This is a genomic window from Mycolicibacterium arcueilense, from assembly GCF_058536225.1.
The window spans coordinates 1749887-1865229 of record NZ_JBZTYL010000007.1 but is presented as its reverse complement, the minus strand read 5'-3'; the positions used below and the strand labels follow the sequence as shown (position 1 = coordinate 1865229).

General features: G+C 66.7%; 103 protein-coding genes and 1 pseudogene (2 of these 104 running past the window's edge). 34 read left to right on the top strand and 70 right to left on the bottom strand.

Annotated features, from left to right (window positions below):
* From ripB to AC4LGL_RS13325, 3 genes are all read right to left on the bottom strand, one after another.
* Positions 1 to 616 carry the 5' portion of an NlpC/P60 family peptidoglycan endopeptidase RipB gene (gene ripB, locus AC4LGL_RS13335; RefSeq protein WP_491839097.1) on the bottom strand. 80 nt of this gene lie to the left of the window's left edge, so only the first 616 of its 696 coding nucleotides appear in the window; it begins with the start codon at positions 614 to 616; the stop codon falls past the left edge of the window.
* Between the two features lie 10 nt (positions 617 to 626).
* Entirely contained in the window at positions 627 to 2048 is a 1422-nt protein-coding gene (ripA, locus tag AC4LGL_RS13330) for an NlpC/P60 family peptidoglycan endopeptidase RipA (RefSeq protein ID WP_491839096.1), read from the bottom strand.
* Positions 2049 to 2289: 241 nt separating this feature from the next.
* Entirely contained in the window at positions 2290 to 2868 is a 579-nt protein-coding gene (locus AC4LGL_RS13325) for an Rv1476 family membrane protein (RefSeq protein ID WP_491839095.1), read from the bottom strand.
* Positions 2869 to 3097: 229 nt separating this feature from the next.
* On the opposite strand from AC4LGL_RS13325, the gene AC4LGL_RS13320 reads away from it, so the two are divergent.
* Entirely contained in the window at positions 3098 to 5926 is a 2829-nt protein-coding gene (locus AC4LGL_RS13320) for an aconitate hydratase (protein ID WP_491839094.1), read from the top strand.
* Between the two features lie 67 nt (positions 5927 to 5993).
* Entirely contained in the window at positions 5994 to 6572 is a 579-nt protein-coding gene (locus tag AC4LGL_RS13315) for a TetR/AcrR family transcriptional regulator (protein WP_061263961.1), read from the top strand.
* A 30-nt stretch (positions 6573 to 6602) separates the two neighbouring features.
* On the opposite strand, the gene AC4LGL_RS13310 is transcribed toward AC4LGL_RS13315, so the two are convergent.
* The 5 genes from AC4LGL_RS13310 to AC4LGL_RS13290 form a co-directional block, all read right to left on the bottom strand.
* The gene (locus AC4LGL_RS13310; RefSeq protein WP_491839359.1) at positions 6603 to 6797 is read right to left on the bottom strand and encodes a helix-turn-helix domain-containing protein; all 195 of its coding nucleotides are present in this window, start codon (positions 6795 to 6797) and stop codon (positions 6603 to 6605) included.
* 130 nt (positions 6798 to 6927) lie between these two features.
* Positions 6928 to 8556, bottom strand: coding sequence for an ABC-F family ATP-binding cassette domain-containing protein (locus tag AC4LGL_RS13305; protein ID WP_491839093.1), 1629 nt, complete (start codon positions 8554 to 8556; stop codon positions 6928 to 6930).
* Between the two features lie 25 nt (positions 8557 to 8581).
* Entirely contained in the window at positions 8582 to 9412 is an 831-nt protein-coding gene (locus AC4LGL_RS13300; RefSeq protein ID WP_491839092.1) for an enoyl-CoA hydratase, read from the bottom strand.
* 18 nt (positions 9413 to 9430) lie between these two features.
* On the bottom strand, positions 9431 to 9805 hold the full coding sequence (gene trxA, locus AC4LGL_RS13295; protein WP_491839091.1) for a thioredoxin: 375 nt from the start codon (positions 9803 to 9805) through the stop codon (positions 9431 to 9433).
* 44 nt (positions 9806 to 9849) lie between these two features.
* Positions 9850 to 10947 carry an oxidoreductase gene (locus tag AC4LGL_RS13290; protein ID WP_491839090.1) on the bottom strand — a complete coding sequence of 366 codons (1098 nt, stop codon included), beginning with the start codon at positions 10945 to 10947 and terminating at the stop codon, positions 9850 to 9852.
* 154 nt (positions 10948 to 11101) lie between these two features.
* Between AC4LGL_RS13290 and AC4LGL_RS13285 the strand changes: the two genes are divergently transcribed.
* Positions 11102 to 12649 carry an HNH endonuclease signature motif containing protein gene (locus AC4LGL_RS13285; protein WP_491839089.1) on the top strand — a complete coding sequence of 516 codons (1548 nt, stop codon included), beginning with the start codon at positions 11102 to 11104 and terminating at the stop codon, positions 12647 to 12649.
* Positions 12650 to 12712: 63 nt separating this feature from the next.
* Here the strand turns inward: AC4LGL_RS13285 and AC4LGL_RS13280 are convergent, their stop codons facing one another.
* The 10 genes from AC4LGL_RS13280 to AC4LGL_RS13235 form a co-directional block, all read right to left on the bottom strand.
* Positions 12713 to 13405: a DUF8548 family protein gene (locus AC4LGL_RS13280; protein WP_491839088.1), complete on the bottom strand. Its 693-nt coding sequence runs from the start codon at positions 13403 to 13405 to the stop codon at positions 12713 to 12715.
* A gap of 104 nt (positions 13406 to 13509) precedes the next feature.
* Positions 13510 to 14037 (bottom strand): hypothetical protein, encoded by a 528-nt coding sequence (locus tag AC4LGL_RS13275; protein ID WP_491839087.1) that lies wholly within the window; start codon positions 14035 to 14037, stop codon positions 13510 to 13512.
* 6 nt (positions 14038 to 14043) lie between these two features.
* Positions 14044 to 15024: a hypothetical protein gene (locus tag AC4LGL_RS13270; protein WP_491839086.1), complete on the bottom strand. Its 981-nt coding sequence runs from the start codon at positions 15022 to 15024 to the stop codon at positions 14044 to 14046.
* A gap of 70 nt (positions 15025 to 15094) precedes the next feature.
* Positions 15095 to 15436 (bottom strand): metal-sulfur cluster assembly factor, encoded by a 342-nt coding sequence (locus tag AC4LGL_RS13265; RefSeq protein ID WP_491839085.1) that lies wholly within the window; start codon positions 15434 to 15436, stop codon positions 15095 to 15097.
* On the bottom strand, positions 15433 to 15921 hold the full coding sequence (gene sufU, locus AC4LGL_RS13260) for a Fe-S cluster assembly sulfur transfer protein SufU (protein ID WP_491839084.1): 489 nt from the start codon (positions 15919 to 15921) through the stop codon (positions 15433 to 15435). Before sufU ends, AC4LGL_RS13265 begins: the two co-directional genes overlap by 4 nt.
* On the bottom strand, positions 15918 to 17171 hold the full coding sequence (locus AC4LGL_RS13255) for a cysteine desulfurase (protein ID WP_491839083.1): 1254 nt from the start codon (positions 17169 to 17171) through the stop codon (positions 15918 to 15920). Before AC4LGL_RS13255 ends, sufU begins: the two co-directional genes overlap by 4 nt.
* Position 17172: 1 nt before the next feature.
* Entirely contained in the window at positions 17173 to 17946 is a 774-nt protein-coding gene (gene sufC / locus AC4LGL_RS13250; protein ID WP_055113727.1) for a Fe-S cluster assembly ATPase SufC, read from the bottom strand.
* Positions 17947 to 17948: 2 nt separating this feature from the next.
* Positions 17949 to 19127: a Fe-S cluster assembly protein SufD gene (gene sufD, locus AC4LGL_RS13245; RefSeq protein WP_491839082.1), complete on the bottom strand. Its 1179-nt coding sequence runs from the start codon at positions 19125 to 19127 to the stop codon at positions 17949 to 17951.
* Positions 19128 to 20558, bottom strand: coding sequence for a Fe-S cluster assembly protein SufB (gene sufB, locus AC4LGL_RS13240; protein ID WP_491839081.1), 1431 nt, complete (start codon positions 20556 to 20558; stop codon positions 19128 to 19130). It abuts the gene before it with no gap.
* A complete protein-coding gene (locus AC4LGL_RS13235) occupies positions 20555 to 21322 on the bottom strand; it encodes a helix-turn-helix transcriptional regulator (RefSeq protein WP_491839080.1) in 768 nt (255 codons plus the stop codon). Before AC4LGL_RS13235 ends, sufB begins: the two co-directional genes overlap by 4 nt.
* Positions 21323 to 21438: 116 nt before the next feature.
* On the opposite strand from AC4LGL_RS13235, the gene mptB reads away from it, so the two are divergent.
* From mptB to AC4LGL_RS13215, 4 genes are read left to right on the top strand one after another with little or no spacing between them, the layout of a single operon-like run.
* The gene (gene mptB / locus AC4LGL_RS13230) at positions 21439 to 23115 is read left to right on the top strand and encodes a polyprenol phosphomannose-dependent alpha 1,6 mannosyltransferase MptB (RefSeq protein ID WP_491839079.1); all 1677 of its coding nucleotides are present in this window, start codon (positions 21439 to 21441) and stop codon (positions 23113 to 23115) included.
* A complete protein-coding gene (locus tag AC4LGL_RS13225; RefSeq protein ID WP_491839078.1) occupies positions 23112 to 24044 on the top strand; it encodes an ABC transporter ATP-binding protein in 933 nt (310 codons plus the stop codon). Before mptB ends, AC4LGL_RS13225 begins: the two co-directional genes overlap by 4 nt.
* On the top strand, positions 24041 to 24823 hold the full coding sequence (locus AC4LGL_RS13220; RefSeq protein WP_055113716.1) for an ABC transporter permease: 783 nt from the start codon (positions 24041 to 24043) through the stop codon (positions 24821 to 24823). Before AC4LGL_RS13225 ends, AC4LGL_RS13220 begins: the two co-directional genes overlap by 4 nt.
* 52 nt (positions 24824 to 24875) lie before the next feature.
* Complete coding sequence (locus AC4LGL_RS13215) at positions 24876 to 25823, top strand: COX15/CtaA family protein (RefSeq protein ID WP_491839077.1); 948 nt, start codon at positions 24876 to 24878, stop codon at positions 25821 to 25823.
* A gap of 16 nt (positions 25824 to 25839) precedes the next feature.
* On the opposite strand, the gene AC4LGL_RS13210 is transcribed toward AC4LGL_RS13215, so the two are convergent.
* Both AC4LGL_RS13210 and AC4LGL_RS13205 read right to left on the bottom strand, forming a co-directional pair.
* Entirely contained in the window at positions 25840 to 26643 is an 804-nt protein-coding gene (locus AC4LGL_RS13210) for an SDR family NAD(P)-dependent oxidoreductase (RefSeq protein ID WP_491839076.1), read from the bottom strand.
* 35 nt (positions 26644 to 26678) lie between these two features.
* Positions 26679 to 27617, bottom strand: coding sequence for an ATP-grasp domain-containing protein (locus tag AC4LGL_RS13205; RefSeq protein WP_491839075.1), 939 nt, complete (start codon positions 27615 to 27617; stop codon positions 26679 to 26681).
* A gap of 32 nt (positions 27618 to 27649) precedes the next feature.
* Here AC4LGL_RS13205 and AC4LGL_RS13200 point away from each other — a divergent pair, with 32 nt between their 5' ends.
* On the top strand, positions 27650 to 28624 hold the full coding sequence (locus tag AC4LGL_RS13200) for a quinone oxidoreductase family protein (protein WP_491839358.1): 975 nt from the start codon (positions 27650 to 27652) through the stop codon (positions 28622 to 28624).
* Here the strand turns inward: AC4LGL_RS13200 and AC4LGL_RS13195 are convergent.
* From AC4LGL_RS13195 to AC4LGL_RS13185, 3 genes are all read right to left on the bottom strand, one after another.
* A complete protein-coding gene (locus AC4LGL_RS13195) occupies positions 28621 to 29592 on the bottom strand; it encodes an IS481 family transposase (protein ID WP_491839074.1) in 972 nt (323 codons plus the stop codon). The two genes, AC4LGL_RS13200 and AC4LGL_RS13195, sit on opposite strands and share 4 nt — an antisense overlap.
* A 105-nt stretch (positions 29593 to 29697) precedes the next feature.
* Positions 29698 to 30642 carry a DUF1214 domain-containing protein gene (locus tag AC4LGL_RS13190; RefSeq protein WP_491839357.1) on the bottom strand — a complete coding sequence of 315 codons (945 nt, stop codon included), beginning with the start codon at positions 30640 to 30642 and terminating at the stop codon, positions 29698 to 29700.
* Between the two features lie 60 nt (positions 30643 to 30702).
* Positions 30703 to 31635, bottom strand: coding sequence for a heme o synthase (locus AC4LGL_RS13185; protein ID WP_491839073.1), 933 nt, complete (start codon positions 31633 to 31635; stop codon positions 30703 to 30705).
* Positions 31636 to 31867: 232 nt separating this feature from the next.
* Between AC4LGL_RS13185 and tkt the strand changes: the two genes are divergently transcribed.
* The 9 genes from tkt to AC4LGL_RS13140 all read left to right on the top strand — a co-directional run bounded on the left by tkt (position 31868) and on the right by AC4LGL_RS13140 (position 42791).
* Positions 31868 to 33958 carry a transketolase gene (gene tkt, locus AC4LGL_RS13180; protein ID WP_491839356.1) on the top strand — a complete coding sequence of 697 codons (2091 nt, stop codon included), beginning with the start codon at positions 31868 to 31870 and terminating at the stop codon, positions 33956 to 33958.
* Between the two features lie 26 nt (positions 33959 to 33984).
* A complete protein-coding gene (gene tal, locus AC4LGL_RS13175) occupies positions 33985 to 35100 on the top strand; it encodes a transaldolase (RefSeq protein WP_491839072.1) in 1116 nt (371 codons plus the stop codon).
* A complete protein-coding gene (gene zwf, locus AC4LGL_RS13170) occupies positions 35097 to 36647 on the top strand; it encodes a glucose-6-phosphate dehydrogenase (protein WP_491839071.1) in 1551 nt (516 codons plus the stop codon). The genes tal and zwf overlap by 4 nt, the downstream gene beginning before the upstream one ends.
* Positions 36644 to 37555, top strand: a complete 912-nt coding sequence (gene opcA, locus AC4LGL_RS13165) for a glucose-6-phosphate dehydrogenase assembly protein OpcA (RefSeq protein WP_491839070.1) — start codon at positions 36644 to 36646, stop codon at positions 37553 to 37555. Before zwf ends, opcA begins: the two co-directional genes overlap by 4 nt.
* A complete protein-coding gene (gene pgl / locus AC4LGL_RS13160) occupies positions 37552 to 38283 on the top strand; it encodes a 6-phosphogluconolactonase (protein ID WP_491839069.1) in 732 nt (243 codons plus the stop codon). Before opcA ends, pgl begins: the two co-directional genes overlap by 4 nt.
* A gap of 215 nt (positions 38284 to 38498) precedes the next feature.
* Positions 38499 to 38876: an ATPase gene (locus AC4LGL_RS13155; RefSeq protein WP_491839068.1), complete on the top strand. Its 378-nt coding sequence runs from the start codon at positions 38499 to 38501 to the stop codon at positions 38874 to 38876.
* Between the two features lie 206 nt (positions 38877 to 39082).
* The gene (locus AC4LGL_RS13150) at positions 39083 to 40375 is read left to right on the top strand and encodes an MFS transporter (protein ID WP_491839067.1); all 1293 of its coding nucleotides are present in this window, start codon (positions 39083 to 39085) and stop codon (positions 40373 to 40375) included.
* On the top strand, positions 40375 to 41649 hold the full coding sequence (locus AC4LGL_RS13145) for an ABC transporter substrate-binding protein (RefSeq protein WP_491839066.1): 1275 nt from the start codon (positions 40375 to 40377) through the stop codon (positions 41647 to 41649). Before AC4LGL_RS13150 ends, AC4LGL_RS13145 begins: the two co-directional genes overlap by 1 nt.
* A 17-nt stretch (positions 41650 to 41666) precedes the next feature.
* Positions 41667 to 42791, top strand: coding sequence for an FAD-dependent oxidoreductase (locus tag AC4LGL_RS13140; protein WP_491839065.1), 1125 nt, complete (start codon positions 41667 to 41669; stop codon positions 42789 to 42791).
* Between the two features lie 10 nt (positions 42792 to 42801).
* Here AC4LGL_RS13140 and ppc read toward each other — a convergent pair whose 3' ends face one another.
* The gene (gene ppc / locus AC4LGL_RS13135) at positions 42802 to 45606 is read right to left on the bottom strand and encodes a phosphoenolpyruvate carboxylase (RefSeq protein ID WP_491839064.1); all 2805 of its coding nucleotides are present in this window, start codon (positions 45604 to 45606) and stop codon (positions 42802 to 42804) included.
* Positions 45607 to 45849: 243 nt separating this feature from the next.
* Here ppc and deoC point away from each other — a divergent pair, with 243 nt between their 5' ends.
* Positions 45850 to 46548 carry a deoxyribose-phosphate aldolase gene (gene deoC, locus AC4LGL_RS13130; RefSeq protein ID WP_491839063.1) on the top strand — a complete coding sequence of 233 codons (699 nt, stop codon included), beginning with the start codon at positions 45850 to 45852 and terminating at the stop codon, positions 46546 to 46548.
* Positions 46549 to 46611: 63 nt separating this feature from the next.
* On the opposite strand, the gene secG is transcribed toward deoC, so the two are convergent.
* From secG to AC4LGL_RS13090, 8 genes are all read right to left on the bottom strand, one after another.
* On the bottom strand, positions 46612 to 46845 hold the full coding sequence (secG, locus tag AC4LGL_RS13125) for a preprotein translocase subunit SecG (protein WP_003880837.1): 234 nt from the start codon (positions 46843 to 46845) through the stop codon (positions 46612 to 46614).
* Between the two features lie 45 nt (positions 46846 to 46890).
* Positions 46891 to 47685 (bottom strand): triose-phosphate isomerase, encoded by a 795-nt coding sequence (gene tpiA, locus AC4LGL_RS13120; RefSeq protein WP_491839062.1) that lies wholly within the window; start codon positions 47683 to 47685, stop codon positions 46891 to 46893.
* 5 nt (positions 47686 to 47690) lie between these two features.
* A complete protein-coding gene (locus AC4LGL_RS13115; RefSeq protein WP_491839061.1) occupies positions 47691 to 48929 on the bottom strand; it encodes a phosphoglycerate kinase in 1239 nt (412 codons plus the stop codon).
* Between the two features lie 5 nt (positions 48930 to 48934).
* Positions 48935 to 49957, bottom strand: coding sequence for a type I glyceraldehyde-3-phosphate dehydrogenase (gene gap, locus AC4LGL_RS13110; RefSeq protein WP_055113682.1), 1023 nt, complete (start codon positions 49955 to 49957; stop codon positions 48935 to 48937).
* A gap of 87 nt (positions 49958 to 50044) precedes the next feature.
* The gene (locus tag AC4LGL_RS13105; RefSeq protein WP_491839060.1) at positions 50045 to 51037 is read right to left on the bottom strand and encodes a phospholipase D-like domain-containing protein; all 993 of its coding nucleotides are present in this window, start codon (positions 51035 to 51037) and stop codon (positions 50045 to 50047) included.
* The gene (locus tag AC4LGL_RS13100; RefSeq protein ID WP_491839059.1) at positions 51034 to 52809 is read right to left on the bottom strand and encodes an ABC transporter ATP-binding protein; all 1776 of its coding nucleotides are present in this window, start codon (positions 52807 to 52809) and stop codon (positions 51034 to 51036) included. Before AC4LGL_RS13100 ends, AC4LGL_RS13105 begins: the two co-directional genes overlap by 4 nt.
* 130 nt (positions 52810 to 52939) lie before the next feature.
* Positions 52940 to 53848 (bottom strand): sterol desaturase family protein, encoded by a 909-nt coding sequence (locus AC4LGL_RS13095; protein WP_491839058.1) that lies wholly within the window; start codon positions 53846 to 53848, stop codon positions 52940 to 52942.
* Between the two features lie 5 nt (positions 53849 to 53853).
* Entirely contained in the window at positions 53854 to 54495 is a 642-nt protein-coding gene (locus AC4LGL_RS13090; RefSeq protein ID WP_491839057.1) for a TetR/AcrR family transcriptional regulator, read from the bottom strand.
* A gap of 95 nt (positions 54496 to 54590) precedes the next feature.
* Here AC4LGL_RS13090 and AC4LGL_RS13085 point away from each other — a divergent pair, with 95 nt between their 5' ends.
* Positions 54591 to 55118 (top strand): hypothetical protein, encoded by a 528-nt coding sequence (locus tag AC4LGL_RS13085; RefSeq protein WP_491839056.1) that lies wholly within the window; start codon positions 54591 to 54593, stop codon positions 55116 to 55118.
* A gap of 82 nt (positions 55119 to 55200) precedes the next feature.
* Here the strand turns inward: AC4LGL_RS13085 and whiA are convergent, their stop codons facing one another.
* From whiA to uvrC, 4 genes are read right to left on the bottom strand one after another with little or no spacing between them, the layout of a single operon-like run.
* A complete protein-coding gene (whiA, locus tag AC4LGL_RS13080; protein WP_055113667.1) occupies positions 55201 to 56178 on the bottom strand; it encodes a DNA-binding protein WhiA in 978 nt (325 codons plus the stop codon).
* Complete coding sequence (gene yvcK, locus AC4LGL_RS13075) at positions 56175 to 57236, bottom strand: uridine diphosphate-N-acetylglucosamine-binding protein YvcK (RefSeq protein ID WP_064877987.1); 1062 nt, start codon at positions 57234 to 57236, stop codon at positions 56175 to 56177. The genes whiA and yvcK overlap by 4 nt, the downstream gene beginning before the upstream one ends.
* Positions 57233 to 58147: an RNase adapter RapZ gene (rapZ, locus tag AC4LGL_RS13070; protein ID WP_491839055.1), complete on the bottom strand. Its 915-nt coding sequence runs from the start codon at positions 58145 to 58147 to the stop codon at positions 57233 to 57235. The genes yvcK and rapZ overlap by 4 nt, the downstream gene beginning before the upstream one ends.
* A gap of 37 nt (positions 58148 to 58184) precedes the next feature.
* Positions 58185 to 60248, bottom strand: a complete 2064-nt coding sequence (uvrC, locus tag AC4LGL_RS13065) for an excinuclease ABC subunit UvrC (RefSeq protein ID WP_491839054.1) — start codon at positions 60246 to 60248, stop codon at positions 58185 to 58187.
* 50 nt (positions 60249 to 60298) lie between these two features.
* On the opposite strand from uvrC, the gene AC4LGL_RS13060 reads away from it, so the two are divergent.
* Positions 60299 to 62263 (top strand): gamma-glutamyltransferase family protein, encoded by a 1965-nt coding sequence (locus AC4LGL_RS13060; protein WP_491839053.1) that lies wholly within the window; start codon positions 60299 to 60301, stop codon positions 62261 to 62263.
* A 10-nt stretch (positions 62264 to 62273) separates the two neighbouring features.
* Here AC4LGL_RS13060 and AC4LGL_RS13055 read toward each other — a convergent pair whose 3' ends face one another.
* The 4 genes from AC4LGL_RS13055 to AC4LGL_RS13040 all read right to left on the bottom strand — a co-directional run bounded on the left by AC4LGL_RS13055 (position 62274) and on the right by AC4LGL_RS13040 (position 65260).
* Positions 62274 to 62750 carry a PH domain-containing protein gene (locus AC4LGL_RS13055; RefSeq protein WP_491839052.1) on the bottom strand — a complete coding sequence of 159 codons (477 nt, stop codon included), beginning with the start codon at positions 62748 to 62750 and terminating at the stop codon, positions 62274 to 62276.
* Between the two features lie 8 nt (positions 62751 to 62758).
* On the bottom strand, positions 62759 to 63238 hold the full coding sequence (ribH, locus tag AC4LGL_RS13050; RefSeq protein ID WP_055113660.1) for a 6,7-dimethyl-8-ribityllumazine synthase: 480 nt from the start codon (positions 63236 to 63238) through the stop codon (positions 62759 to 62761).
* The gene (locus tag AC4LGL_RS13045; RefSeq protein WP_003880816.1) at positions 63235 to 64563 is read right to left on the bottom strand and encodes a bifunctional 3,4-dihydroxy-2-butanone-4-phosphate synthase/GTP cyclohydrolase II; all 1329 of its coding nucleotides are present in this window, start codon (positions 64561 to 64563) and stop codon (positions 63235 to 63237) included. The genes ribH and AC4LGL_RS13045 overlap by 4 nt, the downstream gene beginning before the upstream one ends.
* A gap of 97 nt (positions 64564 to 64660) precedes the next feature.
* Complete coding sequence (locus AC4LGL_RS13040; RefSeq protein WP_055113658.1) at positions 64661 to 65260, bottom strand: riboflavin synthase; 600 nt, start codon at positions 65258 to 65260, stop codon at positions 64661 to 64663.
* Between the two features lie 73 nt (positions 65261 to 65333).
* On the opposite strand from AC4LGL_RS13040, the gene AC4LGL_RS13035 reads away from it, so the two are divergent.
* On the top strand, positions 65334 to 66050 hold the full coding sequence (locus tag AC4LGL_RS13035) for an LppX_LprAFG lipoprotein (protein ID WP_491839051.1): 717 nt from the start codon (positions 65334 to 65336) through the stop codon (positions 66048 to 66050).
* Entirely contained in the window at positions 66050 to 67732 is a 1683-nt protein-coding gene (locus AC4LGL_RS13030; protein ID WP_491839050.1) for an MFS transporter, read from the top strand. The genes AC4LGL_RS13035 and AC4LGL_RS13030 overlap by 1 nt, the downstream gene beginning before the upstream one ends.
* Before the next feature lie 314 nt (positions 67733 to 68046).
* On the opposite strand, the gene ribD is transcribed toward AC4LGL_RS13030, so the two are convergent.
* From ribD to AC4LGL_RS12990, 8 genes are read right to left on the bottom strand one after another with little or no spacing between them, the layout of a single operon-like run.
* Positions 68047 to 69048, bottom strand: a complete 1002-nt coding sequence (ribD, locus tag AC4LGL_RS13025) for a bifunctional diaminohydroxyphosphoribosylaminopyrimidine deaminase/5-amino-6-(5-phosphoribosylamino)uracil reductase RibD (RefSeq protein ID WP_491839049.1) — start codon at positions 69046 to 69048, stop codon at positions 68047 to 68049.
* A complete protein-coding gene (gene rpe, locus AC4LGL_RS13020) occupies positions 69045 to 69722 on the bottom strand; it encodes a ribulose-phosphate 3-epimerase (protein WP_491839048.1) in 678 nt (225 codons plus the stop codon). Before rpe ends, ribD begins: the two co-directional genes overlap by 4 nt.
* Before the next feature lie 5 nt (positions 69723 to 69727).
* Positions 69728 to 71128, bottom strand: a complete 1401-nt coding sequence (locus AC4LGL_RS13015; RefSeq protein ID WP_491839047.1) for an RsmB/NOP family class I SAM-dependent RNA methyltransferase — start codon at positions 71126 to 71128, stop codon at positions 69728 to 69730.
* Positions 71125 to 72054, bottom strand: coding sequence for a methionyl-tRNA formyltransferase (gene fmt / locus AC4LGL_RS13010; RefSeq protein ID WP_491839046.1), 930 nt, complete (start codon positions 72052 to 72054; stop codon positions 71125 to 71127). Before fmt ends, AC4LGL_RS13015 begins: the two co-directional genes overlap by 4 nt.
* Before the next feature lie 33 nt (positions 72055 to 72087).
* Positions 72088 to 72624, bottom strand: coding sequence for a LemA family protein (locus tag AC4LGL_RS13005; RefSeq protein ID WP_491839045.1), 537 nt, complete (start codon positions 72622 to 72624; stop codon positions 72088 to 72090).
* The gene (locus AC4LGL_RS13000; protein WP_491839044.1) at positions 72618 to 74438 is read right to left on the bottom strand and encodes a DUF2207 domain-containing protein; all 1821 of its coding nucleotides are present in this window, start codon (positions 74436 to 74438) and stop codon (positions 72618 to 72620) included. The genes AC4LGL_RS13005 and AC4LGL_RS13000 overlap by 7 nt, the downstream gene beginning before the upstream one ends.
* Before the next feature lie 48 nt (positions 74439 to 74486).
* Positions 74487 to 76487: a primosomal protein N' gene (locus tag AC4LGL_RS12995; protein WP_491839043.1), complete on the bottom strand. Its 2001-nt coding sequence runs from the start codon at positions 76485 to 76487 to the stop codon at positions 74487 to 74489.
* Positions 76484 to 77242: a lysoplasmalogenase gene (locus AC4LGL_RS12990; protein WP_491839042.1), complete on the bottom strand. Its 759-nt coding sequence runs from the start codon at positions 77240 to 77242 to the stop codon at positions 76484 to 76486. The genes AC4LGL_RS12995 and AC4LGL_RS12990 overlap by 4 nt, the downstream gene beginning before the upstream one ends.
* Here AC4LGL_RS12990 and AC4LGL_RS12985 point away from each other — a divergent pair.
* Positions 77205 to 78152, top strand: a complete 948-nt coding sequence (locus AC4LGL_RS12985; protein WP_491839041.1) for an alpha/beta hydrolase — start codon at positions 77205 to 77207, stop codon at positions 78150 to 78152. The genes AC4LGL_RS12990 and AC4LGL_RS12985 overlap by 38 nt on opposite strands.
* Positions 78153 to 78166: 14 nt before the next feature.
* Here AC4LGL_RS12985 and AC4LGL_RS12980 read toward each other — a convergent pair.
* Positions 78167 to 78331: pseudogene (locus tag AC4LGL_RS12980) on the bottom strand (cytochrome b); the annotation flags it as partial.
* A 449-nt stretch (positions 78332 to 78780) separates the two neighbouring features.
* On the opposite strand from AC4LGL_RS12980, the gene AC4LGL_RS12975 reads away from it, so the two are divergent.
* Both AC4LGL_RS12975 and AC4LGL_RS12970 read left to right on the top strand, forming a co-directional pair.
* Entirely contained in the window at positions 78781 to 79788 is a 1008-nt protein-coding gene (locus tag AC4LGL_RS12975; RefSeq protein ID WP_491839040.1) for a suppressor of fused domain protein, read from the top strand.
* Between the two features lie 139 nt (positions 79789 to 79927).
* Entirely contained in the window at positions 79928 to 80683 is a 756-nt protein-coding gene (locus AC4LGL_RS12970; RefSeq protein ID WP_491839039.1) for a hypothetical protein, read from the top strand.
* Between the two features lie 97 nt (positions 80684 to 80780).
* On the opposite strand, the gene AC4LGL_RS12965 is transcribed toward AC4LGL_RS12970, so the two are convergent.
* Positions 80781 to 81839, bottom strand: coding sequence for an AraC family transcriptional regulator (locus tag AC4LGL_RS12965; RefSeq protein ID WP_491839038.1), 1059 nt, complete (start codon positions 81837 to 81839; stop codon positions 80781 to 80783).
* Positions 81840 to 81925: 86 nt separating this feature from the next.
* Here AC4LGL_RS12965 and AC4LGL_RS12960 point away from each other — a divergent pair, with 86 nt between their 5' ends.
* Complete coding sequence (locus AC4LGL_RS12960) at positions 81926 to 83305, top strand: cytochrome P450 (protein WP_491839037.1); 1380 nt, start codon at positions 81926 to 81928, stop codon at positions 83303 to 83305.
* On the top strand, positions 83305 to 84777 hold the full coding sequence (locus tag AC4LGL_RS12955) for a flavin-containing monooxygenase (protein ID WP_491839036.1): 1473 nt from the start codon (positions 83305 to 83307) through the stop codon (positions 84775 to 84777). The genes AC4LGL_RS12960 and AC4LGL_RS12955 overlap by 1 nt, the downstream gene beginning before the upstream one ends.
* Here the strand turns inward: AC4LGL_RS12955 and AC4LGL_RS12950 are convergent.
* Positions 84767 to 85255, bottom strand: a complete 489-nt coding sequence (locus AC4LGL_RS12950) for an SRPBCC family protein (RefSeq protein WP_491839035.1) — start codon at positions 85253 to 85255, stop codon at positions 84767 to 84769. The genes AC4LGL_RS12955 and AC4LGL_RS12950 overlap by 11 nt on opposite strands.
* Before the next feature lie 99 nt (positions 85256 to 85354).
* On the opposite strand from AC4LGL_RS12950, the gene AC4LGL_RS12945 reads away from it, so the two are divergent.
* The gene (locus AC4LGL_RS12945) at positions 85355 to 85954 is read left to right on the top strand and encodes a TetR/AcrR family transcriptional regulator (protein WP_491839034.1); all 600 of its coding nucleotides are present in this window, start codon (positions 85355 to 85357) and stop codon (positions 85952 to 85954) included.
* A 75-nt stretch (positions 85955 to 86029) separates the two neighbouring features.
* On the opposite strand, the gene metK is transcribed toward AC4LGL_RS12945, so the two are convergent.
* The 5 genes from metK to mihF form a co-directional block, all read right to left on the bottom strand.
* Positions 86030 to 87229 carry a methionine adenosyltransferase gene (metK, locus tag AC4LGL_RS12940; protein WP_491839033.1) on the bottom strand — a complete coding sequence of 400 codons (1200 nt, stop codon included), beginning with the start codon at positions 87227 to 87229 and terminating at the stop codon, positions 86030 to 86032.
* Between the two features lie 143 nt (positions 87230 to 87372).
* Complete coding sequence (coaBC, locus tag AC4LGL_RS12935; protein WP_064960482.1) at positions 87373 to 88620, bottom strand: bifunctional phosphopantothenoylcysteine decarboxylase/phosphopantothenate--cysteine ligase CoaBC; 1248 nt, start codon at positions 88618 to 88620, stop codon at positions 87373 to 87375.
* 19 nt (positions 88621 to 88639) lie between these two features.
* Positions 88640 to 88960, bottom strand: a complete 321-nt coding sequence (rpoZ, locus tag AC4LGL_RS12930) for a DNA-directed RNA polymerase subunit omega (RefSeq protein WP_044518192.1) — start codon at positions 88958 to 88960, stop codon at positions 88640 to 88642.
* A 91-nt stretch (positions 88961 to 89051) separates the two neighbouring features.
* The gene (gmk, locus tag AC4LGL_RS12925; protein ID WP_491839032.1) at positions 89052 to 89645 is read right to left on the bottom strand and encodes a guanylate kinase; all 594 of its coding nucleotides are present in this window, start codon (positions 89643 to 89645) and stop codon (positions 89052 to 89054) included.
* Positions 89646 to 89656: 11 nt separating this feature from the next.
* A complete protein-coding gene (gene mihF, locus AC4LGL_RS12920) occupies positions 89657 to 89971 on the bottom strand; it encodes an integration host factor, actinobacterial type (protein WP_003880790.1) in 315 nt (104 codons plus the stop codon).
* Positions 89972 to 90471: 500 nt separating this feature from the next.
* On the opposite strand from mihF, the gene AC4LGL_RS12915 reads away from it, so the two are divergent.
* Positions 90472 to 90933, top strand: a complete 462-nt coding sequence (locus AC4LGL_RS12915; RefSeq protein WP_491839031.1) for a hypothetical protein — start codon at positions 90472 to 90474, stop codon at positions 90931 to 90933.
* 179 nt (positions 90934 to 91112) lie between these two features.
* Complete coding sequence (locus tag AC4LGL_RS12910) at positions 91113 to 92174, top strand: DUF2330 domain-containing protein (protein ID WP_491839030.1); 1062 nt, start codon at positions 91113 to 91115, stop codon at positions 92172 to 92174.
* On the opposite strand, the gene pyrF is transcribed toward AC4LGL_RS12910, so the two are convergent.
* The 12 genes from pyrF to AC4LGL_RS12850 form a co-directional block, all read right to left on the bottom strand.
* Complete coding sequence (gene pyrF, locus AC4LGL_RS12905; protein ID WP_491839029.1) at positions 92162 to 92974, bottom strand: orotidine-5'-phosphate decarboxylase; 813 nt, start codon at positions 92972 to 92974, stop codon at positions 92162 to 92164. The two genes, AC4LGL_RS12910 and pyrF, sit on opposite strands and share 13 nt — an antisense overlap.
* A gap of 2 nt (positions 92975 to 92976) precedes the next feature.
* Positions 92977 to 96330, bottom strand: a complete 3354-nt coding sequence (gene carB / locus AC4LGL_RS12900; protein WP_491839028.1) for a carbamoyl-phosphate synthase large subunit — start codon at positions 96328 to 96330, stop codon at positions 92977 to 92979.
* A complete protein-coding gene (carA, locus tag AC4LGL_RS12895; RefSeq protein ID WP_448446616.1) occupies positions 96331 to 97488 on the bottom strand; it encodes a glutamine-hydrolyzing carbamoyl-phosphate synthase small subunit in 1158 nt (385 codons plus the stop codon).
* Positions 97485 to 97985 carry a PH-like domain-containing protein gene (locus AC4LGL_RS12890; protein ID WP_448446613.1) on the bottom strand — a complete coding sequence of 167 codons (501 nt, stop codon included), beginning with the start codon at positions 97983 to 97985 and terminating at the stop codon, positions 97485 to 97487. Before AC4LGL_RS12890 ends, carA begins: the two co-directional genes overlap by 4 nt.
* Positions 97982 to 99280 carry a dihydroorotase gene (locus tag AC4LGL_RS12885; RefSeq protein WP_491839027.1) on the bottom strand — a complete coding sequence of 433 codons (1299 nt, stop codon included), beginning with the start codon at positions 99278 to 99280 and terminating at the stop codon, positions 97982 to 97984. The genes AC4LGL_RS12890 and AC4LGL_RS12885 overlap by 4 nt, the downstream gene beginning before the upstream one ends.
* On the bottom strand, positions 99277 to 100230 hold the full coding sequence (locus tag AC4LGL_RS12880; RefSeq protein ID WP_491839026.1) for an aspartate carbamoyltransferase catalytic subunit: 954 nt from the start codon (positions 100228 to 100230) through the stop codon (positions 99277 to 99279). The genes AC4LGL_RS12885 and AC4LGL_RS12880 overlap by 4 nt, the downstream gene beginning before the upstream one ends.
* The gene (pyrR, locus tag AC4LGL_RS12875) at positions 100227 to 100784 is read right to left on the bottom strand and encodes a bifunctional pyr operon transcriptional regulator/uracil phosphoribosyltransferase PyrR (protein ID WP_491839025.1); all 558 of its coding nucleotides are present in this window, start codon (positions 100782 to 100784) and stop codon (positions 100227 to 100229) included. Before pyrR ends, AC4LGL_RS12880 begins: the two co-directional genes overlap by 4 nt.
* A 101-nt stretch (positions 100785 to 100885) precedes the next feature.
* Complete coding sequence (locus tag AC4LGL_RS12870) at positions 100886 to 102232, bottom strand: MFS transporter (protein WP_491839024.1); 1347 nt, start codon at positions 102230 to 102232, stop codon at positions 100886 to 100888.
* Between the two features lie 54 nt (positions 102233 to 102286).
* Positions 102287 to 103894, bottom strand: a complete 1608-nt coding sequence (locus tag AC4LGL_RS12865) for a flavin-containing monooxygenase (protein WP_491839023.1) — start codon at positions 103892 to 103894, stop codon at positions 102287 to 102289.
* Positions 103895 to 103897: 3 nt separating this feature from the next.
* Entirely contained in the window at positions 103898 to 104857 is a 960-nt protein-coding gene (locus tag AC4LGL_RS12860; RefSeq protein WP_491839022.1) for an alpha/beta hydrolase, read from the bottom strand.
* 4 nt (positions 104858 to 104861) lie between these two features.
* A complete protein-coding gene (locus AC4LGL_RS12855; protein ID WP_491839021.1) occupies positions 104862 to 106274 on the bottom strand; it encodes an aldehyde dehydrogenase family protein in 1413 nt (470 codons plus the stop codon).
* A gap of 19 nt (positions 106275 to 106293) precedes the next feature.
* Positions 106294 to 107421: an NDMA-dependent alcohol dehydrogenase gene (locus AC4LGL_RS12850; RefSeq protein ID WP_491839020.1), complete on the bottom strand. Its 1128-nt coding sequence runs from the start codon at positions 107419 to 107421 to the stop codon at positions 106294 to 106296.
* A gap of 188 nt (positions 107422 to 107609) precedes the next feature.
* Between AC4LGL_RS12850 and AC4LGL_RS12845 the strand changes: the two genes are divergently transcribed.
* Positions 107610 to 108698 (top strand): AraC family transcriptional regulator ligand-binding domain-containing protein, encoded by a 1089-nt coding sequence (locus AC4LGL_RS12845; protein WP_491839019.1) that lies wholly within the window; start codon positions 107610 to 107612, stop codon positions 108696 to 108698.
* A gap of 51 nt (positions 108699 to 108749) precedes the next feature.
* A complete protein-coding gene (locus AC4LGL_RS12840) occupies positions 108750 to 109952 on the top strand; it encodes a serine hydrolase domain-containing protein (RefSeq protein WP_491839018.1) in 1203 nt (400 codons plus the stop codon).
* Positions 109953 to 109979: 27 nt separating this feature from the next.
* On the opposite strand, the gene AC4LGL_RS12835 is transcribed toward AC4LGL_RS12840, so the two are convergent.
* Positions 109980 to 110183 carry a hypothetical protein gene (locus AC4LGL_RS12835; protein WP_491839017.1) on the bottom strand — a complete coding sequence of 68 codons (204 nt, stop codon included), beginning with the start codon at positions 110181 to 110183 and terminating at the stop codon, positions 109980 to 109982.
* 54 nt (positions 110184 to 110237) lie between these two features.
* Complete coding sequence (locus AC4LGL_RS12830) at positions 110238 to 112847, bottom strand: helix-turn-helix transcriptional regulator (RefSeq protein WP_491839016.1); 2610 nt, start codon at positions 112845 to 112847, stop codon at positions 110238 to 110240.
* 194 nt (positions 112848 to 113041) lie between these two features.
* On the opposite strand from AC4LGL_RS12830, the gene AC4LGL_RS12825 reads away from it, so the two are divergent.
* A complete protein-coding gene (locus tag AC4LGL_RS12825; protein WP_491839015.1) occupies positions 113042 to 115312 on the top strand; it encodes a zinc metalloprotease in 2271 nt (756 codons plus the stop codon).
* Positions 115309 to 115343, top strand: the 5' end (the start) of a protein-coding gene (locus AC4LGL_RS12820; RefSeq protein ID WP_491839014.1) for a hypothetical protein. 265 nt of this gene lie beyond the right edge of the window; 35 of the gene's 300 nt are visible here — the first part of the coding sequence; the start codon lies at positions 115309 to 115311; its stop codon lies beyond the right edge, outside the window. The genes AC4LGL_RS12825 and AC4LGL_RS12820 overlap by 4 nt, the downstream gene beginning before the upstream one ends.

The window sequence follows — 115343 nt, the reverse complement described above, 5'->3', positions numbered from 1 at the left end:
CCGATGCCTCGAGCATCTTGCCGCCGCCGAGGTACATCGCCACGTGTTGACTGCCGCCGGGACCCCAGAACAGGAGGTCACCGCGCTTTGCCTGAGCCACCGGGATCTTCCGACCGGTGTTGTACTGGTCGCCCGAATACTTCGGAATCTGCACCCCCACGCCGGCGTAGGCAAAGCGGGTCAGGCCAGAACAGTCGAAGCCCATTTTTCCCGCGTCGTAGTCCACACCGGGCCCGGGCCCGGTGAGCGTGCCACCGCCCCAGGAGTACGGCACACCCATCTGGCTGCCGCCCCGTCGGATCGCGTATTCGATGGCTTGGGGCCCGCGTACCCGGCCACCGGGGAAGGTCGAGGCGGCCTGCTTCGGGGCCAGACCGATGGTCTGCAGGAACTGCGAGCCGAGGTTCTGCGTGGTCTGCAGCGCGATCTGGCTGACCTGGAACGAGGCGTTGGCGATGGCCACCGGATCCCCCGGCGCGCCCGAGCTGACGATCTTCGGCAACGTCGGATCCCATTGGCCGTCGTCTGGCGCAGCGTTGGCCGGCGCCACCAGACCGATCGCCGCGAACGCAATCGCGGCGATCAGGATCAGGCACCGTAAGACGAAGGAGCGCAATGTATTCCCATCAGTATTCGATGTAGCGGACGACGTACGGGGTCATGCCGCTGGTGCGGACCGGGGAGACCTTGACCTGCGAACCCGTGTAGGGCGCTTCGAGCATCTGGCCGTTTCCGAGATAGAGCGTCACGTGCTGGCTCCCGCCGGGGCCGTAGAAGATCACGTCGCCACGGCGCATCTGTGACGACGGGATCTTGCGGCCGGCGTTGTACTGGGAGCCGGAGTAATGGGGCAACTTGATTCCGACCCCGGCGAACGCGTAGAGGATCAGGCCCGAGCAGTCGAACCCGACGGTGTTCGCCCCCGAATCGATGCCGCGACTCGGACCGGCCGCGTTGCCGCCGCCCCAGGAGTAGGGGACGCCCATCTGCGAACCCGCCCGCTGGATCACGTATTCGGATGCCTGCCGGCCGTACACGCGCGGGATCGCGCCGTTGGTGTAGCCGGTCGGCGTGGGCAGGATGCCCAGCTTCTGCAGGAACTGCCGTCCCATGTTCTGGGTGACCTGAGCCGACGTCGACGAGATGCCGAGGATGGTGTTGATGATGGCGACCGGGTCACCGCTGACGAACGCACTCGGGATCGCCGGCAGCGTGGGATCCCATGCGGTGTCCCAGTTCTGGCCGCGCTGCACGGGCGCGCCCGGGGCGCGATCCCAGTTGTCCGCCGCGGCCTGGGGCGCGGGACCCTGCGCCGGTGCGGCCGGCGGGGTCGACGCCGACGCCTTGTGCACCTGAGCGAGTTCGGCCTGGGCCGAGGCACGTTCGGCGGTCAACCGCTGCAACTCACCTTGCTGCGAGCTGAACGTCTGCTGCGCCTGTTGCAGTGCCGCGACCGCAGTGTCCTGGCTCGTCTGGGCGTTGGCCGTGGCCTGGTCGGCGTTCTGCTTGGCCAGGCGCGCGGCCGACTGTCGGTTGACCTGTTCGGTGCGGGCGCGCTGCAGATCGGCGATCACCTTGTCGCTGCTGACGGCCAGAGTCTGACCGGTGGCGGCGGCGCTGACGATGTCGCCCGGATCGGACGCGGTCAGGTACGAGCCGGAGGGGCCACTGACATAGGTCGCCGCGGCGAAGGTGTCGAAGCGCTTCTGCGCCTCCCTGATGGCCGTGGTGGCGTCGGTGATGCCCTGCTGGCTGGCATCGACCTCCTGCTGCGCCGTCGCGGCCGCGTCACGGGCGTCCTGCACGTCGACGATCGCCTTGTTGACGGCTTCCTGCTGGGTCTGGATGGCCGCACCCAACTCCTGCAGCTTCTGGTCGGCGTTGGCCACGGCGGCGACGAGCGTTGCGACCTGATCGGGCGCCCCCGGATCAGCAACGGCCGGAACGCCTCCCGACATGGCCGTGGCCAACAGCATCCCGGCGGTCACCGGCACGGCCAAGAAACGGCCGTACAGCCGGGACGCAGAGGCGCCAGCGGTGCGTCTCATTCGACTCAAGTCTCCTATGGCTCAACGACGGCGTACCGACGTTTGCTCGGGGCCATTGCACAGAAGTCACACGAAGCACAACTACAACAATGGGTACCGATTGCACCGTACGTCACATCTGAAGCCAAAGAAACTTTAGTCACAAATTACAAGTTTGTAATTGCGAATAGTGTGACCAATTAGTGATATTGGGCGTTATCCCGAACTAATGTTCGATGGATTTCCAGGGCCCAGTCGACACCTAGTCCGAGGAGGTGGCAGATGCCTCTGACCCGGCCAATTGTTTGCTACGACGCTGGAGAACCCGGGTGAGAGCGGCCGCCCAGGCGACACCGAGAACCAACACGATCGCGAGTGCCGTCCACGGGAAATCCGGAGTGGAAATCTCGCCGACGAAATTCTTTGCAGACAACACCGGATTACCGGTCTTGGCCACGTCCTGACCCGCCTCCAAAGTCACCCGATCGATCGTCGGGCTGTATGTACCCGCGAACGACGGGCTCAGCGCCAGCACGGTCGCGCCCGGATTCGCCTGTCCGACCTCGGTGGCGATGTCACGCAACGGCGTGTCGATCCCCGGGTTGCTCGGCAGCACGACGATCTTGAGGTCGATCCCCTCCTGCCGGGCATCGCTGACGACCTGGCGGAGCGCCTCGACGTCGGCAGCGGGGGCACTGACCCCGTCGTCGCGAACGTCGGCCTGCACAGCTGCCATGCACTTGGCCACCCCGTCGGGTTGTGCCGCATCGAGCCCTACCGTGTCGCACACCTCGACCGGAATGTAGGCCGGCAGGAACGGGATGACATGGGGTCCGGTCACGTCAGGCACGGTACGCGGCGTCCATCGAGCCCAGCGAGTCGACATCGGAATCGTCATCGCATCGGTACCGCGGGGGGATCTCGGGCGGATCCACCCGACCGGGTAGCAACGCGAACGCGACAAGGGAAGACTGGACCCCGGCCCGCAGGCCATTGCAGGACAAGCGTACTGTTAGGATCAGGACGCCGCCGACACAGCCCGTCGCGGCGAGATCGAGCCGGGAGTTGATGTGAGCAGCGAGAATACGGAAAATTCGTCCCTTAACTCATTTGGTGCCCGCGACACATTGACTGTCGGGGACCAGAACTACGAGATCTACCGACTGGACGCGGTACCCGGTACCGAAAAGCTCCCGTACAGCCTCAAGGTACTTGCGGAGAACCTGTTGCGCACCGAGGACGGCGCCAACATCACCAAAGACCACATCGAGGCCATCGCCAACTGGGATCCCTCGGCCGAGCCGAGCATCGAGATCCAGTTCACCCCGGCCCGCGTGCTGATGCAGGACTTCACCGGTGTGCCGTGCATCGTCGACCTGGCCACCATGCGTGAGGCCGTGGCCGCCCTCGGCGGCGATCCGAACAAGGTCAACCCGCTGTCCCCCGCCGAGATGGTCATCGACCACTCCGTCATCCTCGACGTCTTCGGCAACGCGGGCGCCTTCGAGCGCAACGTCGAACTCGAATACGAGCGCAACTCCGAGCGCTACCAGTTCCTGCGCTGGGGCCAGGGCGCGTTCGACGACTTCAAGGTCGTCCCGCCGGGCACCGGCATCGTCCACCAGGTCAACATCGAGTACCTGGCCCGCGTCGTGATGACCCGCGATGGCGTCGCGTACCCGGACACCTGTGTGGGCACCGACAGCCACACCACCATGGAGAACGGCCTTGGCGTGCTGGGTTGGGGCGTCGGCGGTATCGAGGCCGAGGCCGCCATGCTGGGCCAGCCCGTCTCGATGCTCATCCCCCGCGTCGTCGGCTTCAAGCTGACCGGTGAGATCAAGCCCGGCGTGACCGCCACCGACGTCGTCCTCACCGTCACCGACATGCTGCGCAAGCACGGTGTGGTCGGCAAGTTCGTCGAGTTCTACGGCAAGGGTGTGGCCGAGGTGCCGCTGGCCAACCGCGCCACCCTGGGCAACATGAGCCCCGAGTTCGGTTCCACCGCAGCGATCTTCCCGATCGACGACGAGACCATCAACTACCTGCGGCTGACCGGGCGTACCGAGGAGCAACTGGCGCTCGTCGAGGCCTACGCCAAGACGCAGGGCATGTGGCACAACTCCGACCGGGAACCCGTGTTCTCCGAGTACCTCGAGCTTGACCTGTCGACCGTGGTGCCCTCGATCTCCGGCCCCAAGCGCCCGCAGGACCGCATCGAGCTGTCGGACGCCAAGAACGCGTTCCGCAAGGACATCCACAACTACGTCGAAGAGAACCTCCCGACCCCGCACACGCAGCTGGACGAGGCAGTCGAGGAGTCGTTCCCGGCCTCAGACCCGGCCAAGCTGTCCTTCGCCGACGACGGTGCGGTCGATGTGCGTCCGTCGGCCGCCAACGGCGCCGAGGGCCGGCCGACCAAGCCGATCACGGTGCGCTCCGACGAGCGCGGTGAATTCGTGCTCGACCATGGCGCGGTTGTCGTCGCGGGCATCACGTCCTGCACCAACACCTCCAACCCGTCGGTCATGATCGGCGCCGCGCTGCTGGCGAAGAAGGCCGTCGAGAAGGGCCTGACCAGCAAGCCGTGGGTCAAGACCAACATGGCGCCGGGTAGCCAGGTCGTCACCGACTACTACAACAAGGCCGGCCTGTGGCCGTACCTGGAGAAGCTGGGCTACTACCTGGGCGGCTACGGCTGCACCACCTGCATCGGCAACACCGGTCCGCTGCCCGACGAGATTTCCAAGGCCATCAACGACAACGACCTGTCGGTGACCGCAGTGCTCTCGGGTAACCGCAACTTCGAGGGCCGCATCTCCCCCGACGTCAAGATGAACTACCTGGCCTCCCCGCCGCTGGTCATCGCCTACGGCATCGCGGGAACCATGGACTTCGACTTCGAGACCGACCCGCTCGGCAAGGATCAGCAGGGCAACGACGTCTTCCTCAAGGACATCTGGCCGTCTGCCAAGGAGATCGAGGAGACCATCGCGTCCTCGATCAATCGGGAGATGTTCACGGACTCCTATGCCGACGTGTTCAAGGGCGACGACCGCTGGCGTTCGCTGTCCACCCCCGAAGGCAACATCTTCGAGTGGGACGACAGCTCGACCTACGTGCGCAAGGCGCCGTACTTCGACGGCATGCCCGCCGAACCGGAGCCGGTCGGCGACATCAAGGGCGCCAGAGTCCTTGCCCTGCTTGGCGATTCGGTGACCACCGACCACATCAGTCCGGCAGGTTCGATCAAGCCGGGCACCCCGGCGGCGCAGTACCTCGATGCCAACGGCGTTGAGCGCAAGGATTACAACTCGCTGGGGTCGCGTCGCGGCAACCACGAGGTGATGATCCGCGGCACGTTCGCCAACATCCGGCTGCGCAACCAGCTGCTCGACGACGTCTCCGGTGGCTACACCCGCGACTTCACCCAGCCGGGTGGTCCGCAGTCGTTCATCTACGACGCCTCGGTCAACTACAAGGAAGCCGGCATCCCGCTGGTCGTCCTGGGCGGCAAGGAGTACGGGTCGGGCTCCTCGCGTGACTGGGCGGCCAAGGGCACGGTGCTGCTCGGCGTCAAGGCGGTCATCACCGAGTCCTTCGAGCGCATCCACCGGTCGAACCTGATCGGTATGGGTGTGATCCCGCTGCAGTTCCCGGCGGGTGAGTCGGCCGCGAGCCTCAAGCTCGACGGCACCGAGACCTACGACATCACCGGCATCGAGGCGCTCAACGAGGGCAAGACGCCGAAGACGGTCAAGGTCACCGCCACGAAGGAAGATGGGTCCAAAGTGGAGTTCGACGCCGTGGTCCGCATCGACACCCCCGGTGAGGCCGACTACTACCGCAACGGCGGCATCCTGCAGTACGTGCTGCGCAACATGCTGAAGTCGAAGTAATCCTGTCCAGACTGACCGAAGCAGGTAAGGGACAGCGCCAACGGGCGCTTGCGCGAGGAGTGGTCGAATGCCCCGGGTGACGGACGACCACCTCGCGGCCCGGCGCCGTCAGATCCTTGACGGCGCCAGGCGCTGCTTCGGTCAGTACGGATATGAGAGTGCGACCGTGCGGCGGCTCGAAGAAACCATCGGGTTGTCGCGCGGCGCAATCTTTCACCACTTCAAGGACAAGGACACCTTGTTCTTCGAACTGGCCCGCGAGGACGCCGAGCGGATGGCCGACGTGGCCGCCCGCGAGGGGTTGATCCAGGTGATGCGGAACATGCTCGCCGCTCCCGAGCAGTTCGACTGGCTGGCCACCCGGCTGGAGATCGCCCGAAAGTTACGCAACGATCCGGCTTTTCATCGCGGCTGGGCGGAACGATCGGCCGAGTTGGATGCCGCCATCACCGAGCGTCTGCGCCGGCAGAAGCAGGCCGGCCGGCTGCGTGACGACGTGCCGAGTGCCGTCCTGCACATCTATCTGGACCTGGTTCTCGACGGACTGGTGGCAAGGATTGCATCGGGAGAAGACCCGAAGAACCTCACCGCGGTACTGGACCTGGTCGAGGACAGCGTGCGGCAGCAGGCGCCGGCGGATAGCTGAATCCCGCTACCGCACAGCCGTTGTGCTCGGTCAGGCCCTGGCCCGGGTGCGGTGATTGGGCCCGCCGCGGCTGCGCATCGTCGTTCCCGACTCGCGCAGCAGGCTGTGGATCGAGCCGTAGGACCGTCCCGTAGTAGCCACGAGCGTACGGATACTGGCACCCCCCTCATACGCCTTACGAAGCTCGGTCAGCAGTTCGCCGCGATTCTTGTTCATATCCCTCATCGACATCTCTCCCGCTTGTGATGTCCCGACGGGTACCCACACTAGAAACTCCACACACACCGATGGGCCGATTTGTCCAACGTCTTAAATTGACGTACCCGAAGATGCGGCGGTCCTTGAGGTTTCGCGGTCAGGCGAGCTCGATGAGATCCCGGTATTCGGTGGACCAGAAGTCCTCCGTGCCATCCGGCAACAGGACCACACGTTGGGGATCGAGGGCCTCGGCCGCGCCCGGATCGTGCGTCACCAACACCACCGCGCCCTGGTAGCTGCGCAGCGCATCGAGAACCTGCTCGCGTGACGCGGGATCGAGGTTGTTGGTGGGCTCGTCCAGCAACAGCACATTGGCCGTAGAGGCAACCAGGCCGGCCAGAGCCAACCGCGTCTTCTCACCGCCGGACAGGGTGCCTGCCGGCTGGTCGAGCTGCGGTCCGGTGAACATGAAGGCGCCCAACAGACCTCGGAGATCCTGTTCACCGGTGTCCGGCGCGGCGTGGCGGATGTTCTCCCAGACCGTCGCCTCGTTGTCGAGCGTGTCGTGCTCCTGCGCGAAGTACCCGATCTTGCACCCGTGACCGGGTTCCAGGGCTCCGGCGTCGGCAGTCTCCGCGCCCGCGAGCAGTCGCAGCAGGGTGGTCTTTCCGGCACCGTTGAGGCCGAGCACCACCACCCGGGATCCGCGGTCGATGGCCAGGTCGACACCGGTGAAGATCTCCAGCGACCCGTATGTCTTGGTGAGCCCCTTGGCCACCAGCGGGGTCTTGCCGCACGGCGCCGGCGTGGGGAATTTGATCCGGGCCACCTTGTCGGCCACCCGCTCGGCATCCAGCTCGGCGATCATGCGGTCGGCTCGGCGCAACATGTTCTGGGCGGCAACGGCTTTGGTGGCCTTGGCACCCATCTTGGCGGCCTGGGCCCGCAACGCACCGGCCTTCTTCTCGGCATTGGCGCGTTCGCGGCGGCGGCGCTGCTCATCGGTCGCGCGCGCGTCGAGGTACTTCTTCCAGCCCATGTTGTAGACGTCGGCCTCACCGCGCACCGCGTCCAGGAACCACACCCGGTTGACGACCTCGTCGAGCAGGTCGACATCGTGACTGATGACGACGAGGCCACCGGTGTGGTTGTGGAGGAAGTCCCGCAACCAGCCGATCGAATCTGCGTCGAGGTGGTTGGTCGGCTCGTCGAGCAGCAGCGTCGTGGCCGACCCTGAACCGGTGTCGCTCGCCGCGAACAGGATGCGGGCCAGCTCGACGCGGCGGCGCTGACCGCCGGAGAGCGTGCGCAGCGGCTGCGTCAGCACCCGGTCCGGCAGGCCCAGACTCGCGCAGATGCGCCCAGCCTCGCTCTCGGCGGCGTAACCGCCCAGTGCCGAGAACCGTTCCTCGAGCTGACCGTACTTGCGAACCGCCTTGTCGCGAGCCGCGTCGTCGGCGACCTCGGCCATCAAGACCTGCTGCTTCTCCAGGTCCGCCAGCAGCGTGTCGAGACCGCGGGCCGACAACACGCGGTCACGGGCCAGGACGTCGAGGTCGCCCTCTTTGGGATCCTGTGGCAGGTAACCAATTTCACCGGTACTCGTGACGGATCCGGCGTACGGTTCGCCCTCCCCCGCCAGAATCCTCATCGTGGTGGTCTTGCCTGCGCCGTTGCGCCCGACCAGTCCGATCCGGTCACCAGGCTGCACCCGCAGCGCCGAGCCCTCGAAGGACAGCAGCGTGCGCGCGCCGGCGCGGACCTCCAGGTCCGTTGCGGTGATCACGCTGCGGTCCTCCTAGGTATGTGTCTTACTTCTCGTCGGTAAAGTTCGGGTCGCGCTTCTCCGCGCGCGCAGCAACCGCTTCCTCAAAGTTTGCGGTGAGCAGACGCACGAAGAGTTGTCCCAGGCCCTCGGCCTGCATGTGCCCCTCCAGGCTAGCGGCGTCCAGTCCACTCCAAAGTGTGCGCTTGGTCAACTCGATACCCGGCCGGGAGAACGCCGCCATCCGGTCCGCCATGTCGTAGCACGCCTCCAGCAGGGCCTCCTCGGCCACCACGCTGGACACCAGACCGATGCGTGCCGCCTCCTGGGCGTCGACGTCGCGGCCGGTCAACATGATCTCGAAGGCGCGTGACGAGCCGATCGCACGTGGCAGCAGGTAGGACAAGCCCAGCTCACTGGCGGTCAGCCCGTTGTTGATCCCCGCGGCACGGAAGTAGGCGCCCTCGGCGGCGACGCGGATGTCACAGGCCAAAGCGAGGCAGAGCCCGCCGCCGATAGCCGCACCGTTGACCGCTGCGATCACCGGCTGATGCAGCCGCCGTAGGGCGAGGATCACATCGTCGAGGATCTCCATCGACCGCAGTGCGTACGTCGGCCTGGTCAACCCGGCCACGTGCGGCACCGATCCGGCCGACTTGTGATCGGCCCCGGACGAGAACCCCCGACCGGCGCCGGTCAGCACGACGACCCGCACGCTGTTGTCATAGCGCAGGTCTTCCAGGACGCCCTTGAGCGGGACCATGACGTCGAACGCCATCGAGTTCATCCGCTCGGGCCGGTTGAGGGTCACCAGGGCGACGTCCGAGCGGGGGCGGTCGACCAGGACGAATTCGTTCTGCGCAGTCACGGACAGCACGCTATCGCGTGCCGGTGCTCACTCCTGTTCGGCGTCGCCCTGAGCGGCCTGCTCTTTCATGGCCGCATCGATGTCGAACTCCTTGATCTTCTGGACGAGGTCCTCCAGTGCAGCCGGCGGCAGCGCCCCGGCCTGGTTGAAGACCAACTTGCCCTTCTTGAAGGCCATCAGGGTGGGGATCGAGCGGATCTCGGCTGCCGCGGCGAGCGCCTGCTCGGCCTCGGTATCGACCTTGGCGAAGACCACGTCGGGGTGGTTCTCGGAAGCCGCCTTGTACGTCGGCGCGAAGGCCCGGCACGGTCCGCACCACGACGCCCAAAAATCGACCAACACGATCTCGTTGTCCTTGACGATGTTGTCGAACTGTTCTGTGGTGATGTCCTGCGTACTCACACTTGTCCTAACGTCGGGGCGTAGCGGCCTGTTCCCAGCCTATTTCAGTACAGACTGGCCAGCGCGGTTTCGGCGTGGTAGCCGGTGAACCCGCCGAGCGTGTCGTCACGCAGCCGGTTCACCCAACCCGGATCTGCCAGCAGGGCGCGGCCGATCGCCACGATGTCGAACTCTTCGGCCGCGAACTGCGCCAACAGCCGATCGACCGGGGCCGGCTCGATGGGGTCACCGTCTCGCTTTCCTGGCTGGAACTCGGTTGCCAACCCGACGGAGCCCACCCCGATCACCGGCACGCCGGTGACCTTCTTGGTCCAGCCGGCCAGGCTCAGATCCGAGCCAGGGAACGCGGGTACGTAGACGCGCCGGGTCGACGGATGTAGTACGTCGACACCCGCGGCCACCAACGGCGCGAGTACCTGCTCCAACTCAGCCGGGGTCTCGACGAGTTGCGCGTCGTAGGCGTTGGCCTTCCACTGCGAGAAGCGGTAGATGATCGGGAATCCGCTGCCGACCGCGTCGCGCACCGCCGCGACGACCTCGACCGGGAAGCGCGTCCGCGCTGCCGCCGAGCCGCCATAGGAATCGGTGCGGTGATTCGTCTTCTCCCAGAGAAATTCGTCGAGTAGATAGCCGTGGGCGGAGTGCAACTCGACAGCGTCGAATCCGACCGCCTTGGCATTACGGGCCGCCTCCGCGAACTGCGCTGCGACACCGCCCAATTCATCGGTCCGCAGTGCCCGGCCCTTGGCAACGCCCACGCTGTTGACGCCCGAGGGGCTGACGGGGACCACCCCGTCACCGTCGGCACGTTCGGCACCCTGATGCCACAGTTGCGCGGCGATCACGGCGCCTTCAGCATGTACCGCATCGGTGACGGCCCGCCAGCCGTCGAGCACCTCGGCACCGGACAGCGTCGGGATGCTGAACGGCCAGCCCGCCGCCGGATCCGCCAACCGCACCCCCTCGGTGATGATCAGGCCGACGCCGCCCGCTGCGCGACGGGCGTAGTAGGCCGCCACATCCGTGCCGGGGACACCACCCGGTGACGCCGCTCTGGTCATCGGCGCCATCGCGAAGCGATTCGGGATCGTCAGCGATCCGACGGTCAACGGACTGAACAGGTCGCGGGGAGTTTGGCTCACGTGGGCGTCAACGCCCCATGGGGCGGGTCGATTCCGATTTACTCAGCGCGAATTTGGGGAGGAGGGACGAGGTCAGTCGCCGTGGCCCCAGTTATCCACAACCGGCAACCCTGCCAAAAAGTATGAGTCAGTGGATCGGCGTATACTCGAACACATGTTCGACGGCGATTCCGATGCGGAACTGATCGACGCGATGTCCGCGTCGGCCCGTGCCGAATCGGCGGCGATCGCGGGGCGGCTGGCCGCGATCGGGGCGTTGGACCGCCTGCGGGAACACGAGTTGGCCGAATCGATCTTTTGGACCACCGACCCGTTCGAAGAAGTGTCCGCTGAAGTGTCGGCGGCGTTGCGGATCAGTCGGGGCCGGGCCGGCACGCAGATTCATCACGCCCGGGTGCTGCGCGACAAACTCCCGTTGGTGGCGGCCCGGTTCGCCGTCGGAGACATCGACTACCGGGTGGTGCGGATGATCATCGCCCGCACCGGCATCGTCGACCCTGCCGTCTGGACGGGGCTGGACGAGGAACTCGCCGGCCGGGCCCATAAATGGATGCGGTTCTCCGAACGACAGTTGCGCGACCGAGTCGATCAATGGATCGCCAAGCTCGACCCCAACGGGGTGCGGGTTCCGCCCCCGATCGATGAGGGCCGGTTTGTTCAGGTCGAACCGAGCAGCCCGGGCATGGCCTCGGTATGGGCCAACCTCCACGCCGCCGACGGGGTCGCCTTCAGTCAACGCCTTGATGCGGTGGCCGACACCGTCTGCAAACACGACCCCCGCACCCGCGAACAGCGTCGCGCCGATGCGGTGGGACCGGTGGCCCGACTCGAATCCCAACTGCCGTGCCTGTGCGGCCTCGACGACTGCCCCGCCAAACAGAAACGCGCCGCCGCGGATGCGGCGATCGTGCACGTGCTGGCCGACCAGGCCACCGTGGACGGTCGCTCGGATGATCCGGGGTATCTGGCCGGCCATGGCATCCTGCCCGCCGAATCGGTCCGCGACCTGGCCGCCACCGCCAAGGTCAAACCCGTACGCATACCCACCGGGCACCCGGCCGAGCCCGCCGAGCAGGCTGAGGCGAAGGGTCCCGGTGAGCCTTCCGAAGCGGCTGAGCCTGGCGAGCCCAGCGATCCGGCCGAGCCGGAACGCCCTGAACCCGCTGCTGCCGGCGAGCCGCAGTACCGCCCCTCGGTCGCACTGTCAGAGTTCATTCACTGGCGCGACCTGACGTGCCGATTCCCGGGCTGTGATGCCCCCGTCGAACGCTGCGACGTCGATCACACCGCAACCTGGCCTACCGGGCCGACACATCCCTCGAACACCAAACTCTTTTGCCGCGCACACCATTTGGTGAAAACGTTCTGCCCCGGCTGGACCGACCGTCAACTCCCCGACGGCACCATCGAATTCACCACCCCCACCGGACACACCCACATCACCGAACCCCACGGCGCCGGCATGTTCCCCACCCTGGGCCGACCGACCGGGGACCTCAACCTCCCCGAACCCCAACCGCAAGCACCGCACCCCGGCCGCGCGGCGAAGATGCCCAAACGCCACCGCACCCGCGAACAAGACCGACAAGACCGCATCGCCGACGAACGACGCCTACGCGCCGAACTCAACAACGACCTCGCCACCGAACGCGACTACCAAGCCTGGCTCGCCGAAGAATACGGACCACCACCACCCTTCTGATCTGAACGGTGTTGTGCCGCTCGGTTCGGCGTGGAAGTCCGCAGCCCCCGAGCGGCAACAACCTCACGACGCGAGATCGCGTTGATATGGTCGTCCGGATTCGAACCGCCATATCGCGTGATCGAGCGCGAACGCATCCCAACCCGCAGATGCGGCCACCTCACGCACCATCTCAGCTGCGTGTTCGGCACTGACGTTGCCAATTTGGCAGGCCACGTATGCCGCCACCACGCTGCCGGCCCTCGCCCCAGGGATCTGTGTGAGCTTCAGCGTGTACTCCCACGTGACGCCCGATCGCTGCCCGGGCACCGCGCACCACGCCTTCGTGACCTGCTCCCGGCGGGCGTCCTCCTCAACCAGGACACGCAGGTCTGCGGAGGTGCGGACGTCCAGCGCGACAAGCGCTTCCGCAACCTGTTCGACAGCGACCGACTTCAACGGCGCGTTCGCCATGGTCGAGGTGGGCCGACGGTTTCCGATCTGCGTCGCCCATGAGTCCGGCCCGCCCAACTCGGCGATGTTCTGCAGGAGTTCGACAGCGCCGTCAGTGTCGGCGTCCGCACCCTGCGCTGCCCGATAGCCGCGGTATCGGGCGATGATCTTCTCCACAGAGGCACGCTGCGCCCCGGTCGAGTAGATCGAATCAATCACGCACAGCGCCAGTGATTCTGGATATCCGAGCGGGCTGAACCAGCGCTGTGGATCACCGAGATCGCGTACGCATGCTTCGTGCAATTTTTCGACGTCCGAGTGCATGGCAATTCCTTCCGGCTATTCGAAAACCCCATCGGCTCCCGATGCGCTGGAAGCTAACGACGTCGGCCGACAGAAAGTGGTCGAGAATCCATGCAGTGGCGAAGTTATCCACAGGCCTGATCGATACGTGCCAGCAGTTGCGCGTGCTTCTTCGGCCACCAGAACAGTTCCACCGCCAGAGCCGCCAGGTAGACGACCGACACCACGGCGTTGCCGACCGACCCGAATACGGCGTCCCACAACGCGCTTGCCGCGGCGACGATGAGCACCAACGGCAAGAGCCAGCGAAACGGCCTGGCCGCCTCGGCGGCTTCATGCACGCCGCGGCCGTAGTCGCGGGCGGCTTCGGCCAGTCGTGGGTCGTCGATGTGCTCACCACGGCGGGCCGCGGCCACGACGCGGGCCTGATCAGCGCCGCTCAGGTGCTCTGACATCGGCCAGTACCGGGCCATCCGGCGCGCCATCCAGACGCCGTAGAAGGTGCCCACGATGACTAGGACCAGCACGCCGGAGATCCAGAATCCGGAGTCCAGCCAGGAGAGCACGCCCAGTACGAAACCCACGCTGCCGCCGATCGTCAGCGCCCGACCCCAGAAGCCGCGGCGCCAGACGAACGCCGGGACGGTCAGCACCGCCCGTTACCAATCTCCATCGGCCACAGCATCACCCGGTGCGCCCTTCACGGTGACGACTTTCGCGGGATCAACAGGGGCAAAAGGCATCTCAACTTCCCCGAACCACTCCCCGACACTCTTCACGTTCTTCAACACCTCGGTGGCGGCCAGGTCCCGGGCGTCCGCGTCGTAATAGTCGAACCATGGCAGGCCGGCCTCGACATAGGCGTCGCGGTCCACCGGGGTGGGCGGCGGCACCTCACCGGTGATCGCGGTCCACTGAGCCGCGCTGCAGAGATGCACGAACACCCGCCACGAACGGTCCTCGTCATAGTCGGACAGCGGACGGTCGTCGGCATACACCTCCTGCCGCATCCTGCCGCCGGCCCCCAGACCCATCGACGGTGCCGCGCAGGGCGATGGGAGCGGCCCGCAGTCATCGAAATCCACCATGGCTTCTTCGATCAGGGGACGCGCCCGCCACTCGTCGAGAGCCCTCGGGGTCAGACCGACCCCGCGCAGCTGGACACCGCCATGGACTTCCTCGCCGGTGACCTGCCCTTCGACCGTCGCCCTGGAACCGAGCGGCACGGCCACGAACTGTCGGATGTAACCGTCACCGGCGTTGATGCCGTCGAGCCACGGCTGCTCGGGTAGAGCGACGTAGTTCTGCGGGTCATGGGCCAGCCGGTCAGTCCAGCCCTCACCGCTGACCGCGCACACCTTCCCGATGCCGATCTGCAGGGCGGCGGGTTCGCCTGAGCCGAACGACAGCCACATCGCCTCACGCTGATAGACCGGCAACATGATCCCGCCGTGCGCCAGCCACTCGGCGGGAACCCGATCGGGATAGTCCTGAACCCGACGCAGGGGAAACGAACCGAGACTGGGTGGGAGCGGGTGTAATCCGGTCTCCGGAATCCGGAGGGTGCGCTCGAACGTCACCGTCGCCGGTCCCAGCATCAACCGGTCAGCGACGACCTTTACCTCAGGGCTGTGTCCCATGTGTGCCTCCGTGTTCGCCTGTTGGCGACATTGGTAGCACCGAGGACCGACAGCCTGACGGCCTTGGCAGCTAGACGGTGAATCCGAGCGCGCGCAGCTGCTCGCGGCCGTCGTCGGTGATCTTGTCCGGGCCCCACGGCGGGTTCCAGACCCAATTGATCTTGATCTCGTTGACGAGGCCCGCGCCCACGAGCGCGGTGCGCGACTGATCCTCGATCACGTCGGTCAGCGGGCACGCCGCCGAGGTGAGCGTCATGTCGATCAGCGCGACTGCGCCTTCATCGCCGTGCTCGACGTTGAGTCCGTAGACCAGGCCCAGGTCGACGACATTGATGCCCAGCTCGGGATCCACCACGTCGCGCATGGCCTCCTCGACATCGGCGAGCAGTTCGTCAGAAGCGGGATCACTCATCGCTTGTCCTCCACGTCGTCGCTGGCCTGTGCCAGCGCTCCATCTTCGGGCCTGGCCTCCGCCAGTGCGGCCTTGAAAGCTAACCAACCGAGCAGCGCACACTTCACCCGGGCCGGATACTTGGCGACACCGGCGAACGCGATGCCGTCACCGAGTACATCTTCGTCCCCCTCAACGTTCCCGCGTGAGGAAATCATCTCGGTGAACGCCTCGACCGTCTTGAGGGCGTCGCCGACGCTCTGGCCGATCACCTGATCGGTGAGCACCGAAGTGGCGGCCTGGCTGATCGAACAGCCCTGCCCGTCATAGGAGATGTCCGCGACCGTCTCCGCGTCGTCGGACAGCGCTACCCGCAGCGTCACCTCGTCCCCGCAGGTCGGGTTGACGTGATGGACCTCGGCGGCGAAGGGTTCCCGGAGTCCGCGATTGTGCGGATGTTTGTAGTGGTCCAGGATCACTTCCTGGTACATCTGTTCCATCTTCACGAGAAGAACTCCACGGCGCGTTTGATGCCGGCCACCAGGCGGTCGACCTCGTCGAGCGTGTTGTAGACCGCGAAGGACCCGCGGGCGGTGGCGGCGATCCCGAAGCGACGGTGCAGCGGCCAGGCGCAGTGGTGCCCGACGCGGACTGCAACACCCTCGTCGTCGAGCACCTGCCCGACATCGTGGGCGTGGATCCCGTCGACCACGAAACTCACGGGGGACCCCCGATGTTCCATCGTCGTCGGCCCGATGATCCGCACCTGCGGAACCGAGGCAAGACCTTCCAGTGCGGCTGCGACCAGTTCGGCCTCGTGAGCCTCGACCGCGTCCATCCCGATCGCACTCAAATACCGTGCGGCTGCAGCCAATCCGACCACCTGCGAGGTCATCGGCGTGCCTGCCTCGAATCGCTGCGGCGCCGGCGCGTAGGTGGTCTGCTCCATCGTGACGGTCTCGATCATCGAGCCACCGGTGATGAACGGCGGCATCGAGTTCAGCAGCGCGAGCCGTCCGTAGAGCACACCGATACCGGTCGGGCCGAGCATCTTGTGACCCGAGAATGCCGCGAAATCGACGTCGAGCGCGTGAAAATCAACCGGCTGATGCGGCACCGACTGGCAGGCGTCCAGCACAGTGAGCGCACCCACCGCCTTGGCCCGCGACACCAGTTCGGCCACCGGGGCAACGGCGCCGGTGACATTCGAATGATGGCTGAAGGCCACCACTTTCACCCGCTCATCGAGCTCCAGCGAATCCAGGTCGATGCGGCCGTCATCGGTCACGCCATACCAACGCAGCGTCGCACCGGTGCGCTGTGCCAGCTCCTGCCAGGGAATGAGGTTCGCGTGGTGCTCCAGCTCGGTGGTGACGATGACGTCACCGGGACCGACAGCATGCTCGAACCGCTTGTCCCCCAGCACGTATGCGACGAGGTTGAGCGACTCGGTGGCGTTCTTGGTGAACACCAGCTCATCCGGCTCGGCACCGACGAACGCCGCGATGTCCGCGCGGCCCTGCTCGTAGGCGTCGGTGGCCTCTTCCATCAGCTGGTGCGCACCGCGGTGCACGGCACCGTTGGACGTCGTCAGGAACCGCCGTTCGGCGTCGAGCACCTGCAGCGGCTTCTGCGACGTGGCCCCGGAATCCAGGTACGCCAACTGCTTTCCACCGCGCATGACCCGGCTCAGAATCGGGAAGTCCGCCCTGACCTCAGCCAGCACGGTGGGGTCGATAGTCCGTGCGGCTGTCATGTCAGGCTCCGACCGCCTGCGTGAAGCGCACGTATCCGTTCTCTTCGAGCTCGTCGGCGAGTTCCGGGCCGCCCGATTCCACGATGCGGCCACCGACGAACACGTGCACGAACTGCGGACGGATGTACCGCAGGATCCGGGTGTAGTGGGTGATCAGCAGGATGCCGCCGTGCTCGGCCTCGGCGTAGCGGTTGACACCCTCGCTCACGATGCGCAGCGCGTCGACATCCAGGCCCGAGTCGGTCTCGTCGAGGATCGCGATCTTGGGCTTGAGCAGACCGAGCTGCAGGATCTCGTGGCGCTTCTTCTCGCCACCGGAGAATCCCTCGTTGACGCTGCGCTCACCGAAGGCCGGGTCGATCTCCAGATCGTCCATCGCGGCCTTGACTTCCTTGACCCAGTGCCGAAGCTTCGGCGCCTCGCCGCGAACCGCGGTGGCCGCGGTGCGCAGGAAGTTCGACATGGACACCCCGGGCACCTCGACGGGGTACTGCATGGCCAGGAAGAGGCCCGCGCGCGCCCGCTCGTCGATGCTCATCTCGAGGACGTCCTGCCCGTCGAGCGTGATCGACCCGGAGGTCACGGTGTACTTCGGGTGACCGGCGATCGCGTAGGACAGGGTCGATTTGCCCGAGCCGTTGGGGCCCATCACCGCATGGGTCTCCCCCGACTTCACGGTGAGGTCGACACCCTTGAGGATCGGGATCTCGGTGTTCTCAGCGCCTTCGGCGGCGTTGACCGAGACGTGCAGGTCCTTGATTTCCAGAGTGGTCATGACTAGTTGGCTCTCGATTCAGTGATGGCAAGTTCTTTTTCGATGGCTGCGGTCAGGCGCTCACGCACCTCCGGAACAGCGATCTTGGCGATGATCTCGTTGAAGAAGCCGCGCACGACCAAGCGTCGGGCCTGCTCTTCGGGGATTCCGCGGGCGCGCAGGTAGAACAACTGCTCGTCGTCGAAACGCCCGGTGGCGCTGGCGTGCCCGGCGCCGACGATCTCGCCGGTCTCGATTTCGAGGTTGGGCACCGAGTCGGCGCGGGCACCATCGGTGAGAACCAGATTGCGGTTCACCTCGAACGTGTCGGTGCCGGTGGCCTCGGCCCGGATCAGCACGTCGCCGATCCACACCGTGTGCGCATCGGGCTTCTTGGAATCCGGATCGCCCTGCAACGCGCCCTTGTAGAGGACGTCGGACTTACAGTGCGGCTGAGCATGATCAACCAGCAGTCGCGACTCGAAGAACTGACCGTCGTCGGCGAAGTAGGTGCCGAGCAGTTTGGCGTCACCGCCGGGCCCGGTGAATCGCACGGTGGCCGAGGTGCGCACGACATCGCCACCGAGGGTGACGTTGACGTGTCCGAGTACCGCGTCCTTACCGAGCTTGGCGTGGTGCGCGCTGACATGCACCATGTCGTCGGCCCAGTCGGCGATCCAGATGACACCGAGACCGGCCGCATCGCCGACGATGATCTCGACGTTGTCCGCGTAGGTTCCGCTGCCGCGGAGGTCGACGACCACGATGGCCCGGGACAGTTCCTCGACCCGGATCTGCAGGTGGCCGTAGCCGACGGTGTCGACGCCGGGGCCTTCCACCACGATCTCGATGGGTTCGGCGACTTCGGTGTCCCGCTTGACGGTCACCACGGTGGCCGTCTCGAACGACGAGTAGGCCTGCGCGGCAACACGATCGGTGGGCACACCGCCCTCACCGAGCCGCTTGTCGTCACGGCCGACGGTCTCCACGGTCACGCCCGGGCGCTCGGTCACGGTGATGCCGGCCTTGCCGTTGGCGACGGCCGAGCCGTCGTGCAGACCGCGAAGCCGCTTGAGCGGGGTGAACCGCCACAGTTCGTCACGACCGCCGGGCACCTCGAAGGCGTTGACGTCGAACGATGCGAACAGCTCGCCCTTGTTGGTGGCGACCCCCTCGACCGCTTGGGTGAGATTCTGCGTCACTTAACCGACCGCGCCTTCCATTTGCAGCTCGATCAGCCGGTTGAGCTCGAGCGCGTATTCCATGGGCAGTTCCTTGGCGATGGGCTCGACGAAGCCGCGCACCACCATCGCCATCGCCTCGTCCTCGGTCAGGCCGCGGCTCATCAGATAGAAGAGCTGATCCTCGCTGACCTTGGACACCGTGGCCTCGTGACCCATCGTGACGTCGTCCTCACGGATGTCCACGTACGGGTAGGTATCCGAGCGGCTGATCGTATCGACCAGCAGCGCATCGCATTTCACGCTCGACTTGCTGCCGTGCGCACCCTTGTTGACCTGAACGAGCCCGCGGTAGGACGCGCGGCCACCGCCGCGGGCCACCGACTTGGACACGATGTTGGACGACGTGTGCGGGGCCAGGTGCAGCATCTTGGCACCGGTGTCCTGGTGCTGCCCCTCGCCGGCGAACGCCACCGAGAGCACCTCGCCCTTGGCGTGCTCACCGGTCATCCAGACGGCCGGGTACTTCATGGTGACCTTGGAACCGATGTTCCCGTCGATCCACTCCATCGTGGCGCCGGCCTCGGCCCGGGCACGCTTGGTGACCAGGTTGAAGACGTTGTTGGACCAGTTCTGGATGGTCGTGTAGCGGACGCGGGCGCCCGGCTTGACGATGATCTCGACGACGGCCGAGTGCAGCGAATCCGACTTGTAGATCGGTGCGGTACAACCCTCGACGTAGTGCACGTAGGAGCCCTCGTCGGCGATGATCAGCGTCCGCTCGAACTGACCCATGTTCTCGGTGTTGATCCGGAAGTAGGCCTGCAGCGGGATGTCGACGTGCACACCCGGCGGGACATAGATGAACGAACCACCCGACCACACCGCGGTGTTGAGTGCCGAGAACTTGTTGTCACCGGCCGGGATCACCGTGCCGAAGTACTTCTGGAAGATCTCCGGGTGCTCACGCAGGCCCGAGTCGGTGTCGAGGAAGATGACGCCGAGCGCCTCAAGGTCCTCGCGGATCGAGTGATACACGACCTCGGACTCGTACTGAGCCGCCACACCTGCTACCAGACGCTGCTTCTCGGCCTCCGGGATGCCGAGGCGGTCATAGGTATTGCGGATGTCCTCGGGCAGCTCTTCCCAGGACGCCGCCTGCTTCTCACTTGAGCGCACGAAGTACTTGATGTTGTCGAAGTCGATGCCCTCGAGGTTGGAACCCCAGTTCGGCATGGGCTTCTTGTCGAAGGTGCGCAGTGCCTTGAGCCGGGACTCCAGCATCCACTCCGGCTCGTTCTTCTTGGCCGAGATGTCACGCACGACGGCTTCGGACAGGCCGCGCTGCGCACTGGCGCCCGCGACGTCCGAGTCCGACCAGCCGTAGCCGTAGTTGCCCAGCGACGCGATGGTCTCTTCCTGGGTCAATGGCGTTTCGGGCGTGATGGTCATGTCGCCGCTCCTTGCTTGTTGCTCGGTGTCGTTTGGCTTGTCGCTGCGGTCGTCCGGGCTGGGCCGTCCGCATCGAGTGGAACGTGGGTGGTGCAGGCGCAGTCACCGTTGACGATGGTCGCCAGGCGCTGCACGTGGGTGCCCAGAATCTCGGCGAACGCCTCACTCTCCGCCTCGCACAACACCGGAAACTCCTCGGCGACGTGCGATACCGGACAGTGGTGCTGGCAGATCTGCACTCCGCGAATTGGGCCGTCCACCGGGTTCGTGGTGGTGGCATACCCGGCCCGCGTCAACGCGTCGGCGACACGCTGGGCGGTGTCGGCGACGCCCTCGGACCCCTCGGTCACACCGGCCAGGATGGTGTCCATCCGCCGCCGCGCGAAAGTCCGCACGGCGTCCTTGCCGCCGATCTCGCGCAATTGCCGAATCGCGGCGACGGCGAGATCGTCGTAGGTGTGGCCGAGCTTGGCGCGCCCCGCAGCCGTCAAGCGGTAGCGCTTGGCCGGGCGGCCCCGGCCGTTGTGCTGCCACGCGGCCGCGGCACTGGCCTGTGCATCGCCGGCTTCGATCAGGGCATCGAGGTGACGGCGTACACCGGCAGCCGAGATGCCGAGCCGGTCACCGATCTGCCCCGCGGTGATCGGACCTTCGAGCAACAGGTGAATGATCGCGCGGCGGGTATGCCCGTCCGATGCGGGCACGACGTCGTTGACCGGCTTCGGCGCACCAGCCGAAACGGAGCCCACAGTCGTCCGACCCATTTTCACAACACCATTGTGACGGAATTCCGCTCCGGGTTCCACCAAGGGCACCCTTACGTGACCTGGGCCACCGTTGCCCGGCGAAGACCGCCGCGGCCGACGGTTACGCTGCCCTGATGGCAAGCCGCCTGTCGACCTTCAGCACATCGATCGCCCGGTGGCACGGCGACGAACGCACCGTCGGATCCCCACTCAACCCCGCCGAGGTCGTCGCGCAGCGTCGTACCCGGCTTTTCGGTGCCACCGGCACCGTACTGATGGCGATCGGTGCCCTCGGCGCCGGCGCCCGTCCCGTCGTGCAGGATCCGACGTTCGGCGTGCGACTGCTCAACCTGCCGTCCCGCATCCAGACCGTGTCTCTGACCATGACCACCACCGGCGCCGTGATGATGGCGCTGGCCTGGCTGATGCTCGGACGCTTCGCTCTCGGCCCGCGCCGGATGTCACGCAGCCAGCTCGACCGCACACTGTTGCTGTGGGCCATCCCGCTGCTGATCGCGCCCCCGATGTACAGCAAGGACGTCTACTCGTACCTGGCCCAGAGTGAGATCGGGTACATCGGCCTCAATCCGTATCAGGTCGGTCCCGCGACCGGCCTCGGCCTCGATCACGTGTTCACGTTGTCAGTACCCAGTCTGTGGCGCGAGACCCCGGCTCCGTACGGACCGCTGTTCCTGTGGATCGGCGAGAGCATCTCTGCGCTGACCGGCGAAAACATCGTCGCCGCCGTGCTGTGCCACCGCGCCGTGGTGCTGCTCGGTGTCGGGCTCATCGTGTGGGCAACGCCTCGGCTGGCCCGGCGCTGCGGCGTCGCCGAGGTCAGCGCACTGTGGCTCGGCGCATGTAATCCGCTGCTGTTCATGCATCTGGTGGCCGGGATCCACAACGAGGCGCTGATGCTCGGCCTGATGCTGGCCGGAACCGAGTTCGCGCTGCGAGGCATCGACGCTGCAGCACCGCTGATCCCCCGGCCGCTGACCTGGCCACACTCACGCGAGGACTGGGACCACTGGTATCCCGCGGGGATGCTGCTGTTCGGCACCGTCCTCATCACGCTGTCCTCGCAGGTCAAGCTGCCGTCGTTGCTCGCACTCGGGTTTGTCGCGATGGCCCTGGCCTGGCGTCTGGGCGGCACGATCAAGGCGTTCTTCGTGGCCAGCGTCCCCCTCGGCGTGATCTCACTGGCCGTGATGGGCCTGATCGGCTGGGCCAGCGGGCTCGGCTTCGGCTGGCTGTCCACCCTCGGCACGGCCAACGTGGTGCGCAGCTGGATGTCGCCTCCGACCCTGCTGGCATTGGGAACCGGTCAGGTCGGCATCTTGCTGGGGCTCGGCGACCACACCACCGCTGTGCTCGCCCTGACCCGCGCCATCGGCGTCTTCCTGATCGCGATCCTGGTCAGCTGGCTGTTGTTGGCGGTGATGCGCGGCCGCCTGCACCCCGTGGGCGGATTGGGCGTCGCCCTGGGCGGAACCATCCTGCTGTTTCCGGTGGTGCAGCCGTGGTACCTGCTGTGGGCGGTGATCCCGCTGGCCGCATGGGCCACGCGGCCCGGGTTCCGCGGGTCCACGATCGCCATCACCCTGGTCGTCGGGATCTTCGGTCCGACGGCCAACGGCGACCGGTTCACGTTGTTCCAGATCGTGATGGCCACGCTGGCCAGCACGTTGATCGTGCTGATCCTGATCGGCATTACCTGGCGCCGACTGCCGTGGCGCGCGTCACGCCAGACCGACACGGACGCACCGCCGACACCTTCGCAATCCCCCGACGCCTACGCTGAATCCCCGTGACCTCGCGTTCTGATCAACCGGTGCTGCTCCGCGGCGTCAGCAAGCGCTACGGCGCCACGACGGCGGTGTCCGATTTGGACCTCGATGTGCAGCGCGCCGAGGTGCTGGCTCTGCTCGGCCCCAACGGCGCAGGCAAGACCACCACCGTCGAGATGTGCGAGGGATTCATCCGCCCGGACGACGGCCGAGTCGAGATCCTCGGGTTGGATCCCGTCGCCGACAATGCCCAACTGCGTGAGCGGATCGGCGTGATGTTGCAGGGCGGCGGCGGATACCCCGCGGCGAAAGCGGGCGAGATGCTCGATCTGGTCGCTTCCTACGCTGCCGATCCTCTCGATCCGGCCTGGTTGATGGACACCCTCGGCCTGACCGAATCCGCCCGCACCACCTACCGGCGACTGTCGGGCGGCCAGCAGCAGCGCCTGGCGCTGGCCTGCGCCGTGGTGGGTCGCCCCGAGCTGGTGTTCCTCGACGAGCCGACCGCAGGGATGGATGCCCACGCCCGAATTGTGGTGTGGGAGTTGATCGATGCGCTGCGCCGGGACGGCGTGACAGTCGTGCTGACCACCCATCACCTCGCCGAGGCCGAAGAACTCGCGGACCGGATCGTGATCATCGATCACGGCGTGGCGGTAGCCACCGGCACGCCCGCCGAGCTGACCCACAGCGGCGCCGAGAACCAGCTGCGTTTCAGTGCACCGCGCAAGCTCGACCTGTCCCTGCTCGCCGCGGCCCTGCCGGAGAAATACAAGGCCACCGAGACGGCGCCCGGCGAGTACCTGGTCGAGGGTCACATCGACCCGCAGGTACTGGCCACCGTGACGGCGTGGTGTGCCCGGCTCAATGTGCTGGCCACCGGCATGCGGGTGGAGCAGCGCAGTCTCGAAGATGTATTCCTCGACCTCACAGGACGGGAGCTGCGGTCATGACGAGCGCTCCGAACCGGTTCGCCCCGGGCACCTTCTCCCCCGATCCCCGTCCGGCCAAGGTGCCGGCGATGCTCGCCGCGCAGTACCAGTTGGAACTGAAGCTGCTGCTGCGCAACGGCGAACAGCTGCTGTTGACCATGTTCATCCCGATCACGCTGCTGGTCGGGATGACGCTGCTGCCGTTGGGCTCGTTCGGCGACGACCGGGCCGGGACCTTCACCCCGGCGATCATGGCGCTGGCCCTGATCTCCACGGCGTTCACCGGGCAGGCGATCGCGGTGGCCTTCGACCGTCGCTACGGCGCCCTGAAACGGTTGGGCGCGACCGCGCTTCCGGTGTGGGGCATCATCGCCGGCAAGTCACTGGCGGTCGTCACTGTCGTGTTCTTGCAGGCAATCTTGTTGGGCGCCATCGGTTTCGCGCTGGGTTGGCGGCCTTCACCGCTGGGGTTGGCTCTCGGTGCGGTGATCATCGCGCTGGGCACAGCCACCTTCGCCGCGCTGGGGTTGCTGCTCGGCGGCACCCTCAAGGCCGAGATCGTGCTGGCGCTGGCGAACCTGCTGTGGTTCGTGTTCGCCGGTCTGGGCGCGCTGACCCTCGAAGGTGGCCCGGTGCCGTCGGCTCTGCGCTGGGCGGCCCGGCTGACACCGTCGGGAGCCCTCACCGAGTCCCTGACCCAGGCGATGACGCTGTCGATGGACTGGTTCGGCGTGGCCGTGCTGGTGGTGTGGGGCGCCGTCGCCGCGATCTGCGCGCTGCGCTGGTTCCGGTTCACCTGATCCACACCAGCCCTACTACGGGTTGTAGTTCCTGATCAACTACGATCAGGCCGTGCCCGGCGGAACAGCTTTCCAGCGACTGGTCGACCTGCTGCCCCTGCCAAGTCTGCGGGTCCAGCGCCTGATCGCGTTCCTGGTGATTCTCACCCAGGGCGGCATCTCGGTCACCGGGGCGATCGTGCGCGTCACCGCGTCCGGCCTCGGCTGCCCCACCTGGCCCCAGTGCTTCCCGGGCAGCTTCACCCCCGTCCCACACGCCGAGGTCGCGGTCGTTCACCAGGTGGTCGAGTTCGGCAACCGGATGATCACCTTCCTGGTGGTGCTGACCGCCATTGCGGCCGTCCTGGCCGTGACCCGGGCCCGTCGCCGCCGCGAGGTGCTCATCTACGCCTGGCTGATGCCGGCCTCCACCGTGGTCCAGGCCATCATCGGCGGCATCACGGTGCGGACCGGTCTGCTGTGGTGGACCGTGGCCATCCACCTGCTCGCGTCCATGGCGATGGTGTGGCTCGCGGTGCTGTTGTTCGTCAAGATCGGCCAACCCGACGATGGCGCGCCCACCGCGACCGTGCCGAAACCGTTGCGGCAGTTGACGGTCCTGAGTGCAGTCGTCCTGGCCGCGGTCCTGGTGACAGGCACTCTGGTGACGGGCGCCGGTCCGCATGCCGGCGACAAGAGCCTCGATCGCGTGGTCCCGCGACTTGAGGTCGAGATCACCACGTTGGTGCACATGCATTCGTCGCTGCTGGTCGCCTACCTGGCCCTGGTCGTCGCGCTGGGATTCGGCCTCACCGCGGTGCGCGCCTCTCGACCGGTCATGATCCGGCTCGCCGTCCTGGTGGTGCTGGTGTGCGCGCAGGGGCTCGTCGGGATCGTGCAGTTCTACACCGGCGTTCCCGCCGTCCTGGTCGCCGTCCACGTCGCCGGTGCGGCCACCTGTACCGCGGCGACCGCGGCGCTGTGGGCCTCGATGCGTGAGCGCGTCCCGGCCGGCAACTAGTCGGGTCCCGTCCGCGTCAGTGGTTCCACCCGGCGGCGCTCTGTGCGTCGAACGTCGCGTCGATCCGATCGAATCTGCGGCGGATCGACGTTCGTGACGCCTCGTGCGTCAGCACATACAGCCGATCGGCAAGGACCGCCTCCGCGGTGAGCCGGGCAACCTCATCGACGTCGAGAACGTCGTTGCCGGTGATCAGTTGGTCCTCGACCACCTCTCCGCGCGCTCGCGCCGACGTGGCAAGAAGGTTGGTGCCCACCATCATCGGGCACAGCACCGAAACACCGATGCCGTCGTTGCGGACCTCGCGGGCCAGCACCTCCGCCAGTGCGACCACACCGTACTTGGCGACGCAGTACGCGCCGAGCCCCACGTTGGGCACCAGCCCGGCGAAGGACGCGGTGAACAGGAGATGCCCACCCTGGCCCTGCTCGATCAGTCGGGGCAGAAACGCCTCGACACCGTGAATCGGCCCCCACAGGTCGACGTCAAGGACAAAATGCCAGTCGTCGTGGGTCATCTGTGCGACCGGGCCGTCGACAGCCACGCCGGCGTTGTTGAACACCACGTGCACGGCGCCGAGCAGCCGGAAGGCCTCGTCGGCGAGGTGGGTGACCTGTTCGAGGTCGCGGACATCGCACGGCACGCCGTGTGCGTCGTGCCCCTCGGAACGCAATTGCGCGACGGCTCGGTCGAGTGCCGCGGCGTCGTGGTCGGCAAGCACAACCCGGGCGCCCCGCGCGGCGAACTGCCGCGCCGCTGCCAGGCCGATGCCGCTGGCGCCACCGGTGACCACGGCGCCCCGTCCTGCAAAGGTGTCCATCGGACCGACTCTAGGGCGGCCAGGTCATGTGGAGGTCAGAAACCGCGGTGCGACAACGGGCCCAGGCCGAACCGCTCGAGCGCGCCCTCCACACCGACGGCGAACCGCCGCTCGGCGTCTTCCCGAGCGACCTGATCGAGCTGCCGGAAACCCAGCCCTGGCTCGACCAGCTCCAGCTCCAGCACGCGAGGATCTTCCGGGCCGCCGATTACGTCGACACGGGCGTACACCAACTCCTCGGGCTGAAGGTAGAACGACCGGATCAACGCGTCGATCGCCAGGCGCCCGACCCGCCACACCTCGTCGTCAGGATCAGCCGGCGACAACGACTCCTCGGCGTAGGTGCCGGTCTCCTCGAACGCGGGTGACTGTCCAGCCGGGGGCAGGATCGGTCCCTTGCTGAATGCATGGGACTCCTTGCCGCCCAGGAACACCAGTGCGGTCTCGCCGTCGGCGATCCGGTGGTCGTACGGTTGCACCAACACGGCGCGCCCCGTGGCGTGCAGTGCCGCCGCATGGGCCAGGGCCTCGGAGGCGTCGACGAAGCGTTGCGCCCCGGCCGAGCCCGCACCGACCGCGGGCTTCACCACCACTTCGCCGGCAGGCACGACGACCTGTTCACCGACCGCGAAGTGTCCGGTCGGGACCACCGGAATCCCCATACTGTGCAGATCGTCGAGGTAGCGCTTGTCGGTGTTCCACGCCACGACCTGCGGCGGGTTGACCAGATGACGCACCGAGCGCGTCCATGACAGGAACTCCTCGAGACGCTCGGCGTAGTCCCAGGTGGCCCGCAGGATCACCAGGTCGGCGTCGAGGGTGGCCGGGTCGTCCCACGGCAGCCAGCGGGCATGCAGACCGCGGTTGCGCAGCGCCGTCACCAGGCCGGCGTCGTCGCCGTCCCCGTGGGGCAGTGCCGCGCAGCCGGCCAACACGATGCGGGGATGGAACACATCCGGACGGGCGAGCTTCACCCCCGCGATGATAGGTGTGGATGATGGATGGCGTGTATGCCATCGAAGTTGCCGAGACCGGCGGACCCGAAGTCCTGAGCTACGTCGAGCGGCCCGAGCCCGCCCCGGGACCCGGCGAGGTCCTGATCAAGGCCGAGGCCATCGGCGTCAACTTCATCGACACCTACTTCCGGTCCGGGTTGTATCCGCGTGACCTGCCGTTCGTCGTCGGGTCCGAAGTCTGCGGCACGGTCGCCGCCGTCGGCGACGACGTGGCCGCGCTGGCTGTCGGTGACCGCGTCGTCACCGCCAACGCGACCGGCGCCTATGCCGACTTCTGTATTGCCCCAGCCGATTTCGTCGCATATGTGCCTGAAGGCGTGGCTCCAGACGCAATCGCCTCGGCCCTGCTGAAGGGCATGACCGCGCACTACCTGATCAAGTCCACCTATCCGGTGCAGCCGAACGACACCGTGCTGGTGCATGCCGGGGCAGGCGGCGTCGGCCTGATCCTCACCCAATGGGCCACCAGCATCGGCACCCGGGTGATCACGACCGCCTCGACTCCGGAGAAGGCCGAATTGTCCCGGCAGGCCGGCGCGATCGAGGTGCTCGAATACCCCGAGGACCCGACCGAGTTCGGGGACAAGATCCGCGATCTCACCGGAGGGGCAGGGGTCGCCGCTGTGTATGACGGGGTCGGTGCATCGACGTTCGACGCCAGCCTGGACAGCCTCGCGGTACGTGGCACGCTGGCGCTGTTCGGCGCGGCCAGCGGTCCGGTGCCACCGGTGGACCCGCAACGGCTCAACGCGGCAGGCTCGGTGTTCCTGACCCGGCCGACGCTGGCCCACCACACCCGCACGCCCGACGAATTCTCCTGGCGTGCAGGTGAACTGATCAACGCCATCGCAGACGGGTCGATCACCATCACGGTCGGCGGGCGCTACCCGCTGGCCGAAGCGGCCCGGGCCCACACCGACCTGCAGGGCCGCAAGACCGTCGGTTCCGTCGTGCTGGTGCCCTAGATGTAATTCCCACACCGGTTGTGAACGCGTAGGCGTTCGATGGGTGTCTTGCCGCCGATGCCGGTGTGGGGTCGGTGGTGATTGTAGTGATGCAGCCAGTCCGGGTAGGTCGCTGCACGGGCCTGGTCGGACAGATAGATCTGCGCGTAGGCCCATTCGGTGGCGAGCGTGCGGTTGAATCGCTCCACTTTGCCATTGGTCTGGGGACGATACGGCCGAGTGAATTTGTGGGTGACGTCCTTGCCGAGTGCGTCAGCGAAAACCTTTGACCGATAACAGGATCCGTTGTCAGTCAGCACCCGTTTGACGGTGATACCGTGATCGGCGAAGAACGCCCGGGCGCGGACCCAGAAATCCGCGGCGGTCTGCTTGCGTTCATCATCGAGGATCTCCGAATACGCCAACCGGCTGTGATCGTCGACGGCATGGTGCAGGTAGGAGTAACCCATGTTGGCGCGGTTGCGGCGGCCGGCTTGGCGGCCCAGTTTGCGGTGCCCACCACCGTCGGGGATACGCCCGAGCTTCTTGATGTCGACATGAACCAGATCCCCGGGTGCAGCGTGTTCGTAGCGGTGCGGCTTGGGCCTGCGCACCGGCAGGCCACTGGCCTGGTCCAGATCACCCAGCAGCGGCATCCGGTAGCGGCGTAGCACCGCCTCCACGGTCGAGCGTGGCAGCCGCAGGTGCGCGGCGATGCGGTGCGGCCCCCAACGACGCGTGAAGCGCACCTTGATGATCCGCCGCTCCAGCCGCTGGCACAGGCGCCGCGGGCTGCGATGCGGCCGACTGGACCGATCCGCCATCGCATCCTGGCCGCCGGCCCGGTAGCGGTCGGCCCACTTCTTGGCCGTGGCCCTCGAGCATTGGAATCGTTCCGCCGCCCGGGCGTAGGCCCATCCGTCGTCGACGACACAGCGAGCCAGCCGCAACCGGCCCTTCGGAGTCAAACAGGCATTAGCGTGGACCATGAGGACCTCTCGGTGATCGGGGTGTGTGTGGTAACCACACCGATACCGGAGGTCCTCACCTATTTACGCTCACCACGCCGTTCACAACCTGTGTGGGAATTACACCTAGACCGGCTGCGCCGCGGGAAACGTCCAGGAGCCGTCGAGGATCTCGGGTCTCGGCCGGTACAGCCGCACGAGGTAGTTCCAGCCCTCGGTGACGGGCAGCAGGTTGGCCACGCCCCCGCCTTCGTCACTGCCGCCGAACTGCACCGTGGTGGCGCCGTCGGCGTCCTTGACGGCGGTGACGTTGTTCACCGAATAGGCGTTCTGCGCGTTCGGCGTGAGGTAGCCGTCCTTGTTGTAGACCGTGATGGACCAAAACCCGTCCACCGGGACGTCTTTCACGGTCAGCCGGTGCGCTGTGGCGCCGTCGTTCGCCGGTGGCACCACGGTGAGATACAGCGCATCGCGTTCCGGGTTGCCGCCCCAGGCGAACGCCGAGCCGATCAGGTGCCGCACCGGCTCCACCGCATACCTGGGACCGAACATCGATCGGGTGTCGGCAAGGGTGGTGGACAGGGTGATGAGTGCGTCCCGAACTGTCTTCTGACTGGCCGGATCCCACGGCGGGATCTCGAACAACCCCGGCGCGTCGTCCTGTGAGACCACGATCGCGTCCTGCAGCGCGTGCACTGCGGCCAGGTCGGCGGCGTCGGCGGGATCGGCCAGGATGCGTACCGCCGCCGCCGCGTAGCGACTATCGACGGAATCGCGACTGAACGTCAGCTCGGCAGGCGCGTAGACGACGTTGGTGGTGTAGTGGTCTTCGCTGATGATCTGCAGGGACATGAACCGGCCGGCGCACTCGGGCAGCGTGATGGTGACCGGCCCGGCATCGAGATCGAACACCGCTGCGGAGTACAGCGTGTCACGGTTCTGCCGGATGACGATCTGATGCTCGATCGAGCTCATCTCACGGTTGTGAAAGAACTGTCCGAAACCGCCGTCGTTGACGATATTGGCGAAGTACAGGTCGGATTCGGCACGTGCGAAGTTGTCGGGACTCACCGATTCGGTCATGCCACAACGCTGCCACACCCCGGAGGGGCGGACAGCGGGTTCGTGGACCTAGTGACCGAAGAGCGTCGGAAGCGCCAGCGCAGAGTCGATGGCCAATGCGCAGAACACGACGGCCAGGTAGTTGTTCGACTGCAGGAACAACCGCAGCGGCTTCACCGGCTCACCGCGCTTCACCCCGGAGTACAGCTGGTGCGCCATCACCAGGAACCAGGCGCCCGCGAGCAGGGCCACAGCGCCGTACAGCCAGCCGGTGGCCAGCGCCAGCGCCAGCGTGGTGAGGACCGTCAGCCAGGTGTAGATCAGGATCTGGCGGGTGACCTGACGCTCGGTGGCCACGGCGGGCAACATCGGCACGCCGGCCGCCTTGTAGTCGTCCTTGTAACGCATTGCCAGTGCCCACGTGTGCGGCGGCGTCCAGAAGAAGATGATCAGGAACATCACCACTGCCGGCCACTGGATGGTGCCGGTCACCGCGGACCAGCCGATCATCACCGGCATGCAGCCGGCCGCCCCACCCCACACGACGTTCTGGGAGGTGCGGCGCTTGAGCAGCAGGGTGTAGACGAAGACGTAGAACGCGATGGTGGCCACGGCCAGCACCCCGGACAGCAGATTCGACGTCCAGGTCAGCCAGCAGAACGACGTCACCGAGAGCACCAACCCGAAGATCAGTGCATGCCGCGTCGGCACCGAGGCTTGGGCCAACGGGCGGCGGGCGGTGCGCTTCATCACCTTGTCGATGTCGGCGTCGGCCACACAGTTGAGCGTGTTGGCACCTGCCGCGGCAAGCATGCCGCCGATCAGGGTGTTGAGGATCAGCAGCGGGTCAACGGTGCCCCGCTCGGCCAGCAACATGGCCGGAATCGTGGTGACCAGCAACAACTCGATCACACGCGGCTTGGTCAACGCCAAATACGACAGGAAGGTGGACCGTATTCGGCTCGGCGCCCCAGTGATGAGCCGGCGCTCGCGAATGCTCACGCAAATAACTCCTCAGGTGGCGTCACGCGGCTTCTACTACAGACGATGGTAGACCGCCGCCCGAACACCTCGGCACCGCAGGGTCTGTTCGGGGCAACAACCGGGTAAACGAGCGGGTATCGGTGCACGAACCAGTCTGCATCGGATGACTCCGCCCCACTAGGGTGTTTGTCGTAGCAGCATGGCAACTGCGCGCACGTGCCAGCAGATAGAAGACGAGGAAGTGAGCTTAGTGACCACGGCCGAAGAGATCACCGCTCTCACCCAGCCCAACCACCCCGATGATTGGACCGAAGTCGACAGCGTCGCCGTCGACACCGCCCGGGTGCTTGCGGCGGACGCGGTGCAGAAGGTCGGCAACGGCCACCCAGGAACCGCGATGAGCCTGGCACCACTGGCCTACACGCTGTTCCAGCGGCAACTACGCCACGATCCGTCCGATACGCATTGGCTGGGCCGCGACCGCTTCGTGCTGTCCTGCGGGCATTCCAGCCTCACCCTGTACATCCAGCTGTACCTCGGCGGTTTCGGCCTCGAGCTGGCCGACATCGAAGCGCTGCGCACCTGGGGCTCGCTGACCCCCGGCCATCCCGAGTACCACCACACCAAGGGTGTGGAGATCACCACCGGCCCGCTCGGCCAGGGCCTGGCCTCTGCCGTCGGTATGGCGATGGCCGCCCGCTACGAGCGCGGCCTGTTCGATCCGGACACCGCCCCGGGCGAGAGCCCCTTCGACCACTACATCTATGTGGTGGCCTCTGACGGCGACATGGAAGAGGGCGTCACCAGCGAAGCGTCGTCGCTCGCGGGCACCCAGCAGCTCGGCAACCTCATCGTGTTCTGGGACGACAACAAGATCTCCATCGAGCACAACACCGACATCGCGCTGAGCGAGGATGTCCCCGCGCGGTACCGCGCCTACGGCTGGCACGTCCAGGAAGTCGAGGGCGGCGAGAACGTCGCTGGGATAGAAGAAGCGATCGAGGCCGCCCGCAAGGTGACCGACAAGCCGTCGTTCATCGCGCTGCGCACCATCATCGGCTACCCCGCCCCCACCAAGATGAACACCGGTGGCGTGCACGGCTCGGCGCTGGGCGCCGACGAGGTCGCCGCCACCAAGAAGGTCCTCGGGTTCGACCCGGACAAGAGCTTCGAGGTGCGCGACGACGTCATCGCCCACACCCGTGAACTGGTGACCCGCGGCAAGCAGGTCCACGACGAATGGCAGGTGTCCTTCGACGCCTGGGCCAAGCGGGAGCCCGAGCGCAAGGCGCTGCTCGACCGGCTGCAGGCCAAGGAGCTTCCGGAGGGCTGGGATGCCGACCTGCCGCACTGGGACCTGGATTCCAAGCCGGTGGCCACCCGTGCCGCCTCCGGTGCCGTGCTGGCCGCCGTCGGGCAGACGCTGCCCGAGTTGTGGGGTGGCTCGGCCGATCTCGCGGGCAGCAACAACACCACGATCAAGGGCGCCAACTCGTTCGGGCCGCCGTCGATCTCGACCGAGGACTGGAATGCGACCTGGTACGGCCGCACCCTGCACTTCGGTATCCGCGAGCACGCGATGGGTGCGATCCTGTCCGGCATCGTGCTGCACGGTCCGACCCGGCCCTACGGCGGAACGTTCCTCCAGTTCTCGGATTACATGCGGCCTGCCGTGCGTTTGGCCTCTCTGATGAACATCGATCCGATCTACGTCTGGACGCACGATTCGATCGGGCTCGGCGAAGACGGCCCGACGCACCAGCCGATCGAACACCTCGCGGCACTGCGGGCGATCCCGAACCTGTCGGTGGTCCGACCGGGCGACCCGAACGAGACCGCCTACGCGTGGAAGACGGTGCTGGAGCGCACCGCCAGCACCGGCCCGGTGGGCCTGATCCTGACCCGCCAGGGTGTACCCGTGATCGAAGGCACCAGCGCCGAGGGCGTGGCCCGCGGCGGCTACGTGCTGGGCGGCACCCCGGAGGAGAATCCCGACGTGGTGATCATCGGCACGGGCTCCGAGCTCCAGCTCGCCGTCGCGGCACAGAAGCTGTTGGCGGACAAGGACATCAACGCGAGCGTGGTGTCGATGCCGTGTGTCGAGTGGTTCGAATCCCAGCCCAAGGAGTACCGCGATTCGGTGCTGCCGCCGGCGGTGTCGGCCCGGGTGGCGGTCGAGGCCGCAGTGGCGCAGAGTTGGTACAAGCTGGTCGGAGACACCGGCGAGATCGTCTCGATCGAGCACTACGGTGCCTCTGCCGACGACAAGACGCTGTTCCGTGAGTTCGGTTTCACCGCCGAGGCCGTGGCGGCCGCGGCGGAACGATCCCTAGACAACTAGCAGACGACTGGCAGGAGAAGGCGAACATGACTCAGAACCCGAATCTCGCGGCGCTGAGCGCCGCGGGTGTATCCGTCTGGCTCGACGATTTGTCGCGCGAGCGGTTGCAGACCGGCAATCTGCAGAATCTGATCGACACCCGCAGCGTCGTGGGCGTCACCACCAACCCGTCGATCTTCCAGGCCGCGCTGTCGAAGGGCACCGCGTATGACGCCCAGGTCTCCGAGCTCGCCGGGCAGGGCGCCAACGTGGACGACACCATCCGCACGGTGACCACCGATGACGTCCGCAACGCCTGCGATGTCCTGGCCAAGCAGTACGAGGCCTCCGACGGGGTCGACGGCCGGGTATCCATCGAGGTGGACCCGCGGCTCGCCCACGACACCGACAAGACGATCCTGCAGGCCATCGACCTGTGGAAGACGGTCGACCGCCCGAACCTGCTGATCAAGATCCCGGCCACGCTGGCGGGGCTGCCCGCGATCACCGCGGTGATCGCCGAGGGCATCTCGGTCAACGTCACGCTGATCTTCTCGGTGGAGCGGCACCGGGCCGTGATGGACGCCTACCTGTCCGGCCTGGAGAAGGCCCGCGAGGCCGGCCACGATCTGTCCAAGATCCACTCCGTCGCTTCGTTCTTCGTGTCCCGCGTGGACACCGAGATCGACAACCGGCTGGAGAAGATCGGCTCGGATGAGGCGTTGGGCCTGCGCGGCAAGGCCGGTGTGGCGAACTCGCGGCTCGCCTACGCCGCCTACGAGGAAGTCTTCGGCGCGGAGCGCTTCGCGGCGCTCAAGGGTGACGGTGCCCGGGTGCAGCGCGTGCTGTGGGCTTCCACCGGCGTCAAGAATCCGGACTATTCGGACACCCTCTACGTCACCGAACTGGTTGCGCCGCACACGGTGAACACGTTGCCGGAGAAGACGCTGGAAGCGGTCGCCGACCACGGCAAGATCACCGGTGACACCATCACCGGGACCGCAGCGGCATCGCAGGAGATCTTCGACAAGCTCAGCGCCGTCGGCATCGACCTGGTCGACGTGTTCAAGGTGCTCGAGGACGAGGGTGTGGACAAGTTCGAAAAGTCGTGGCAGGAACTGCTCGACGCGACACAGGGCCAACTCGACGCCGCCAAGAAATGAGTCCGCTCAACGACAGGCCGGAGACCGCCTGGCGTAACCCGTTGCGGGACAAGCGTGACAAGCGCATGCCCCGCATCGCGGGACCATGTGCGGTAGTGATCTTCGGGGTGACCGGCGATCTGGCCCGCAAGAAGTTGATGCCGGCCATCTACGACCTGGCCAACCGCGGCCTGCTGCCACCCAGCTTCGCGCTGGTGGGCTTCGCTCGCCGCGACTGGGCGGATGAGGATTTCGGCAAGATCGTCTTCGACGCGGTCCAGCAGCACGCCCGTACGCCCTTCCACCAAGAGGTCTGGGACCGCCTGGCCGAGGGATTCCGGTTCGTGCAGGGCACGTTCGACGACGACGAGTCGTTCGAACGGCTCAAGGAAACCCTGCACAAACTCGATGTCGAGCGCGGCACCAGCGGCAATCACGCGTTCTACCTGTCGATTCCGCCGAAGGCGTTCCCTCAGGTCTGCGAGCAGCTGTCGAAATCCGGGCTGGCCGACAAGCCGGAGGGCAGCTGGAGCCGGGTAGTCATCGAGAAGCCGTTCGGGCACGACCTCAAGAGCGCCGAGGAACTCAACGCTGTGGTCAACAGCGTGTTCCCGGAGTCGTCGGTGTTCCGCATCGACCACTACCTGGGCAAGGAGACTGTCCAGAACCTCCTGGCACTGCGCTTCGCCAACGAGATGTTCGAGCCGGTGCTGAACTCCCACTACGTCGACAGCGTCCAGATCACCATGGCCGAGGACATCGGTCTCGGCGGACGCGGCGGCTACTACGACGGAGTCGGCGCCGCCCGCGACGTCATCCAGAACCATCTGCTGCAGCTGCTGGCGCTGACGGCGATGGAAGAGCCGGTGAGCTTCTCCCCCGCAGAACTGCAGGCCGAGAAGATCAAGGTACTCTCGGCGACCCGGCTTGCCGAGCCGCTGGACGAGACCACGTCGCGGGGGCAGTACGCCGCAGGCTGGCAGGGCGGTGAGAAGGTCGTCGGGCTCTTGGACGAGGAAGGTTTCTCCAAGACGTCCACCACCGAGACGTTCGCAGCCATCACGCTGGACGTGGACACCCGGCGCTGGGCGGGCGTGCCGTTCTATCTGCGCACCGGAAAACGCTTGGGCCGCAGGGTCACCGAGATCGCACTGTTGTTCAAGCGCGCGCCGCACCTGCCCTTCGACGCCACGATGACCGACGAGCTCGGCCAGAACGCTCTGGTGATCCGGGTCCAACCGGATGAAGGCATCACGCTGCGGTTCGGGTCCAAGGTTCCGGGCCACATCATGGAAGTCCGCGATGTCAGCATGGACTTCTCGTACGGTTCGGCCTTCGCCGAGGAGTCGCCGGAGGCGTACGAGCGCCTGATCCTCGATGTGTTGCTCGGCGAGCCATCGCTGTTCCCGGTGAACGCCGAGGTCGAATTGTGTTGGAAGATCCTGGATCCCGCACTCGATTACTGGGCTAGCCACGGTAAGCCCGATACCTACGAGTCCGGAACCTGGGGCCCCGAATCGTCGTTCGAGATGTTGCGCCGGTCAGGCCGGGAATGGAGGCGGCCGTGATTGTCGATCTGCCCGAGACCAATACCGGGGCGATCAACAAGAAGATCGTCGCACTGCGCGAAGAGGGCGGTGCGATCACCCTCGGCCGGGTGCTGACGCTGGTCGTCGCCCCCGATACCGAAGCGGTGCTCGAAGAGTCGATCGAGGCGGCCAACTGGGCCAGCCGTGAGCATCCGTGCCGGGTGATCGTGGCCCTTCCCGGGGACCGCTTGACCACGGAGGCCCGGCTGGATGCCCAGCTGCGGGTGGGCCGCGATGCCGGCGCCAACGAGGTGGTGGTGCTGCGGTTGTCCGGTCCGCTGGCCAACCACGCCAGCAGTGTCGTCACGCCGTTCCTGCTGCCGGACACGCCGGTGGTGACCTGGTGGCCCGATCTCGCCCCCGCCGTCCCGGCACAGGATCCGCTGGGCAAGTTGGCGATTCGCCGGATCACCGACGCCACGAACGGTTCCGATCCGCTGGCCTGCATCAAGAGCAGGCTCAACGGTTACACCGATGGTGACACCGATCTCGCCTGGAGCCGCGTCACCTACTGGCGCGCCTTGCTGGCCGCCGCGATCGATCAGCCGCCACACGAACCCATCACCTCGGCGCTCGTGTCCGGGCTCAAGGATGAGCCCGCGCTCGACATCCTGGCCGGCTGGCTGGCCAACCGCATCGACGGGCCGGTGACCCGGACGACAGGTGACTTGAAGGTCGAGCTGACCAGGCCCAGTGAAACCGTGACCCTGGCGCGGCCGCAGACCGGCGTCACGGCGGTATTGAGCCGCACCGGCAAGCCGGATGCGTTGGTGCCCTTGGCCCGCCGCGAAGCCAAGGAGTGCCTGGCCGAGGATCTGCGCCGGCTCGACGCCGACGAAATCTATTACGACGCACTCACGGGAATCGACAAGGTCCAGTACGTATGAGCACTGTTATCGAGCGTTACGCCGACACCGACACGCTGGTGGCGGCAGCCGGAGACCGGTTGGTGGGAGCAATCACGTCGGCGATCTCGGCACGAGGCCACGCCAACATCGTGCTCACCGGCGGAGGCACGGGAATCGGCCTGCTGAAGCGCGTCGGTGAGCGCAGCGACGAGATCGACTGGTCGAAGGTGCATGTCTACTGGGGCGACGAGCGATTCGTACCGCAGGACGACGACGAGCGCAACGACAAGCAGGCCCGCGAGGCACTGCTGGACCATGTCGGGATCTCGGACGTCAACGTGCACGCGATGGCCGCCAGCGACGGTGAATTCGGTGACGATCTCACCGCGGCCGCCGCCGGGTACGCACAGCTGCTGGCCGCCAACTTCGATGCCCCCGGACCCGAGTTCGACGTGCATCTGCTCGGCATGGGCGGCGAGGGACACATCAACTCACTGTTCCCCGACACTGCCGGAGTGCGTGAGAACAAGCGGATGGTGGTGGGTGTACCCGACTCCCCCAAGCCACCGCCGCGACGAATCACGTTGACACTTCCCGCGGTTCGTAACTCCCGCGAGGTGTGGCTGGTGGTTTCCGGAGAAGCCAAAGCCGACGCTGTCGCCGCCGCGATCGGTGGTGCCGATCCGGTCGACATCCCCGCCGCGGGCGCTATCGGTCGCGACCGGACGGTGTGGTTACTCGACGAGGCTGCGGCAAGCAAGCTCTGAGCCGGCCCATTAGCCGTCCGAGGAGCCGGGCTCCTGCTCGCCGGTTCGGTCGGCCAACGCCTCGGCATAGCCGGCCCGGTAATCGGCCACCTGACGGTTGAGCACGACCCGGTCGGTCACCACAGCCGACCGAGTTCGGTGTTCGCAGAATCGCCGCACAACCATTCAGACGCGGTTGGCCCGCGTTTGGTTCCCCAGCGGCCATACTGTCTGCCATGGCAGACAAAGGAGACGGCCGCGCCCGCCCGAACTCCGGGCGGCAGCGCATCCGGACGCTGACGCAGGCCGCACTCAATGCCGATATGACCGTCGAGCAGGTCGACACCCTGCTCACCGATCTCAGCAGCACCCTCGTCGACCTCAACAGGTCGACCGGCGGACTGGATACCACGCTCGACCGCTTCAACGAAACCATCACCCGCATCGATGAACTCGCACCTCGCCTCATCGGCATGGTCGAGCGCCTGGAGTCGATCGTGGATCGTGTCGAGGTCATCGTCGGCATCGGTGAGGCGGTCATGGCTCCGTTGGCCGCAACGGAAAGCGCGGTGCGCGGCATGATCGACCGGGTCCGCAAGAGCGCCGGCCTGTAAGGCGGGCCCGAGCGGCACCTCGGTTACAGTGGTGGCCATGGGTGCCGGATCCGATCACGTAGACGCACGTGCCGTGCGCGCTGCCGTGGCGTTGGCACCCAGTTTGCTGGCTTCGATCTGGAATCGAGCACGCCTGGCGCCGCTGAAAAGGATCTCGGGTTAGCTCTTCGCTGCCCATTTGCTCCTGCTATCAGCTTCGAGGCGTCATGAAGCCGTCCCTGTATGCCGTTGCGGCATCGCTCTACCTGACCGAATACACCCTCTACTCCAATTCGTCGTCGGCTGTGCTGCTGAACTCGGCGATTGCCGAGTACTTCGGCATCCCGTTCTCACAGGCCGCCTATATCGGCGTGGCGTTCCTCGCCGGGTTCTGTCTCGCGTTGCTGCCTGCGGGCCTGCTGTCGCACCGCTGCCGACCCACGACCTTGTTCTTCGCCAGCTCGGTCGCCTTGGCGGTCCTCGGTATCGCCGTCGGACTCAGCCCCGAGTTCTGGGTGCTCATTGCGTTGCGCTTCCTGCAGGGCATCGCCTCGGCGGTGCTCGCACCCCAGATCTTCCGAATCATCCGGGCTCAGTTCTATCCCGACCATCACTCGGCGGTCCTGGGTACCTGGGGTCTGGTGGTTTCGGCATCCGCCCTGTGCTCACCACTGATCACCGCGTTGCTCAACGACCTGTGGGGCTGGCGCTCGTTCCCCTACGAAACGGTGGTGACCACCGTCGCGGCGATGGCGCTGCTGGCCGTTGCGCCCGCCACACCCGGCGCCGACGAAACCGCCACGACCGGACGGGTGGCGACCCCGATGGTGGCGCTCGCGGTGGTACAGCTCGCGGTCTTCCTGGCGATCGGCTGGTCCACCACGGTGTATACCAAGGTGACGTTGCTCGTCGTGGCGATCCTGCTCGGGATCGTCGTGATCGTTCTGCGCAGCCGGTCCCAGACCCCGGTCCTCTCAGGAAGCCTGGTCGTGGTGTTCGTGGCCGGCATCGCGACCAACGTATTCACCCTCTCGGTCGTGTATGTGCTGCAGCAGGTGCGTGGACTGGATTCCTATGGCTCAGCACTGTTCCTGTTGCCGATGGCGTTCTTCGCCGGGCTGATCCCGATGCTGAGATTCGGAAGGCCGGGAGACAATTCGAAGAGCACCCGGCTGGTGTGCATCGGCTCGGCATTCCTGATCGTGGCCGGTCTGAGCCTGTTCGGACACGTGCCGCTTGGCAGTGCCGCGTTGATGGGTTGCGCCATGGGGTTCCTGTGGAGTTCGCTGGCCAGCAACGTGTTGACGAATTCGACGCAGGTCCCCTTCGATTCCAGTCTGTACCACTACCTTCGGGCGCTGGGCGCGGCGATCGGAGTGGCAACCGGGGCGACGATGATCGACGGTCTGGGCGCCGAGCTGTTCAGCGGCGCAGCCGTGTTGGTGACGGTGATCGGGGTGGTGGCGACCCTCGCGGCCCGTTCGGCATGGCAGGCAACGAGATTGGCTCCGGTGCGATGATGCGCAACCTCACGTTCGGCTGGCCGACTCACCAGCTCACCGACGACCCGCGGCTGGCCTACAACAGCATCTCGAAAACATATTGCCGGCTCATCTATGACAGCCTCCTCGACATCGAATTGGAAACCGGCAGGCTCCTGCCCTGGCTGGCCGCCTCGTGGCACTACCACGACCCGCTGACCCTGGAGCTGACGATCGCCCGCGACCGGCGTTTCTCCGACGGCACACCGCTGACACCGCAGGCCGTCGTGCAGAGCTTCGCCGGCATCGCTGCGCTCCAGGAGGTCTCACCACTTCCTGCCGCGGTGACGATGCTCGCCGGGCTCGACTCGGTCGAGGCGGGCACCGATTCTGTGACATTTCACTTCGTGCGTCACAACGCGGCGTTCCTGCGGTCACTGGCCAGCGTCAACCTGGCGATCCGCAACGCGCAGGGTCTGGGCACCGGCCGATGGCGGCCGGTCCCGGGCGGGGTGACCGACGACTCACGCCGATTGATGTTCGAGAATGCCGATACCGGTGACCTGTACGCCGGCGCGATCGACGGCCACCGCCTCGCCGAGACCCACAACCCGGGGATCAGTTACGGATTGTGTCCCAACACTTCCCGTGGCCCGCTGACCGATCCCGCGGTGCGCCGTGCGCTGTCGCTGCTGATCGACCGCTCCGCGCTGCGGCCGATCCTCGATGCCCACGGATACTCCGTCGCCTTATCGGTGCTTACCCCGACGACCGACGGGTACCGGGACTGCTCCGCCGAGTTGGCCTACGATCCGGTGACGGCCCGCCGGCTCCTCGCCACTGCGGGCGCGCAGCGGCTTTCGTTCGACGTGGTGTTCAACAGCACGTTCTCCCCCGTCGACGCCGCTGTCCTCACCGAGGTTGCCGCACAGTGGCGAGAACACGGTATCGAGCTGGCCCTCGCCGATGTCGGCTTCCCGGAGCTGCGAAGCCGCCAGGAGGCCGGCGACTACGACTTCCGGTTCTTCTACTTCACCGGTGCCGACCCCGACCTACTGCGCTATCAGTTCGCCGTGACCCAGCGAAACATGAACCGCCGCAACGCCGCCGATGAACTGGACATCCTGCTCGACGCCCAGCTGACCTGTGCGGACTCAGACGCCCGTCGCGAGCTCGTGGATGTCATCCAACGCCGCATCGTCGAATCGGGCCTGTGGCTGCCGCTCTGCAATGTCCGAACCGTCACCAGCTACCGACCGGACGCATTGACCGGTGTCCACCTCGACGCCGAAGCCCTGGCCCGGATCCCATGAACCCGAGAGGAATCTCGATGGATATCGCCATCATCGGCGCAGGCCTCGGTGGCCTGGCCGCCGCCGTCGCCCTGCAGCACCACGGCCACCGGCCCGTCATCTTCGACAAGACCCGCGAACTCGGCGAGGTCGGCGGCCCGCTGGGTATCTCGCCGCAGACCCTGCGATTGTTCGGTGAGTGGGGCATTGTCGATGCGTTCGACGAAATCTCCTCGGCCACCCGGTACTTCGAGAACCGCGATCAGCTCGGACAGTTGGAGAAGATCACCGACTACGCGGCAACGCCGGAGGTCGGCGCCGAACACGGCCGGTTCGGCTACGCCGACTCCGACCTTGCTCCGCGCACCGTGCACCGCGCGGATCTGCACGGTCTGCTGGTCTCGGCGGTGGGACCAGAGCAGGTGCGGCTTCGCCACGAACTGTCCGGCATCACCGAGCGTGACGACCACGTCGAGCTCACCTTCGCCGATGGCGAAGTGGTCCGGACCGGCTTGGTGATCGCCGCGGACGGGCTACGGTCGCGGGCACGGAAGATGTTCAGTGACGACGATATTCACTACTGCGGCTCGGTGATCTTCCGGGCCGTCAGCCCCGCCGAATGCCTCGAGATTCCCAACGACCGGCTGCGGTCCTGGCATTCGGCGGACTACGCCAAGCACGTCATCGCCATGCCGGTTCGAGCCGGCAGGCAGGTGGCCGTCGACGCCACCCTCGGAGTGGACGAACCGCCGCTGCACCTGTGGTCGGCCCAGGCCGACCTGCAGGCGCTCGCCGGTCAGTTCGACGAGTTCGACCCGGTGGTCGGTCGGATGCTGCGAGCCGCCACCAGCCCGGTGTACATGCATCCGGTGTACGACCGCGACCCGATCGACCGGTGGACCACCGCGCGCGTCGCGCTACTCGGGGATGCGGCACACCCGATGACGCCGTTCGGTGGCCAGGGCGCCAATCAGGCCATCCAGGATGCCGCCGAGCTGGCCAACCAGATCGCCGCGGTTTCCGCCAGCGACTACGCCGAAGCGCTGCAACGCTATCAACGCGTCAGAACGGAACAGACGGCGGAGATCCAGCGTGCGGCACGCGGTTACGCCGACCGCCGGGCCAGGGTGTCGTTGCGGTTGGCCGACATCCTGCTGGGCTAGCCACCACAATTCAGCCGCTGTTGCGCAGCGCTGTCGCCAAACCGCTCATGGTGAGCAGGATTCCGCGCTGCACCCGTTCGTCGGTGTCGCCGCCGCGGTACCGGCGCAGCAGCTCGACCTGAAGGTGATTGAGCGGTTCGAGGTAGGGGAACCGGTTGAATACCGAGCGGGCCAGCGCCGGGTTGTCAGCCAGCAGATCGTCCTGACCGGTGATCAGCTTGTACATCTCAATGGTACGGGTGTGCTCGGCGACGATCTTGTCGAACACCCGGGCCCGCAACTCCTCGTCGTCGACCAACTCGGAATACCGCGCCGCCAAACCCATGTCCGACTTGGCCAGCACCTGGGCCATGTTCGACAACACCGTGCGGAAGAAGGGCCAGCGCCGGTACAGGTCCTGCAACACCGAGAGCCTGGTGTCGTCGTCGGCGATCCACTGCGCGCACGCGGTGCCCGTGCCGTACCAACCCGGCAGCATCACCCGGGACTGACTCCAGGCGAGCACCCACGGGATGGCCCGCAGATCGGCGATGGAGGTGGTCGGTTTGCGTGAGCTGGGCCGGCTGCCGATGTTGAGTGCACCGATCTCGCTCACCGGTGTGGACGCCTTGAAGTATTCGACGAATCCAGGTGTCTCATGGACCAATTCGGCGTACGCCCGTTGCGCCAGGGCAGCGAGCTCGTCGAGCACCTGATAGGCCGGGCCGGCTTCGTCGCCGAGCCCTTCGACGTCGAGCAAGGTGGACTCCAGCGTCGCGGCCAGCAGCGTCTCCAGGTTGCGGTGCGCGATACGCGGCTCTGCGTACTTCGCCGCGATCACCTCACCCTGCTCGGTGATCCGCAACGATCCGTTCACTGCGCCCGGCGGTTGCGCCAGGATCGCGTCATAGCTGGGTCCGCCGCCTCGGCCGACGGTGCCGCCCCGTCCGTGAAACAGGCGCAACCGGATCCCGGTCGTGCGCGCGGCTTCGACGAGGTCCAACTCGGCTCGGTACAACGCCCAGTTGGCCGCCAGATAACCGCCGTCCTTGTTCGAGTCCGAGTAGCCCAACATCACTTCCTGATGTTGTCCGCGCGCGGCGACGATGCTGCGGTAGACCGGCAACGCGAGCGCGGCCTCCAGAACCGTGGAACCCTGCTGGAGATCCTCGATGGTTTCGAACAACGGCACGATGCCGACGGGTGCGTACACCTCGCCGTGAGCCGCACCCGAAACGTCGAGCAGACCGGCTTCTTTGAGCAGGATCGCCGCTTCGAGCAGGTCGGACACCGACTGGCACATGGAGATGATGTAGTTGGGCACAGCCTGAGCGCCGAAGACGGCGACCGCCCGCGCCGCCGCACCGACGATGTCGAGTTCTTTGCGGGCCAGCTCCGAGAGCTCGGCACCCTCGCCGATCAGTGGACGTCTGGTGGAGATCTCGGCCGCGAGCAGTTCGACCCGCTGCGCCTCAGACAGGGATGCGTAGTCGGGATGGACTCCGGCCCAGGCCAACAGCTCGCCGACCACCTGCTCGTGCACCTCGGAGTTCTGTCGCATGTCCAGGCCACACAGATGAAACCCGAAGACCCGCACTGCTTCTCGCAACCGGCTCAGCCGGTCATCGGCCAGCACCGCGCTGCCGTGGCCGCGCAGCGAGGCGTCCACCGTGTCGAGGTCGGCCAGGAATTCCTCCGGGGTGGCGTAGGCGTCAAGGCCGAGGTCGAGTTCGTGGTCGGGCTGGTCGTCCAGGATCTCGCGACCGGTGGCGGTCAGACGGGCGTGGATCACCCGCAACGCCCGCCGGTAGGGCTCGTCGGCGCGTGCCGGCTCGTGGCAGGCTTCGGCCAGCGCGGTCAGCTCCGCGGTGACCGCGACCAGCCGGGCCGACATCGACAGTTCCTCTTCCAGCGCGGTGATCTCGGTGAAGTAGTGCGCGAAGGCAACATGGGCGGCGCGCCCGGTGGCCAGCCGCACCACGCCCGCATCGACATTGGGGTTGCCGTCCCGGTCACCGCCGATCCAGCTTCCCGGCCGCAGAATCGGCTGCTCCAACAGGTTCTCCCCCGGCCAGCGCGCCTGCAACGCGTTCCGCACCTCGGCGTTCACCTGTGGAATCACCTCGAAGAATGCCGCTGGGTAGTACCGCAGCCCGGTTTCGATCTCGTCAGAGATCTTGAGTCGCGCCAACCGAACGAGCGCGGTCTGCCACAACGTCAGGATGTTGCGGCGCAACTCGATCTCGATGTCCCGGCCGTCGGGGGTGCGGGTAAGTCCGTTCATGCGCAGCCGCATCAACTCGGTGACCCGATGCTGGGTGTCGAAGACCGTGCGACGCCTGGTTTCGGTGGGATGTGCGGTGATCACGGGTGACACCAGGGCACCGCTCAACGCGTCGGCGACGGCGACCGCTGCCAGGTCGGCCCGATCGAGCTTGAGATATGTGGCCGCCAAACTGCTGTCCTGCGGTGGCTCGCCGGCCGCCTCGTGCACCGCGCGTCGCCGCTCGCGGTGGATGTCCTCGGCGACGTTGGCCAGCAGAGCGAAGTGGGTGAAGGCCCGGATGACCGGGATCGCCTGCTGGACATCGATACCGGTGAACAGGTCTGCCAGCTCGGCCCGGTCGATCTCCGAGCGGCGAACCCGGAAGGATTCGACCCGGGCCCGTTCGACCAGGTCGAAGACCTCGTCGCCGTTCTGTTCGCGCACGGTGTCGCCGAGGATCGCCCCGAGTAACCGGATGTCCTCACGCATCGGCTCGGTGGCCTCACGGCCCACCGGAGTGCGCTGAACTGCGCCGATCGGGTCTAATGCGGTGTCGGGAGCGTCGGCCATGTTCTCAGTATCGGCGTGACCCCCCCGGGCCGCACCACAAGGCGAGCACACCAGGGACGAACCACTGTCCGAGCCGCACACGGCGATTTCTGCTCATGTGAGCAAAATAGTGCGGATATGTATGCACGGACGCCGGCCTTGACAGGGCTCATCCTGATCGCGGCGCTGATCATGAACTACGTGCTCGACCGTCAGACCAAATCCGCCTGAAACTCACCGCCACAACGGAAGGATCCGACTCCGATGACCAGCGATACTCCGCCGACCGCCGCCGAGGTCGCCGCGATGATCGACCACACCTTGCTCAAACCCGAGGCCACCGCGGCCGACGTCGAAGCTCTCATCGCCGAAGCAGTGGAGCTGGGCACCTATTCGGTCTGCGTGTCACCGTCCATGCTGCCGGTGACACTCCCTTCTGGCTCCAGCCTCAAAGTCGCTGTGGTGTGCGGCTTCCCGAGCGGAAAACACAGCTCGGCGGTCAAGGCCGCCGAGGCCGCCGAAGCCGTGCGTCACGGAGCCGACGAGATCGACATGGTGATCGACATCGGGGCGGCCAAGGAGGGAGCCTTCGATCGCGTCGAGGCTGACATCGCCGCGGTGCGCGCTGCCGCACCCACGCCGACCGTGCTCAAGGTGATCATCGAGTCAGCCGCCCTGACCGACGACGAAATCGTCGGAGCCTGCCGGGCAGCCGTCGCCGCCCACGCCGACTTCGTCAAGACGTCTACGGGTTTCCATCCGACGGGCGGCGCCAGCGTGCAGGCGGTCGAGTTGATGCACCGGACCGTGCGTGATGCCGGACTCGCGGTGAAGGCATCCGGCGGGGTGCGCACCTTGGCACAGGCACGGGCCATGATCGCCGCCGGGGCTACTCGGTTGGGCGTGTCAGGCTCGCGCGCGTTGCTCGACGCGGCCGAATCTGACGGGGATGCCGGTTACTGAGTGAGCACCAAACAAGAACCGCCCCGGTGAACACCGGGGCGGTTCTTTGTGTTGGTCGCGATATCAGCCGTACTTGATCAGCAGCGCGACGCCGACGATCGACACCAGCCAGATGCCGGTCACGAAGAGTGTCAACCGGTCGAGGTTCTTCTCGACCACCGTGGAGCCGGACAGGCTGGACTGGACACCGCCACCGAACAGGGTGGACAGACCCCCACCTTTAGCACGATGCAGCAGCACCAGGAGCACGACCAGCACGCTGGTCACGACCAGAGTGATCTGCAGAGCCAATTCCATGGCTGTAAGACTACCGGGTACGGTGTCCGGCCTTGGTCCCCGGGGTTACGGCAGCGGTCCGCCCGCGGCGATGGCCGACAGTGTGGCGAACTGCTCGCCGTCCAGCGACGCGCCACCGACGAGGGCACCGTCGATGTCGCCCTTCGCGACGATCTCGCCGACGTTCTTGGCGTTGACCGACCCGCCGTAGAGGACCCGGACGCCGGCCGCGAGCTGCGGCGACGCCAGGTCGCCGAGCTCGCCACGGATCGCCTTGCAGACCTCCTGGGCATCGGCCGCGCTGGCCACCCGCCCGGTACCGATGGCCCACACGGGCTCGTAGGCGATGACCGCCTGGCCGATCTGCTCCTTGCTCAGACCGGCCAGCGAGCCGCGCAACGAGTTGACGCAGAACTCGACGTGGTCGCCCGCCTCGCGCACCTCAAGCTGCTCACCGACGCAGATGATGGGCGTGATGCCGTGCTTGAACGCCGCGGCCGCCTTGGCTGCCACCAGCTCGTCGGTTTCGCCGTGATAGGTACGCCGCTCGGAGTGCCCCACCACCACGAAACTGCAACCGAGCTTGGCCAGGAACGCCCCGCTGATCTCCCCGGTGTAGGCGCCCGAATCGTGCTTGGACACATCCTGGGCACCGTAGGTGAGCCGCAGCTTGTCCCCGTCGACGAGGGTCTGCACGCTGCGCAGGTCGGTGAACGGCGGGATGACCGTCACATCCACCTTGTCGAAGTACTTGTCCGGCAAGGCGAACGCGATCTTCTGCACCAGTGCGATGGCCTCGAAGTGGTTGAGGTTCATCTTCCAGTTGCCGGCTATCAAAGGCTTGCGTGCGGCTTTCGACATGGTTTCTACGACTCCAGTACTTCGATGCCGGGCAGGGTCTTGCCCTCAAGGTATTCCAGCGACGCACCGCCACCGGTCGAGATGTGGGAGAAACCGTCCTCGGGCAGGCCGAGCTGACGCACCGCAGCCGCCGAGTCACCACCGCCGACGACGCTGAACGCCCCCTTCTCGGTGGCGCCGATGATCGCCTCGGCCACCCCCCGGGTGCCTTCGGCGAAGGCCGGGAACTCGAACACGCCCATGGGGCCGTTCCAGAACACGGTCTTGGCGTTGGACAGCAGTGCGGTGAACCGCTTGACCGACTCCGGACCGATGTCGAGGCCCATCCTGCCTTCGGGGATGCGGTCGGAGGCCACGGTCTCCGATTCGGCGTCGGCGGCGAACTTGTCGGCAACCACGATGTCCACCGGGAGATGGATCACGTCGGCGTAGGTGTCGAGCAGCCGCTTGCAGGTGTCGATCATCTCCTCCTGCAGCAGTGACGTTCCTACCGAAACCCCTTGGGAGGCAAGGAAGGTGAAGCACATGCCGCCGCCGATGATGATGCTGTCGGCCTTGGTCGCGAGGTTCTCGATGACCGCGAGTTTGTCCGAGACCTTGGAGCCACCGAGTACGACGGCATACGGACGCTCGGTGGAGCTGGTGAGCTGCTCGAGCACCTTGACCTCGGCGTCGACCAGCGTGCCGGCGTAGTGCGGCAGCAAGGTGGCGATGTCGTAGACCGAGGCCTGCTTGCGGTGCACCACACCGAAGCCGTCGGAGACGAAGGCACCCGGTGAGCCGTCGGCACCCTCGACCAGGGCGGCCAGCGCCTTGGCCAGCGCCAACCGCTCGGCATCGTCCTTGCTGGTCTCCCGCGGATCGAAGCGGATGTTCTCCAGCAGCAGGACGTCACCGTCGGTCAGGCCTTCGGCCCGGGCGAGCGCGTCGGTGCCGACCACGTCGCCGGCCAGCTGCACGTGGCGCCCGAGCTTCTCCCCCAGTGCCGCAGCGACGGGAGCCAGCGAGAACTTCGGGTCCGGACCACCCTTCGGGCGGCCCAGGTGCGCGGTGACGACGACCTTGGCCCCAGCCTCGGCCAGTGCGGACAGCGTCGGCACCGAGGCGATGATGCGGCCGGGATCAGAAATTCGAGCGATGTTTCCGTCTTGGTACTCGAGGGGGACGTTGAGGTCGGAGCGGACCAGCACGCCCCGCCCCTCCACGCCATCGGCCAACAGGTCGGCGAGTGTCTTGACAGTCATTGGTATTAGAGCGACTTCCCTACGAGTTCAACAAGATCGGCGAGGCGGTTGGAATATCCCCACTCGTTGTCATACCAGGAAACGACCTTGGCCTGGTTGTCGATGACCTTGGTCAGACCCGAGTCGAAGATCGAACTGTGCGGGTCGGTGACGATGTCGCTCGACACGATAGGCGCGTCGTAGTACTTCATGATCCCCTTCATCGGTCCCTCGGCTGCGGCCTTCATCGCGGCGTTGATCTCGTCGGCGGACGCCGACTTGGCAAGCTCGGCGGTCAGGTCGGTGACCGAACCCGTGGGAATCGGCACGCGCAGAGCGTAGCCGTCGAGCTTGCCCTTGAGCTCAGGCAGCACCAGGCCGATGGCCTTGGCGGCTCCGGTGGAGGTCGGGACGATGTTCAGCGCGGCAGCGCGGGCGCGGCGCAGATCCTTGTGCGGGCCGTCCTGCAGGTTCTGGTCCTGGGTGTAGGCGTGGATGGTGGTCATCAGGCCCTTGACGATGCCGAACTCGTCGTTGAGGACCTTGGCCAGCGGGCCGAGGCAGTTGGTGGTGCAGGAGGCGTTGGAGATGATGTTCTGGCTGCCGTCGTACTTGTCGTCGTTCACGCCGAGCACGATCGTGATGTCCTCACCCGAAGCGGGCGCGGAGATGATGACCTTCTTGGCGCCCGCGTCCAGGTGACCCTGGGCCTTTTCGCGCTTGGTGAAGATGCCGGTCGACTCGACGACCACGTCGACTCCGAGGTCGCCCCACGGCAGGGCCGCCGGACCTTCCTTTACTTCGAGGGCCTTGATCTTCTTGTCGCCGATGACGATGGTGTCTTCACCCTCGAGGCTGACGTCCTGCGGCAGACGGCCCAGGATGGAATCGAACTTCAGCAGGTGAGCCAGGGTGGCGTTGTCGGTGAGGTCGTTGACCGCCACGATCTCGATGTCAGTGTTCTTGCCCTCGGCCTGCTGCGTTGCCAGGGCCCGGTAGAAGTTGCGTCCGATGCGGCCGAAGCCGTTAACACCTACCCGGATGGTCACGTGATTCTCCCTACAGTTGCCGTTAACTGAACTGCCCGCCGCCAGCCTAGTGGCGTAAACGCCGTGCCGCGCGGTCCGGCCAGTGCATCAGATTTCGCGGTCCCGTAGGGCTAGTTGGTCGACTTCGTGCGGATCCTGACCCACCAGATCGGCGATCAGTCCTTCGTCTGACAGGTCCATCGGCTCGGAGTGTTTCCAGTCGTGATGGGCCACCTCGTTGAGGCGCTTGATGATGTGATGGTCGGTCACTTCGATGGCCAATTCGCGGCGGTGGTCGAAGCTGCCCGGGGAGAAGTTGATCGAGCCGACGATCGCCCGCTCGTGATCGGCGAGGATCATCTTCGCGTGCAGCTTCATGTGCTTGAGGCGGTGGATCTTGATGCCGACGTCGTCGAGGATGCGCATTCCACTGACGCCTTCGAGCAGCTTGCCCGACTTGAGATGGTGGGCCGCGCGGGCCATGACGTGAACCTTCACCCCCCGGTGCGCCGCCCGCACCAACCGTTCGATGATCACCGGGTCCTGATACCGCTCGTTCTGGACGAACAACGTGTGCTTGGCGGTGTCGATGAACTCGGCGATGCGATGCCTACCGTTGGTCGGGCACCAGATCAGGTGTGCTCCACCGCCGGGATCGAAGTCCTCACGCGCCCAGTCGGCCTCGAAGCAGTCGATGATCTCGGCGACTTCGTAGGCGCTGGGGGTGACGACGGCGTAGTCCCGCGTCAGGGTGAAGTTCTCCTCGGTCCAGTTCAGCGACTCGACGAATGCGCGCTCATCGTCGACGACCATGGACTTCTCGTGCGTCAGGTCGAAGGCCGGGTTGCTCTCACGGACCGCGATACCGAACCGCTGCAACGTCTCCCGGGCGACGTCGTTGTCGGTCTCGCCGTCGCGCCGCTCGGGGTTGAGCATGACCTTGACGTCGACACCGCGCCGGTGGGCCGCCACCACCGCCTCCAACAGCGGCCGGTGGCTGAAGGCGAACATCTTGATGCGCACCGACCGGGTCGACTCCCCGATCGCATCGATCACCGGCTTTGCGGAGTCGTCGGGCAGGATGATCAGCGAACGCGTCACGTTGTCTCGTCCTCGTATTGGATGCGGTGCAGTTCGGCATATCTGCCGCCGGCGGTGAGTAGTTCGGTGTGCGTGCCCTGCTCGACGACGCGCCCCTCCTCGAGCACGACGATCGTGTCCGCGTCACGAATTGTGCTGAGCCGGTGGGCAATCGTGATCACCGTGCGGTCCTTCATCAACCGCTGCAGCGCGGACATCACGAGACGCTCGGACTCGGCGTCCAGCGCTGCGGTCGGTTCGTCGAGGATGAGGATCGGGCTGTCCCGGATGAGCGCACGGGCGATGCCGATGCGCTGACGCTGACCGCCGGAGAGGGTGAGGCCACGCTCCCCCACCGGGCTGTCGTAGCCCTGCGGCATCTCGGAGATGAACTCGTGGGCGTTGGCCAGTTTGGCCATTTCGACGATCTCGTCGTGGTCGGCGTCGGGCCGGCCGAACGCGATGTTGTCGCGGATGGTGCCCCGGAACAGGACCGTGTCCTGCAATACGTAGGCGATCTGCCGGCGGAGTTCGTGAAGTTTGTAATCGCGCAGGTCGATTCCGTCGACGCGGACGGTACCCATGCTCGGGTCGTAGAACCGCGGAATCAGGCTGACCAGGCTGGATTTTCCGCTTCCGGTGTGTCCGACGACGCCGACCAGTTGGCCCGGTTTCACCTCGAAGGTGACGTCGCGCAGCACGGGTGTCTCGCTGTCGTAGCTGAACGCCACGCGCTCGAAACTGATCGCACCCTTGATGCGCTCGGTGTCGATGGCGTCCGGTTTTTCCTCGACCGATGTCTCCGCGGTGAGCAGGGCGTTGACGCGGTCCACCCCGACCGAGGCCATGGCGATGGTGTTGGTGAGCTTGGCCAGATCCTGCACCGGCTTGAAGAACGAGGCCAGATAAGAGATGAAGACGGTCAACGTGCCCGCCGTCATCGCACCCGCGAGGATGAGCGCCGACCCGCGCCACAGCACCACCGCGGTACAGGCGGCCACCACGACGCCGACGATGGGCGACACCACCGATTTCACGCGCCGCGCATTGAGAGCCGCATCGACGGCCTGCTGGCCGGCGGTCGCCAGCTCACGCTCCTGCATGTCCTCGCGATCGAACGCCTTGACGACCCGGATGGACTGCAGGCCCTCCTCCGCGACCGCGACGATGTCGGATTCCCGTCTGCGCACCTCATGGGTCGCCGCCTTCACGGCCTTCCGGATCCGGGACACGAACAACAGGAGCAGGGGCGCCACGGCGAGCGCGATGAGCGTGAAATCCCACTGCAGCCACAACATCATGGCCAACATCCCCACGATGGTCAGCAGGTCGGTTGCGATGCCCAGGGTCGAGGACGACGCGAAGCTCTGGATGGTGTCGACGTCGTCGGTGAGCGTGCTCAAGATGGGGCCGACGCGGTGGGTGTCGAAGTAGTTGAGCGACAACTGCTGCAAGTGGTGGTAGGCGCGGGTGCGCAGGTCGTTGCCGATGCGCTGGCCGACGGTTTCGGTCAGGTAGTTGGAGATGTACGACGCGATCGCCGCCACGACGGCGATGACCAGGACCATGATCGCCGCGAGACCGGCTATGTGCATCTTGGTTTCGCCGCCCAGCAGCGGCTGCAGCAGTCCGTGCAGCCACCCGGGCAGCGGGTGGTGACCGACCACGCTGTCCAGCACGACCTTGAGTGGCCACGGCGCGGCAAGGCCGGTGGCGATCTGCACCAGCAGCACGGCAAAGATTCCGGCGATCAGCAACCGGTAGGGGCGGATCAGCTCAAGAATCAGTCGCATCGGGAGCGCCGCCTCGATTGTTGGTGTTGACGTCGAAGTTTGTCGCCACACACTACAACGCCATGGTGACGTCGGCGCGACGCAATCGCCACATCCCGGCGGGTGTCGGCAACTACGCAGGCTGATTCCCCTAGCTTGCCGCGGCCTGAACCGTCAGCTTCTGTGCGTTGCGCTCGACAGTCGTTGCGGTAGCGGCATTTTCGCTCCATCCGGGCGGACCGAACAGGTAGCCGAGACGGCCACGCCAGGTCCGGGCCCGCCACACGTCGCCGACCATGGCCACGAACTCGTGGTAGTTCACCTTGATCGGATTGTGGGTGTCGATGTTCTTGGTGAGGCCATACCGGACGGGCTCACCTTCAGCGACGAAGGTGCCGAACATCCGGTCCCACAGGATGAAGATGCCCGCGTAGTTCTTGTCGAGGTAGGGGTTGTTCGCGCCGTGATGCACGCGGTGGTGCGACGGCGTGTTGAACACATACTCGATCGCGCGGGGCAACCGGTCGATGCGCTCGGTATGGATCGGGAACTGGTAGAGCAGAACGATCGCCTGCGACAGGAACACCAGCCAGGCCGGGATCCCGATGAGGGCCAGCCCCGCATAACCGATCGTGGACAGAAATGACCCGGGGATCAGCCAGGACAACCGCGTGGCCGTGGACAGGTTGAAGTACTGGCTCGAGTGGTGCACGTTGTGGGCAGCCCAGAACATCCGGATGCGGTGCGACATCCGGTGTTGCAGGTAGTAGGCCAGGTCGGCCAGCACGATGGCCAGCACCCAGACCCACCAGTGCGAAGCCGAGAGGTGTAGCGGTGTCACGGCGGCGGCGATCGCCACCATCGGTACCGCGATGAACTTGTCCAACGGCCGCAGGATGAAACCCAGCGCATAGATCGAGAGGTTTGTGCCGGTATCCCGCCAGGAGATGCCGGCACGGGGCCGGGCGGAGTCTTTGTCGAAGTGGTAGCTGAGGAACTCGACCGCCATCAGGACGAAGAACGCGGGCATGGCGTAGAGCCCGATGCGCAACGGATCCATCGCGACTACCCCTTGGCTTTCTTGGGCATACCGGACAACTGCCAGGACAGCGCCTGGCCGAACAGTTCCTCGGGCACCCTCGTCGGATCGATGCGCCGCTGCCGGATCAGCCCCTGGAACAGCGCGAGCACCACCACGGTGAATCCGTCCAGCGAGACGCTGTCGTCGACGTTGTTGCGCTCGAGCGCCTCGGCCAGGATCTGACGCAGTGAGGCCAGCGTGCGGGCGGACCGGCCCTGCAAGATCTGCATGCCGTCGGGATTGCGCACCGCGTGCAACCAGAATTCGGCCTGGATCGCCTCGAACTCGATGTCGTTGTCGGCGATCTCGACGAGCATCCGTCCCAGCGCGACCAGCGGTCCGTCGGCGTTCTCGGAGATGGTCTGCGCCACCTGGTCGAGCCGACCGGAGGCACGTTCATTCATCAACTCGGAGAACAGCTGCTCCTTGCTGGAGAAGTTCGAATACACCGCGCCGACCGAATATCCCGCCACCGCGGCGATCTCGTCCACCGACGCCGCGGCGTAGCCCTTGCGGGCACAGGTCTGGGCGGCCGCGTCCAAGAGCGCCGCCCGGGTCCGGGCCTGGTTTTCTGCCCGCGTCCGCCGCACCGGCGTCGCCTCATCACCGTTTCGATCGTCAACCATATTTCAGATAATAGTCGTTATCCGAGTTTTCGGATAGTGTTCGCTATCCGAAATATTCCATGGGCCGGTCAGCGGTCGATCGGGATAATCGGCGAGTGTCCTTCTTCGGGATCCCGGGGTATCAGCCGCAATGGCTCGTCGGCCGCCACACAGTTGCTCGCGCCCACGGGCCTCGTTTGCACGCACTGGTCGGCCGCCGCCTCACCCGCAGCTGGCTGGTCTGGAACCGCACCAACGATGAGTGGCTCGCCGACTGCCCCGTCCTGCTGGACTTCGAGGGCGAGCAGTTAGAGCTCACCCACCAGAAAATCGACGATCTGTCCGTCACCTGGAGCAGCATCGACCCCGGTGAGCCGATCGCCTACGGTGAGGATCCGAAGGACATCTCCCTGATATGGCGAGACGACGCATGCGTGCGGCTTGCAGCCTTTCACGGACAACAGCTCCACACCGTCGAACTTCTCGTGTGGAGCGGCAGCGAAACCGACCTCGCCGGCGATATGGTCGCGGTCAGCTTCGGCTTCGCCCACGACCGGATCACCATCACCAACGGCCTCGACGACAACGCCATCGAATTCGGCACACCCGAGCCCGAATACCGTAGCCACCCACTGCACAACTGAGCCGGATTCCCGCAACGTGGCGTCGACTCAGCCAAAAGGCGTCGCCAGCAGTATTTTTCGGTGGTGGTACGCGTTACGACGTTCAGGCGTCGTCGAGAAGGTCCGGAGTCACCGCCGACTCGGTGTCGGGCAGCCCTTCCTGCTTCGCCTTGCGGTCGGCCATCGAGAGCAGGCGCCGGATACGGCCGGCCACAGCATCTTTGGTCATCGGCGGATCGGCGAGCCGGCCCAACTCCTCCAGCGATGCCTGCCGGTGCTCGACCCGCAACTTGCCCGCCGCAGCGAGGTGATCTGGCACCCCGTCGCCGAGGATGTCCAACGCCCGCTCCACCCGGGCCGCCGCCGCCACCGCGGCACGCGCCGACCGGCGCAGGTTCGCATCGTCGAAATTGGCCAGGCGATTGGCAGTGGCCCGGACCTCGCGGCGCATGCGCCGTTCCTCCCACGTCAACCGCGTGTCCTGGGCACCCATCCGGGTCAGCAAGGCGCCGATCGCCTCGCCGTCGCGGACGACCACCCGGTCAGCGCCGCGCACCTCGCGGGCCTTGGCACTGACCCCGAGCCGCCTGGCCGCCCCGACGAGGGCCAGGGCTGCTTCCGGGCCGGGGCAACTGACTTCGAGCGCGGACGAGCGACCGGGCTCGGTCAACGATCCGTGAGCGAGGAATGCCCCGCGCCACGCGGCCTCGGCGTCACCGACGCTGCCGCCGACCACCTGCGCGGGCAGGCCACGGACCGGGCGTCCACGGAGGTCGAGCAATCCGGTCTGCCGCGCCAACGCTTCGCCGTCGGCGGCCACCCGCACCACATAGCGGGTGTTCTTGCGGATACCACTGGCCGACAGCACGTGAACCACCGCGTTGTACCCGTAGAGGTCGTAGATGTCCTTGCGCAGGCGTCGCGCGATGATCCCGAGATCCACCTCGGCTTCCACCACCACCCGGCCGGCCACGATGTGGAGGCCACCGGCAAAACGCAACAACGACGCCACCTCCGCGCGGCGAGCGCTCACCGAGTTCACTACCAGGCGGCTCAGCTCGTCCTTCACTTCGGCTGTCATCGCCACGGATCGTCCCCTCTCGGTGTATTCGGCGCCGGCTCCTGGTGCGCCACGTCGACCGACCTCGCAGCGGGCGTGGGAACGGTGGACTCCTGCACTGCCCGGCCCGGCCCCGTCGCGCGCAACCGGACCCCCTCCAGCACCGCGGCCAACTTCGCCGGGTCATGTAAAGGTGTACCAGGTCGGGACACGTCAGCAAACTCAACGCGGGCATTGAGGATGTTGGCTGTGCGGCTGAGTTGCTCCCGTTCCCGGTCGCTCGGCACTCGGCTGGCATCGACGATGATGTCATGCACGCTGAAGTCCGGAGCATGCTGGGCCAGAACGTGGATGTGACGCTCGGCCGAGAACCCCGCCGTTTCGCCCGGCTCTGCAGCCAGATTCAACACGAGCGCGCGCCGCGCCGTCGTCGCCCGCAACGCCGCCGCCAACTGCGGCACCAAGACGTGCGGGATCACACTGGTGAACCACGAGCCTGGCCCGAGCACCACAAGGTCGGCACTCATGATGGCCTCCACCGCCTGCCGGGTGGCCGGCGGATCCCCGGGCAGCAACCGCACCCGACGCACCTTGCCCACCGTGGTGGCGATCGCCACCTGGCCGCGGATCACCCGGCTCATCCGAGGATCGGACTCCAGACCCGCCACATCGGCCTCGATCTGCAGGGCGATGGGGCACATCGGCAGCACCCGGCCCTTCACCCCCAGAATGCGGCCGAGCTCGTCGAGTGCCGCGACCGGGTCAGCCAGCACCTCGCTGAGGCCCGCCAATATCAGATTGCCGATCGGATGGCCGGCCAGCGCGCCGCTGCCACCGAACCGGTGCTGAATGATCGTCGCCCACAATCGACCGTGCGGGCTGTCAGAAGCCAAGGCCGCCAACGCCATTCGCAAGTCACCAGGGGGCACCACGTCGAGTTCGCTGCGGAGCCGTCCCGATGAACCGCCGTCGTCGGCAACCGTCACCACGGCCGTCACGTGTGGGCTGAGCCGCCGAGCCGCCGACAGGGTGGCGTACAACCCATGCCCTCCACCGAGGGCCACGATCCGCGGGGTCATTCGCGACCCAGATCCCGATGCAGCACGTGAACGGTGAGCCCGTCACCGCCCTGCAACCGCTCCGCCAGCGCCTCGGCGATCGCCACGCTCCGATGTTTGCCGCCGGTACACCCGATGGCGACGGTCATATAACGCTTCCCCTCCCGGCGGTAACCGGCGATCACCACGTCCAACAGACGATGGTAGGTGTCGAGAAATTCCCTGGCGCCTGGTTGACCCAGTACGTAGTCACGCACATCCGGATGCTGGCCGCTGTGCGGCCGCAACTCGTCCACCCAGTGCGGGTTCGGCAGGAACCGCACGTCCATCACGGTGTCCGCGTCCATCGGCAGGCCGTACTTGTACCCGAACGACTCCACAGTGACATTCGTGTAGGCGACGGTCTCACCGCCGAACGCCCGCTCGATGCTCTCACGTAACGCCGGCACCGGGAGCGCAGATGTATCGATCACCAGGTCAGCCGCCGCACGCACGGGAGCCAGCAACGCCCGCTCGGCAGCGATCCCCTCGGCCAGGGTCTGTGTGCCCTGCAGCGGGTGACTGCGGCGGTTCTGCTCGTAGCGGCGCACCAGAATGTCGTCGGACGCCTCCAGGAACAGCACCCTCGGGGTGATACTCCGTGCGGCCAATTCGTTGCGCACCCAATCCAGATCACCGGTGAAGCCCCGTGACCGCACATCCATCACCACGGCCAGCTGGGTGATCCGCGACCCGGCGGCCAACCCCAACTCGACCATGCGGGCGATCAGCTCCGGTGGCAGATTGTCCGCGACATACCAGCCGAGGTCCTCCAACACCTTGGCCGCGGTACCGCGGCCGGCTCCCGACAGACCGGTGACCAGGACCACGTCGATCCCCGAATCTGCGTTCGCACCACCGATGATGCTGCCCTCGCGCAGATGTTCGTTCATGCGCGATCCGCCTGGCTAGTCATGTCCCCGTTACCCGTCATCCCGACACCCTGCGTCGATCATCCTCGATAAGCGTTGCGGGCGCCCCTGAATCGCCCAGTCCGGCGCTGTTCCCACTTCGCGGGTCACCGTTTTCGGGCGATGACGGCCCGCCGCCGAGCGCAGCCAGGACAGCCTTCGCCGTCGCCACCCCGATCCCCGGCACCGCGGTGATCTCGTCGACCGTGGCCTCCTTGAGCCGCGCCACCGAGCCGAAATGCGTCACCAACGCCTTGCGACGCTGTTCGCCCAAGCCACGCACCGAGTCGAGCGCCGAGGCGGTCATCCGCTTCGACCGCTTGCTGCGGTGGTAACTGATCGCGAACCGGTGTGCCTCGTCGCGCACGCGCTGCAACAGGTACAGCCCCTCGCTGTTCCGCGGGAGAATTATCGGTTCAGGCGCGGATCCGTCTTCTGAAGGCACCCACACTTCCTCCAACCGCTTGGCCAGCCCGATCACCGCGACGTCGGTGACCCCCAGTTCGTCGAGCACCGCGGCCGCCGCGTTGACCTGAGGGGCACCGCCGTCCACCACGAACAGATTGGGTGGATAGGCGAACCGGCGCGGGCGCTGGTCGGCACCTGCCTCCGGCTGTGAATCGCTCACGTGCCGCAGGAAACGACGTCGCGTCACCTCGGCGATCGAGGCCACATCGTCCGAACGGCCGTCGCCGGCGGCCTCACGGATCGCGTAATGCCGGTAGTCCGACTTGCGCGGCAGCCCATCCTCGAATACCACCAGCGAGGCGACCACGTCGGTGCCCTGCACGTGGCTGATATCCACGCATTCGATCCGCAGCGGCGCATCGGCCAGCCCGAGGGAATCCTGAATGCTCTGCAGCGCTTCCGATCTCGCGTTGAAATCGCCGGCGCGCTTGAGCTTGTGCTGGGCCAGTGCCTCACGCGCGTTGCGTTGGACAGTCTCGGCCAGGGTGCGCTTGTCACCGCGCACCGGTACCCGCAGGCTCACCCGCGAACCACGAAGGCCCGACAACCATGCCGCCAGTTCGTCGGCATTCGGCGGCAGCACCGGCACCAGGACCTCACGGGGCACCGGGTTGGTGGCCTCGTCGGCCGCACCACCCAGTTCGGCCTGCTCGCCGTAGAACTGGGTGAGGAACTGTTCTACCAATTGTTGTTGCCCGGACTGCTCTGGATCCGAATCACGGGTCGCCTCCGGCTCCGAAGACTTCTCGACGATCCAGCCGCGCTGGCCGCGCACCCGGCCCCCGCGTACGTGGAACACCTGCACGGCTGCCTCAAGATCGTCGTCGGCGAATGCCACCACGTCGGCATCGGTGCCGTCACCCAGCACCACGGCCTGCTTCTCCAGCGCACGCTTGAGCGCCGCGATGTCGTCGCGCAGCCTGGCGGCCCGCTCGAAATCCAAGTCCTCGGCGGCGGCCAGCATCTGCTGTTCCATGTCGCGGGCCAGCCGATCGGTCTTGCCTGCCAGGAAGTCGCAGAAATCCAGCACGATCCGTCGGTGCTCCTCGGCGCTGACCCGACCGACGCACGGCGCCGAGCACTTGTCGATGTAGCCGAGCAGACACGGGCGGTCGATCTGCCTGTGCCGCTTGAACACTCCCGCCGAGCAGGTCCTGGCCGGGAAAACGCGGGTCAGCAGATCGAGTGTCTCGCGGATGGCCCAGGCGTGCGAATACGGGCCGAAGTACCGCACACCCTTGCGCCGTGGCCCGCGGTACACCATCAGTCGCGGGTACTCCTCGTTGAGCGTCACCGCCAGCACCGGGTACGTCTTGTCGTCGCGGTAGCGGATGTTGAAGCGTGGATCGAACTCCTTGATCCAGTTGTACTCCAGCTGCAGCGCCTCGACCTCGGTGGTCACCACAGTCCACTCGACACTGCCCGCCGTCATCACCATCTGCCGGGTGCGCGGCGCAAGGCTCGCCACGTCGGCGAAATAGGACGTCAGGCGGCTGCGCAGGCTCTTGGCCTTACCGACATAGATGACCCGACCATGCGGGTCCCGGAACCGGTACACGCCAGGCTCCACGGGGATCGATCCGGGCGCCGGCCGGTACGTCGCTGGATCGGGCACGGTTTCCAGGTTACTGCCGCGATCCGACCGAACTCCGCTACCGTCGAACTGTGCGGTTGCTGGCGTCCACCCGTTCGGTCATCACGCTGCTCAGTGTCGTCGCTGTGATCCTTGCCGGATGCGCCGACGGCGATCGGCGCCCGGCCAGGACCGATGCCGGGCCGTGCCAGATCCTGTCGAACGGCACCCCGGAGCCCAAGGCCCCGGCAGCGCCGACACCGGCCACACCGCCGGCACCACCGACACCGGACCTGGCGACCAACCCCGAGATCGGCACCGGATACCGCAGTGACATGACGGCCGTCCACACCTCCACCTACGCGGTGGCCACCGCCAATCCCCTGGCCACCGAAGCCGCCTGCAAGGTGCTCCGCGACGGCGGCACCGCGGCCGACGCCCTGGTGACCGCGCAGGCCGTGCTCGGCCTGGTCGAACCGCAGTCCTCCGGGATCGGCGGCGGTGGCTTCCTGCTGTACTACGACGCCGCGGGCAACGCAGTGCGCGCCTACGACGGGCGTGAGACCGCGCCGGCAGCGGCGACCGAGAACTACCTGCGCTGGGTGTCGGACACCGACCGGACCGTCCCCAAACCCGACGCCAGGGCGTCGGGCCGCTCGATCGGGGTGCCCGGCATCGTGCGACTGCTCGACGACGTCCACCGCCAGTTCGGCAAGAAGGCCTGGCGCGATCTCTTCGACCCGGCGGTGTCGATGGCCGATCGGGGATTCGACGTCAGCCCGCGCCTGGCTGCCGCGATCGAGGCGGCCGACGCACAACTTCGGCTCGACCCCGCCGCCGCCGGCTACTTCCTCAACCCCGACGGCAGCCCCAAACCCGTGGGCACCCGCATGACCAACCCGGCTTACGCGAAAACCTTGGGCGCCATCGCATCCGAGGGGGCCAAGGCCTTCTATACCGGTGACCTCGCCCGCGCCGTCGTGGCCTCCGCCGCCGACACCAGCGGCGGGCGCACGCCCAGTGCCCTCACCGAGCAGGATCTCGCCGGATACGCGGTCAAGCAGCGTGACCCGGTGTGCACCACCTACCGTGGCCGTGAGGTCTGCGGGATGCCACCCCCGTCCTCGGGCGGTATCGCGGTAGCGGCGACCCTCGGCATGCTCGAGCACTTCCCGATGAGCGATTACAAGCCGGCCCGCGTCGACCTCAACGGCGGTCATCCGTCGGTGACCGGGGTACACCTGATCACCGAGGCCGAGCGTCTCGCCTACGCCGATCGCGACCGGTACGTCGCCGACACCGATTTCGTCCCGCTGCCCGGTGGATCACCCGAAACCCTGCTCGACGGCGCCTACCTCACCGGCCGGGCCGCACTGATCTCCCGAGGACACACGATGGGCGTAGCCGCACCCGGCAACTTCGCACCACCGATGACCATCCCGCCCGCGCCCGAACACGGCACCAGCCAGATCAGCATCATCGACAGCTTCGGCAATGCGGCGTCGCTGACCACCACCATCGAGTCGGCGTTCGGGTCGTTCCACATGGTCGACGGCTTCCTGCTCAACAACCAGCTCACCGACTTCTCGGCCGAGCCGACCAGCGTCGAAGGTACGCCGATACCCAACCGGGTCCAGCCCGGCAAGCGCCCACGCAGCACCATGGCCCCCACCCTGGTATTCGACAAGGCCGGGCCACAACGGGGTCCGCTGTATGCGGTCCTGGGTTCACCCGGCGGTTCGGTGATCATCCAATTCGTGGTGAAAACCCTTGTCGGCATCATGGATTGGAACCTGGATCCGCAGCAGGCGGTATCGATGATCGATTTCGGCGCGGCCAACACGCCCGTCACCAACGTCGGCGGTGAGCATCCGTTGGTCGACACCGTCGCCAACGGCGACCGCGATCAACTGGTCGAGGGCCTGCGCGCACTGGGGCATCAGGTTTCGCTGGCCGATCAGTCCAGTGGGCTCGCAGCCCTGGTACGCACGTCGCCGGGCTGGATCGGTGGGGCCGACCCACGCCGCGAAGGTGTGGTGCTCGGCGATGCCGGCTGACCGCTCGGTGTCAGCCCAGATCTGAGCAATACCGGTCCATCAGGACCCGGACCTCGTCCATGGCCGCGACGGCACGTCCCTTGTCGATCGCCTGGATCGCCATCACCGCGATGTACTCATCGTCAGGCAGATCCAGGCGGGCCCAGCGGGCCCCGACCGGGAAGGTGATGCCGAGTACCTCGGACCACGGGAACACCTTGAAGCTGACGAGATTCCGCACGGCCACGCCCGCCGGCCCGACCTTCAGCCGAGGCCGCGCGAACATCAGCACCACTCCGCCGATGATCGCGCCGAGCAGGGCGATCGCGACCTGGTCGGAGGTCTGGAAGACCACTCCGGTGGAGCCCACCTTCAGCAGCACACCGACCGCCACGTGCGCAAGGAAGATGATCAGTGCCGCACCGTAGGCGAAATACGGTGTCCGGTAAGGCCGGATCTCAAGATCCCAGCGGTCCCCGGCCTTCTTCTCCGTCTTCTTGTCAGTCATCTGTCCGGTCATGCCTTGGCGCGCAACTCGCGCAACGTCAGCGCGGTGGACAGCGCTGCTGCTGCGGCCTGAGCGCCCTTGTCCTCGGTGGAATCCGGCAGCCCGGCCCGGTCCAGGGCCTGCGCCTCGTTGTCAGTGGTCAACACGCCGTTGGCGACCGGGGTGGACGCATCGAGCGACACCCGGGTCAAGCCCTGCGTCACCGCATCACACACGTAATCGAAATGCGGGGTCTGGCCGCGGATCACGACGCCGAGCGCCACCACCGCGTCATGGGTGGCGGCCAATGCCTGTGCCACCACGGGGATTTCGATGGCCCCGAGCACGCGGACCACCGTCGGCTCGGCGATACCGGCGTCGGCGGCGACCTTGCGCGCGCCGTCGAGCAGCGCATCGCAGATCTGGGTGTGCCAGGTGCTGGCCACGATCGCCAGCTTCACGTTCGAAGCGTCCACCTGGGGCAGATCAGGGACTCCGTGGGCGCTCACAGGCTCGAACCCGAATCGGTCGCGCTGGGCGGCCGGCGGTCACCGAGCAGGTACACCGCCTCGTCGTAGTCGTCCATGCTCACCGCTTCGTCGTAATCCTCGAGGCCGACGAGGTCGTGACCCATCCGGTCCCGCTTGGTCATCAGGTAGCGGATGTTCTCCGAGTTGGCCCGCACCGGCAGCGGCACGCGCTCGATGATGTGCAGCCCGTAGCCGTCGAGTCCGACACGCTTGGCCGGGTTGTTGGTCAGCAGTCGCATGGACCGGATTCCGAGGTCGACCAGGATCTGCGCACCGATGCCGTAGTCACGGGCGTCGGCAGGCAGGCCGAGCTTCAGGTTCGCGTCGACGGTGTCCTCACCGGCGTCCTGCAGCTGATAGGCCTGCAGCTTGTGCATCAGGCCGATGCCCCGGCCCTCGTGGCCGCGCATGTAGAGCACGACGCCGCGTCCTTCGCGCGCCACCATCGCCATCGCGGCGTCGAGCTGCGGGCCGCAGTCACAGCGCCGGGAGCCGAACACGTCACCGGTCAGGCATTCGGAGTGCACCCGGACCAGGACGTCGTGGCCGTCGCTGGCCGGTCCGGAAATGTCGCCACGGACCAGCGCGACATGCTCGACATCCTCGTAGATGCTCTTGTAACCGACCGCCACGAACTCGCCGTGCCGGGTGGGGATCCGCGCCTCGGCGATGCGCTCGATGTGCTTCTCGTGCTTGCGACGCCACTCGATCAGGTCGGCGATCGAGATCAGGGCCAGGTCGTGATCGTCGGCGAAGACCCGCAGCTCATCGGTGCGCGCCATATCGCCTTCGTCCTTCTGGCTGACGATCTCGCAGATCGCGCCGGCGGGCTGCAGCCCGGCCAGACGGGCCAGGTCCACGGCAGCCTCGGTGTGCCCGGGACGGCGCAGCACTCCACCGTCCTTGGCCCGCAGCGGAACCACATGGCCGGGCTTGGTGAAGTCGTCGATGACAGAACCCGGATCGGCGAGGGCACGCATGGTGGTGGCCCGGTCCGACGCCGAGATACCGGTTCCCACATCCTTTTTCGCGTCAACGGTGACGGTGTAGGCCGTGCCGTGCTTGTCCTGGTTGACCGCGTACATGGGCAGCAGCCCCAGCCGGTCGCAGATCTCGCCGTCCAGCGGCACACACAGGTAACCGGAGGTGTAGCGGACCATGAACGCAACGAGTTCGGGGGTGGCCTTCTCGGCAGCGAAGATGAGGTCGCCTTCGTTCTCACGGTCCTCGTCGTCGATCACCACCACGGCTTTGCCCGCCGCGATATCGGCTATCGCCCTCTCGACGGAATCGAGCCTGGTCATCTGCGCCACCTTGCCTGTTCGAATGCCAGGTCCCCCAAGCGGGACCATATGCCGACTCCAGTATGAACCACCGAAATCCAGCGGTTATTGCCAGCTCTTACTCACCGGGACCGGCCATCAGCCGTTCCACATATTTCGCGATGATGTCGACCTCGAGATTGACCGTCGTCCCCACGGCCGCCTGCCCGAGCGTGGTGAGCTCACGCGTGGTGGGGATCAGCGACACCTCGAACCAGTCGTCACCCACCGCGGACACCGTCAGCGAGACGCCGTCGACGGTGATCGAACCCTTCTCGACCACGTAGCGCGACAGCGTGACCGGAAGGCCGATGCGCACGACTTCCCAGTGGTCGAAGGGCGTGCGAGAAATCACAGTGCCGGTACCGTCCACGTGGCCCTGCACGATGTGCCCACCGAGGCGACTGTTGACCGCGGCGGCCCGCTCCAGGTTCACCTGGCTGCCGACACCGACCCCGCCCAGGCTCGACCGGTTCAGCGTCTCCCCCATGACGTCGGCGGTGAATGCTCCGTCGGGCAGCACGTCGACCACGGTCAGGCAGACCCCGTTCACCGCGATCGAATCGCCGTGACCGGCGTCAGCGGTGACCACGGGGCCGCGGATGGTGAACCGGGCGGCATCCGTCAGCTCCGCCTTGTCGACCAGGACACCCAGCTCTTCAACGATTCCGGTGAACACGCCGACCAGAGTATTCGCCTCAACCGGGAGTTGGAGAAAACGCCCGACCGCCGGGAGCCTCTACGATGCAGTAATGCAGACGCGCCCACGCTTCGCAGTCCAGTCCTTACTAGCAATCCTCTTCGCCGCGACCGCGCTGGTCGCGGGTTGCTCGTCGTCGTCCTCGGAGAAGTCGACCGCCCCGCTGCCCGACGCGGCCCAGCTCCTTCAGGAGTCGGCGGCCTCGACCAAGGCTCAGCAGAGCGTCCACCTCCTGCTGACCGTGCAGGGCAAGATCGAGGGTCTTCCCGTCGAGAAGCTCGACGGTGACCTGACCAATGCCCCCGAGGTGGCCGCCCAGGGCACCGCCGATCTCATCTTCATGGGTCAGAAACTGGCTGACGCCAAGTTTGTTGTCTCCGGTGGCGATCTGTATGCCGCGCTGACCCCGGGCGACCCGCTGTCCAATTACGGGCCGGCCGAGAAGATCTACGACATCTCGGCCATCCTGAACCCCGACACCGGATTGGCCAACCTGCTGGCGAATTTCAGCGACGCCAAGGCCGACGGCCGCGAATCGATCAACGGCACCGAGGGCGTCCGGGTGACCGGCAACGTCAGCGCCGATGCGGTCAACAAGATCGCCCCGCAGCTCAAGGCCACCGGCCCGGTCCCCGGCACCGCCTGGATCACCGAGGACGGAGACCACACCCTGCTGCAGGCCAAGCTCGAACCCACCCCCGGAAACAGCGTCACCATGACCCTGACTGACTGGGGTAAGCAGGTCACCGTCGCCAAGCCCGCGTCCTGATGCGGGCCGCGCAAGCGGTGACTGGCGGCCGTAGCCGCCACATCGCGATCAGCGCGGGCAGCCTCGCCGTGCTGCTCGGTGCCCTCGACACCTATGTCGTGGTCACGATCATGACCGACATCATGTCCGACGTCGGGATCGCGATAAACAAGATCCAGCAGGTCACGCCGATCATCACCGGCTATCTGCTGGGCTATATCGCGGCCATGCCGCTGCTGGGCCGGGCCTCGGACCGGTTCGGCCGCAAGATGCTGATCCAGGTCGGTCTGGCCGGCTTCGCGGTCGGCTCGGTGGTCACCGCGCTGTCCGGCGATCTGCAGAGCCTGAACATGCTGATTTTCGGTCGGGTCATCCAGGGCATCGCCAGCGGTGCCCTGCTACCCGTGACCCTGGCGCTGGCCGCTGATCTGTGGGCGGCGCGCAGCCGCGCTGCCGTACTGGGCGGCGTCGGAGCCGCACAGGAATTCGGCAGCGTCCTGGGTCCGCTGTACGGCATCGGTGCCGTCGCGCTGTTCCATCACTGGGAGGCCGTGTTCTGGATCAACGTGCCGCTGGCCATCATCGCCATGGTGATGATCCACTTCAGCCTGCCGGGCAAGGAGCCCAGCGACCACCCCGAAAAGGTTGATGTCGTCGGCGGCCTCCTGCTGGCCATTGCGTTGGGCCTGGCTGTCGTGGGTCTGTACAACCCGGAGCCGGACGGCAAGCATGTGCTGCCCGAGTGGGGCCCACCGCTACTGATCGGCGCGGTGGTGGCAGCTGTTGCGTTCTTCGTGTGGGAGAAGATGGCCCGCACCCGGCTGATCGAACCCGCCGGGGTGAAGTTCCGGCCGTTCCTGGCCGCGCTCGCCGCCTCCCTGTGCACCGGCGCCGCCCTGATGGTCACGCTGGTCAACGTCGAACTGTTCGGCCAGGGCGTGCTCGGCAAGGACAAGTACGACGCGGCCTTCCTGCTGCTGCGATTCCTGATCGCTCTGCCGATCGGCGCGCTGATCGGTGGCTGGATCGCCACCCGCGTCGGGGATCGCATCGTCAGCTTCGTCGGCCTGATGATCGCGGCCGGCGGCTTCTGGCTGATCACCCACTGGTCGATCGACGTGCTCGACAAGACCCACGACCTGGTCCTGTTCCAGTTGCCGGTGCTCGACACCGATCTGGCGATCGTGGGTCTGGGCCTCGGGTTGGTGATCGCCCCGCTGACGTCGGCCACGCTACGGGTGGTACCCGCCGCGCAGCACGGTATCGCCTCGGCATTCGTCGTGGTGGCCCGGATGATCGGCATGCTGATCGGCATGGCGGCACTGTCCGCCTGGGGTCTGTTCCGCTTCAATCAGCACCTGGCCAGCTTGGCGGCCGCCGCGAACACCAGCCAAATGTCGCTGCAGGAGCGGCTGGCGTCGCAGGCCGTCCGCTATCGCGAGGCGTATGTGTCGATGTACGGCGACATTTTCGGGATCACCGCGATTGTCTGTGTGGTGGGTGCGGTGCTCGGCCTGCTGATCGCCGCGCGAAACGTCCACGTCGACGAGTTGGCGGGACCTCCCGAAAGCGGCGACGCCGGTGCGAGCGATGACACGTCGACCGGGCAGCTGTTCCTGCCGACGGAGGCCCTTCCGGTTCAGTCCGCCGACCAAGAGGTTCAGCACACCGACCAGCCGCCGGGACGCCACCGATCCAGCTGATCGGTTCAGCAGCGCTCCACCCCGGGACGCAGCAAACGTGGTGCCCGGTCGGCCTCATCCGGCCGACTGGGCAGCACGAGGCGTAGCGGGGCGCTCACCAGCGCCCGGAGTGTGCGGGGAGTCCATGATGTGCTGGGGAGCCAATCCTGCAGGGCAGTCATATGTGCGTCCTTTGCTCGCGTACACCCGGTGCACATTCGGCAGCGAACGCGCTTTGGTACGAGTGTACCGATCATGACCGACAATGCTCGTCATTTCAGGACCGTAACTTAGGTCACCCTAACCCAGGCTGGCTAACGGCTGCGTGCCTTCTGTCAGTTGGGCACGAGGCTCAGGCGAACATCCGGACCGATGGCGGTGATGCCATCGAACCGCCAGCGCTGCGCATGCACCATGCTCAGCACCCCGATGTCGTCGACCGCGGTGATCGGCCCGCCCAGCAGAATCGGTGCCACGTAAGCCACGATCCGGTTGACCACCCCGGCCCGCAGGAAGGCCCCGGCCAGGGTCGGCCCGCCTTCCAGAAAGACGTCGGTCCGGTCGCCGAGCGACCGCATCACCTCGTGCGGATCATGCGTCCGGATCAGCATCGTGTGCGAATCGTCGTTGAGCACCTTGGCGTCCAACGACACCTCCCGCATCCCCACCACCACCCGCAGCGGTTGGTGATCGGTGAGCGTGCCGTCGGCCCGACGTGCGGTCAGCGCCGGATCGTCGACGAACACCGTCCCGGTGCCGACCACGATGGCATCCGCCGCCGCCCGCTTGCGATGAACGTCCGCGCGGGCAGCCTCACTGGTGATCCACTGGCTGGAACCGTCCGCAGCGGCGCTACGACCGTCCACGCTGGTGGCGAATTTCCATGTGACATGGGGTGATCCGGTGCGCTGCTTGTGCAGCCACTCACGCAACGGTCCCTTCTCGACCTCGTCGGCCAGGAGTCCGGCGCTGACGGTGACGCCGGCATCGGCGAGGCGTTGCGCCCCACCCGCCGCGGCGGGATTGGGGTCGGACACCGCATAGGTGACGCGCGAAACCCCTGATGCCAGAAGCGCATCCGCGCACGGCGGGGTCCTGCCGTGGTGGTTGCACGGCTCCAGGGTGACGACGGCGGTGCCGCCCTTGGCCCGGTCGCCGGCCGCCTGCAGTGCCACCACCTCGGCGTGCGGGCCGCCGGTCGGCTGTGTTCCCCCGACTCCCGCGATCTGGCCGTCACGGTCCAGGATCACCGCGCCGACCGGCGGATTGGGATAGGTCGAGCCCTTGACCTGTTCGGCTTGCTCGATGGCCAGCCGCATCACGGACTCGGGCGTCATAGCGCCAAGTGTCTCGAGGCGCTCGCGGCCTGCTGTCGCAGGGATTTCACCGCGGCGGCCGGATCGGCCGCGCTGTACACCGCGGAGCCGGCGACGAAGCAGTCCACACCGGCCTCGGCCGCCTGCTCGATGGTGTCGGCGTTGATGCCGCCGTCGATCTCCACGACGATGGTCAGCTCGCCGGAATCGACGAGGCGGCGCACCGTGCTCACCTTGGTGAGCACCTCCGGGATGAACTTCTGCCCACCGAACCCGGGCTCCACCGACATCACCAGGAGGGTGTCGAATTCCTTGAGGATCTCCAGATACGGCTCCAGCGGGGTGCCGGGTTTCACCGAAAGGCCGGCCTTCGCGCCGGCGGCGCGGATATCGCGGGCCACGCCGATCGGGTTGTCGGTCGCTTCGGCGTGGAAGGTGACGTTGTAGGCACCCGCCTCGGCGTACGGCGGCGCCCAGCGCTCCGGCTGATCGATCATCAGGTGGCAGTCCATCGGGATATCGGTCACCTTGAGCAAGGACTCCACGACGGGCATGCCCAGCGTCAGGTTGGGCACGAAGTGGTTGTCCATGACATCGACATGCAACCAGTCGGCCCCGGCTACCGCGGCTACCTCATCGGCCAGCCGCGCGAAATCTGCGGACAGGATGGACGGGGCGATCAGGGGTTCTGCCATGGCGATCAGCCTACTTTCAGGGCGGCAGCGAACATCGCATCGGTCCCGTGCCGATGCGGCCACAGCTGGACGTGCGGTCCGTCACCGAGGTCGTCGGCCGGGGCAAACAACTCCCGGGTGTCCAGTTGAGTCACCGGATACCGCCGCACCGCGTCGGCCACCACGCCGACCGTTTCGGCAAGGTGCGGCGAACAGGTCGCGTAGAGGACAACGCCGCCGGGGCGGGTCAGGGCGATGGCCGCAGCCAGCAGTTCACGCTGCAGTTTCGCCAGTCCGGGGACGTCGCCGGGCTGACGGCGCCACCGCGCCTCGGGGCGTCGGCGCAGCGCACCCAGCCCGGTGCAGGGGGCGTCGACGAGAACGCGGTCGAATCCTGGTTCGAGACCCGATTCCCGCCCGTCCACGCGGCGCACGTCGACGTCGAGCCCCCGGGTGTTCTCCTCGACCAGGTCGGCGCGGCGCGGGGCAGGTTCGACCGCGGTGACCCGGGCCCCCGAGGCCGCACCGATCGCGGCCAGCAAAGCGGTCTTGCCGCCGGGGCCGGCACACAGGTCCAGCCAGCGCCCGTTGTCCGGGCCGTCGAGCTCGGCCAGGGTCAGGGCGCGGGCCACCAGTTGGCTGCCTTCGTCCTGCACCTGGGCCGCGCCGTCGCGCACCGCCGCCAACTGTCCGGGATCACCGCCCGGCAGATAGACGGCATACGGCGAGTAGCGGCCGACGGTGCCGTCCGCTTGTTCCGCCAGTTCGGCCGCCGTCATCGCCGTGGGCCGCGCCGCCAGGTGCACCACGGGTCGCTCGTCGTCACTGGCCAGCAGGGCGTCGAGCTCCCCCGCCCTGGCGCCCAGCGCGTCGGTGAAAGCCTGGGCGATCCACCGCGGGTGAGCGTGCAGGAATGCGGCGTGTCCGACCGGATCGGTGGATGCCGGCGGCGCGAGCTGCTCCATCCATTCCTGTTCCGTACTACGCGAGATGGTCCGGAGCACACCGTTGACGAAACCTGCTCGGGCCGTGTCGAATTCGATGCCGGCCTGTTCGACGGTGGTGGACACCGCGGCGTGCGGCTCGACGCGCGTCCGCAACAGTTGGTAAGTGCCCAGGCGCAACAGGTCGAGCAGCACGGGATCGATCCGCTCGGGCGGGCGTCCGGCGGCCGCCTCAATGACGGCGTCGAGCAGTCCCCGGGTGCGACAGGCGCCGTAGGTCAGCTCGGTGGCGAAGGCTGCGTCGCGGCCCTCGATCCCCCGCTCCCGCAGCAGCGCGGGCAGTGCCAGGTTGGCGTAGGAATCGCGCTCCGACACCGCGCGCAGCACATCGAAGGCGGCCCGGCGAGCGGGATCCAACGGGGTGCGCCGGTGCTGGCGGTTGCGTTGCGGCGGACGGTTGGGACGGTTCGGCCTGTTGTTCATGAGGCGCGCACCGATTCGTCGAGCCGCGCGCCGCGGGCCCAGTCGGCAGCGTTCATGAGTTTCTTTCCGGGCGGCTGGATCTGCCCGAGCCGGACGGGTTGCGAGCTGGTACCGACCAGCACCGCGTTGCGTTCGACGCGGATCTCACCGGGGTCCAACGAATCTTCCGACGGCTCCAGCGTGACCGGCCCGACCTTTACCCGCAGGTCCCCGATCATCGTCCAGGCACCGGGATTCGGGGTGACGGCTCGGATCCGGCGGTCGATGACGTGGGCCGGCAGGTCCCAGCGCACCCGGGCCGACTCCACGGTGATCTTGGGTGCCAGGCTGACTCCGTCGGCCGGTTGCGGCACCGCGGTCAGTGCTCCCTCGGCGATGCCGTCCAGAGTGGACTCCAGCAATGCGGCACCCGAATCAGCAAGTCGCCCAAGTAGATCGCCCGCCGTGTCGGTGTCGCGGACCCGCTCGGTCACCACTCCGTAGACCGGACCGGAATCGAGGGCCGGCTCGATCAGAAACGTCGTCGCTCCGGTCACCTCTTCACCCGCCGCCAGGGAGGCCTGCACCGGAGCGGCCCCGCGCCACGCCGGCAGCAACGAGAAGTGCAGATTGATCCAGCCGTGCTGCGGCACCGCCAGCAGGCGCTCGCTCAGCAGCGCACCGTAGGCGACCACCGCACAGCAGTCCGGCGCCAGCTCGGACAGCTCGGCGACGAACTCGTCGGAGTTGGGCTTCGCCGGTCGCAGGACCGGTATGTCGTGCTCAAGTGCCAGGTTCGCGACGGGTGACGGGGCGGGTTTCCCGCGGCGCCCGGCGGCAGCGTCGGGCCGGGTCAGCACCGCAACCACATCGTGGCGGGGCGAGTCGATCAGCCGCTGCAACGACGGGAGGGCGGGCTCTGGGGTTCCGGCAAAGACAAGACGCACCCGACCAGTTTAGGGATTCGGAGTGCTGCTTCCCTAATGCGGCGGCCGGTAGTACTCCCGCTCGGAGACGCCGGCCAGCGGCGCCAGGTACACCCACGGAATCGTTCCGACGAGCCGGTTGAGGGTAGCGACCGCGTCGTTGTAGTACTGCCGGGCGAACGCCAGCTTGTTCTCCGTGTCGGCTAGGTTCTCCTGCAGGTTCAGGAAGTTGGCCGACGAATTGAGTTGCGGGTAGGACGATCCCAGTGCCAGCACGCCGGTCAGCGCCTTGTCCAGATCACGCTCGGCAGCGCTGCGCTGAACCACCGAGGCGCCGCCGGTCGCCGAGGCCAGCGCGGCCTGCGCACCACTGACCCGGCCGAGAACCACCGTCTCGTGCGACGCGAACGTCGCGACGGCCTGAACCAGCGCCGGAATCAGAGCGGCCCGGCGGGTCAGCTCAACATCGATACCGCCGAGCGCCTCGGCGACGCGCACGTCCGCCGCGCGCAGCTTGTTGTAGCCCACGACGAAGCCCACCAACACCGCCACCGCGAGCGCCAGCACCACGACCAACAGCAGTCTCACCACGAGCCGCCTCCTCCCCCTCCACCACCACCGCCGCCGCCTCCACCAGACGACGATGATCCGCCGCTCGACGAAGAAGACGACGATGACTGCGAGGCGGTGTACGCCCCGATCGATGATGACAGTGCCGACTCGAAACTGTCGAAATCCGCGCCGCCGGGCCCGCCGGCAAAACCGTGGCTGCAGTCCGATGACGATGACGACGAGTCATACCAATTGGGTTGGGGTGCAGGAGCCCCCATGGTGTCCTGATACTTCTTCGCCCACATCGCGGCGGCCCCGCCGGCCACCGCGAACGGGATGTAGGCCAGGTACAGGTCCTTGCGCGCGGCGAAATCGAACCTGGACTCCGCCGAATCAGTGGACAGCAGGCGATGAAAGCCCTCTGCGCGCGACCACAGTTCCCGACCGGCAGGAGTCCGCCGGGTACCCACGCCGCCGGACCAGCCGCGCAGCGAGCACAGGAAGAACACCGCGAAGGGCAACCCCCACAATGTGATGCCGAACAAGAGGAAGGAACTGGCCAGGGCCGCGAAGAACGCCACCACATTGGCGACGCGGATCCACAGCTCCTTACGACGCCTGACCATGAATCCGCCGTCGAGCGCCCACTTCCGCACGGCAACGGCCATGTCGGCCTTGGCCTTGCTGAGCTTCTTCCCCGAAGCCGCGGTGTTCTTGGCGGAGAACTCGGCACCCACCGACATCACCTTGAGTGCTGCGCCCACGTCGATGCCGACCGGATCCACTCCGGACCACTCGGCCGGCTTGGCCAGGCCCTTGATCTTCCAATGCTTGTCACTGATTTGCCGCAGCTCGACGAGCCCACGCTCGGCGAGGTGGAACAGCGTCGCGCTGAGCCCGTTCTTGGGGATGGTCTCGGTGCGGATGTACTCGGTCTGCACCGGGCCGAGCCCTTCGGGCGGCGCGTACTGCACCGGGAATCCCGGCGGCGGTTCGACAGTGGTGCGCGTCCAGAAGTAGGCGAGCAGGCCCATCCCGACGGCCACCAGAGCGACCCACGCCAATGTCGTCACCGACCGACCGAGGATCCGGTCCCAGGTGTACGGCCACGGCAGGCTCACCTGCGCCGGAGCGGCGATGTCGACGCCGGCGCGCAGCGTCACCGGTGTGTGGGGCTCGAGATTGGTCGCCGCCAACCGCACGGTTTTGCCGTCGGTGCGCAGGTCCGTGCATGCACTGCCGACGCCCAATCCGACGCTGCAACCGGCACCGGTCACCTCCGCCGGCAGGGTGACCGAGATGTCGGCCCGCTCGATCGCGTTGTTCCAGGCCGGCGCGACGACATTCCAGTAGAACGCCGACTGCGCGTCGGGGTTGCCGCTGTTCGAGGCGAACTGACGGTGAGCGCCGTTGCTTCCCGGGTCGAGGACACCGTCGATCGTGTACCGGATCTCGAAAACGTGGCTGCCCCAGTTCAGCGTCGAGCCGGGGTCACCGATCTTGGCGACCCGGAACCGTTTACCGGTTTCCCACAACAGTTCATACGGAACCGATGAGCCGTCCATCGTGATCGAGGTGATCTCGGGTATCTGCCGCAGCCGGGAGTTGTTCTGGTTGGCCACATCCCAGTACCGGAAGATGCCGTGCCGCCCGCCGGGAAAATCCCCGGTGATGGTCTCTACCGCAGTCATCCGACCGTCGGCGTCGACGGTGAAATCCGCACGGTAATCGGTGATCACCACCGGGTCGGCCGGGCCGGGGCCCGATGCCGATCCACCCGTGAACACGAGCGGCCACAGCAGACCAAAGGCGATGAGCCCCAACGCGAACAACCACGACCACACCCGGCGCATCGCAGCCTCCTGGTTCGGCACCCACCGATAACGGGTGAAGTATCCGCCCTATCCGATGTGGAGCGGGTCGATTTGGATACGACATGGTTGCTGATCCTTGCGCGCGCTGAGCACCGCGGTGGCCCGGCGCAGCGCGGCCGCCAACTCCAGACCACCGTCACGCGGCACCCGGACCAGCATCCGGCTCACCTCGGCGTCGGAATCCAGGCCGGGTGGGCGCCGGGCGCCGGGCGGCAGTTCGACCGGCCCGAGGACTTCCGCGGTGTCGGGCAGGTGGGCAGTGTCCAGCAGCGCCTCGACCGCCGACGTCGTCCCGTCGATGGCCGCCATGTGCACCGCCGGCGGCAGTCCCACCTCACCGCGGCCGTCGAGCTCGGCATCGGCATGCCCGACCGGATCCCAACGGATCAGCGCCTGCACGGTGGCGATCGCGGACTCGGCGACCACGGCCACCACACCGCCTTCGGTGCGCGGCCGCACCAGGGCCGCCGCGGCCATCCACCGGCGCATCGTGTCCTCGGCGGCCCGCAGATCCTGCCGGCCCAGCAGTGCCCACGCGTCGAGCAACAGGGCCGCGCCGTAACCGCCGTCGGCCACGGGTTCGGCGCCGGGAGTGCTGACCACCAAGGCCGGGCCGGCCTTCACCGCATCGACCACGGCGTCGCCGCCAGAGGTGATCACCGACGTACCGGGAAACGCCCGGCCCAGCTCTTCGGCTGTGCGCCGGGCCCCGACCACGACCGCCCGCACCGCGTCCGAACCGCAACGCACACAACGCAATGCGGGCTCGGCCCGACCGCACCACCGACATTCGGCAGCCGCACTCCCCCGGTCCGGCAGGGCCAGCGGGCCGGTGCAGTGCCGACAGCGCGTCACCGCGCGGCACCGTGCACAGGCCAGCGCAGGCACGTACCCGCGCCGCGGAACCTGGATGAGCACCGGATGCTGCGCCTGCAAGGCCGAGCGGGCCGCCTGCAGCGCCATGGACGGTAGCCGCGCGCTGTGGGCGGCCGGATCGCGTTCCTGGGCGTATCCGCTGTCTTCCAAGGCGACGACTCGCGGTGCGGCGGCCCGCACCACCGGCCGAGCCGCCACCACATCGTGGGCCCATCTGGTCCGCACCAGGGCCTGCGCCTCGGCGGTGCGCGCGTAGCCACCGATGATCGCGGCACAGCGCAGCTGGTGGGCGCGCAGCATGGCGACCTCGCGAGCGTGCGGATAGGGCGCGCGCGGCTCGGCGAGGTTGTCGTCGCCGTCGTCCCACACCAGGAGCAAGCCGAGGTTGGCAACGGGGGCGAACACCGCACTGCGGGTGCCGATCACCACCTGAGCGTGTCCCCGCAACGCCGCAAGCCAGCGGCGGTACCGGGCCGAGGGGCCCAACCCGGCCGACAACGCCACCACCCGTGATGCCGATACCTGTTGGGTCGCTGCGACATACAGCGCATCCACATCGCGCTGGTCGGGTACGACGGCCACCACACCCAGCCCGGCGTTCACCGCCACCGCGGCCGCCTCAGCCAGCCTCAGCGCCCAGTTCTCGCCGGGCAGTGCCTGCCATGCCGCGCGGGCCGCCCGACCCTCACCGACCGCGATCAGGAACTGTTCACCGCGGCTGTAGCGGGCCCAGGCGCTGGTGTCCACGGGGCCGGCCGTGACGGGTTCCGGTTCCTCCGTGGCCTGCTTCTCGACCCTGGCGTGGCGCGGCGGCACCGCCAGGCGCAGTACGTCCGCACGGGTGCCGGCGTAGCGGGCGGCGACGGCGTCTACGAGCCGCCGGACCTCGGGGGTGAGCACCGGCTCCGGCGAGACCACCCGATCGAGCCAGCCGAGCTTTCCGGTGTGGTCGGTGTCGGAGCGTCGTTCCAGGAGGTAAGCGTCGACCAGCCTGCCGTTGAACCGCACCCGGACCCGCACACCGGGCTGGGCGTCGTCGGACTGTTCCTCCGACACCAGATAGTCGAACTCGCGGTCCAGGTGCGGCACTGTGAGCAGTGGAAGCACCCGCGCGATGGGCTCGTGGTCGGCGGCGCGGCGGGTGATCGTCACTGTGCAGGTTTAGCAGGAGGTTGTGCCGAGCGCCCGAAGAACAGACCCGCCGTGATCAGCACCAGTGACGCTGCGTAGCCGAACCAGATCGGGACGGCGAGCAGTTGGTCGCCACGCACGAACTGGCTGATGCCGATCATCGCGTCGGACACCGCGAAACACACCGCTCCGAGCGCGGTCCAGGGCGTAGGCAGCCGGGCCAGCAGCGCCGTGCACACCATCGCCCCCAGCACCGCGATGTAGGCGACCACCGGGACCGCCATCCCCTGTTCGACGAGCCGGGGCCAGAACCAGGTCAGCAGCGCCACGCAGGCGAGGACGGTGACTGCCACGGCGATCAGCCGCGGGGTGGAACGCCGCGCCAGCGGCACCAGTGCGCCGAGGAAGCACAGGTGCGCGACCAGGAAGGCGCCCAGCCCCAGCACGAAGGACGGTTCCCACCACGGGATCGCCAACAGGAAGTCGCCGAGTGCGGAGAACACCAGCGCACCCACGAGCCAGCGCCTTTCCCGAACGATCGGATGGGCGCACGCCGCCGCGGCCAGCAGGACCGCTGCCAGCGCCTTCACCGCAGGTTGGAGGGTGAATTGACCCGTCAGGTCGGCTCCCGTCGGCAACCGCGTCGCCGTGACGATCAGGAACACCCCGTAACCGGCCGCGACGACCGCAGCCACCACCCACAGCCACACCGTGACGCGGTGTGCGTACGGTTGCGGAATGTCCGTTGCTGACGAGAAACCAGCTGTCGATGCCATCCTGCAGAAGGTACTGGAGGCAGTGCCGTTCCAACTGTCGACCGACATCGGTGTCGAGGAGGCCCGCCGCCAGTTCAGTGAGATTCCGCGGTTGCCGGTCCATCCCGATGTGAAGACCGAGGACCGTGAGATCCCCGGTCCGGCCGGCCCGATCCCGGTTCGGGTGTACCGGCCGCCGACCGCCGACGGCGCGACGCTGCCGGTCGTGGTGTTCATCCACGGCGGCGGCTGGGCACTGGGCGACCTGGACAGTTACGACGGCACCGCCCGCCAGCACGCCGTCGCCGCCGACGCCGTCGTGGTGTCGGTGGAGTACCGGCTGGCTCCCGAGCACCCCTACCCCGCCGCAGTGGACGACGTGTGGGCGGCGACGCAGTGGGTGGCCGCCAACGCCGCAGAACTGGGCGTCGACGCCGACCGGATGGCCGTGGCCGGCGACTCGGCGGGTGGCAACCTCAGCGCCGTCGTGGCGCAGCTGACGCGTGACGCCGGCGTTCCGGGGCTGCGCTTCCAGCTGCTCTGGTACCCGGCCACCACCTGGGACACCAGCCTGCCGTCGTTCACCGAGAACGCCGAGGCACCGATCCTGGGACTCGATGCCGTCACCGGGTTCTCCCGCTGGTACGCCGGGCACGTGGATCTGTCGGACCCGCCGGCGACGCTGGTGCCGGCCCGCGCGGCGGACCTGTCCGGACTCGCACCGGCCTATGTCGCGGTGGCCGGGCACGACCCGTTGCGTGACGACGGCATCCGTTACGCCGAGATGTTGTCTGCTGCAGGCGTTCCCGTGCAGTTGGACCACGCCGAGACTTTGGTGCACGGCTACCTCGGCTACGTCGGCGTGGTCCCGGCAGCCACCGAATCGTTCGACCGGGCAATGGTCGCGCTACGGGCAGCCCTTCACGACTGACCGTTTCTGCTGGGTCACAACGACATTCGACGGAGGATCCCGTCGCGTAGCGCAAGGGTGTGGAACGAGACCGCGCCGATGTGTGCGGTGAAGGCCGCGTAGAGGGTGATGTTGTGCGGGGCGATCGCCGGAAGGTGCAGCGCCCCGACCAACACGACCGGCGACTGGGCGGCCGACAGCGGACCGTCGGAGACTGCCAGTCCGCCGGGCAGCACGCGTGGGTCGAAGTTGCGGGTGCGGTCGGTGGGGTCGGCCAGGGTGAGGATGAGCTTGCAGCTGACCGGGCCACGGGCAACGGTGTCGATGAAGACGTCGAAGAGTGAAACGGAACGCGGCCGCGAGCGTTCAATCGAACGACTGCGACGCCGTGTCGGGTTGTTCGCGGACAAAGCAGAACATTGCATACATTGCTTGGCGCAACGGTGCTAGCGTCCGCTGTGATCTCAGCCGTCAGTGGACGGGACGGCGGAACCAGACAGTTCCGCGCACAACCAAATATCGACCAGAGGAACCAATGACCCGCAGCGAGGAATCCTCCACCGAAGCGCAACATCCGTCCGAACCGCTCGGAGCCACCGACCCACGAGACCTCACGCTGCCGCTGTACGGAGCCACATTCGGCCAGGCAGTGTCGCGCTACCTCCGCAGCTACGCCCGTTTCTCCGGCCGCGCTTCACGCAGCGAATACTGGTGGGGCGCTCTCGCATACGCCTTGGCCCTCCTCCTCTGCGGATTTTTCGTCGCGGCCGCGGGAGATAACGGCACACTCGGGGGCCTGGCGCTGGTACTCGCCGGCATCGTCCTACTCGGGGGCGCGATTCCAAATTGGGCGTTGTTGGTCCGCAGACTCCACGACGCCAACCTGTCCGGATGGATGAGCCTGCTCACGTTGCTGCCGTACGTCGGATTGGTCTTCGGCATACTGCCGTCCAAACCGCTCGGACAACGTTTCGACCGCCGCAAGGTGACGCCGGACCCCATGTCTGAAGATTCGGCGCCCGGATGGGACGCAATCGATACCGCCTTCGCGCGGCTGTACCCAGGGCTGGGCGATGTCGCACCTCATTGCGGCCGCACCGATGCACGTCTGCCCGGCCAAGGCATTTGGGGAATCACCGCCTACCCGAATACCACTGCCTCACAACCTCACTGGCATCTGGTCACCTATGGCTTCTCCAACGTATTCTCGTCCGACCCATCGCCCGACGAGGACGACACCTGGGCAGACTTTGAGTGGACCTTCCGGGTCGCCGCCGACATCGATCTCACCCAACCGCTGACGGCACAAGTCCCCACCTGGTCGCTGCTTCTCCTCCAACGGCTGGGTGACCTGGTTTTCAGCGGGACGGATGCGCTGGACGTCGGTCACCGCATCAAGGTCGGTGGCCCGATCACGCTGGGTGAGCCCCAAACCGACCTGACCGCAATCATGTTCGTCGAAGACACTCAACTCCCCCAGGTCGATACCCGCGTGGGCCGCCTGCGATTCGTACAGCTCGTCGGAGTTACCGACGACACGGTCACCGCCGCACAAGCGCTGGACAACGGCGTGGCGGGCACGCTCCAGGTACTCGAGAAGATGGCCGAGACCAATCCCCTGCTCATCACTGACATCAACCATTCCGCGGCAACGTGAGCGTGGTCGGGTGAACTCACGGCGGACGGGCCTCTTCGATCGGGTGCTGTACCGGACACGCTGGATTGGACCACTGCTCTATTTGGGGTGCGGCCTCGGCATGGGATGGCTGGGGCTGCGGTCGATCCCAAATACCCCCATGCCGAACCAACTGATGGCGTGGGGGATTCTTGCGTTTGGTCTTGGGTGCCTACGGCAGGCCTACAAGGAGTTTCTCGAGGCCCGCGATGACGAACCGCCCTACTCGCCACCCGACCCGAACCGACCGGAGCCGCCCCGGTGGCGGCACCCACTTGCACCTGAACTTCAGGAACAACTGCTGTCCACGTTCGCCCTGCTGGAAGCCGCCGGGATTCTCGACCCCGGCGAAGTATCCGATGACGAGGTCGTCGAGTGCGCTGAACACACTGACGTGTTCGAAGAGATGGGCGTCTACTCCGTGATGAAGGTTCTGGAGATGCTGGGCGACGGACGGGACCCACCACTTCGCCACCTGGCATTCTTTACCAACCAGGTGGAGTTCTACGACGACGACGCATTCGCAATCGTGCGGGAGTTCGCCCGCATCAGCGGATATACCGGGCCGTTGCGTCAGATCAGATTCGAAACGATGGACGACCATCAGCGCCCCAACTTGGACCCGACACCCAATGCTGTCATCGAGTTCGAGATGGGCACCGCCCGACACTCGCTGTCCTTCACCGTGTACGCCAAGTATTTGCCCGACGGGCTGATCGAACAGTTGGCACCCGTCTTTGCCCCACCCGAACGCCCGGAACGCTTCTATACCTCGTGGGAGAGCGAGAATCTGGACGTCACATATACGACTCCGGCGCAGATCGCGGAGTTCAACGCCGCCCTTGGACCGGAGCCGTCCTGGGTCGAGATCAGATGATCGGAATGGGCTCTACCAGCGGTCGACAAGTTGCACGCCGTAGACGGTACGCGGATATGAGCTCCGATCAGTGGAGCCTGTCCACTCCGAGTCAGATTCACACGTGTGCCACCGCGTGAAACGCACTGGGCGGCATGCCGTGCCAGCGTTTGAACGCATGGCAGAACGTCGAGGTCTCGCTGTAGCCGAGTCGGCGCGAAACCTCCTCGACCGTCAGCCCGACGCTGCACAGCAGATCGACTGCGAGCGCTGACCGGGCCTCGTTGACCAGTGCCCGGAACGTGGTTCCCTCGTCGGCCAGGCGACGTCGCAGGGTTCGCGGATGGACACCGAGTTCCGCGGCGATCTCTGGCAGTGCCGGAATCCGGCCGGGGTCGCGAAACAGCTTGCTGCGCACCACTGCAGTGATCCCACGGCGCTGCTCGTAGCGCTGCATCAGCACGTCACACTGGGCGATACACAGATCGAGGGTGTACGGATCGGCTTGCGGCAGGGGCTCGTCCAGCATGGCGCGAGGGAAGTGCAATCGGGAATGGGCCCGGCCGAACGCCACGTCCGGGAACGGCATCAGGGCAAGCAACGGCTGCAGTACGTGCTCGTCGATAGACACCTCGGCGAATATGCGGTCGGCGTACTGGGCCACCACCGGCGCGGCGAAACTTGCTGTCGTGGCAACAATTCCGGCGACATCACGTTCGATGAAGAAGCGTTGGACGTCGCCGGGTAGGTGCCCCACGTTGAGTTCCATTACGCACTCGTCGACGCCCTCGAACAATTGAAGATCGATCTGCAGCGTGGTCAGGGCGAAGTAACGCATCCCGATGCTGAACAATTCGCGCAACGTGGCACACGACATGACCGCGAACCCGAACAGGCCCATGTGTGTCAGCGCCGACCTGCCACCGACATCGACCCCCAGTCCGGGCGCGTCGGGCAGCCTAGCCTGCAGGTGACGGACCGCCAGGATCTCGTCATGTGCGCTGATCACACAGTCGGGATCATCGAGGTCTGCCGGCGTGATGCCGGTGCCGGCCAGGACGTGCGCCGCCGGGACCCCGCGCTCGACCGCCACCTCGCACAGCACGCGGGTGGCGTGGATCGGATGGCAGACATCGGCCGACCACGTCGACCGCGAGATCGATCCTGACCTGACCATTGGCTCCCCACCCGCTGTCCCAAAATCCCAACTCTGTGTCCGATAGTCCCATTCCCCGCTCCCCATGTCATTCATACGCTGGATTCATGGCGGCACCGGCGGCACGACTGAGCACGTGGACCATGACCCGCGAGGCGATCACGGTCGGATTCAGCACCGACAGCGGCTTTCTGACCCGGACACAGGGCCGGGACATCACCCGATACCGCTGCGCAGGAAGACGTTTCGTATCGATCGCACATCCTGACTACATCGACCACGTGCTGCATCAAGCACGCCTTCGCTACGTCAAATCGAACGAGTACGAGCCGATCCGTGCCGCGGCGGGGATAAACCTGCTGACCGACGAGGGCGACTCCTGGGCCTACCACCGGGCGGCCCTGAACCCGACATTCGCGCGTCGTCATCTCAACGACATCGTCGACCTGATGATCGCCCCGATCGCGCGAGCCACCGACGAGCTCGCCGAGGGCGGTGACGGTGTCCGGTTCGACATGCATGCCGCCATGGTGGAAACCACTCTGCGGGTCGTCTCCAACGCCCTGTTCAGTCAGGATTTCGGACCGATCGTGCACAGCATGCGAGACCTCACCACACGCGGGCTCAGGCGCACCGAGAAGCTGGCCCGGCTGGGCCTGCTGGGCCTGCTCCCTCGCCCGGTGTACGACGCCATGGCGGCGAGCACGTATTCCGGGATCCCGCTGCCGCCTCCGCTGCGCGAAGGCCAGCGCATCGCCCTGGCCCTGGATACCGCGGTGAACGCCGTGCTCGACGAACGTCTGTCCCACCCCACCGAATCGGCCGACCTGCTCAACGTGTTGTTCCGCGCGGACAATGGAACCTGGCCGCGGCAGCGGGTCCGCGACGAAGCGCTGACGTTCATGCTCGCGGGGCACGAGACAACGGCCAACGCGATGTCGTGGTTCTGGTACCTGATGGCACGCCACCCCGACGCCCGGGACCGGATGCTAGCCGAGGTGGATTCCGTGCTGGGAGCGGGCCGTCCGACGGCAGGCGATCTGACCCGGATGCCGTGGACCACCGCGTGTCTACAGGAGTCGCAGCGTTGTCACTCCGCGGTATGGATCATCGCGCGCGAGGCGGTCGAGCCCGATGAAATCGACGGCCACCATATTCGTCCGGGCACGACGGTCATCATCCCGATTCATCAGATCCACCACGACAAACGATGGTGGCCCGATCCGGACACCTTTGACCCCAATCGATTTCTCGGTGACGCCGCCAAGAGCCGGCCGCGCTCGGCCTACCTGCCGTTCGGCGGCGGGCGCCGGATCTGCATCGGCCAGAGTTTCGCCCTGATGGAGATGGTGTTGATCGCCGCGATCATGAGCCAGAGGTTCGTTTTCGATCTCGATCCTGGCCACTCGGTGGAGATGGAGGCTACGTTGACATTGCGACCCAAATACGGCGTCCACATGATCGGACGCAGCCGAGAGGTGGCTTGATGCCCGACTTTCACACGCTCATCATCGGCGCCGGATTCTCCGGCATCGGCTCGGCCATCGCGCTGGACAAGGCCGGCCTGCACGACTACCAGATCCTGGAGGCCGGGGACGGCGCCGGCGGGACCTGGTTCTGGAACACCTATCCCGGTGTGGCCGTGGATATCCCGTCGTTCTCCTACCAGTTTTCGTTCGAACAGTCGCGGGATTGGTCCCGCACCTACGCCCCCGGGAACGAGTTGCGCGCCTACGCCGACACCTGCGTCGACAAATACGGCCTGCGGCCCCGGATTCGGTTCAACGCCACCGTCGCACGTGCAGTCTTCGACGACGACGAGAACCTGTGGCGGGCTGAACTAGAGTCGGGCGAGATACTCACGGCGCGATTCCTGGTCAACGCCAGCGGCGTGCTGACCATCCCGAAGCTGCCGGAGATCGACGGCGTGGACTCCTTCGCCGGGACCACCGTGCACACCGCCCGCTGGGACCACAACCAGGATCTCACCGGCAAACGAGTGGCGATCATCGGCACCGGCGCCTCTGCGGTCCAGGTGATTCCCGAGATCGCCCCGACGGTCAAGCAGCTCACCGTCTTTCAACGGACGCCAATCTGGTGCTTCCCCAAGTTCGACGTGCCGATCCCACCGGTCGCGCGCGGGCTGATGCGGCTGCCCGGCGGCCGGACGCTGCACCGGCTGATCAGTCAGGCGTACGTGGAATTCACCTTCCCGCTGGCCGCGCAGTACTTCACCATCAACCCCTTCGCCAAGCGGGCCGGCGCGGCCGGGCGGGCCTATCTGCGCCAACAGGTGCGTGATCCCGAGGTACGCGACAAACTCACACCGCGGTATGCGGTGGGATGTAAACGACCAGGCTTCCACAACAGCTATCTGGCCACCTTCAACCGGGACAATGTCCGGTTGGTCACCGAGCCGATCGACAAGATCACCGGATCCGGTGTCGCGACGACTGACGGGGAGAGCCACGACGTCGACGTGCTCATCCTCGCCACCGGCTTCAAGGTGATGGACGTGGATGCGCTGCCCTTCGAGATCGTGGGGTCGGGCGGACAGTCACTCAGCGAGTTCTGGATGCAGCACCGGATGCAGGCCTACGAAGGAGTCAGCGTCCCCGGCTTCGCCAACTTCTTCTCGGTGATGGGCCCGTACGGCTACGTCGGGTCGTCGTACTTCGCATTGATCGAGGCCCAAACCCGGCATCTGGTGCGGTGTATCGCGCAGGCGGACAAGAACCAGGCCAGCCGCGTCGAGGTTCGCAAGGAGGCCAACGATCGGTATTTCGCCGAGATGATGCGCAAGCGTCACCGCCAAATCTTCTGGCAGGACAGTTGCAACCTGGCCAACAGCTACTACTTCGACCGCAACGGTGACGTGCCGCTGAGGCCCGCCACCACAGTCGAAGCCTACTGGCGCAGCCGGACTTTCGACCTCGACGACTACGCGTTCACCTCGTAGCCATTCCGGCCTCGGCGCATGCCTTGATGGCGGCGAGGGTCTGCTCCATTCCGGCTTCCAGCAGTTCGGTGAAGGCCTGCTGTCCACCGAGGTGCGACTCGGTCAGGTCGAGCGAAAGTTGCGATATTCCGTCGGGGGTCTCGCGCCGTTGCGTGAGCACCGTGGCAGCGGCACCGTCAGCACTGATCGAGAACGACCAGATCGCGTAGTTCTCGGCGATCCGGAAGGCGATCTCTTTCTCTGCCTCGTACCGCACCACCTCGCCGTGCGTGACCCACTCAAGTTCACCCTGGTGGTTGAGGTTGGTGAACGTGGAACCGAGCCGGATGTCATCGTCGGATTCGCGCAGCTTCACCGATATCACCTGCGGGCTCCACTGTGACATGCGTCGGACGTCACGGATGATCTCCCAGACCACGGAAGGCGTTGCCTCGATGCCGATCTGGCGCTCCAGTAGCGCCTTGAAGCTGGCGGTCATCGGTCCTCCGATCTATGCGACCGATCGGTCGCATATTGGTCAATGCTGACCGTACGCGACTCGGGCGCCCGACGTCCAGAGTGTGGCTACTGTGAACTGATGACCGTTTTGCCCGCAGCGGACGGGCGGAGGGCGCGTGGCGATGCCACCCGTCGGCTGGTCGCGCGTACCGCTGCAGACATCGCCACCACCCACGGCCTGGACGGGATCACCGTAGGTGGCCTGTCCACCTCGACCGGGGTGAGCAAAAGCGGAATCCTCACGGTCTTCGACAACCGGGAGGCGATCCAGCTGGCCGCAGTGGCTGAAGCGCGCCAGGTCTACATCGACGTCGTCATCCGTCCGGCGCTGAGCTGTCCACCCGGAGCCGCGCGACTCGATGCCCTTCTCGACTCGTGGTTGGCATACCTGCGCGCCGAGGTGTTCCCCGGCGGCTGCTTCGTATCGGCGACATCGGTCGAGTTCGGGCATCGCACCGGCCCCGTGGCCGAAGCGGTGCGAAATCTCAAGCAGGAGTGGCTGAACCTGCTGGAAAACGAGTTCTCCGCGGCAGGTTCAGCCGATCCTGCCGAGGACGCCTTCCGGGTCGATGCCTACCTGTGTGCGGGCAATACCCGTCGCGAGCTGTTCGGCACCGATGCCGGCCTGGAGCGCGCACGTGCACTCGCCGGCCGCGTCGTCGAGAACTACCGCACCTGATCAACCCCGCCGGCGACGCTGCCCGGGAAACACAACAGCCCCCGATCAGCGATCGGGGGCTGTTGGCAGGAATTGCTAGACCGAGGCCTTCAGGTCCTCAACCTTGTTGAGCTGCTCCCAGGGCAGTTCGATGTCGGTGCGCCCGAAGTGGCCGTAGGCCGCCGTCTGGGCGTAGATCGGCCGCAGCAGGTCCAGGTCGCGGATGATCGCGCCGGGGCGCAGATCGAACACGCTGCTGATGGCCTTCTCGATGCGGGCCGGGTCGACGGTCTCGGTGCCGAACGTCTCGACGAACAGACCGACCGGGGCAGCCTTGCCGATCGCGTAGGCCACCTGGACCTCGACGCGCTCCGCCAGACCGGCAGCGACGACGTTCTTGGCCACCCAGCGCATCGCGTACGCGGCGGAACGGTCCACCTTTGACGGATCCTTGCCAGAGAAGGCGCCGCCGCCGTGGCGGGCCCAGCCGCCGTAGGTGTCGACGATGATCTTGCGGCCGGTCAGACCGGCGTCACCCATCGGCCCGCCCAGCACGAACTTGCCGGTCGGGTTGACCAGCAGGCGGAAATCGGAGGTGTCCAGCGTCTCGTGGTTGAGGTCGGCCAGCACGGTGTTGACGACCTTCTCCCGGATGTCCGGGGTGAGCTGGCCGTCCAGGTCGATGCCGTCGGCATGCTGCGTGGACAGCACCACGGTGTCCAGGCGCACCGGGGTCTTGCCGTCGTAGGCGATGGTGACCTGGGTCTTGCCGTCCGGGCGCAGGTAGTCGAGCACGCCGTTCTTGCGGACCTCGGTCAACCGCCGCGACAGCCGGTGGGCCAGTGCGATGGGCAGCGGCATCAGCTCGGGGGTGTCGCCGATGGCGTATCCGAACATCAGGCCCTGGTCACCGGCGCCCTGGGCGTCCAGCGGATCGCCGGCTCCTTCGACGCGTGCCTCGTGGGCGGTGTCCACACCCTGGGCGATGTCAGGCGACTGCGCGCCGATGGCGATGTTCACACCGCACGATGCGCCGTCGAAGCCCTTGGTGGACGAGTCGTAGCCGATCTCCAGGATGCGGTCACGCACGATCTTCGGGATGTCGGCGTAGGCAGAGGTGGTGACCTCGCCGGCGACGTGCACCTGGCCGGTGGTCACCAGCGTTTCCACCGCGACCCGCGACTTGGGGTCCTGCTCCAGCAGCGCGTCGAGCACCGAGTCGCTGATCGCATCACAGATCTTGTCGGGGTGCCCTTCGGTTACCGACTCACTGGTAAACAGGCGACCTTCGCTCACGGTCCGCTTCCTTCCTTGCCGATCTGAAAAAGTTTCAGTCTCAAAACTACTTAGTTAGGCGAATAATATCTATGCCCTGTTGCACCCAAGCGCGTGGGACGCCGATGCGCAACCCTTATCCGCACATTGATGCGTACGTCGCGTCACCCGTCGTGCTTGCCCAGGAACGCCCCGATCGCGTCCACGATACGGGTGGCCATCAGCGTCTTCGAACCGTGCTCGAGTGCAGCCTCGGCGCCGTCCGCGCTCAGCAACCAACCGTCGTTGTTGTCCACCTCGAACGCACGGTTCTCCCCCACTGCGTTCACCACCAGCAGATCGCATCCCTTGCGCTGGAGTTTGGCTCTGGCGTGGAACAGCACGTCGCCATTGGCATCGCCGGTCTCGGCGGCGAAGCCGACGATGGCCCGCATGTTCGGCAACTGTCCCTCGGTCCGGGCTCGCACTGCTCCGGCGAGCACGTCATCGTTGCGGACGAGGTCGATGGAATTGGGCTCGGAGGCGCTGCCCTTCTTGATCTTGCTGGTGGCCACCTGCGCGGGCCGGAAGTCGGCGACGGCTGCGGCCATCACCAGAACATTGGCCTCGGGGGCGTACTTGGACACCGCGTCTCGCAACTGGGCGGCAGAACCGATGTGCACGACGTCGACGCCGGCCGGGTCGACCAGACCGGCGGTGTTACCCGCGACAAGCGTCACGTCGGCGCCGCGCTGGGCCAGGACCCGGGCCACGGCGTATCCCTGCTTGCCCGAGCTGCGGTTACCGATGAACCGCACCGGATCGATGGGTTCACGGGTCCCGCCGGCCGTCACCAGCGCCTTGACGCCGGCCAGGTCATAGGGCAGGGCGTCGCCCCGCTCCAGCAACAGCTGGGCAAAGGTGGCGATCTCTTCGGCCTCGGGGAGCCGTCCCGCACCGCTGTCGGCCCCTGTGAGCCGGCCGGACGCCGGTTCGAGCACCACCGCGCCCCGACGGCGCAAGGTGGCCACGTTGTCGACGGTGGCCGGGTGAAACCACATCTCGGTATGCATCGCGGGCGCGAACAGCACCGGACATCGCGCCGTGAGCAGCGTGGCGGTCAAGAGGTCGTCGGCGCGGCCGGCCACGGCACGCGCCAGCAGGTCGGCGGTGGCGGGTGCGACGACGACAAGATCGGCCTCCTGGCCGATGCGGACGTGCGGAACCTCGTGCACGTCGGTGAACACACCGGTGTGCACGGGATTGCCCGACAGGGCTTCAAACGTGGCGGCTCCGACGAAGCGCAGAGCCGACTCGGTGGGCAGCACGCGTACCGAGTGGCCCGCCTCGGTGAGTTGACGGACCAGGGTGCACGCCTTGTAGGCGGCAATGCCGCCGGCCACACCGACGACGATTCGCTTACCCGCGCTCACGTCTCCGGCCCTGGCCTGGCTACTCGCCGCCCTCGGTGTGCTCGAGCAGGTCCTCGTGGATCTCCCGCATCGCGATCGACAGCGGCTTCTCCTGCAGACCGGGCTCGACCAGAGGGCCGACATACTCAAGAATGCCGTCGCCGAGCTGGTTGTAGTAATCGTTGATCTGACGCGCCCGCTTGGCGGCGTAGATCACCAACGCGTACTTGCTCGACGCGCGGTCCAGCAACTCGTCGATGGGCGGGTTGGTGATGCCCAGCGGCGTGTCGTAGGCGCTGGCGGCGGACGAATCGATGTCGTCCGCAGCGGCCAGCTGCGCATCGGCGTGCGGGGTGCTCACGAAAAAGTCTCCTGGCGGTTGCGTGAATGCGGTTACTGAACAGCGTGCTGGTGGCTCGCGGATCCGATCGCGTCGGTCCCGGCACGATGAGTCATCGGCTGTCCACCAGCAAGGATACCAATTCAGCGCATGCGGTATCCAACTGGCGGTTCACGACAACCTGGTCAAAGTCGGATTTCGCGGCCATTTCGGCCCGCGCCGTCTCCAATCGCCTGGCCATCACCTCGGGCGTCTCGGTGCCGCGGCCGGACAAACGGTTGACCAGTTCGTCCCAGCTCGGCGGTGCCAGGAACACCGATACCGCCTCGGGCATGGCCTTCTTGACGGCGCGCGCCCCGGCCAGATCGACCTCGATCAGCACCGGGCGTCCGGCCCGGGTGGCTTCCCGCACCGGCTGTGCCGGCGTCCCCGAGCGCTGCAAACCGCCGTGGATTTCAGCCCATTCCAGCAGCTCACCGGCATCGATCAGCTGCTGAAACTGCTCTTTGGACACGAATGTGTAGTCGACTCCGTCGACTTCGCCCGGCCGCGGTGCCCTGGTCGTGACCGAGACGGAGAAATACAAGTCGGGAAGCCGGTCCCGCAGACAGCGGACCACGGTGGACTTCCCGACGGCGGAGGGACCGGACAACACGACGACCGGAGCCGTCGATGTGTGTTGCCCGGCCCCTCTACCAGCGCTCAATGCGGGCGTCTCTACTGGTCGAACTTCTCCAGGAGGGCCTTGCGCTGACGATCACCGAGGCCGCGCAGACGGCGGGTCGGGGCGATCTCCAGCTCGGTCATGATTTCCTGCGCCTTGACCTTGCCGACCTTGGGCAGGGCCTCCAGCAGCGCGGAGACCTTCATCTTGCCCAAGACCTCATCGGTCTCGGCGTCGGTGAGCACCTGCTTGAGGTTGGTGCCGCCACGCTTGAGTCGATCCTTGAGCTCGGCTCGCGCTCGACGTGCGGCAGCAGCCTTCTCCAACGCTGCCGCGCGCTGTTCGTCGGTCAACTGGGGAAGGGCCACGGTTTCCTCCGTCTCCTGGCGATTTCTCTTCGGCCATCACTTGTTTTGTACGGCTGGAGTGCAAACCAGCCAGCGACGACGACCGTACCCACGCAGGCTGACGAACGCTAACCCCACCCCCTGGTTACGGCGCTAAAAGCCCAGCGTGTAGTGCGCTCCGCCGGCCGCCGGTTTTTCGCCGAGATCGCGGCTCAGCATCGATCGAGGCGGCCCCGGCGGCCGGATAATCCTGCAAGTCAATGGTTTTCGTGGACCCGCCAGCTAAGTCCGAAGATGCCCCGCCCCCTCGGCGGTGCCCCCAAAACCCGGGATTACCGGTGGGTAAAAAAAGTTTTCGCTGGTCACGGCGTGTCGGGCGTGTCGGAACGGGTGACGCGCACGTCAAACGACGGCGTATGGACGACGCCTAACCCCCGCCTAGTTGCCGCATAGCGATTACACAGCTTGGCTAAATAGCCTCCGATGATCGGGTATCCGACGCCCGTGAAGGGAAGCTGGACATGAACATCAAGCGTCTGACCTGCGCTTCTGCCCTGGCGGTGGTCCTCGGAACCGCCACCCTGAGCGCCGGGGCCGGGCTCGCGGCGGCCCAACCCGGGCCGCCGTGCAACTTCGGCAACTGCCAGGGCCCGGGAGGACCGGGCGGCCCGGGTGGCCCTGGTGGGCCCGGTGGGCCCGGTCATCCTGGCGGCCCGGGTGGCCCCGGTGGCCCCGATCGACCGGGCGGACCAGGCGACCACGGCGGGCCCGGCGGACCAGGCTGGCAGGGCGACCACGGCGGACCTGATGACCGCGGCGGGAACTGGGGCCCACCGCCCCCAGATCTGTCCTGGCGTGGGATGGACCAGGGCCGGTTCGACCACCAGCCGTTCAACTACAACGGCAGGTGGGTGACACCGCTGTTCAACCCGGACTTCAACGGATGGGGCTTCTGGTTCTTCGGCATCTGGATCCCGCTGTGACCCGGTGCGCCGCATCGCATCTGGCAACGCACTGACCAAACTGGTTGTATCCGAGCAATTCTCGTCGGGAGGATACGGCCGCCCAGTCGGGCAAACCGAGCAGTGCTGACGAAAAGGCGGGCCGCCACCGGGGCGGCCCGCTTTTTCCGTCTCTTCGATGCCTTGCAGCCCCATACGATATGACCGTGATCCGATCGACGAGCGCGGTACTCATCCTGCTGTTGATCGGATTGACAGCGAACGTCGCAGCCCCGGCCGGGGCATGTGGGTGCGGCGCATACATCCCCGACCGTGCGGGCGCCAGCGTCGCTGACGAGCGCGCACTCGTCGCGTGGGACGGTGTCACCGAGGACATCCTGATGTCGTTCAACGTGCGCGGCGGCTCGTCGAAGGCTGCCTGGATCATGCCGGTGCCGTCAGAGGCCGAAGTCTCGCTCGGCGAACCGGCCGTGTTCAGTGCATTGGCCGCGCTGTCGGCACCGCGTATCGAGTACCGCGACTCCTGGTGGCCATCGTTCGGTTGGTTGTCGGGAGTGTTCTCCCAGCGCGGAGACGGCCTTGTCGGCGCCGCCGCTCCCGACGGGGTCACGGTGCGCAGCCAGCAGCGACTCGGGCCGTTCAACGTCACCCGGCTGGCCTCTGACGATCCGCACGCATTGGCCGCTTGGTTGTCGGAGAAGGGTTTTCCGCAGCCGCCGAGCCTGGCCGACGACCTCACGCCCTACATCGCCGGTGGTTGGGAGATCGTGGCCATTCAGCTGTTTCCCGATGCGGCCGGCCAGACCCTGACGGGGAATCTGCAGCCGTTGCGGTTGTCGTTCGCCTCCGACACCGTGGTCTACCCGATGCGGCTGTCCCGTGCGGCCAAACTCCCGCTGGCCGTCGACCTGTATCTGCTGGCCGACCATCGCATGAACCCGACCACGTTGCCGGTCTCCGGACGAGAGCCCGAGCTGCAGTTCGCCGGACGCATATCGAGCGGGATCCGCGAGCTCGATACGTACCTCGAAGCGGGCGACTACCTGACCCGGTGGACCGACACGATCGACTCCCCCTCCTCGATCGAGGGCGATTACGGCTTCGCCCCTGCCACCACGGATACCGACTACCAGGCGGTGATCTACCGCGAACGCGACCGCGGCGACTTCACCGGCCTGGCCCTGTTGGCGGCGGCCGCCATCGGTGCCGTGTTCGTCATCGTTCGGACGGTGAGGGTCCGCGGCCGCCGTCAGGCGAGATAGGCGACCGCATCACGCAGGTGCTCGGCGGCCGCGCGCACATCGGCCACCACGGGACCGGCCCGGAGCACCTCGCGGGACACCGCGGGCAGGACCAGTCGGGCCCCGCCGAGCCCACCCAGCGCGTCGGCACGCCCGCCCTGGGCGCCCACACCGGGCGCCAACACCGGCCCGCCCAGAGCACTCAGATCGGGCAGGTCCGTCACGGTCGCCCCGACCACCACACCGACCGATCCGGTGGATTCAGCGGCGATCCGATTCACCTCGGCGACGGAATCGACGATGGACTGGGCCACGGTGCGCGACCCGGCCATCGCGCGCTGCACACTCGCCCCCTCCGGGTTGGAGGTGGCGGCCAGCACGAACACCCCACGACCATTGGCCGCGGCCGTGTCCAGCAGCGGCTGCAACGAACCGAACCCCAGATACGGCGACGCGGTCACCGCGTCGGCCGCCAGCGGCGAATCGCCGGCCCAGGCCGCCGCATAGGCGGCCATGGTCGAGCCGATGTCCCCGCGCTTCGCATCGGCCAGCACCAGCACCCCGGACTCGCGCAGCGCACCCATGGTGCGTTCGAGCACCGCGAACCCCGCTGAGCCGTAGGCCTCGAAGAACGCCACCTGCGGCTTGACCATCGCGAAGCCGGCGAACGCCGTCACGCAGATGTCGCTGAACGCAGCCAGACCGTCGGCGTCGGTGGACAGGCCCCACGCCCGCAGCAGTTCGGGATGAGGGTCGATGCCGGGGCACAGCGGCCCCCGCTCCGACACCGCGGCGGCCAGCCGTTGCCCGAATGCGTCCATGGTCAGTGCGATTCCAGCTCGCTGTGCAGTTCCTGCAGTGACATCACGCCGATGTCGCCACGGATGGCCGCCTCGATGCCCTGCACCGCGGCGGAGGCACCCTGCACCGTCGTCACGCACGGGATGTTCATCGACACTGCGGCCGAGCGGATCTCGTAACCGTCGACGCGCGGCCCGGAATTTCCGTACGGCGTGTTGATCACCATGTCGACCTCACCGGCCTTGATGGCGTCGACCGAGGAGGGAAGATCGCGGGCTCCACTGGGCTGTTCCGAGTGCTTACGCACCTCATCACACGGAATACCGTTGCGGCGCAGCATCTCTGCGGTGCCCTCGGTGGCCAGTACCCGGAATCCGAGATCAGCCAGTCGCTTGACCGGGAACACCAGTGAACGCTTGTCGCGGTTGGCCACCGATACGAAGACGGTGCCCGAGGTCGGCAACGACCCGTAGGCCGCGGTCTGGCTCTTGGCGAAGGCCGTGCCGAAGTCGTGGTCGATGCCCATCACCTCGCCCGTCGACTTCATCTCCGGTCCCAGCAGCGAGTCGACCTGGGCACCGTCGGCCCGGCGGAACCGGTGGAACGGCAGCACGGCTTCCTTGACCGCCACCGGCGCGTTGCGGGCAATGGCGGCCCCGTCTCCGGTCTTGTTCAGCAGACCCTCCGCGCGCAACTCGGCGATGGTGGCACCCAGCATCACCCGGGCACAGGCCTTCGCCAGCGGCACCGCGGTGGCCTTGGAAACGAACGGCACGGTACGGCTGGCGCGGGGGTTGGCCTCAAGGACATAGAGCACGTCGTCCTTGAGCGCGTACTGCACGTTGAGCAGTCCCACCACGCCGATGCCGTGGGCGATGGCCTCCGTCGCGCGGCGCACCGCTTCGATGTCACTGCGGCCCAAGGTCACCGGGGGCAGCGCGCACGCCGAGTCGCCGGAGTGGATACCGGCCTCCTCGATGTGCTCCATGATGCCGCCGATGTATACCTCGTTGCCGTCGCACAGCGCGTCGACGTCGATCTCGATCGCGTCTTCGAGGAACCGGTCGACCAGCACCGGGTGTTCCGGGGACAGCTGGGTGGCGCGGGCGATGTAGCCCTCCAGGGTCGCCTCGTCGTAGACGATCTCCATCCCACGCCCGCCCAGCACGTAGGAGGGACGCACCAGCACCGGGTAGCCGATGTCGGAGGCGATCCGCCGGGCCTGCTCGAAGCTGGTGGCGGTGCCGAACTTCGGGGCCGGCAGACCGGCGTTGACCAGAACTTCGCCGAAAAGCCCACGGTCCTCGGCCAAGTCGATGGCGTCGGGCCCGGTACCCACGATGGGGACCCCGGCCGCCTCGAGGCGCTTGGCCAGACCGAGCGGCGTCTGGCCGCCGAGCTGCACGATGACGCCAACGACGCCGGGGCCGGTCCCGTCCTCGCCCTTGCCCGAGGCGTCCTCGGCGTAATAGACCTCCAGCACGTCCTCGAAGGTGAGCGGCTCGAAATACAACCGGTCGGCGGTGTCGTAGTCGGTGGACACCGTCTCGGGGTTGCAGTTGACCATCACGGTTTCGAAGCCGACCGCACTCAGCGTGGTCGCGGCATGCACACAGCTGTAGTCGAACTCGATGCCCTGGCCGATGCGGTTCGGGCCGGAACCCAGGATCAGCACCTTGGGCTTCTCGGTCTGCGGAGCCACCTCGGTCTCGGCCGCGGGGTCGAGCTCGTAGCTGCTGTAGTGGTACGGCGTCTTGGCGTCGAATTCGGCCGCGCAGGTGTCGACAGTCTTGTACACCGGATGGATGCCGAGCCTGCGGCGCAGCGCGCGCACCCCGGACTCGCCGGCCAGTTCCGGCCGCAGAGCGGCGATCTGGCGGTCCGACAGCCCGCTGTGCTTGGCCCGCCGCAGTAGTTCGGCGTCGAGCACCGGCGCTTCGAGCAGTTCGACGCGCAGCGCGACCAGTCCGGCGATCTGCTCGATGAACCAGGGGTCGACGCCGGAGGCCTCAGCCACCTGCTCGACGCTGGCGCCCAGGCGCAGTGCGTGCTCGATGTCGTAGAGCCTGCCGTCCACGGCGGTGCGCAGGCCGGTCAGCAGCTGCTCGACCGTCAGGTCGGGGTCCGGCCCGGTCCAGAACCCGGCCCGGCTGGTCTCCAGCGACCGCATCACCTTGCCGAGGGCCTCGATGAAATTGCGGCCCAACGACATTGCCTCGCCGACCGACTTCATCGTGGTGGTCAACGTGGCGTCGGCGCCGGGGAACTTCTCGAACGCGAACCGCGGGGCCTTGACGACGACGTAGTCCAGGGTCGGCTCGAAGCAGGCCGGCGTCTCTTTGGTGATGTCGTTGACGATCTCGTCGAGCGTGTAGCCGATGGCCAGTTTGGCCGCGATCTTGGCGATCGGGAACCCGGTGGCCTTCGAGGCCAGCGCCGAGGACCGCGAGACGCGCGGGTTCATCTCGATGACGATGAGCCGTCCGTCTGTCGGGTTGATCGCGAACTGGATGTTGCAGCCACCGGTGTCGACACCGACCTCGCGCAGGATGTCGATGCCCACGTCGCGCATCTTCTGGTACTCGCGGTCGGTCAGCGTCATCGCCGGGGCGACGGTCACCGAGTCCCCGGTGTGCACGCCCATCGGATCGAAGTTCTCGATCGAGCACACCACCACGACGTTGTCGCGGTGGTCACGCATCAGCTCGAGCTCGAATTCCTTCCAGCCGTAGATGGATTCCTCGATCAGCACGTTCGCCGTCGGTGAGGCGGACAACCCGTCACCGGCCATCCGCTCGACGTCCTCGGCCGAGTACGCCATGCCGGATCCGAGGCCGCCCATGGTGAAGCTGGGCCGGACCACGACGGGCAGCCCCAGATCGGCGACGGTCTCGCGGACCTCGTCCATCGTGAAACAGACACGGCTGCGCGCGGACTCACCGCCCACCTTGGCGACGATGTCCTTGAACTTCTGCCGGTCCTCACCGCGCTGGATGGCCTCGAAATCGGCGCCGATCATCTCGACGCCGTACTTTTCGAGGACGCCGTTGTCGTGCAGGGCCACCGCGGTGTTCAGCGCGGTCTGCCCGCCGAGGGTGGCCAGGACGGCGTCGATCTTGTTGCCGCGCTCGGCCTGCTGGACGATGACTTTCTCGACGAACTCCCAGGTGATCGGCTCGACGTAGGTGTTGTCGGCGTACTCGGGGTCGGTCATGATCGTCGCCGGGTTCGAGTTGACCAGGCTGACCTGGATCCCCTCGGAGCGCAGCACCCGGCAGGCCTGGGTACCTGAATAGTCGAATTCACAGGCCTGGCCGATGACGATCGGGCCGGACCCGATCACCAGCACGTGGTTGAGGTCAGAGCGACGTGGCATTTACTTCTCTCCTGCCATCAGGTCTACGAACTGGTCGAACAGGTACTCGGCGTCGTGCGGGCCGGCCGCGGCCTCCGGGTGGTACTGCACCGAGAACGCCCGGCCGTTGGCCAGCCGGATGCCCTCGACCACACCGTCGTTGGCGCAGGTGTGGCTGACCTCGGCTGATCCGAAGGGGGTATCAAAAACCTCGCCCTTCTCTCCTTCTAATGCGAACCCGTGGTTCTGGGCGGTGATCGCCACCCGCCCGGTGATATGGTCGATGACCGGGATGTTGATGCCGCGGTGGCCGAACACCATCTTGTAGGTGGACCGGCCCAGGGCGCGGCCCAGGATCTGGTTGCCGAAGCAGATGCCGAACAACGGGATTCCCGCACTCAGAACCTCGCGGGTCACCGCGACGATGTGATCGGCGGTGGCCGGGTCGCCGGGCCCGTTGGACAGGAACACCCCGTCCGGCTTGAGATCGGCGATCTGATCGAAGCTCACCGATGACGGCAGCACGTGGCTGCGGATCCCGCGTCGCGCGAAGTTGCGCGGGGTGTTGGTCTTGATACCCAGGTCGACTGCCGCGACCGTAAACCGGTGGCCGCCTTCTGGTTCCACAATGTAGGAACTCTGCGTGCTGACCTGCCCCGCCAGATCCGCACCCAGCATCGAGGGCTGGTCCAGTACGCGGGCGACCAACTCGTCCAAGGACGCGTCCCCTGAGCCCGATGTCGCCGCTAACGCGGCTCCGCCGAACACCCCGGCCTTCATCGACCCGCGGGTGCGCAGGTGGCGCACAACTGCCCGGGTGTCGATCCCGGCGATGCCCACGATGCCCTGACGGACCAGCTCGTCGTCGAGGGTGCCGCTGGCGCGCCAGTTCGACGCCCGCGGCGAGGGGTCACGCACCGCGTAACCGGCCACCCAGATCTTGTCGTCGCGGCTTTCACCGTCTTCGTTGTTCCAGCCCGTGTTGCCGATCTGCGGTGCCGTGGCCACCACGATCTGACCGTGATAGCTCGGGTCGGTCAGCGTTTCCTGGTAGCCCGACATGCCGGTGGAGAACACCGCCTCACCGAGGGTCTGCCCGACCGCTCCGAATGTCGTACCCGTGAAGACGCGCCCGTCTTCGAGTACCAGGACCGCTTTTTCATTCTGCTTGTTGCTCATGCCTCTTCCTCCAGCCAGCGGTCGTACTCTGCGCGATTGTCAGCGCGGAACCCGGTATCGATCTCGGTGCCCGAGGGCAGCCTCCACCTGATGGCCAGGATTCCGTCGTAAGTCAGTGCCTTGCCTGCGATCCCACGCTCGGTTCTGATCGCGGTGACAGACTCGGCGGGAATCCAGACCGGGCCGGCCCCGCTGCGCTGCAACATGATTCCCTCGGGGTAGCGGGTCAGCACGGCCTTGGCCCGAAAGCCCAGGCTGCCGGCGGCCACCTTGTCGTTCCAGTGCGGCACCACCGTGCTGCCCACGTACATGCCCTTCATGGGCGGGATGATCGATGCGCTGACCGTGTCGGGCAGCGGCGGCAGGGTGCCGATCATTTCGGCCTGGCGCTGTGCGCGATGCAGCCAGCCACGCATCATCTGACGGATCAGGAAAGCGATCAACACGGCCAGCAGCGCGGCCAGGATCAGCGATGCGATCAGCGTGGGAGTGTTCAATGGGGACACTTCCCGTGCAGCGCAGTGATCTTGCCCCGCAACAGTGTGGCGGTCACGGTGGCGGGCAGCGTCATCGATTCGAAGGGTGTGTTGTCCGACCGGCTGGCCAGCTCGTCGCCTTCGACCGTCCAGGTCGCGTCGGGATCGATCACGGTGAGGTTGGCGGGCTCGCCCACCTCCAGCGGCCGGCCCTGATCCGGCAGGCCGACGATGGCTGCCGGCGCCTCGCTCATCACCTTGGCCACCCCGCGCCAGGTAAGCAGGCCGGGACGCACCATGGTCTCGGCCACCACCGACAGCGCGGTCTGCAGGCCGAGCATGCCCGGACGGGCGACCGAGAATTCGCAGCACTTCTCGTGCTCGGCATGCGGAGCGTGATCGGTGGCCACGCAGTCGATGACCCCGTCTGCCAACGCCTGCCGCAGCGCAACGGCGTCACTCGATTCGCGCAGCGGCGGGTTGACCCGGTTGCGCCCGTCGTAGCCGGCCAGCCTGCCGTCGTCGAGCAGCAGGTGGTGCGGCGTGACCTCGGCGGTGATCGAAATGCCTTGCGCCTTGGCCCACTTCAGCAGTTCCACAGTGCCGGCGGTGGAGGCGTGGCAGATGTGTACCCGGGCACCGGCATCGCGGGCCAGGATCGCGTCGCGGGCCACGATCGATTCCTCGGCCGAGCGCGGCCAGCCCGCCAGCCCGAGTTTGGCCGCGTTGGGTCCCTCGTGGGCGACGGCGCCGACGGTCAGCCGCGGCTCTTCGGCGTGCTGGGCGATGAGCACCCCGAGGCCGGTGGCGTATTCGAGTGCCCGCCGCATGACGAGCGGATCGTCGACGCAGAGACCGTCGTCGGAGAACATCCGTACCTGACCGACGCTGTCGGCCATCAGGCCCATCTCGGTGAGCTGCTTGCCCTTCAGGCCGACGGTGACCGCACCTACCGGGTGCACGTCGACCAGACCAACCTGCTGGCCGCGGTTCCACACGTGGTCGGTGACCACCGCGGAATCGGCGACCGGATCGGTATTGGCCATCGCGAACACCGCGGTGTAGCCACCGAGGGCCGCTGCAGCCGAACCGGTTTCGATGTCCTCGGCGTATTCGCGGCCCGGCTCGCGCAGATGGGTGTGCAGGTCGACGAAGCCCGGAAGGAGCACCTGGCCGGCGGCCTCGATCACCTCGGTGCCCTTGGGAGCTTTGAGTGCAGAACCGATCTCGGCTATCTGGCCGTCGGCGATCAGTACGTCGAGTTGGTCGCCTTCGCCGTAGAGGCGTGCCCCGCGAATGAGTACCTGCTGCGTCATACGCTGATCGCCTCCCGATCCGCGCCCACCAGCAGATGGAACAGCACCGCCATCCGCACGTGGACACCATTTGAAACCTGTTGCAGAACAGCTGATTGCGAGGAATCGGCAACCGGGAACGCGATCTCCATGCCACGCACCATCGGTCCCGGGTGCAGCACCACGGCGTTACCGGGCAGCATGGCCTGACGCTTCTCGGACAATCCGTAGCGCACCGAGTACTCACGGGCCGAAGGGAAGAACGCGCCGTTCATCCGCTCGGCCTGCACGCGCAGCATCAACACCGCGTCGGCGGCGGGCAACTCGGCATCCAGGTCGTGCGACACCGTGACCGGCCACCCGGACACCCCGACCGGCAACAGCGTCGGCGGCGAAACCAGCACCACCTCGGCGCCCAGGGTGCTCAGCAGCGACACATTCGACCGGGCCACGCGGCTGTGCAGGACGTCCCCGACGATCACCACGCGCTTGCCCTCGATAGAGCCGAGCCGTTGGCGGATGGTCAGCGCGTCGAGCAGGGCCTGGGTCGGATGCTCATGGGTTCCGTCACCGGCATTGATCACGCTGGGACCGCCGGTCTCCTCGGCCGTCCATTCGGCGAGCTGTTGTGCGGCGCCCGAGTGAGGATGGCGGATGATCAGGGCGTCGGCGCCGGCGGCACGCAAGGTCAATGCGGTATCGCGAAGCGACTCCCCCTTGGCCACCGAGGATCCCGACGAGCTGACGTTGATCACATCGGCGCTCATCCACTTACCCGCGACCTCGAACGACACCCGGGTCCGGGTGGAGTTCTCGTAGAACATGGTGATGACGGTGCGTCCGCGCAGCGTGGGCAGCTTCTTGATTTCGCGGCCCAGCAGTGCCTCGCGGAACCGGTCGGCGTCGTCGAGGATCGCCGTCGCGTCATCCCGGCTCAGATCCGCTGCCGACAGAAGATGACGTGTCGTCACTTCGAAATCACCACCCCATCACGGTCATCATCCTCGGACAGCAGCACATGGACGCTCTCGGTGCGCGAGGTCGGCACGTTCTTGCCGACGTAATCGGCGCGGACCGGCAGTTCCCGGTGACCGCGGTCGACTAGCACCGCCAGTTGCACCACCCGGGGGCGACCGATATCACGCAGGGCATCCAGCGCTGAGCGCACAGAGCGCCCGGAGTACAGCACGTCGTCGACGAGGATCACGACCGCGTCGTCGATGCCGCCGGGCGGGATCGAGGTGGCCGCCAGTGGTCGCGGCGGCTTGATGTTGAGGTCGTCGCGGTAGAGCGTGATGTCAAGCGCGCCGACGGGCAACGCCACATCGGCGAACTCGTTGATCTTGGCGGCCAACCGCCTGGCGAGGGTCACACCGCGCGTGGGGATGCCGAGGAGAACGACCCGTTCGCGTTCCGCGGGATCGTCAAGGGCGGTCTTCTCGATGATCTGATGAGCGATCCGGGAAACGGTGCGGCCGACGTCCGCCGCAGACAACAATTCCCGGTCGGTACCTGAAGAGCCCATGAGGTGACTCTGACCTCCTTCTCCGCCTCTCGGGACGGATCGTTAAAGGACGTCGAACTGCCAGGCAGCTTAGCAGGCCGCAAACCTCCGACCGGCCACGGTCACCTCGCAGTGTCACTCATCACGGCGTCCAGTTCGGTTCCCTTCGTCTCGGGCAGCAACAGGGTCGAGACGATGCTGACGACGACGAATGCCGCCATCATCGCCCCAACAGCCCAGCTACCGAGCGTGGCCACCAGAGCACCGGCGACCAACGGCGGTATCGCTCCGCCCACGATGCCGGCCAGATTGAACGACAGGCCGGCGCCGGTGTAGCGGTATCGGGTGGCGAAGATCTCAGGCAGGAAGGATCCGATCGGCCCGTAGGACAGGCCGAAGATGCAGAAGATGCCGGCGATCGCGACCGCGAAGGCCACCGGCGAACCGGAGTCGATCAGCGGCATCACCACGAACGCCCACGGCAGGGCCAGAGCGAAACCGGCGAGAATGACGCGGCGCCGGCCGTACCGGTCGCACAGCACCGCCGAGATCGCCGAGAAGGCCATCAGCGCGACACCGGCGAGCACGCCGACGCCGAGGATCAGGCTGCGCGGGTGCCCGATGCGGGTGCTGGCGTAGCTCATCAGGTAGGTGCCACCGAGGAAGCTCATGGTGAAGATGCCGACCATGCAGCCCGCGGCGAGCGCCACCTGCCGGGTCTGGGTGCGGAACAGTTCGCTCAGCGGCGCCTTGGGTACGCCTCCGGTCACCTGCTCCCGGGCGAAGACGGGCGTCTCGTCGATGCTCAGCCGCACGTACAGCGCCACGATCAGCAGCACCGCGCTGAACAGGAATGGCAACCGCCAGCCCCAGTCGAGGAAGACCGCGCTCTTCTCGCCGATGGTCAGGCTCACGATGAAGACCACGAGATTGCTCACTGCCAGGCCGGCTCCGGCGCCGAGCTGGGTGAACATCCCGTACATGCCGCGCTTCCCGACGGGCGCGTACTCGGCGCTCAGCAGCGCCGACCCGGCCCATTCCCCGCCGACGGCGAAGCCCTGCAGCAGTCGCAGGACGAGCAGGATGATCGGCGCCGCGATGCCGATGCTTGCCGCGCTGGGCACCAAACCCACGCATACCGTCGACAAGCCCATGATCAACAGCGTCGCGATCAGAGTCTTCTTGCGGCCCAACCGATCTCCGAAATGCCCGAACACCGCGGCGCCGATCGGCCGGGACAGGAACGCGACCGCGAACGTGCCGAGTGACGAGATGGTCGCCATCGTGGGGCCCATGTTCGGGAAGAACACGTGGGGAAAGATGAGCGCCGCGGCGGTGCCGTAGATGTAGAAGTCGTAGAACTCGATCGCCGTGCCGACGAAGCTGGCGAACGCCACCCGCTTCATGGGGTGGGCCTCCGGAGTCGCGACGGAGCTCGGTTCGCCGTCGATCTGGTCCTGCTGGGTCATCTGCCTCTTCTCACGCCACGGACTTCGCCCGAGAAGTATCACCCAGCAGTTGGGTCAGACCATCTCGAATCCGTGATAACCCGCCACGGCCACGCCGTCACCGATCTGCTTGTAGACGCCGACACCGGCGACGAACGGCAGGAACACTTGTCGCTTACCGGGCACATTGGCGCCCATGTACCAGGACGCGGCTTGCGGCAGCAGCGTGAGGTCGGCGGTGTCGTTGGTGATGTTCACCCAGTTGTCCTCGGCCTCGAGGTCGGCTTCCATCCGGTTCAGCCCGTGCTCGCGCAGGTGCACCAGGGCCGCACTGATCCACTCGACGTGGTACTCGATCGAGGTGAGCATGTTGGACAGCACCGAGGGACTCTGCGGACCGGTGACGGTGAACAGGTTCGGGAATCCCGCCGACATCAACCCGAGATAGGTCCGCGGGCCCGCGGCCCATTTCTCCCGCAGCGTGCGGCTGGCGCCGGTCTCGTCGACGGCCCGGATGTCGATGGCGTTCAACGCGCCGGTCATGGCATCGAATCCCGTGGCCAGCACGATCACGTCGAACTCGTGCTCGGTGTCACCGGCGAGGATGCCGCGTGCCGTGATCCGGCGCAGCGGCTCCTCGTTGAGGTCGACGAGCTCCACGTTGTCCTGGTTGTAGACCTCGTAGTAGCCGGTGTCGACGCACATCCGCTTGGCCGCGATCGGATAGCTTCGCGGCGTCAGCTTCTCGGCGAGCCGAGGGTTGGTGACCTTCTGACGAATTCGCTCGCGCACGTATTCGGCGGCCGTCTCGTTGGCTGCCGGATCCAACAGCAGGTCGTAGAACGACTGCTGGAAACACAGACCGCCGTCGGCCCAGCGCCGGTCGAGCTCGGCACGGGTGGTGGCCCTGTCGAGGTCGCCGAAGAACGGGGGCAGCGCCGCACCGTCGCCGCATTGCGCGCCGCCCTGCGTCAAGCGACTGACGTCGCGAAACTGCGGGTACCGCGGCTTGACGTCGGCGAGCTCGTCGGCGATCAGGCGATTCTGCGCCGGGACCGCATACGGGGGCGTGCGCTGAAACACGGTCAGCGCGCCCACCACCGGTGCGATCGCGGTGATCGTCTGCACGCCAGAGGAACCGGTGCCGACGACGGCGACCCGCTTGCCTTCCAGGTCTGCCCCTTCGGCAGGCCAGTCCCAGGTCCACAGGACCTCACCGGCGAAATCGTCCAGCCCGTCGAACGACGGCACCAACGGTTTGGAGAGGCATCCGGTCGCCGCGATCACGAAGTTCGCAGAGGCGCTGGGACCCGCTTCGGTCGTGACGGTCCATTCGTTTCTGGTGTCGTCGAAATCCATTGCGACAACCCTGGTATCGAAGGTGATGTCGCGGCGGAGGTCGAAGCGGTCGGCGACATGCTTGGCGTAGGCGAGCAGTTCCGGCTGAGCGGCGTAACGCTCGGTCCAATTCCACGACTGCTGCAACTGCGAGTCGAACGAGTATGAGTATTCGATCGATTCGATGTCGCAACGGGCCCCCGGGTACCGGTTCCAGTACCAGGTGCCACCCACCTCCGGCCCGGCCTCAAGGACGCGTGCGTCGAATCCGAGCTCACGTAACTTGTAGAGCTGGTAAAGCCCGGCGAATCCGGCACCGATGATGATCACGTCGTGATCGGCCACCACTCACACCGCCTTTCGGTCGGACCGGTACGCGTCGAGGAACGACCCGATGCTTTTGGCGACCAACGACATTCCGGTCTGATAACCGGGCAGGATGTTCGCCATCTGGAAATACCCGTGCATTTCGCCGGCCGCCTCCTCCAACGTCACACGCACTCCGGCGTCGGCCAGCGCGGCCGCGTAGGCGACACCCTCGTCGTGCAGCGGGTCGTACTCGGCGACATAGACGAGAGCGGGCGGGAGACCGGCGAGGCTGGGCGCCCGCAACGGCGACGCATCCGGGTTGGTGCGCCGGGCCTGGTCTGGAAGGTAGTGCTCCCAGAACCAGATCATGGTGTCCCGGCCGAGCATCAGCTGATTTTCGGGCGCGACGTACGAGGGCCGGTCGAAGTCGCAGTCGGTAACCGGGTAGACCAATGCCTGGTAGTCGATCCTGGGCCCGTGCCGGTCGCGGGCCCACCGCGTCATCACCGCGGCGATGTTGCCTCCGGCGCTGTCGCCGGCCACGATCAACGGCGCACCGACGGGTGCGTACTCCGCTGCATGCGCTGCGGCCCAGCACAATCCGATCCAACTGTCTTCCAGCGCGGCGGGGAACGGATGCTCGGGCGCCTTGCGGTAGTTCACCAGGATCACGGTGGAGTTGGTCAGGTTCGCCAGGTGCCGGCCGACGTGGTCGTACTGCAGGTCGATATCGCCGATCACCCATCCACCGCCGTGGAAATACACGATGACCGAACGGGATTCGCCCTCGGGAACGAGAACACGGACCCGGAATTTCCCGCCGTCCTCACCCTCGAGCTTCAGGTTGTGCACCGCGGCCACGTCGGGACCGCGTCCGCTCATGCCGGCGAAGATCGGCCCGGCCATCCGCGCGATCGCCGGCGTGCCCTCGTGCATCGGTGGGTCGCGGGTCTCCGCAAGTTGCGCCAGCAGTGCCTGGGTCACGGGTTCCAGCGGCATCAGATCACCGCTGGATCGACTTGATCTCGAGGAATTCCTCGAGCCCGTACCGGCCGGCCTCACGCCCGTTGCCCGACTGCTTGTATCCGCCGAAGGGCGCGTTGGCGTTGAAGGCGCCGGCATTGATCTGCACCTGGCCGGCCCGGATCCGGCGCGCGATGCCCTCGGCACGCTCCGGCGAGGCGGACCAGACCGCCCCGGCCAGGCCGTAATCCGTTGCGTTGGCGATCCGTACCGCGTCGTCCTCCGAGTCGTATGCCTCGATCGCGAGAACCGGGCCGAAGACCTCTTCGGAATGAATCGCCATGTCCTCGGTGACGTCGGAAAACACGGTCGGCCGTACGAAGGCACCTGGGCCGTCGGTTGCGGTGTCGCCGCCGGTGACCAGACGTGCCCCTTCGTTCATCGCCGTCCGGATATGGCCGATCACCCGCTCCTGCTGCGCCCGGGACGACAGCGGGCCCAGTGCAGTCCCTTCGTCGCTCGGGTCGCCGACCGGCAGTGCGTCAGCAGTCGCCTTCGCGAGTGCCTCGACCTCGGCCAGCCTGTCACGCGGGACGATCATGCGGGTCAGCGCCGAGCAGGTCTGCCCGGAGTTGAGCATCATCGTCTTGACCGACGCGGGCACCACCGATTCCAGGTCGGCGTCGTCGAGAATGATGTTGGGGCTCTTGCCACCGAGCTCCAGCGAGACGCGCTTGACGGTGCGGGCGGCGACTTCCTGCACGCGCCGGCCGGCCCGGGTTGATCCGGTGAAGCTGACGATATCGACGTCGTCATGACCGGCGATCGCCTCGCCCACATCCGCCCCGGTGCCGAACACCAGGTTGAACACGCCTGGGGGCAGACCGATCTCGTCGATGATCTCGGTCAGCGCGAGCGCGCACAGCGGCGTCACCTCACTGGGTTTGACGACGACGGTGTTTCCCGCGGCCAATCCGTAGGCGACCTTCAGGGCGATCTGATGCAGGGGGTAGTTCCAGGGCGTGATGGCGCCCAGCACGCCGAACGGTTCGCGCACGATCGTCGATCCGCGGTATTCGTTCTCGAACTCGTACTCGCGCACGATGTTGGCGGCCTCGGCGAAACTGTTGAGTGGCAGCCCCAGCTGGATCGCCCGGGAAATCGTGATGGGACAACCCATCTCGGAGGAGACCGTGCGGGCCAGGTCTTCGGACCGCTCGGCCAGCTTGCCGGCGATCGCGGTGAGGTAATCCGCGCGCTCCCCGACCGGCGTCGCCGACCATGCCGGGAAAGCGGCACGTGCGGCTGCCACGGCGGCGTCGACGTCTGCGGCAGTGCCGGCCACCACCTCGGCGATCACCTCGTCGTTCGCCGGGTTGATGACGGGTATGCGGGTGCTGCCGCTCGAAACCGCCCACTTGCCGTCGATGTAGTTGCTGTCTTGAATCTGCATTGATGCCCCCTTGTTCGGTTCAGTGGTCGGCGTCGGAGTAGACGACGAGGCCGCGAAGATTCTTGCCGTCGAACATGTCCCGGTAGCCCTGATTGATGTCTGCCAGGCGGTAGCGGGTGGTGACGAGTTCGTCGAGCTTGAGATTGCCGGAGCGGTAGAGGTCGAGGAGTCTCGGGATCTGGGTGCGGGGGCCGACGCCGCCGAACACCGCCCCCTGGACCCGTTTCTGCAGCAGGGTCAGCTCGAACAGATTGAGGTCGACGGTCGACTGGGTGAAATCGCCCATGCCCGTGACGATTACCTGTCCGCCCTTGCCGGTCAGGCTCAGCGCCTGCTGGATGTGTTCGCCCTTGATCTCGCCGACCGTGATGATCGTGACCTCAGCCATCTTTCCCCACGTGAGGTCGGGCAGTTCGGCGGCGGCGTCCTCGACGGAGGCGAACGTGTGGGTGGCGCCGAACTCGAGCGCCTTCTTCCGCTTGAAGTCGACCGGGTCGATCGCGACGACGAACCGTGCACCCGCGAACTTCGCCCCTTGCACCGCGTTGATCCCGACTCCGCCGATGCCCATCACCACGACTGTGTCGCCCGGGTGGGTGTCACCGATTTCGGTCGCCGAGCCCCAGCCGGTGGAGACTCCGCAGCCCAGCAGGGCGGCCACCTCCAGCGGTATGTCCTTCTCGATCTTGACGACCGAGGCCTGGCTGACCGTGACGTACGGCGCGAAGGTGCCGAGCAGGCACATCTGGATGACCGGTTGGCCGTCGCGGGTCACGCGGTACGTCTTGTCGGAGACAGCCTGGCCGGTCAGCAGCCCGGCGCCCTCGTCGCAGAGGTTCTGCAGACCCGTGGCGCACGACGGGCACGTGCCGCACGCCGGAATGAAGGCGAGGACGACGTGATCGCCTTCTTCCAGCCCGGTGACGCCGGGGCCGACCTTGGTGATCACACCGGCACCCTCGTGACCACCGAGTACGGGCATGAACGGCACCGGACTGCTGCCGGCGACGACGTGTGCATCCGAGTGGCACAGGCCCGACGCGGCCAGTTTCACCTGCACCTCCCCGGCAACCGGGTCCCCCAGGTCAACCTCGCAGATCGTCCATGGTGCGCCGATTTCCTCGACGACAGCGGCCTTGACTTTCACCAGAGCGTCTCCTCGCGTGTCATCCGACACAGTTCTGGGCGAACTGAGATCTGAATCACTCCCCCGAACCGTAGAGCCGTGGCGCGCCGTCCGACAGGACCGTCCCGGCCACAACTCGACATTTCCGGCCACTTCGGAGGCTCATGCCCTCGTTGACCGCGCTCCGCAGGTCGGCAAAACTGGGCGTCATGACGCCGGTCCTCGCCGAATCCGCTGATCAGGGGGCACTGCCCAGCTCCCCGGTGCTCCAATCGACCAACCGGGTCATAGCGGCCATGACCGACCCCTGGGACCACCCGCGCACGGCGGTTTCGGTCGCGATCATGTGTGAGTGGGCGGCCCGGCGCGGCATCCCTGCCGAGGCGGTGCTGGCGGGTTCTCATCTCGATGCCTCCTCCCTGACCGACATCGACACCGTCGTCGAGGCCAGCCAGGAGCTCGCGGTGATCCGCAATCTGGCCGCCCGGTGCGCGGACAGTCCCGGTTCGGGGGTGGAACTGGGCAGCAGCTACCACCTGACCGCCTACGGCTATCTGGGTTATCTCCTGGCTGCGTCGGCCAGCGTGCGGGACACGGTCCATCGTGGCCTGTACTACGCAATGCTGACCTTCGCCTTCTCGACCATGACGGCCCGCATCGACGACGACCACTACGTCCTGGCCTTCGATGCCGGTGACATGCCCGAGGCGATCCGCAGGTTCGTCGTCGAACGTGATCTGACCGCGGTCATGCAGATTCAGCGCGATACGTTCCCCGACGTCGACGCGGTCCCGCTGCACGAGATCAGGTTCGCCTTCCTGGCTCCTTCCGTCAGCAGCTGTGTCGAGGTGTACCGGGACTACTTCCGGGTGCCGGTGTCATTCGGCTACGCCCGCAACGAAATCGTCTACGACGTGGGCTATCTGGACCTGGCACCGCCGATGGCGAACGCCCACACGGCCGAGCTGATGGTCGCCCACTGTGACCGCATCCGCGCCGAGCGGTTGCATCACACCGGGGTCGCCGCCCAGGTGCGCGCACATCTGCTCGACCAGTCGTCTCTCGACCTCACCCTGGAAGACGTGGCGCTGCACCTGCACTACGCATCGCGGACATTGCGCAGGCACCTCGAGCGCGAGGGCACCACCTACCGGGCCGTCCTGGACGAGGTGCGCCGGAGCGTCGCCGACAATCTCCTGCGGGACCGCATGATTCCGCATTACGAGATCGCCCACCGGCTCGGGTACCAGGACTGGTCGAGTGTGGTCCGGGCCCGCAGGCGCTGGCGCCGCGGGTGACGCCTGGAGGTAGCCGAGATCGGGACTGCGCCTCTGGATAGGCTGGCGCGGATGAATCTCGACGGCAATCAGACGTCCATCCGTGAGGCGATCGACGCTGGGCTGCTGGCCGGCGCGGTCACGCTGGTGTGGCAGGCGGGCAAGGTGCTCCAGGTGAATGCCCTGGGGCACCGCGACGTCGACGCCCGTCTCCCGATGCAACGGGACACCATCTTCCGGATCGCCTCCATGACAAAACCTGTCACGGTGGCTGCGGCGATGGCGCTGGCCGAGGAAGGCAAGTTCGCGCTGAACGAGCCGGTGACAAAATGGCTGCCGGAACTGGCGGACATGCGGGTGTTGCGCGAGACGCGCGGACCGCTGGACCGCACCGAGCCCGCGCGGCGGCCCATCACCTTCGATGACCTGATGACCCACCGCAGCGGTCTGGCTTACGTGTTCTCGGTGCTGGGGCCGCTGGCGACGGCCTACGGCAAGCTGTCGCTGCGCCAGGACCAGGACCGCTGGCTGGCCGAGGTGGCCAAACTTCCGTTGGCCCATCAGCCCGGCGAACGCCTCACCTACAGTCACGCCACCGATGTGCTGGGGATCGCGTTGTCCCGGATCGAGGGGAAGCCGTTGGCCCAGGTCCTGTCCGAACGGATCTTTGCGCCGCTGGGCATGGTCGACACCGGATTCTCGGTCGACGTCGCCGGCCGCCGTCGGGCGGCGACGATGTACCAGCTGACCGCCGAGAACACCCTGACCCACGATGTGATGGGCCCGGCGCCGATCGCCGATCCCCCGTTCTGCACAGGCGGGGCAGGCTTGTTCTCCACCGCAGACGACTATCTGAAGTTCGCCAGGATGCTGCTGGCCGGCGGCACGGTCGACGGGGTGCGGGTGCTGTCCGAGGAGTCGGTCCGGGTGATGCGCACCGATCGGCTCACCCCCGAACAGAAGCAGCACCAGTTCCTGGGCGCACCGTTCTGGGTGGGTCGGGGCTTCGGCCTGAACTTGTCGGTGGTCACCGACCCGACAAAGTCACGCCAGTTGTTCGGCCCTGGCGGGCTGGGCACCTTCAGTTGGCCCGGCGCCTACGGCACGTGGTGGCAGGCCGACCCGCCGGCGGACCTGATCCTGATCTATCTGATCCAGAACCATCCGAATCTGTCGGTGGACGCCGCAGCCGTCAGCGGCAACACCTCGACGGCGAAACTTCAGGTGGCACAACCCCGTTTCGTTCGACGGACGTATCAGGCGCTGGATCTGTAGTCCTGCGGTCGCGACACCGTGACCAGCTCAGGAATTCGCGGTCGAACGCAATGCCGCGGCCAATTTGGCTTCGCCGATCCGGTAGATGCCGTCGAGCGCGGAGTCCTCGACACTGAGGTACTCGCACACCAGTTCACGTGCCACTCCGGCGTCGCGGAGCCGCAATGCCAGCGAGTACGGCAACGGCAGTTGCCGCAACGCCTGTTCGTGCAAGTCCCCCTCGTCGGCCATCGATTCAGGATGCGACGGTTCCACCGAACCAGAGCGAGTACCGCGATACCCGAATCAGCCGCGATGCCGCCGCGGTAGGAGCGCGATCAGCTCGGCCCTGGTGGATGCCCCGGTTTTCGCCATTGCCCGGTAGATGTGTCCCTCGACGGTGCGGATCGAGAGGCGTAGCCGGTCGGCAATCGCGCGACTGGACAGCCCGGCTCCGATCAACATCGCGATCTCACGTTCCCGGGCGGTCAAGGGCAGACGTTCGGCGGCCGCGAGCAATGCCGGCGTGGCCGCGCCACCGCAGGCTTCGGCCAGTGCCGTAGCCCGCGTCGCCGCTGCCAGAGCCGACCCCCGCATCTCCTTGCGCCGATACGCCACCGCCGCGCGACCGGCCGCATCGGCCGCCGCGACCAGGTCGCCGAACTCCTCGAATTCTGCTGATGCCTTTGCCAACCCGTCGCCGTCGTCATGGGCGAGGGCCCGGCACAACGCGGCAGCGGCGCCGACCCGCGGCCCCTCGACCAGACCGGTCAGCTCGTCGAGCCGTCGGGTACGGGAATGGTCGCCGAACTGGGCCGCCGTCTGCAGGCACAACACCTCGGCCGCCAATTGCCCGTTGTTCCCTGCGGTGTCTGCCGCATCGAGCACGATCTCCACCGCCTCAGACACCGCCCCCTGACTCGCAGCGACCCAGGCCCGCACCAGGGCATGCTCGTAGGCGAGGTAATGCCAACTGGGATGGCGACACTCGTCGAGTTCCATGACCGCGCCGTCATCCGCCAGACCGGTTATCGCCAGTGCAGTGGCCTTCGGCAGGTGAAAGCGGTAACCGAATCCGTTGCGCTCCCCCGCAGCCCGCATCAACTCGACCGCAGGATTCAGCAGTTCAGCCGCATCGCCGAGTTGTCCGGCCCATGCGGCGGAGCGACCCGCCAGCGCCATGCCGAAGAGCTGCGCCACGCCGGGCAGCTCGGCGGCCAGCCGGCTCAGCTGCCCGGCTTCCTCGCGTGCCTCGCGGATCCGCCCGGCCAGAAGCAACGCACCGATATGTGCGTCGGCGATGACGAACCGGGTGTGGGCCGCGTCGAAAGAACCGTCCGTGATGCGGTAACCGACCCGAGCGGCGGCAACCGCCGCGTCGGCACGCCCCGCGTCGCCACACGACAGGGTCACGGACCACGCCGTGACCGCACCCACGATGGCGGGCAGCGCATCGAGATCCAGTCCGCTGGACGCTGTCGCGGCCCGCTCTGGATATCCGGTCGCGGCCCAGTACACCGAGTAGAACGCGTCGATGCCGGCCCGGGCGTCGGCCGGAATGCCCGCCGCCGCATCGTCGATGTGCCGCTTGGCACCCTCCGGATCGGCCAGTGACCACAGCAGGTTCGACGCACGCAGGAACGCCAGCCGGGCCCGTCCGTCATCGGTGAGCTCATCGGTCTGGATGGCGTCGAGCACCGCGTCCGACTCCTCGCCCCGACTGAGCCATGACAAGGCATGGGCCCGAATGAATTTCGCCTCCGCGCCACCGCCTGCGGCGATCGCTCCCTCAGCCAGCCGGTCGGCCAGCGCCAGATCGGACAACCACACCGCGCCCTGCGCGGCCCGAGTCAGCAACTCGGGGTCGGGCGCGAGATCCGAATCGAGCATCAGCGCGGCTCGCCGCACCACCACCCGCATGGACTCGCGGTCGTCCCGGTCGCCGAGCGCGGTGGCAACCAGCCCCCGCAGGCGGCGCAGCCGAGAGCCCGGCACCCGGTTGCGCCGCACCTCGGCGTACAACGGGTGTGCCACGCGGACCTCACGGTCGGTGGGATCGATCGTGATCAGTCCACGGGCCTCGGCCGTCGCCACCGCATCGGCATCGGTGATCGCGGCCAGCCGATGCAGCTGGATCGGCTCGGCCACCGCCAATACGTCGACCACCTCACTCACCGCCGGTGGCAGTGCACCGATCCGCGTCTCGATCAGTTCGACCAGGCTGGGCGGAATCACCGGATCGCCGGTCCACCGCCAGTAGCCCTGCCGACACGCGAGGCGACCCTGCGCGACCTCCTGCTCGACGATGTTGCGCAGGTACAGCACGTTGCCCCGGGTCAGCCGCCACAGCCGTCGCGCTGCGTCCTCGTCCGGCGGGCCGTCGAGCGCGGCGGTCAGCAGCCGTGTCGATTCGTCGCGGGACAACGGCTGCAGGTCCAACCGCTCGAACCTGCCGCGGTCACATGCCGTCAGCACCTCGGCAGGTACCGGGGCACCCGTGCGCACGGTCAACAGGAGCTTGGCGGCGCCCCGCTGGACGATCTGCTGCAAGACGAAGCCCGACAACCCGTCGAGCAGGTGTGCATCGTCGACGCACACGAGTACCGGCCGGCCGTCGGAGGTTCCGGTCAGGCCGCCGATCACGCGGCCGACGAGCGCCACACTGTCGGCGTCCGAGGTACCCACCCATCGTGCGAACGTTCCCAGCGGCAGTCCCTGAGCCGCCGATGTTCCCACGGTCCAGCGTGTTTCGTAACCGCCGGTACCTGCTACCGCGAGCGCTTCTCGGGCGATACGGCTCTTGCCAACCCCTGCGCTTCCATAGATGACGATCCCGGACAGTTCGGTAGAGGCCAGCGCGGCGTCGATCAGCCGGCTCTCCTCCAACCGCCCTGTCAGCGGCCAGGCGAGTCGCACGCATCGAGATTAGGCGGAGGCCCGGTCGTTAGCACGGGTAACGACAAACTTCGAGCCAATTCGTTTGAGCGTCGCACCGGTCATGCTGAGAAATTGAAGTAGTGCAGTACGCGCGCCACCTCTGGGCCTGCGGTGCAACCGTGAGGATCTGTCGATCCACGAGGGATCCGGCGCGAGTCGAGAGGGCCGTAGAGATGACTTACATCGAAATTCCCGAGAGCCTGAGTCGAGACGATATCGACATTGCCGGCGGTGTTCCCACCGAGAGTCCTGACGAACTCGAGGCTCCGGTAATCCCTATTCCCCCGTGGCTCATCCCAGCGGCAAGCGGACTCTACACATGGCGGCTCGTGGATGTCCTCAATCTTCCTCCTGCAGATGCAGGCGTCGACGGACAGCCGACGGGAAACGGACAAGAAGCAACATTGCCTCCGATTCTCTTGCGGCGCGAGGAATTACGTCTCGACATCGACCGGCAGTACCCGCAGATGACAGCGAGCGGGACATCGTTCGCCGTGACAGAGCGCTATCACTGGGTAGCGTCACTGGCGAAGATCGGCGTCAACCATTGGGCTGGTCCGATTTGGTTCAAGGACGGAGATGTTGCATCCTTCGGATACACCAATGTCGACATCCGGGCTGTGAAGAGTCCCTTTGTCAATCAGCGGTCGGCGAAGGTCACGTTCACCGGCGGCGGACAGCGATCCTTTACTCGGGCCTATCGGTGGACATCGACAGCGTTTCATCCGGTCGAGTTCGAGTTCGATCACACGCCTGATGCAAACCCGGTCTATGCCATTGATACCCATGCGCATCCGAATCGGCCGGTGTCGTTGCCGTCGGAGAATTTGTCGATCGAGGATGTGTTCGCCCGCGCGGGCTTCAGTGTGACCAAGTCGAGCGGCGACAGTGTTGTTCCGGTCGGTGGCGCCGGCGCCAACGGAACGTGGAGCGACGCGGAGATGCACGATGCCATGCAGACCTACTGGTCGCGATTCAAGAATGCCCCGCAATGGTCGATGTGGACCTTCTGGGCGGCACTGCATGACCAGGGAACTTCGCTCGGCGGGATCATGTTCGACGACATCGGCCCCAACCACCGCCAAGGTACGGCAATCTTCACCGAAGCGTTCATAAAAGACCCGCCCAGAGGCGACCCTGCTCCCGACGCCTGGGTGGCGCGTATGCGGTTCTGGACTGCGGTGCACGAGATGGGTCACGCTTTCAATCTGGCCCATTCGTGGCAGAAGGCACTCGGCACGCCCTGGATCCCGCTTTCCAATGAGCCCGAGGCGCGTTCGTTCATGAATTACCCCTACAACGTCCAGGGCGGCCAGGGAGCGTTCTTTGCGGACTTCCCATTCCGGTTCAGCGACCCTGAGTTGCTGTTCATGCGCCACGCCCCGGCTCGCTTCGTACAGATGGGCAATGCCGACTGGTTCGACCACCACGGGCTTGAGCAGGCCGAGCTCAATGCGCAGTCGACCTATCGCGTCGAGGTCCGCGTCAACCGAGACAGGCCCGTGTTCGAGTTCCTCGAGCCCGTCATACTGGAAGTCAAACTCACGAATACCGACACGCAGCCAAAGCTTTTGCCCTCGACGGTCATCGACCCACAGGACGTGCTCGTAATCCTCAAGCAGAAGGGCAAGCCGGCGCGCCAATGGATGCCATACTCACGGCAGTGCCGCAAGCTCGACATGACCGTCCTACAACCGGGCGAATCGATGTACCAAGCGCTACCGGTTTTCGCCGGGCTGAACGGTTGGGACGTATCGGATCCCGGGGTCTATCAGATTCAGGTTGCGGTCGACGTCGACGGGCGGGTGGTCACCAGCGCCCCGCTCCAGCTGCGAATCGCCCCGCCTCGAAGCTGGGACGAGGAAGACGTAGCGCAGGAGTTCTTCTCCGAGGATGTTGGCCGCACGCTGTCGTTCACCGGTACCGCGGTCCTGACGTCGGCCAACGAAGTGCTGCGTGACACTGTCGAACGGTTGCCCCAGACCAGGGCAGCCATCCACGCCGCGGCGGCGTTGGCGGCGCCGCTTGCAAAGGATTACAAATTGCTGGTGATCCCAGAAGCGCCGATCACGACGACCCGCGTTGCCGAAGCAGGCGGCATAGTCGAGCAACGACCGGCGCGCGTCGATGACGTGGTGGAGCTGATCGGCGACAGGGTGCCGACACTTGAAGCTGCAGAAACCTTTGGTCACATAACGTTCCGCAACAACGTCGAGGCGATCAACCAGGCGCTGGCGACGAGTGGCGCAGTCCAGCCCGCTGCGGCGATGCAGAAGTCATTGGGCGACATCCTGGGACAACGCGGCGTTCTGCCTTCCGTGGTCGAAGCAGTTGACGACAAAGCCAAGGCGCTCGCTGCCGCGGCCTCGAAGGGACCCGGGAAGAACCGTCGAACCAACGGCAACAACGGTGACCGGCAAGCACATAAGCGTCGGAACTCGTGAAGCTGCACATCGAACTGCAGGAGGGGTGGGG

Excerpts from the sequence above, each read along its gene's own strand:
- secG (WP_003880837.1), bottom strand. The coding sequence starts at position 46,845 with ATGGAATTGGCTCTGCAGATCACTCTGGTCGTGACCAGCGTGCTGGTC.
- AC4LGL_RS12910 (WP_491839030.1), top strand. The coding sequence starts at position 91,113 with ATGACCGTGATCCGATCGACGAGCGCGGTACTCATCCTGCTGTTGATC.
- AC4LGL_RS13055 (WP_491839052.1), bottom strand. The coding sequence starts at position 62,750 with ATGACTGACAAGAAGACGGAGAAGAAGGCCGGGGACCGCTGGGATCTT.
- AC4LGL_RS13280 (WP_491839088.1), bottom strand. The coding sequence starts at position 13,405 with ATGCACTCGGACGTCGAAAAATTGCACGAAGCATGCGTACGCGATCTC.
- tal (WP_491839072.1), top strand. The coding sequence starts at position 33,985 with ATGACTCAGAACCCGAATCTCGCGGCGCTGAGCGCCGCGGGTGTATCC.
- AC4LGL_RS13090 (WP_491839057.1), bottom strand. The coding sequence starts at position 54,495 with ATGGTTGACGATCGAAACGGTGATGAGGCGACGCCGGTGCGGCGGACG.
- AC4LGL_RS12870 (WP_491839024.1), bottom strand. The coding sequence starts at position 102,232 with ATGACCCAGCAGGACCAGATCGACGGCGAACCGAGCTCCGTCGCGACT.
- AC4LGL_RS13220 (WP_055113716.1), top strand. The coding sequence starts at position 24,041 with ATGACGAGCGCTCCGAACCGGTTCGCCCCGGGCACCTTCTCCCCCGAT.
- AC4LGL_RS13265 (WP_491839085.1), bottom strand. The coding sequence starts at position 15,436 with ATGAGTGATCCCGCTTCTGACGAACTGCTCGCCGATGTCGAGGAGGCC.
- AC4LGL_RS13145 (WP_491839066.1), top strand. The coding sequence starts at position 40,375 with ATGCGCAACCTCACGTTCGGCTGGCCGACTCACCAGCTCACCGACGAC.
- AC4LGL_RS13235 (WP_491839080.1), bottom strand. The coding sequence starts at position 21,322 with ATGGGTCGGACGACTGTGGGCTCCGTTTCGGCTGGTGCGCCGAAGCCG.
- AC4LGL_RS12835 (WP_491839017.1), bottom strand. The coding sequence starts at position 110,183 with ATGGCCGACGAGGGGGACTTGCACGAACAGGCGTTGCGGCAACTGCCG.
- AC4LGL_RS12885 (WP_491839027.1), bottom strand. The coding sequence starts at position 99,280 with ATGACGCAGCAGGTACTCATTCGCGGGGCACGCCTCTACGGCGAAGGC.
- AC4LGL_RS13015 (WP_491839047.1), bottom strand. The coding sequence starts at position 71,128 with ATGAACAACAGGCCGAACCGTCCCAACCGTCCGCCGCAACGCAACCGC.
- AC4LGL_RS13115 (WP_491839061.1), bottom strand. The coding sequence starts at position 48,929 with ATGACTGTCAAGACACTCGCCGACCTGTTGGCCGATGGCGTGGAGGGG.
- sufC (WP_055113727.1), bottom strand. The coding sequence starts at position 17,946 with ATGACCACTCTGGAAATCAAGGACCTGCACGTCTCGGTCAACGCCGCC.
- AC4LGL_RS13140 (WP_491839065.1), top strand. The coding sequence starts at position 41,667 with ATGGATATCGCCATCATCGGCGCAGGCCTCGGTGGCCTGGCCGCCGCC.
- ripA (WP_491839096.1), bottom strand. The coding sequence starts at position 2,048 with ATGAGACGCACCGCTGGCGCCTCTGCGTCCCGGCTGTACGGCCGTTTC.
- AC4LGL_RS13030 (WP_491839050.1), top strand. The coding sequence starts at position 66,050 with ATGCGGGCCGCGCAAGCGGTGACTGGCGGCCGTAGCCGCCACATCGCG.
- AC4LGL_RS12960 (WP_491839037.1), top strand. The coding sequence starts at position 81,926 with ATGGCGGCACCGGCGGCACGACTGAGCACGTGGACCATGACCCGCGAG.
- whiA (WP_055113667.1), bottom strand. The coding sequence starts at position 56,178 with ATGACAGCCGAAGTGAAGGACGAGCTGAGCCGCCTGGTAGTGAACTCG.
- zwf (WP_491839071.1), top strand. The coding sequence starts at position 35,097 with ATGAGTCCGCTCAACGACAGGCCGGAGACCGCCTGGCGTAACCCGTTG.
- AC4LGL_RS13210 (WP_491839076.1), bottom strand. The coding sequence starts at position 26,643 with ATGGACACCTTTGCAGGACGGGGCGCCGTGGTCACCGGTGGCGCCAGC.
- AC4LGL_RS13000 (WP_491839044.1), bottom strand. The coding sequence starts at position 74,438 with ATGCGCCGGGTGTGGTCGTGGTTGTTCGCGTTGGGGCTCATCGCCTTT.
- AC4LGL_RS12845 (WP_491839019.1), top strand. The coding sequence starts at position 107,610 with ATGACGCCGGTCCTCGCCGAATCCGCTGATCAGGGGGCACTGCCCAGC.
- AC4LGL_RS13035 (WP_491839051.1), top strand. The coding sequence starts at position 65,334 with ATGCAGACGCGCCCACGCTTCGCAGTCCAGTCCTTACTAGCAATCCTC.
- carB (WP_491839028.1), bottom strand. The coding sequence starts at position 96,330 with ATGCCACGTCGCTCTGACCTCAACCACGTGCTGGTGATCGGGTCCGGC.
- ppc (WP_491839064.1), bottom strand. The coding sequence starts at position 45,606 with ATGGCCGACGCTCCCGACACCGCATTAGACCCGATCGGCGCAGTTCAG.
- AC4LGL_RS12915 (WP_491839031.1), top strand. The coding sequence starts at position 90,472 with ATGAACATCAAGCGTCTGACCTGCGCTTCTGCCCTGGCGGTGGTCCTC.
- yvcK (WP_064877987.1), bottom strand. The coding sequence starts at position 57,236 with ATGACCCCGCGGATCGTGGCCCTCGGTGGAGGGCATGGGTTGTACGCC.
- AC4LGL_RS13045 (WP_003880816.1), bottom strand. The coding sequence starts at position 64,563 with ATGACCAGGCTCGATTCCGTCGAGAGGGCGATAGCCGATATCGCGGCG.
- AC4LGL_RS12985 (WP_491839041.1), top strand. The coding sequence starts at position 77,205 with ATGTCCGTTGCTGACGAGAAACCAGCTGTCGATGCCATCCTGCAGAAG.
- mptB (WP_491839079.1), top strand. The coding sequence starts at position 21,439 with ATGGCAAGCCGCCTGTCGACCTTCAGCACATCGATCGCCCGGTGGCAC.
- AC4LGL_RS12840 (WP_491839018.1), top strand. The coding sequence starts at position 108,750 with ATGAATCTCGACGGCAATCAGACGTCCATCCGTGAGGCGATCGACGCT.
- rpe (WP_491839048.1), bottom strand. The coding sequence starts at position 69,722 with ATGGCAGAACCCCTGATCGCCCCGTCCATCCTGTCCGCAGATTTCGCG.
- pyrF (WP_491839029.1), bottom strand. The coding sequence starts at position 92,974 with ATGGACGCATTCGGGCAACGGCTGGCCGCCGCGGTGTCGGAGCGGGGG.
- AC4LGL_RS13150 (WP_491839067.1), top strand. The coding sequence starts at position 39,083 with ATGAAGCCGTCCCTGTATGCCGTTGCGGCATCGCTCTACCTGACCGAA.
- AC4LGL_RS12955 (WP_491839036.1), top strand. The coding sequence starts at position 83,305 with ATGCCCGACTTTCACACGCTCATCATCGGCGCCGGATTCTCCGGCATC.
- AC4LGL_RS13270 (WP_491839086.1), bottom strand. The coding sequence starts at position 15,024 with ATGGGACACAGCCCTGAGGTAAAGGTCGTCGCTGACCGGTTGATGCTG.
- AC4LGL_RS12965 (WP_491839038.1), bottom strand. The coding sequence starts at position 81,839 with ATGGTCAGGTCAGGATCGATCTCGCGGTCGACGTGGTCGGCCGATGTC.
- AC4LGL_RS13310 (WP_491839359.1), bottom strand. The coding sequence starts at position 6,797 with ATGAGGGATATGAACAAGAATCGCGGCGAACTGCTGACCGAGCTTCGT.
- AC4LGL_RS12950 (WP_491839035.1), bottom strand. The coding sequence starts at position 85,255 with ATGACCGCCAGCTTCAAGGCGCTACTGGAGCGCCAGATCGGCATCGAG.
- tpiA (WP_491839062.1), bottom strand. The coding sequence starts at position 47,685 with ATGTCGAAAGCCGCACGCAAGCCTTTGATAGCCGGCAACTGGAAGATG.
- deoC (WP_491839063.1), top strand. The coding sequence starts at position 45,850 with ATGACCAGCGATACTCCGCCGACCGCCGCCGAGGTCGCCGCGATGATC.
- AC4LGL_RS13315 (WP_061263961.1), top strand. The coding sequence starts at position 5,994 with ATGCCCCGGGTGACGGACGACCACCTCGCGGCCCGGCGCCGTCAGATC.
- AC4LGL_RS12860 (WP_491839022.1), bottom strand. The coding sequence starts at position 104,857 with ATGCCGCTGGAACCCGTGACCCAGGCACTGCTGGCGCAACTTGCGGAG.
- AC4LGL_RS13095 (WP_491839058.1), bottom strand. The coding sequence starts at position 53,848 with ATGGATCCGTTGCGCATCGGGCTCTACGCCATGCCCGCGTTCTTCGTC.
- AC4LGL_RS12855 (WP_491839021.1), bottom strand. The coding sequence starts at position 106,274 with ATGCAGATTCAAGACAGCAACTACATCGACGGCAAGTGGGCGGTTTCG.
- AC4LGL_RS12970 (WP_491839039.1), top strand. The coding sequence starts at position 79,928 with ATGCCGAACCAACTGATGGCGTGGGGGATTCTTGCGTTTGGTCTTGGG.
- AC4LGL_RS13255 (WP_491839083.1), bottom strand. The coding sequence starts at position 17,171 with ATGACAGCCGCACGGACTATCGACCCCACCGTGCTGGCTGAGGTCAGG.
- rapZ (WP_491839055.1), bottom strand. The coding sequence starts at position 58,147 with ATGAACGAACATCTGCGCGAGGGCAGCATCATCGGTGGTGCGAACGCA.
- AC4LGL_RS13155 (WP_491839068.1), top strand. The coding sequence starts at position 38,499 with ATGGCAGACAAAGGAGACGGCCGCGCCCGCCCGAACTCCGGGCGGCAG.
- AC4LGL_RS12945 (WP_491839034.1), top strand. The coding sequence starts at position 85,355 with ATGACCGTTTTGCCCGCAGCGGACGGGCGGAGGGCGCGTGGCGATGCC.
- sufB (WP_491839081.1), bottom strand. The coding sequence starts at position 20,558 with ATGACCATCACGCCCGAAACGCCATTGACCCAGGAAGAGACCATCGCG.
- pgl (WP_491839069.1), top strand. The coding sequence starts at position 37,552 with ATGAGCACTGTTATCGAGCGTTACGCCGACACCGACACGCTGGTGGCG.
- AC4LGL_RS13195 (WP_491839074.1), bottom strand. The coding sequence starts at position 29,592 with ATGGTCCACGCTAATGCCTGTTTGACTCCGAAGGGCCGGTTGCGGCTG.
- carA (WP_448446616.1), bottom strand. The coding sequence starts at position 97,488 with ATGAGCAACAAGCAGAATGAAAAAGCGGTCCTGGTACTCGAAGACGGG.
- ribD (WP_491839049.1), bottom strand. The coding sequence starts at position 69,048 with ATGACGCCCGAGTCCGTGATGCGGCTGGCCATCGAGCAAGCCGAACAG.
- pyrR (WP_491839025.1), bottom strand. The coding sequence starts at position 100,784 with ATGGGCTCTTCAGGTACCGACCGGGAATTGTTGTCTGCGGCGGACGTC.
- AC4LGL_RS12825 (WP_491839015.1), top strand. The coding sequence starts at position 113,042 with ATGACTTACATCGAAATTCCCGAGAGCCTGAGTCGAGACGATATCGAC.
- AC4LGL_RS13285 (WP_491839089.1), top strand. The coding sequence starts at position 11,102 with ATGTTCGACGGCGATTCCGATGCGGAACTGATCGACGCGATGTCCGCG.
- AC4LGL_RS13100 (WP_491839059.1), bottom strand. The coding sequence starts at position 52,809 with ATGCGACTGATTCTTGAGCTGATCCGCCCCTACCGGTTGCTGATCGCC.
- AC4LGL_RS12990 (WP_491839042.1), bottom strand. The coding sequence starts at position 77,242 with ATGGCATCGACAGCTGGTTTCTCGTCAGCAACGGACATTCCGCAACCG.